97 protein-coding genes and 1 pseudogene (2 of these 98 running past the window's edge) are annotated in these 114375 nt (G+C 71.0%); 47 read left to right on the top strand and 51 right to left on the bottom strand.

The features are described from left to right. From ACGFNN_RS17855 to ACGFNN_RS17840, 4 genes and pseudogenes are all read left to right on the top strand, one after another. Positions 1-481: the 3' portion of a helix-turn-helix domain-containing protein gene (locus ACGFNN_RS17855; protein WP_393556862.1), read on the top strand. 383 nt of this gene lie to the left of the window's left edge; the window shows 481 of its 864 coding nt (coding positions 384-864); its start codon lies beyond the left edge, outside the window; the stop codon is at positions 479-481. Positions 482-1285: 804 nt separating this feature from the next. Next, positions 1286-2605, top strand: a complete 1320-nt coding sequence (locus ACGFNN_RS17850; RefSeq protein ID WP_393556860.1) for a hypothetical protein — start codon at positions 1286-1288, stop codon at positions 2603-2605. A 156-nt stretch (positions 2606-2761) separates the two neighbouring features. Next, positions 2762-4735 carry a HEAT repeat domain-containing protein gene (locus ACGFNN_RS17845; protein WP_393556858.1) on the top strand — a complete coding sequence of 658 codons (1974 nt, stop codon included), beginning with the start codon at positions 2762-2764 and terminating at the stop codon, positions 4733-4735. Between the two features lie 284 nt (positions 4736-5019). Next, positions 5020-5556, top strand: a pseudogene (locus tag ACGFNN_RS17840) (3'-5' exonuclease); the annotation flags it as partial. An 82-nt stretch (positions 5557-5638) separates the two neighbouring features. On the opposite strand, the gene ACGFNN_RS17835 reads toward ACGFNN_RS17840, so the two are convergent. Further along, positions 5639-6211 (bottom strand): adenylosuccinate lyase, encoded by a 573-nt coding sequence (locus tag ACGFNN_RS17835; RefSeq protein WP_393556856.1) that lies wholly within the window; start codon positions 6209-6211, stop codon positions 5639-5641. 343 nt (positions 6212-6554) lie between these two features. Here ACGFNN_RS17835 and ACGFNN_RS17830 point away from each other — a divergent pair, with 343 nt between their 5' ends. Next, the gene (locus ACGFNN_RS17830) at positions 6555-8336 is read left to right on the top strand and encodes a 3-hydroxyacyl-CoA dehydrogenase family protein (RefSeq protein ID WP_393556854.1); all 1782 of its coding nucleotides are present in this window, start codon (positions 6555-6557) and stop codon (positions 8334-8336) included. 91 nt (positions 8337-8427) lie between these two features. Further along, positions 8428-9243 carry a TetR family transcriptional regulator gene (locus ACGFNN_RS17825; protein WP_393556853.1) on the top strand — a complete coding sequence of 272 codons (816 nt, stop codon included), beginning with the start codon at positions 8428-8430 and terminating at the stop codon, positions 9241-9243. Between the two features lie 14 nt (positions 9244-9257). Here ACGFNN_RS17825 and ACGFNN_RS17820 read toward each other — a convergent pair whose 3' ends face one another. Next, on the bottom strand, positions 9258-10022 hold the full coding sequence (locus ACGFNN_RS17820; protein ID WP_393556851.1) for a restriction endonuclease: 765 nt from the start codon (positions 10020-10022) through the stop codon (positions 9258-9260). A 506-nt stretch (positions 10023-10528) separates the two neighbouring features. Between ACGFNN_RS17820 and ccrA the strand changes: the two genes are divergently transcribed. From ccrA to pssA, 7 genes are all read left to right on the top strand, one after another. After that, entirely contained in the window at positions 10529-11866 is a 1338-nt protein-coding gene (ccrA, locus tag ACGFNN_RS17815) for a crotonyl-CoA carboxylase/reductase (RefSeq protein ID WP_393556849.1), read from the top strand. A gap of 8 nt (positions 11867-11874) precedes the next feature. Further along, entirely contained in the window at positions 11875-13887 is a 2013-nt protein-coding gene (locus ACGFNN_RS17810; protein WP_393556847.1) for a protein meaA, read from the top strand. After that, positions 13884-14849, top strand: coding sequence for a CoA ester lyase (locus ACGFNN_RS17805; RefSeq protein ID WP_362544649.1), 966 nt, complete (start codon positions 13884-13886; stop codon positions 14847-14849). Before ACGFNN_RS17810 ends, ACGFNN_RS17805 begins: the two co-directional genes overlap by 4 nt. 1 nt (position 14850) lies before the next feature. After that, positions 14851-15384: a MaoC family dehydratase gene (locus ACGFNN_RS17800; RefSeq protein ID WP_393556845.1), complete on the top strand. Its 534-nt coding sequence runs from the start codon at positions 14851-14853 to the stop codon at positions 15382-15384. Next, positions 15381-16586: an acyl-CoA dehydrogenase family protein gene (locus ACGFNN_RS17795; RefSeq protein ID WP_393556843.1), complete on the top strand. Its 1206-nt coding sequence runs from the start codon at positions 15381-15383 to the stop codon at positions 16584-16586. Before ACGFNN_RS17800 ends, ACGFNN_RS17795 begins: the two co-directional genes overlap by 4 nt. Positions 16587-16769: 183 nt before the next feature. Next, positions 16770-17417, top strand: coding sequence for a phosphatidylserine decarboxylase (locus ACGFNN_RS17790; RefSeq protein WP_393556841.1), 648 nt, complete (start codon positions 16770-16772; stop codon positions 17415-17417). Beyond that, positions 17404-18258, top strand: coding sequence for a CDP-diacylglycerol--serine O-phosphatidyltransferase (pssA, locus tag ACGFNN_RS17785; protein WP_362544661.1), 855 nt, complete (start codon positions 17404-17406; stop codon positions 18256-18258). Before ACGFNN_RS17790 ends, pssA begins: the two co-directional genes overlap by 14 nt. A gap of 78 nt (positions 18259-18336) precedes the next feature. Here pssA and ACGFNN_RS17780 read toward each other — a convergent pair whose 3' ends face one another. From ACGFNN_RS17780 to ACGFNN_RS17745, 8 genes are all read right to left on the bottom strand, one after another. Continuing rightward, positions 18337-19629, bottom strand: a complete 1293-nt coding sequence (locus tag ACGFNN_RS17780) for an MFS transporter (RefSeq protein WP_393556839.1) — start codon at positions 19627-19629, stop codon at positions 18337-18339. A gap of 73 nt (positions 19630-19702) precedes the next feature. Then, complete coding sequence (locus ACGFNN_RS17775) at positions 19703-22021, bottom strand: glycoside hydrolase family 3 N-terminal domain-containing protein (RefSeq protein ID WP_393556837.1); 2319 nt, start codon at positions 22019-22021, stop codon at positions 19703-19705. Between the two features lie 371 nt (positions 22022-22392). Then, on the bottom strand, positions 22393-23073 hold the full coding sequence (locus ACGFNN_RS17770; protein ID WP_393556835.1) for a GntR family transcriptional regulator: 681 nt from the start codon (positions 23071-23073) through the stop codon (positions 22393-22395). An 89-nt stretch (positions 23074-23162) separates the two neighbouring features. Further along, on the bottom strand, positions 23163-24086 hold the full coding sequence (locus ACGFNN_RS17765) for an NAD(P)-dependent oxidoreductase (protein ID WP_393556833.1): 924 nt from the start codon (positions 24084-24086) through the stop codon (positions 23163-23165). A gap of 109 nt (positions 24087-24195) precedes the next feature. After that, entirely contained in the window at positions 24196-25620 is a 1425-nt protein-coding gene (locus ACGFNN_RS17760) for a gluconate:H+ symporter (protein WP_393556831.1), read from the bottom strand. 78 nt (positions 25621-25698) lie between these two features. Then, positions 25699-26208, bottom strand: coding sequence for a ribose-5-phosphate isomerase (locus tag ACGFNN_RS17755; RefSeq protein WP_393556829.1), 510 nt, complete (start codon positions 26206-26208; stop codon positions 25699-25701). Between the two features lie 37 nt (positions 26209-26245). Beyond that, positions 26246-27961, bottom strand: coding sequence for a dihydroxyacetone kinase family protein (locus ACGFNN_RS17750; protein ID WP_393556827.1), 1716 nt, complete (start codon positions 27959-27961; stop codon positions 26246-26248). Positions 27962-28078: 117 nt separating this feature from the next. Then, on the bottom strand, positions 28079-29014 hold the full coding sequence (locus ACGFNN_RS17745) for a sugar phosphate isomerase/epimerase family protein (RefSeq protein ID WP_393556825.1): 936 nt from the start codon (positions 29012-29014) through the stop codon (positions 28079-28081). 178 nt (positions 29015-29192) lie between these two features. Between ACGFNN_RS17745 and ACGFNN_RS17740 the strand changes: the two genes are divergently transcribed. Continuing rightward, the gene (locus ACGFNN_RS17740) at positions 29193-31331 is read left to right on the top strand and encodes a SpoIIE family protein phosphatase (RefSeq protein ID WP_393556823.1); all 2139 of its coding nucleotides are present in this window, start codon (positions 29193-29195) and stop codon (positions 31329-31331) included. A gap of 131 nt (positions 31332-31462) precedes the next feature. Here the strand turns inward: ACGFNN_RS17740 and ACGFNN_RS17735 are convergent, their stop codons facing one another. Together ACGFNN_RS17735 and ACGFNN_RS17730 are read right to left on the bottom strand one after the other, a co-directional pair. Next, positions 31463-32821, bottom strand: coding sequence for a glycoside hydrolase family 5 protein (locus tag ACGFNN_RS17735; RefSeq protein WP_393556821.1), 1359 nt, complete (start codon positions 32819-32821; stop codon positions 31463-31465). A 213-nt stretch (positions 32822-33034) separates the two neighbouring features. After that, complete coding sequence (locus ACGFNN_RS17730; protein WP_393556819.1) at positions 33035-33697, bottom strand: ScbR family autoregulator-binding transcription factor; 663 nt, start codon at positions 33695-33697, stop codon at positions 33035-33037. A gap of 162 nt (positions 33698-33859) precedes the next feature. Between ACGFNN_RS17730 and ACGFNN_RS17725 the strand changes: the two genes are divergently transcribed. After that, positions 33860-34975, top strand: a complete 1116-nt coding sequence (locus ACGFNN_RS17725) for a ScbA/BarX family gamma-butyrolactone biosynthesis protein (RefSeq protein ID WP_393556818.1) — start codon at positions 33860-33862, stop codon at positions 34973-34975. On the opposite strand, the gene ACGFNN_RS17720 is transcribed toward ACGFNN_RS17725, so the two are convergent. Next, positions 34960-35547: a TetR family transcriptional regulator gene (locus ACGFNN_RS17720; RefSeq protein WP_393556816.1), complete on the bottom strand. Its 588-nt coding sequence runs from the start codon at positions 35545-35547 to the stop codon at positions 34960-34962. The two genes, ACGFNN_RS17725 and ACGFNN_RS17720, sit on opposite strands and share 16 nt — an antisense overlap. 102 nt (positions 35548-35649) lie before the next feature. Between ACGFNN_RS17720 and ACGFNN_RS17715 the strand changes: the two genes are divergently transcribed. The 16 genes from ACGFNN_RS17715 to ACGFNN_RS17640 all read left to right on the top strand — a co-directional run bounded on the left by ACGFNN_RS17715 (position 35650) and on the right by ACGFNN_RS17640 (position 51172). Further along, on the top strand, positions 35650-36858 hold the full coding sequence (locus ACGFNN_RS17715) for an acyl-CoA dehydrogenase family protein (protein WP_393556814.1): 1209 nt from the start codon (positions 35650-35652) through the stop codon (positions 36856-36858). Between the two features lie 290 nt (positions 36859-37148). Beyond that, positions 37149-37643, top strand: a complete 495-nt coding sequence (locus ACGFNN_RS17710) for a MerR family transcriptional regulator (protein WP_393556812.1) — start codon at positions 37149-37151, stop codon at positions 37641-37643. Positions 37644-37961: 318 nt separating this feature from the next. Then, entirely contained in the window at positions 37962-39308 is a 1347-nt protein-coding gene (locus tag ACGFNN_RS17705) for a class I adenylate-forming enzyme family protein (RefSeq protein ID WP_393556810.1), read from the top strand. A 29-nt stretch (positions 39309-39337) separates the two neighbouring features. Continuing rightward, on the top strand, positions 39338-40096 hold the full coding sequence (locus ACGFNN_RS17700; protein ID WP_393556808.1) for an SDR family NAD(P)-dependent oxidoreductase: 759 nt from the start codon (positions 39338-39340) through the stop codon (positions 40094-40096). Continuing rightward, the gene (locus ACGFNN_RS17695; protein WP_393556806.1) at positions 40090-40359 is read left to right on the top strand and encodes a phosphopantetheine-binding protein; all 270 of its coding nucleotides are present in this window, start codon (positions 40090-40092) and stop codon (positions 40357-40359) included. Before ACGFNN_RS17700 ends, ACGFNN_RS17695 begins: the two co-directional genes overlap by 7 nt. A 1-nt stretch (position 40360) precedes the next feature. Beyond that, complete coding sequence (locus ACGFNN_RS17690; protein ID WP_393556804.1) at positions 40361-41398, top strand: AvrD family protein; 1038 nt, start codon at positions 40361-40363, stop codon at positions 41396-41398. Positions 41399-41426: 28 nt separating this feature from the next. Then, positions 41427-42131, top strand: coding sequence for an AAA family ATPase (locus ACGFNN_RS17685; RefSeq protein ID WP_393556802.1), 705 nt, complete (start codon positions 41427-41429; stop codon positions 42129-42131). Between the two features lie 178 nt (positions 42132-42309). After that, positions 42310-43722 (top strand): MFS transporter, encoded by a 1413-nt coding sequence (locus ACGFNN_RS17680; RefSeq protein WP_393556800.1) that lies wholly within the window; start codon positions 42310-42312, stop codon positions 43720-43722. A gap of 38 nt (positions 43723-43760) precedes the next feature. Beyond that, entirely contained in the window at positions 43761-44210 is a 450-nt protein-coding gene (locus ACGFNN_RS17675) for an ester cyclase (RefSeq protein ID WP_393556798.1), read from the top strand. A gap of 89 nt (positions 44211-44299) precedes the next feature. Next, on the top strand, positions 44300-45178 hold the full coding sequence (locus ACGFNN_RS17670) for an FAD binding domain-containing protein (RefSeq protein WP_393556797.1): 879 nt from the start codon (positions 44300-44302) through the stop codon (positions 45176-45178). A 52-nt stretch (positions 45179-45230) separates the two neighbouring features. Next, positions 45231-45728 (top strand): (2Fe-2S)-binding protein, encoded by a 498-nt coding sequence (locus ACGFNN_RS17665; RefSeq protein WP_393556795.1) that lies wholly within the window; start codon positions 45231-45233, stop codon positions 45726-45728. Next, a complete protein-coding gene (locus ACGFNN_RS17660; protein ID WP_393556793.1) occupies positions 45725-48025 on the top strand; it encodes a xanthine dehydrogenase family protein molybdopterin-binding subunit in 2301 nt (766 codons plus the stop codon). Before ACGFNN_RS17665 ends, ACGFNN_RS17660 begins: the two co-directional genes overlap by 4 nt. 67 nt (positions 48026-48092) lie before the next feature. After that, complete coding sequence (locus tag ACGFNN_RS17655) at positions 48093-48407, top strand: acyl carrier protein (RefSeq protein ID WP_393556791.1); 315 nt, start codon at positions 48093-48095, stop codon at positions 48405-48407. Beyond that, a complete protein-coding gene (locus ACGFNN_RS17650) occupies positions 48404-49204 on the top strand; it encodes a 4'-phosphopantetheinyl transferase family protein (RefSeq protein ID WP_393556790.1) in 801 nt (266 codons plus the stop codon). The genes ACGFNN_RS17655 and ACGFNN_RS17650 overlap by 4 nt, the downstream gene beginning before the upstream one ends. Then, positions 49197-50432, top strand: a complete 1236-nt coding sequence (locus ACGFNN_RS17645) for an XdhC family protein (protein WP_393556788.1) — start codon at positions 49197-49199, stop codon at positions 50430-50432. Before ACGFNN_RS17650 ends, ACGFNN_RS17645 begins: the two co-directional genes overlap by 8 nt. Further along, positions 50429-51172 carry a thioesterase II family protein gene (locus ACGFNN_RS17640; protein ID WP_393556786.1) on the top strand — a complete coding sequence of 248 codons (744 nt, stop codon included), beginning with the start codon at positions 50429-50431 and terminating at the stop codon, positions 51170-51172. Before ACGFNN_RS17645 ends, ACGFNN_RS17640 begins: the two co-directional genes overlap by 4 nt. Here ACGFNN_RS17640 and ACGFNN_RS17635 read toward each other — a convergent pair. Further along, a complete protein-coding gene (locus ACGFNN_RS17635; RefSeq protein ID WP_393556784.1) occupies positions 51053-51847 on the bottom strand; it encodes an HAD family hydrolase in 795 nt (264 codons plus the stop codon). The genes ACGFNN_RS17640 and ACGFNN_RS17635 overlap by 120 nt on opposite strands. A 232-nt stretch (positions 51848-52079) precedes the next feature. Here ACGFNN_RS17635 and ACGFNN_RS17630 point away from each other — a divergent pair, with 232 nt between their 5' ends. Further along, entirely contained in the window at positions 52080-54449 is a 2370-nt protein-coding gene (locus tag ACGFNN_RS17630; RefSeq protein WP_393556782.1) for a discoidin domain-containing protein, read from the top strand. 60 nt (positions 54450-54509) lie between these two features. Here the strand turns inward: ACGFNN_RS17630 and ACGFNN_RS17625 are convergent, their stop codons facing one another. From ACGFNN_RS17625 to ACGFNN_RS17605, 5 genes are read right to left on the bottom strand one after another with little or no spacing between them, the layout of a single operon-like run. Then, positions 54510-55763, bottom strand: coding sequence for an ABC transporter substrate-binding protein (locus ACGFNN_RS17625; protein WP_393556780.1), 1254 nt, complete (start codon positions 55761-55763; stop codon positions 54510-54512). Continuing rightward, on the bottom strand, positions 55760-56884 hold the full coding sequence (locus ACGFNN_RS17620; protein WP_393556778.1) for a branched-chain amino acid ABC transporter permease: 1125 nt from the start codon (positions 56882-56884) through the stop codon (positions 55760-55762). Before ACGFNN_RS17620 ends, ACGFNN_RS17625 begins: the two co-directional genes overlap by 4 nt. Further along, positions 56877-57767 carry a branched-chain amino acid ABC transporter permease gene (locus tag ACGFNN_RS17615; protein WP_362674480.1) on the bottom strand — a complete coding sequence of 297 codons (891 nt, stop codon included), beginning with the start codon at positions 57765-57767 and terminating at the stop codon, positions 56877-56879. Before ACGFNN_RS17615 ends, ACGFNN_RS17620 begins: the two co-directional genes overlap by 8 nt. After that, positions 57764-58543, bottom strand: coding sequence for an ABC transporter ATP-binding protein (locus tag ACGFNN_RS17610; RefSeq protein ID WP_393556776.1), 780 nt, complete (start codon positions 58541-58543; stop codon positions 57764-57766). Before ACGFNN_RS17610 ends, ACGFNN_RS17615 begins: the two co-directional genes overlap by 4 nt. Then, the gene (locus tag ACGFNN_RS17605; protein ID WP_393556775.1) at positions 58540-59337 is read right to left on the bottom strand and encodes an ABC transporter ATP-binding protein; all 798 of its coding nucleotides are present in this window, start codon (positions 59335-59337) and stop codon (positions 58540-58542) included. The genes ACGFNN_RS17610 and ACGFNN_RS17605 overlap by 4 nt, the downstream gene beginning before the upstream one ends. 184 nt (positions 59338-59521) lie before the next feature. Between ACGFNN_RS17605 and ACGFNN_RS17600 the strand changes: the two genes are divergently transcribed. Then, positions 59522-60277 (top strand): PucR family transcriptional regulator, encoded by a 756-nt coding sequence (locus ACGFNN_RS17600; protein WP_393556774.1) that lies wholly within the window; start codon positions 59522-59524, stop codon positions 60275-60277. Positions 60278-60440: 163 nt separating this feature from the next. On the opposite strand, the gene ACGFNN_RS17595 is transcribed toward ACGFNN_RS17600, so the two are convergent. Continuing rightward, positions 60441-61556, bottom strand: coding sequence for a glycerate kinase (locus ACGFNN_RS17595; protein WP_393556773.1), 1116 nt, complete (start codon positions 61554-61556; stop codon positions 60441-60443). 131 nt (positions 61557-61687) lie between these two features. Between ACGFNN_RS17595 and ACGFNN_RS17590 the strand changes: the two genes are divergently transcribed. Together ACGFNN_RS17590 and ACGFNN_RS17585 are read left to right on the top strand one after the other, a co-directional pair. Beyond that, positions 61688-62182 carry an NUDIX domain-containing protein gene (locus ACGFNN_RS17590; RefSeq protein ID WP_393556772.1) on the top strand — a complete coding sequence of 165 codons (495 nt, stop codon included), beginning with the start codon at positions 61688-61690 and terminating at the stop codon, positions 62180-62182. Positions 62183-62271: 89 nt separating this feature from the next. Next, a complete protein-coding gene (locus ACGFNN_RS17585; protein WP_393556770.1) occupies positions 62272-63006 on the top strand; it encodes an NAD-dependent deacetylase in 735 nt (244 codons plus the stop codon). 29 nt (positions 63007-63035) lie between these two features. Here the strand turns inward: ACGFNN_RS17585 and ACGFNN_RS17580 are convergent, their stop codons facing one another. Then, positions 63036-63509, bottom strand: a complete 474-nt coding sequence (locus tag ACGFNN_RS17580; protein WP_393556768.1) for an NUDIX hydrolase — start codon at positions 63507-63509, stop codon at positions 63036-63038. A gap of 513 nt (positions 63510-64022) precedes the next feature. Between ACGFNN_RS17580 and ACGFNN_RS17575 the strand changes: the two genes are divergently transcribed. Continuing rightward, the gene (locus ACGFNN_RS17575) at positions 64023-64607 is read left to right on the top strand and encodes a TMEM165/GDT1 family protein (RefSeq protein WP_362544703.1); all 585 of its coding nucleotides are present in this window, start codon (positions 64023-64025) and stop codon (positions 64605-64607) included. A 173-nt stretch (positions 64608-64780) separates the two neighbouring features. On the opposite strand, the gene ACGFNN_RS17570 is transcribed toward ACGFNN_RS17575, so the two are convergent. Together ACGFNN_RS17570 and ACGFNN_RS17565 are read right to left on the bottom strand one after the other, a co-directional pair. Then, entirely contained in the window at positions 64781-65299 is a 519-nt protein-coding gene (locus ACGFNN_RS17570; protein WP_393556766.1) for a methylated-DNA--[protein]-cysteine S-methyltransferase, read from the bottom strand. A 10-nt stretch (positions 65300-65309) separates the two neighbouring features. Further along, positions 65310-66782 (bottom strand): AlkA N-terminal domain-containing protein, encoded by a 1473-nt coding sequence (locus ACGFNN_RS17565; RefSeq protein ID WP_393556764.1) that lies wholly within the window; start codon positions 66780-66782, stop codon positions 65310-65312. Positions 66783-67239: 457 nt separating this feature from the next. Between ACGFNN_RS17565 and ACGFNN_RS17560 the strand changes: the two genes are divergently transcribed. Then, positions 67240-68475: a right-handed parallel beta-helix repeat-containing protein gene (locus tag ACGFNN_RS17560; protein WP_393556762.1), complete on the top strand. Its 1236-nt coding sequence runs from the start codon at positions 67240-67242 to the stop codon at positions 68473-68475. Between the two features lie 158 nt (positions 68476-68633). Here ACGFNN_RS17560 and ACGFNN_RS17555 read toward each other — a convergent pair whose 3' ends face one another. Further along, positions 68634-69197, bottom strand: coding sequence for a hypothetical protein (locus tag ACGFNN_RS17555; RefSeq protein ID WP_393556760.1), 564 nt, complete (start codon positions 69195-69197; stop codon positions 68634-68636). 315 nt (positions 69198-69512) lie between these two features. Between ACGFNN_RS17555 and ACGFNN_RS17550 the strand changes: the two genes are divergently transcribed. From ACGFNN_RS17550 to ACGFNN_RS17540, 3 genes are all read left to right on the top strand, one after another. Further along, on the top strand, positions 69513-70835 hold the full coding sequence (locus ACGFNN_RS17550; RefSeq protein ID WP_393556758.1) for an ammonium transporter: 1323 nt from the start codon (positions 69513-69515) through the stop codon (positions 70833-70835). Next, a complete protein-coding gene (locus ACGFNN_RS17545; protein ID WP_362674466.1) occupies positions 70832-71170 on the top strand; it encodes a P-II family nitrogen regulator in 339 nt (112 codons plus the stop codon). The genes ACGFNN_RS17550 and ACGFNN_RS17545 overlap by 4 nt, the downstream gene beginning before the upstream one ends. 197 nt (positions 71171-71367) lie before the next feature. Beyond that, positions 71368-71682 (top strand): glycosyltransferase, encoded by a 315-nt coding sequence (locus tag ACGFNN_RS17540; protein ID WP_393556756.1) that lies wholly within the window; start codon positions 71368-71370, stop codon positions 71680-71682. Between the two features lie 111 nt (positions 71683-71793). Here ACGFNN_RS17540 and ACGFNN_RS17535 read toward each other — a convergent pair whose 3' ends face one another. The 3 genes from ACGFNN_RS17535 to ACGFNN_RS17525 all read right to left on the bottom strand — a co-directional run bounded on the left by ACGFNN_RS17535 (position 71794) and on the right by ACGFNN_RS17525 (position 75978). Further along, the gene (locus ACGFNN_RS17535) at positions 71794-72666 is read right to left on the bottom strand and encodes an NEW3 domain-containing protein (protein WP_393556754.1); all 873 of its coding nucleotides are present in this window, start codon (positions 72664-72666) and stop codon (positions 71794-71796) included. Positions 72667-72879: 213 nt separating this feature from the next. Beyond that, positions 72880-74316 carry a Gfo/Idh/MocA family protein gene (locus tag ACGFNN_RS17530; protein WP_393556752.1) on the bottom strand — a complete coding sequence of 479 codons (1437 nt, stop codon included), beginning with the start codon at positions 74314-74316 and terminating at the stop codon, positions 72880-72882. Positions 74317-74562: 246 nt separating this feature from the next. Beyond that, on the bottom strand, positions 74563-75978 hold the full coding sequence (locus tag ACGFNN_RS17525; protein ID WP_393556750.1) for a phytoene desaturase family protein: 1416 nt from the start codon (positions 75976-75978) through the stop codon (positions 74563-74565). A 79-nt stretch (positions 75979-76057) separates the two neighbouring features. Here ACGFNN_RS17525 and ACGFNN_RS17520 point away from each other — a divergent pair, with 79 nt between their 5' ends. After that, complete coding sequence (locus ACGFNN_RS17520) at positions 76058-76876, top strand: nucleotidyltransferase domain-containing protein (RefSeq protein ID WP_393556748.1); 819 nt, start codon at positions 76058-76060, stop codon at positions 76874-76876. On the opposite strand, the gene ACGFNN_RS17515 is transcribed toward ACGFNN_RS17520, so the two are convergent. The 4 genes from ACGFNN_RS17515 to ACGFNN_RS17500 all read right to left on the bottom strand — a co-directional run bounded on the left by ACGFNN_RS17515 (position 76877) and on the right by ACGFNN_RS17500 (position 81095). Next, positions 76877-77737: an inositol monophosphatase family protein gene (locus tag ACGFNN_RS17515; RefSeq protein WP_393556746.1), complete on the bottom strand. Its 861-nt coding sequence runs from the start codon at positions 77735-77737 to the stop codon at positions 76877-76879. It abuts the gene before it with no gap. 157 nt (positions 77738-77894) lie between these two features. Next, positions 77895-78779 carry a carbohydrate ABC transporter permease gene (locus ACGFNN_RS17510; protein WP_393556744.1) on the bottom strand — a complete coding sequence of 295 codons (885 nt, stop codon included), beginning with the start codon at positions 78777-78779 and terminating at the stop codon, positions 77895-77897. Then, entirely contained in the window at positions 78772-79770 is a 999-nt protein-coding gene (locus ACGFNN_RS17505) for a sugar ABC transporter permease (protein WP_362670845.1), read from the bottom strand. Before ACGFNN_RS17505 ends, ACGFNN_RS17510 begins: the two co-directional genes overlap by 8 nt. A gap of 11 nt (positions 79771-79781) precedes the next feature. Then, positions 79782-81095: an ABC transporter substrate-binding protein gene (locus tag ACGFNN_RS17500; RefSeq protein WP_393556741.1), complete on the bottom strand. Its 1314-nt coding sequence runs from the start codon at positions 81093-81095 to the stop codon at positions 79782-79784. Positions 81096-81283: 188 nt separating this feature from the next. On the opposite strand from ACGFNN_RS17500, the gene ACGFNN_RS17495 reads away from it, so the two are divergent. Next, positions 81284-82573 (top strand): ROK family protein, encoded by a 1290-nt coding sequence (locus ACGFNN_RS17495; RefSeq protein ID WP_393556739.1) that lies wholly within the window; start codon positions 81284-81286, stop codon positions 82571-82573. 116 nt (positions 82574-82689) lie between these two features. Here the strand turns inward: ACGFNN_RS17495 and ACGFNN_RS17490 are convergent, their stop codons facing one another. The 6 genes from ACGFNN_RS17490 to ACGFNN_RS17465 form a co-directional block, all read right to left on the bottom strand. Further along, complete coding sequence (locus ACGFNN_RS17490; RefSeq protein ID WP_393556737.1) at positions 82690-84495, bottom strand: gamma-glutamyltransferase family protein; 1806 nt, start codon at positions 84493-84495, stop codon at positions 82690-82692. 93 nt (positions 84496-84588) lie between these two features. Then, positions 84589-85545 (bottom strand): ABC transporter ATP-binding protein, encoded by a 957-nt coding sequence (locus ACGFNN_RS17485; RefSeq protein ID WP_393557088.1) that lies wholly within the window; start codon positions 85543-85545, stop codon positions 84589-84591. A 71-nt stretch (positions 85546-85616) separates the two neighbouring features. Beyond that, the gene (locus tag ACGFNN_RS17480) at positions 85617-86735 is read right to left on the bottom strand and encodes an ABC transporter ATP-binding protein (protein WP_393556735.1); all 1119 of its coding nucleotides are present in this window, start codon (positions 86733-86735) and stop codon (positions 85617-85619) included. After that, positions 86732-87622, bottom strand: coding sequence for an ABC transporter permease (locus tag ACGFNN_RS17475; RefSeq protein ID WP_393556733.1), 891 nt, complete (start codon positions 87620-87622; stop codon positions 86732-86734). The genes ACGFNN_RS17480 and ACGFNN_RS17475 overlap by 4 nt, the downstream gene beginning before the upstream one ends. Next, positions 87619-88572: an ABC transporter permease gene (locus ACGFNN_RS17470; protein WP_393556731.1), complete on the bottom strand. Its 954-nt coding sequence runs from the start codon at positions 88570-88572 to the stop codon at positions 87619-87621. The genes ACGFNN_RS17475 and ACGFNN_RS17470 overlap by 4 nt, the downstream gene beginning before the upstream one ends. After that, a complete protein-coding gene (locus ACGFNN_RS17465) occupies positions 88569-90074 on the bottom strand; it encodes an ABC transporter substrate-binding protein (RefSeq protein ID WP_393556729.1) in 1506 nt (501 codons plus the stop codon). Before ACGFNN_RS17465 ends, ACGFNN_RS17470 begins: the two co-directional genes overlap by 4 nt. A 521-nt stretch (positions 90075-90595) precedes the next feature. Between ACGFNN_RS17465 and ACGFNN_RS17460 the strand changes: the two genes are divergently transcribed. Both ACGFNN_RS17460 and ACGFNN_RS17455 read left to right on the top strand, forming a co-directional pair. Then, complete coding sequence (locus ACGFNN_RS17460; RefSeq protein ID WP_393556727.1) at positions 90596-91660, top strand: biotin/lipoate A/B protein ligase family protein; 1065 nt, start codon at positions 90596-90598, stop codon at positions 91658-91660. A 270-nt stretch (positions 91661-91930) separates the two neighbouring features. Next, positions 91931-92707: a GPP34 family phosphoprotein gene (locus ACGFNN_RS17455; protein ID WP_393556725.1), complete on the top strand. Its 777-nt coding sequence runs from the start codon at positions 91931-91933 to the stop codon at positions 92705-92707. 206 nt (positions 92708-92913) lie between these two features. Here the strand turns inward: ACGFNN_RS17455 and ACGFNN_RS17450 are convergent, their stop codons facing one another. From ACGFNN_RS17450 to ACGFNN_RS17420, 7 genes are all read right to left on the bottom strand, one after another. Then, positions 92914-94296, bottom strand: a complete 1383-nt coding sequence (locus tag ACGFNN_RS17450; protein WP_393557086.1) for a diaminopimelate decarboxylase — start codon at positions 94294-94296, stop codon at positions 92914-92916. A 227-nt stretch (positions 94297-94523) separates the two neighbouring features. Beyond that, positions 94524-96158, bottom strand: a complete 1635-nt coding sequence (locus ACGFNN_RS17445; RefSeq protein WP_393556723.1) for a PucR family transcriptional regulator — start codon at positions 96156-96158, stop codon at positions 94524-94526. Between the two features lie 65 nt (positions 96159-96223). Continuing rightward, positions 96224-96727: a nucleoside deaminase gene (locus ACGFNN_RS17440; RefSeq protein ID WP_393556721.1), complete on the bottom strand. Its 504-nt coding sequence runs from the start codon at positions 96725-96727 to the stop codon at positions 96224-96226. A 247-nt stretch (positions 96728-96974) separates the two neighbouring features. After that, the gene (locus tag ACGFNN_RS17435) at positions 96975-98180 is read right to left on the bottom strand and encodes a YncE family protein (protein WP_393556720.1); all 1206 of its coding nucleotides are present in this window, start codon (positions 98178-98180) and stop codon (positions 96975-96977) included. Between the two features lie 248 nt (positions 98181-98428). Beyond that, positions 98429-100648, bottom strand: coding sequence for an NADP-dependent isocitrate dehydrogenase (locus ACGFNN_RS17430; RefSeq protein WP_393556718.1), 2220 nt, complete (start codon positions 100646-100648; stop codon positions 98429-98431). Positions 100649-100747: 99 nt separating this feature from the next. After that, positions 100748-102235, bottom strand: a complete 1488-nt coding sequence (locus tag ACGFNN_RS17425) for an amidase (protein ID WP_393556716.1) — start codon at positions 102233-102235, stop codon at positions 100748-100750. Between the two features lie 158 nt (positions 102236-102393). Then, a complete protein-coding gene (locus ACGFNN_RS17420; protein WP_393556714.1) occupies positions 102394-102738 on the bottom strand; it encodes a hypothetical protein in 345 nt (114 codons plus the stop codon). A 216-nt stretch (positions 102739-102954) separates the two neighbouring features. Between ACGFNN_RS17420 and ACGFNN_RS17415 the strand changes: the two genes are divergently transcribed. Beyond that, a complete protein-coding gene (locus tag ACGFNN_RS17415; RefSeq protein ID WP_393556713.1) occupies positions 102955-103710 on the top strand; it encodes a hypothetical protein in 756 nt (251 codons plus the stop codon). On the opposite strand, the gene ACGFNN_RS17410 is transcribed toward ACGFNN_RS17415, so the two are convergent. Together ACGFNN_RS17410 and ACGFNN_RS17405 are read right to left on the bottom strand one after the other, a co-directional pair. Beyond that, complete coding sequence (locus ACGFNN_RS17410; RefSeq protein ID WP_393556711.1) at positions 103685-105226, bottom strand: NCS1 family nucleobase:cation symporter-1; 1542 nt, start codon at positions 105224-105226, stop codon at positions 103685-103687. The two genes, ACGFNN_RS17415 and ACGFNN_RS17410, sit on opposite strands and share 26 nt — an antisense overlap. Positions 105227-105317: 91 nt before the next feature. Then, positions 105318-106319: a TIGR03842 family LLM class F420-dependent oxidoreductase gene (locus ACGFNN_RS17405; protein WP_393556709.1), complete on the bottom strand. Its 1002-nt coding sequence runs from the start codon at positions 106317-106319 to the stop codon at positions 105318-105320. 524 nt (positions 106320-106843) lie between these two features. Between ACGFNN_RS17405 and ACGFNN_RS17400 the strand changes: the two genes are divergently transcribed. Further along, positions 106844-107674, top strand: coding sequence for an alpha/beta fold hydrolase (locus tag ACGFNN_RS17400; RefSeq protein WP_393556707.1), 831 nt, complete (start codon positions 106844-106846; stop codon positions 107672-107674). A 47-nt stretch (positions 107675-107721) separates the two neighbouring features. Here ACGFNN_RS17400 and hydA read toward each other — a convergent pair whose 3' ends face one another. The 3 genes from hydA to ACGFNN_RS17385 all read right to left on the bottom strand — a co-directional run bounded on the left by hydA (position 107722) and on the right by ACGFNN_RS17385 (position 111323). Then, positions 107722-109110, bottom strand: a complete 1389-nt coding sequence (gene hydA, locus ACGFNN_RS17395; protein WP_393556705.1) for a dihydropyrimidinase — start codon at positions 109108-109110, stop codon at positions 107722-107724. 90 nt (positions 109111-109200) lie between these two features. After that, positions 109201-110484 carry an aspartate aminotransferase family protein gene (locus ACGFNN_RS17390; protein WP_393556703.1) on the bottom strand — a complete coding sequence of 428 codons (1284 nt, stop codon included), beginning with the start codon at positions 110482-110484 and terminating at the stop codon, positions 109201-109203. Next, a complete protein-coding gene (locus ACGFNN_RS17385) occupies positions 110481-111323 on the bottom strand; it encodes a nitrilase-related carbon-nitrogen hydrolase (protein WP_362544803.1) in 843 nt (280 codons plus the stop codon). Before ACGFNN_RS17385 ends, ACGFNN_RS17390 begins: the two co-directional genes overlap by 4 nt. A gap of 432 nt (positions 111324-111755) precedes the next feature. On the opposite strand from ACGFNN_RS17385, the gene ACGFNN_RS17380 reads away from it, so the two are divergent. Continuing rightward, positions 111756-112556 (top strand): hypothetical protein, encoded by an 801-nt coding sequence (locus ACGFNN_RS17380; protein WP_393556701.1) that lies wholly within the window; start codon positions 111756-111758, stop codon positions 112554-112556. A 47-nt stretch (positions 112557-112603) separates the two neighbouring features. Here the strand turns inward: ACGFNN_RS17380 and ACGFNN_RS17375 are convergent, their stop codons facing one another. Further along, complete coding sequence (locus ACGFNN_RS17375) at positions 112604-113965, bottom strand: hypothetical protein (protein WP_393556699.1); 1362 nt, start codon at positions 113963-113965, stop codon at positions 112604-112606. Between the two features lie 126 nt (positions 113966-114091). Beyond that, positions 114092-114375, bottom strand: the 3' portion of a protein-coding gene (locus ACGFNN_RS17370) for a PPOX class F420-dependent oxidoreductase (RefSeq protein ID WP_362544812.1). It continues 106 nt past the right edge of the window; 284 of the gene's 390 nt are visible here — the last part of the coding sequence; the start codon falls outside the window, past its right edge; it ends in the stop codon at positions 114092-114094.

Here is a 114375-nt window from a genome sequence, read left to right as displayed (position 1 = left end):
GCGGATGGAGATCCTGGCGTCGAACCGGATGGCACGCGCGCTGCTCGGGGACGAGACGGCGCTGCCGCCGGAGGAGCGCAACATGGCGCGGATCGTGTTCCTCGACCCGAACGCGCGGGATCTGTACGTGGACTGGGAGTGCAAGGCCGTCGAGGTGGTGAGCGCCCTGCGGCTCTGCGCGGGCTGCTGGCCGGACGATCAGCAGCTCTCCGCGCTGGTGGGAGAGCTCTCCGTGAAGAGCGAGGAGTTCCGGACCCTGTGGGCCGCACACACGGTGCAGGAAAAGGGATACGGCACGAAGCGGCTGCACCATCCGCTGGTGGGTGAGCTGACCCTGTCGTACGAGACACTGAAGTTGCCCGCCGATCAGGACATGTCCCTGATCACCTTCCATGCGGCGCCCGGCTCGGCGTCCGAGGAGTCGATGCGGCTGCTGGGCAGCTGGGGCCTGGACACCGGCCCCCGGGCCGTGAGCCGCTGAGCGGGCGGCGGCAGCCGTTCGGCACCGCGGCCAGGTGTGGCGTACAACCGTGCCGGTCCGCATGCGGAGCGGAGGAGCGCCTGCGGCAGGGGCGTGAGGTGGCCCTGGTTCCCGACGGCTCCGTGAGTCCGAGAAGTCCGGCCGCCTGACCGGCCCTGCCATTCCGGCCCACCCGTCTCCGCCGATCGATTACCGTAATCATCCGGACGCACGGACAATCCGCTGATCAGACCACCATGGCATCCCCCCCTATTCGGAGTCGCATGCCCCCGAGATAATGTCCAAGGCAGTCGCGCACCCTGATTTCACCCAACGCCCCAGGGCCGAAACCGTTCATACACGGACTTCGTGGACGAAATGGCAACCTGGAACGGTCCGCAGCGAACGTCGGCACCGACACCATCTACCGGGCGACGTCGGAAAAGGGACACGAGCTGACAACCTCAGGGCATGAGCAGCTGGAACATGTACGAGGGAACGTCGAAGAGGGAATCCCGAGCCCGTTCCCGTTCAGGCCGAACTGAGAAGGAGCTGCACGGAGCTCAATCGGGCCTGCGGTTGACCGTCCTCTCGCTTGCGCGCATCTGTCCCTGGTCGGTTCTGAGGTCGACCGCTCACTGCCCGGGGCGGTCTTACGTTCGCGGCTCCACAGGTTGACTGTGGTCAGGGGGAGTTGGCGTGACAACGGGGCGGGAACGCGATCAGTGATCATAAGAGCTACCACGCCCGCTGATCACATGAGGGTTCATGCCGTTTCTGTCGGGCGCCAGCCGTCGGCGTCTGTGGGCGAACGAGGGGGAGACAATGATTGACTACCGCAAGGCACCAGCCGTTCCGGTGTGGACGCTCGCGACGGGTGACGTCCGAGTGCCCGCAGTGGCCGGTGACGGGCCGATGACGGCTGAGCGCCTGGGCGAACTGCGTAGTGTGCTGGCCGCCCTGGCCGACGAGCCGATCGCCACGCTTGAGGTGCATCCGCTGCCCGCCGACCTCGACCGCAGCCGAGGCATCCCGCTCGATGCCGTGAGTCCCCTGGCACAGCACCTGTCGCAACTCGTCACGCAGACAGCCCGGAACTCCTCCGCTGCGGCCACAGTCACCGCCGCCGGCGAGAACCTGTACACCATGGTGGTTCCGGCGAAGGTCGCCGCCCAGCTCGGTCAGGGCACCCTTCGCCCGATGGTGTCGAAGGCGGTGGCCGGTGGCATCCGCGGCCCGCTCGTGGACCCCATGGGCCGCATCGCCTCCGGCGTGACGTTCGTGCCGGTCGGGAAGGCGGCAGCGGCGGGCGCGGCCGGTGGGGCCGGCGCGACGGCCGGTGTCGCGGCAGCCGGCAGCGCGGCGCTCACTGTGGCCGCGCCGCTCGTACTCATGGCCGTGGCGGTGGGGGTGAGCGCGCATGCAGAGCGCCAGCGCCAGCAGGCCATCGAGCACATCACCGAGCTGCTGGAGCAACTGCACGAAGAGAAGCTCGACGACGAGCACAGCGAACTCGACGGCTGCCGCGATGCCATCGACAAAGCCACCGCCATCCTGCTCGACCAGGGCAAGCTCGGCGTCTCGCTGGGACTGGACTCGGCGGTGCATGCCATCAACACGGCGCTGGGCAGGGCTGATCGCCGCCTTGCCCGGTGGCGGAGCGCGCTCGACAAGCTGCCCGACGGCGAGGCCGTCGAGATCGCCGCGCTGACCAAGTCGTTCCCCGGCGTCGACGACCAGGGAGGCACCTTCCGGGCCCATCTCGAACTCGCCGCTCTCGCCCTCGCACTGAAGCGACGAGTCATCGTCCTGCAAGCCGTCGAGCATGCCCAGAACGACCCCGGCAACCTGTTCAAGAGCTTCACCCGCGCCCTCAGGCGCGACCAGCAGCGCCTCGACGAGCTTGAGTCCGGCATCGCCGGTGTCCTGGTGCGTCTGTCGGCGCTGGAGCTGGCCCGCCCGAATGGTTTGCGGCCCGTCTTCACGCCTGGTGAAGTCGATCGACTGATGCGCGCGACACACAGGATTCACCAGCTCGGCGATGGCATCACGGTCAACAGCCGCGCGACAGACGTGGCGATCGAGATCGCCCGCGACAAGGACGGTTCCGTGGTCGTGTTCCCCGCGCTGCCCGTGGGGGCCTAGCGTGGCTTCGGCATCAGGGCCCCGGGGGGCCGGGGCGTCAAGGTCGTGCTGATCGCGTCTGTCAGGTACCCGGCACAGTGTTCGGGCTGCGGCTCGGAGCTGGAGTGCGTCGGCGTACGGGCGTTGGTCGCTGACGTCCGACGTATGGTCGCCCGCATGTGGGCGGAAGTGGATCTGATCGACTGGGCAGCGCTGAGGCACAACTACGGGTCCGCAGAGGACGTGCCCGGACTGTTGCGCCGGTGCGCGGGGCCGAATCCGGAAGATGCGGAGCGCGCTGCGGACGACCTCCTCAATCACCTCCTCCACCAGGGTGGCTGGATATGCTCCGCAGCCCCGGCCGCGCTGCCGTTTCTGCTGCGCCTGGCCGCGACGCCGGACGTGCCGAGCCGTCGCGCATTGCTTGAGCTTGTGTCAAGGCTGGCGTTCGAGGCCGCGCGGGTCGCCGAGAAGTGGGTGGATCCCGGCTGGCCATCGGCATGGGAGCGCGCCTTGCCGGAGGTTCTCGTCCTGCTCGACGCCCCCGATCCGGAGATACGGCGAGCCGCAGCCGATGTGATCGGCTCCGGCCGGAGTCCCGGTGAGCTCACTCTGCCTGCGTTGCTACGGTGCTGGCGGGCGGAGGACGATCCGGCGACGCGCCTTGACCTGGTCCTCGCACTCGGCCATGCGGTGCTCCAGGAGCCGACCGGCGAGCATGGCCCCGGGGTCCGTACCTTGCTCCGCGGGCTGCTCGATGCCCCGGAGGCGCAGATACGCCTGGCAGCGGTGCACGCCATCGCCCCGGCCGACCCGGCCCTTCCGGTGCAACAACTGGGCCTGTTGCTCGAAGCGGTACGGGATCCGAGCGTCGAATTGTGGCAGCACACCAGCGCGGTGGAGGCCGGTGTGCAGGGTGTCCACCACTGGACGGCTGCGCTGCTCACCGGTCCGTCTCCCTCGTTCGTACTCGGCCTGCTGGATGACCACCCCGATGTCGAGCAGCGGATCGGCGCCCTGGCGCGTGCGGGCGGGCTGCTGGCCCAGTGGCGCTCACCTGCCACCGCGGTCCTTCCACGCCTCGTGGCACGGCTGGACGACCCCGCAGCGGAGGTCCGTTTCCGGGCGGTCGAACTGCTGGCCTGTCTGGGTCCGGCGGCCGCGGCTCACTCGGATGAGGTCGCTGCGCTGGTCGGCGACACCGAAGCCCGGACCACACGGAGACGGGAGACCGTCACCGAGGCGGCCCTATGGGCCCTGGCCCGGATGAACGACCCCCGTTGCGTGCCGGGCCTGATCGATGCGGCGGCTCGTCCACGATCCGGTTTCGCTTCGAATTCTGCTCACTACCCCTCCGCCGACTGGCATCACGCAGTCCTCCCCGCGCTCCATGAGGTCATCAGTCACCTTCCCGACCATGCCGGCCTGCTGCTTCCCATGATCTGCGGCCGCCTCGATTCCGCTAGGGACGACCACGTACTCAGCGCGTACTGTCAGGTGCTCGCTGACTGGGGCCCCGCTTCCGCGGCAGCGGTTCCGCAGCTGCTCGGCCTGCTGGAGGACGACCGGACCTGGACCGCTGCAGCGGGAGCGCTCGCAGGAATCGGAAGAGCCGGAAACGGGGCGGCGGAACTGCTCCTGGCCCGGTCAGCCGTCGGCGCGGAGCATACGGAGCTCGCGGCCTGGGCTTACTGGAAGGTCGGCGGCGAACCCGGCCCCGCTTTGGAAGCACTTGGACGTACTGTCGTGGGGAAGGGCTTCACGCGCCCTGCTCTGCAGATGCTCGCCGACCTGGGCTCGCACGCCGGCCACCACGCGGACCGGCTCCGGACCATGACCTCAGACACCGAACCCTGGACCCGTGTCGAAGCAGCACACGCCCTGTGGGCGGTGACCGGCGACACCGAAAGCACCGTACCGGCGCTGATCACGGCCGTACGAGGGCTGGCCGAGGGTACATGGCTGCCGGTCATGCTCCCCGCAGTGCGCTACCTGGCCCGAATCGGCCGCGCCGCCCGGCCCGCCGCCGAGCTCCTGCGTGGTGTGCCGACCCTTGATCAGCGGCTGCGCAGCAGCGGCGGGTGGCGCGGATTCGTCCAGGACGAATCCGTGAGAACCGCCGTCCGCGAGCTGCTTGCCGCGTGCGACTGACGCCCAGGCCATCTCGATCAGGACGAGGTGGCCGTCACCATGGAGCGTGATCTTCTCGGACGGCTCTTACTATGAGGGTGGGTAGGGAACGTGCCGGGGGGCCTCAGTGTTCAATGCAAAGATCGTCAAGACTTTCCCGCCGAAGGGCGGATTGCAGCTCTGCCGGCTGGATTCAGCGACCTCCTTCCTCTGCTCGCGCTGTCACGAGCGCAAAGTCGCGAAGCTCGTCGCGCAACAGGGCGAGCATCGCGTGCGTGAAGTCGTGCTGCTTGAGCATGCGCCCGCAGGAAACGTACGACGACCTCGACGGCAACCAGGAGACCCTTGCCGGATACCGGTCGGTTCTCAGCGGTGGAGTGCCCGACCTGCACGGGTGCACGGACTGGGAGGGCGAGCGGGAGGCCATCGCCGTGCTGATCGACGGCTGGGATGACACCCCGCACGAGCAGATCGCGATCTGCGTGCCGACGAACCGGATGGCGAGCGAAACCGCGACCACTCTGGCGGAACACGGAATCCGGGCCGTGGAGATCGGCCCGGACGGTCCCCGCGGTGACGGCGGTGTACACATCGGCACGATGTTCCGTTTCAAGGGTCTCGAGTACCAGCGCATGATCGTCGCCGGGGTCAGTGACGGGCTGATCCCCAGGGACGACGTGAACCGGAGGCGTAACGCCGATCCGGTGCGCTACCGGCGCGAGGTCCAGCAGGCACGCTCGCTGCTGTTCGTCGCCACCACGCGGGCCCGCGACAGCCTGGACATCTTCTGGCAAGGCACGCCGAGCCCGTTCCTGGCGCCGCTGGTGGCCGCTCGGCGGTGATGGGTCCCGGACCGCCACGGCCCCCTTTCCGTACGACAGGTGGTGCCGTGAGCTGCTCGGCCGAGGAGACCGTGCACGCCCCTCACCCCGCCCCCAGCCGCCCCAGCGCCTCCTCCGCCGCCGCGCCGAGGCGCGGGTGCGGCAGGGCGGCCTCCAGGACGGGGCGGGCCCTGCTGTCGCCCAGGGCGCCGAGCCCTTCGACGCAGGCGAGCGCGACGCGCCAGTGCGGTTCGTCGGGGTTCAGGAGCCGGTGCAGGGTGCTGACCAGCGTGGGTACGGACTCCGGCGCGCGCAGGGCGGTGAGTAGGCGCACCGGGTGCAGGGCGTAGGCCGTGCGCATGGTGTTGGCGGCGAGGGCGGCGGCGGCTCGGGGGGTGCGAGGGTCGTTCAGCAGACGGAGTGCGTGGGCCGCCGAGACGCACCGCTCGGGCTCGCGGTGGTTGAGAAGGAGGACGAGCGCCTCGAAGGCGCGGCGATCCCCCAGGCACCCGAGCCGGAACGCCGCGATCTCCCGGGCCCAGAGCGGGCGTTCGCGTTCGACCAGCACCCCGGCCAGCTCTTCGTGGTCCTCGGTGGCGACCAGCCTCCCGAAGGCCTCCGACTCCCGCGCCTCGCGCCGCAGCCGGTCGGTCAGTGAGCGGAACTCCTCATCCATGACGATGAGTTTACCGGCGCACACGCTGCGTGTTCACGGAACTGTGTGCCGACGCACAGGCCGTCAGGGCTGGCGCGCTCGTTACTTGCCGGTTAATCTCAAGTGAGCGGGACACACACCCGCCGGCTCCAGTGGCCTGGTGACGCAGCCACCCGGAGTGCTTGTCGGTTCGGCATTTCGTGAGACGTGGCTCGGGGCAGAGCCCGTCACCCCTCCCCCGGTGCGCCGTGCGCGCCCGGGACCGTGCACCACGACACGCAATCACCCCGCACCGGGCGCCGGTTGATCTTTCCCTACGCGCGCCGTGCTCCGCCTCAGTCGTCACTCACCCTGGAGTCCCGTGATGGACATCCCGCTCAGCACCATTGCCGTCGTCGGCCTCGGCACGATGGGAACCGGCATCGCCGAGGTCCTGACCCGAGCCGGCCGCGAGGTAATCGGCATCGACATCAGTGAAGCCGCCGCACGTCAGGCCGTCGCCTCCCTGGAGGCCTCCACCGCGCGCGCCGTGCTCCGTGAGCGCATCACGGAGCAGGAGCGGCACGACATCCTGGCGCGGTTCCGCACCTTCTCCGATCTTCGGGCAGCCGCGGACGCGGAGCTGGTCATCGAGGTCGTGCCGGAGAACTACGAGATCAAGCAGCAGGTCTTCCGGGAGCTCGACGCGGTGGTCTCACCCACCACGATCCTCGCGACGGGCACCAACGCACTCTCGGTGACCAGACTGGCCGCCGAGTCGCAGCGTCCCGAGCGGGTCCTCGGCCTGCACTTCTTCAATCCGGCACCGGCGATGAAGCTGGTCGAGGTGGTCTCCTCCGTGCTGACCGCCCCGCCCGCCGTGGAGAGCGTGACCCGGCTCGCCCGCGAGCTGGGCAAGGAACCGGTCGCCGTCGGTGACCGGCCGGGTTTCGTCGCGGACGGTCTGCTGTTCGGCTATCTCAACCAGGCCGCGGCGATGTACGAGGCGAACTACGCCTCCCGTGAGGACATCGACGCCGCGATGAAACTGGGCTGCGGACTGCCCATGGGCCCGCTGGAGCTGCTCGACCTCATCGGGATCGACACGGCCCGCACCGTCCTGGAGGCCATGTACGCGGCGTCCCACGACCGGCTGCACGCACCCGCCCCGGTGCTCGGGCAGCTCAGCGAGGCCGGGCTCACCGGCCGCAAGGCCGGACGCGGCTTCTACACGTACGACGCGCCCGGCGGCCAGACCGTGGTGCCGGACGCCATGACGCCGACGGCGGGCGCGGACGCGGGCGCTGGACGTCCGGTCTCCTCCGTCGGTGTGGCCGGTTCGGGGACGATGGCCTCGGGCATCGCCGAGGTCTTCGCGAAGTCCGGATACGGCGTGGTGCTCGCGGCCCGGAGCCAGGAGAAGGCGGACAGGGCCAAGGCGCGCATCGCGAAATCCCTGGAGCGCTCCGTCACCAAGGGACGGATGACCGCGGAGGCCCGGGACGAGGCGCTCGCCCGGATCACCCCGGCGGGCACCCTGGACTCCTTCGCCGATGTGGATCTCGCGGTGGAGGCTGTCGCGGAGGACCTGGACGTCAAGCGGGAGCTGTTCGCGACCCTCGACAAGGTCTGCAGGCCGGGCGCCGTTCTGGCCACCACCACCTCGTCCCTGCCGGTCGTGGCGATCGCCCGGGTGACCGCCCGCCCCGAGGACGTCGTCGGGATGCACTTCTTCAACCCCGCTCCCGCGATGAAGCTGGTCGAGGTGGTCCGCACGGTGCTGACCGCCGACGACGTGCACGCCACCGTCCGCGAGGTGTGCCGGAAGGTCCGCAAGCACCCGGTGGACTGCGGTGACCGGGCGGGCTTCATCGTCAACGCCCTGCTGTTCCCCTACCTCAACAACGCGATCAAGATGGTCGAGGAGCACTACGCGACGCTCGACGACATCGACGCGGCGATGAAGCTGGGCGGCGGCTACCCGATGGGGCCGTTCGAGCTCCTGGACGTGGTCGGCCTGGACGTCTCGCTCGCCATCGAGAAGGTTCTGCACAGCGAGTTCCGCGACCCGGGCCTCGCCCCGGCACCGTTGCTCGAGCATCTGGTGGCCGCCGGCTGCCTCGGCCGCAAGACGGGGCGCGGCTTCCGCGAGTATGCCCGCCGCTGACACCGGTGCGGGGTGGGGCGGGTTGCTGCGGCCCTCGGGCGACCCGCCCCCACGGGCGCACTGCCCTGCACCGATGGGTTACGTTCACCTCATGTCCCGACCCGCCAAGTCCCCTCGTTCCTCCGCCGCGACGGACGCCCCGGAGAGTGCCGCGAGCACCCGGGCAGCCGCCCAACGGCTCAAGATGCGCCGCGAACTGGCCGCCGCGGCGATGGAACTCTTCGCCACGAAGGGGTACGAGGCGACGACGGTCGACGAGATCGCCGGGGCCGCCGGGGTGGCCCGGCGTACCTTCTTCCGCCACTTCCGCTCCAAGGAGGAGGCGATCTTCCCGGACCACGACGACACGCTCGTCAGGGCCGAGGCCGTCCTCAATGCCGCCCCCGCGCACGAGCACCCGCTCGACACGGTGTGCCGCGGCATCAAGGAGGTCATGAAGATGTACGCGGCGAAGCCGGCGGTCTCCGTGGCACGGTACAAGCTGACCCGTGAGGTGCCCACGCTCCGGGAGGCCGAGATCGCCTCGGTGGCCCGCTACGAGCGGCTGTTCACGCGCTATCTGCTGGGCCATTTCGACGAGCGCGACCACCATGTGGGGAACGACGACCCGCTGCTCGCCGAGGTCGCCGCGTCCGCCGTGGTGACGGCGCACAACCACGTGCTGCGGCGCTGGCTGCGCGCTGACGGCCAGGGGGAGGTGGAGAGCCAGCTCGACCACGCCTTCGCGATCGTGCGCGACACCTTCGGCACCGGCATCGGCGCAGGACGCACGGTGAGCGGCGATTCGGGCCGTACCCCGGCCGCGTCGGTGTCGAAGGAGGGCGAAGTCCTGGTGGCCGTGGCCCGTACGGACGCCCCGCTCGACGAGGTCATGCGCACGATCCAGCAGGCGCTGAAGGAGCACTGAGGCGCCCGAGGGGGTCACACCCCTCCGGCGGGCTCCACGGGAACGGTCGCGTGCCAGGGCGGCGGCGCGGCGCCCTCGCTCCAGGCGGTGAGTTCGTCGAGTCCGACGCACAGGATCCCGCACCGGTCGGCGTACTCCAGGGCGGGCGCGGTGAAGTCGTTGGTGGTGACGACCACGGCCAGGTCCGCCTCGTGCACCGCGTAGCAGGTACCTCCGAAACGCTGGAGGTCCTGCGAGCCGACCTTGTTGTCCGCCGTGTACCTCTTGCACTGCACGACCAGGCGCCGGCCGTCCGGCGTCGTGGCGACCACGTCCGCGCCCAGGTCGCCCGCGCCACCCACGACCTCGGCGTCGGGGCAGCCGTCCCGTCGGCAGAGCGCGGCAACGGCCTCCTCGAACTCGTACGGATCCATGGTGGCGCAGTCCTCCGGCAGTGGGCGCCACAAGGGTTCTGTGGGCTCCACGGTCCCGGCCGCCACCTGTTCCTCCAGGGCGGCGTCCACGACCTCGTACGCGGTCTCGACCACCGCCGCCGCGGCCCTCGCGGCCCGTCTGCGGCTCCGGCGTCTGCGCAGGAGCGCGGCGGCCCCCGCGATCAGCAGGACGGCCGAGATCACGGCCATGGCCGGGTGCCGTTCGGCGCTCCGCAGAGCGGTGCGCAGCGCCAGCCCGCCTCCGCAGAGCAGGATGCCCGCGAAGGCGAATCCGAAGGCCGTCCTCCGGATGTCGAACTCGCGTCCGCGCCCGTTCCGCAGCCCTCCACGCGCCCGTATACCCATCGCGCACCCACCCCTGTCCTCCACGCTCCGTCAAGATCACTTTCATGTGCCCCGTGGGTGACGGTTGACGCGACTGCCGGGGTGCCGGTCGGCCGGAGCCCCGCGCGCCACGACGCCGTACGTGTACCGCACCGCGCCGTGGCGCCTGCAAAAGACGGAGCAACGGGACATTCCGCCCATGATGTTGCTCATGCGTGCCTACGAGATGACAACTGAGAGAAATTGTTGGCACTGGGTGCCTTGCCACCTGTCACGCAGTGCCATACGTTGATGGTGTCCGGGCGGCCGGCGTGCAGAGATCTCTCGTACGCCGGCTGTCCCCGCGGACCACGTGTCCACGCGCCCGGGCGCCTGCGTCACAGGCAACCCTTCTGCTCCACCGAGCAGGCCCACAGCACCACCCGCCGAACCGACGGCACACCTCCACACCGCACCACTCCCCTGACCACAGGGGTCCTTCCGGCGTTCCCTCGACGCCGGAGACCCGATCTGCCGGAGGCATCACCGTGAAGGAAATCCTGGACGCGATCCAATCGCAGGACAGCACGGCCGCGGACTTCGCCGCACTGCCCGTCCCCGAGTCGTACCGCGCGGTGACCGTGCACAAGGACGAGGCCGAGATGTTCGCCGGCCTCGCCACCCGCGACAAGGACCCCCGCAAGTCGCTGCACGTGGACGAGGTCCCCGTGCCCGAACTCGGCCCCGGTGAGGCGCTCGTCGCCGTCATGGCGAGTTCGGTGAACTACAACTCCGTCTGGACCTCCATCTTCGAACCGGTGTCGACCTTCGGCTTCCTGGAGCGCTACGGCCGGCTCAGCGAGCTGACCAAGCGCCACGACCTGCCGTACCACGTCATCGGTTCCGACCTGGCGGGCGTCGTCCTGCGCACCGGCCCTGGCGTCAACGCCTGGAACCCGGGCGACGAGGTCGTCGCGCACTGCCTCTCGGTGGAGCTGGAGTCCTCGGACGGCCACAACGACACGATGCTCGACCCTGAGCAGCGCATCTGGGGCTTCGAGACCAACTTCGGCGGTCTCGCCGAGATCGCACTCGTCAAGTCCAACCAGCTGATGCCCAAGCCGAAGCACCTCAGCTGGGAGGAGGCCGCCTCCCCCGGCCTGGTCAACTCGACGGCGTACCGCCAGCTCGTCTCGCGCAACGGCGCCGGGATGAAGCAGGGCGACAACGTGCTGATCTGGGGCGCGAGCGGCGGACTCGGCTCCTACGCCACCCAGTTCGCCCTGGCCGGCGGCGCCAACCCGATCTGTGTCGTCTCCAGCCCGGAGAAGGCCGACATCTGCCGGGCGATGGGCGCGGAGGCGGTCATCGACCGCAACGCGGAGGGCTACAAGTTCTGGAAGGACGAGCGCACCCAGGACCCGAAGGAGTGGAAGCGCTTCGGCAAGCGCATCCGCGAGTTCACCGGCGGCGAGGACATCGACATCGTCTTCGAGCACCCGGGCCGCGAGACCTTCGGCGCCTCGGTCTACGTCACCCGCAAGGGCGGCACCATCACGACCTGCGCCTCCACCTCGGGCTACATGCACGAGTACGACAACCGCTACCTGTGGATGTCGCTCAAGCGCATCATCGGTTCCCACTTCGCCAACTACCGCGAGGCGTGGGAGGCCAACCGCCTGATCGCCAAGGGGAAGATCCACCCGACGCTCTCCAAGGTCTACTCCCTGGAGGACACCGGCCAGGCCGCGTACGACGTCCACCGCAACCTCCACCAGGGCAAGGTCGGCATCCTCGCCCTGGCACCCCGCGAAGGCCTGGGCGTGCGCGACACCGAGCTCCGCGAGCAGCACGTCGACGCCATCAACCGCTTCCGCAACGTCTGAGGTCCACCATGACCGAACGTCAGAAGGACCGCCCGTGGCTCATGCGGACGTACGCCGGCCACTCGACGGCCGAGGCGTCCAACGAGCTCTACCGGCGCAACCTCGCCAAGGGCCAGACGGGTCTGTCGGTCGCCTTCGATCTGCCCACGCAGACCGGCTACGACCCCGACCACGTGCTCGCCCGCGGCGAGGTGGGCCGCGTCGGCGTGCCCGTCTCGCACCTCGGTGACATGCGCCGGCTGTTCCAGGAGATCCCCCTGGAGCAGATGAACACCTCGATGACGATCAACGCCACCGCGATGTGGCTGCTGGCGCTCTACCAGGTGGTCGCCGAGGAACAGGGTGCGGATCCGGGACGGCTCCAGGGCACGACACAGAACGACATCGTCAAGGAGTACCTGTCCCGGGGGACGCACGTCTTCCCGCCCGGGCCCTCGCTGCGGCTGACCACCGACATGATCACCTACACGGTCAACCACATCCCGAAGTGGAACCCGATCAACATCTGCAGCTACCACCTGCAGGAGGCGGGAGCCACCCCGGTCCAGGAGATCGCGTACGCGATGTCGACGGCGATCGCGGTGCTCGACGCGGTGCGTGACTCGGGTCAGGTGCCGGAGGAACGGTTCGGCGATGTCGTGGCCCGCATCTCCTTCTTCGTGAACGCGGGTGTCCGCTTCATCGAGGAGATGTGCAAGATGCGCGCCTTCGGCCGCATCTGGGACCGGGTCACTCGCGAGCGGTACGGCATCGCGAATCCCAAGCAGCGGCGGTTCCGCTACGGCGTACAGGTCAACTCCCTGGGTCTGACCGAGGCGCAGCCCGAGAACAACGTCCAGAGGATCGTGCTGGAGATGCTGGCGGTCACCCTCTCCAAGGACGCCCGCGCACGCGCCGTGCAGCTGCCGGCCTGGAACGAGGCCCTGGGGCTGCCGCGCCCCTGGGACCAGCAGTGGTCGCTGCGCATCCAGCAGGTCCTGGCGCACGAGAGCGACCTGCTGGAGTACGAGGACATCTTCGCCGGCTCCCATGTCGTGGAGGCCAAGGTCGAGGAGCTGGTGACCGAGTCGCTGGCGGAGATCGACCGCATCCAGCAGATGGGCGGCGCGATGGCCGCCGTCGAGTCCGGCTATCTCAAGTCGGAGCTGGTCTCCTCGCACGCAGCTCGGCGCGCCCGCATCGAGTCCGGTGACGAGAAGATCGTCGGCGTCAACATCTACGAGACGACCGAGCCCAACCCGCTGACAGCGGATCTGGACGCCGCCATCATGACGGTTGATCCGGAGAACGAGGCACGGGTCGTCGAGGCCCTGCACGAGTGGCGCGACAACCGTGACGAGCCCCGCGCCACGGAGGCGCTGGCGGCCCTGAAGAAGACCGCGGCGGGCACCGGCAACATGATGGAGGCGACCGTCGAGTGCGCCCGGGCGGGCGTCACCACCGGGGAGTGGGCGTGGGCCCTTCGCGACGTCTTCGGGGAGTTCCGGGCCCCGACGGGCGTCTCGTCGGCGCCGGTGGCGGTGACCGCCGAGCCGGGCACCCCTCTCGCCGTCGTACGCGAGAAGGTGAACCGGACCGCGGCGGACCTGGGGGTCGGCCGGCTGCGGCTGCTGGTCGGCAAGCCCGGACTGGACGGGCACTCCAACGGGGCGGAGCAGATCGCCGTGCGCGCCCGGGACGCCGGCTTCGAGGTGGTCTACCAGGGCATCAGGCTGACGCCCGAGCAGATCACCGACGCGGCACTGGCCGAGGACGTGCACTGCGTGGGCCTGTCCATCCTCTCCGGCTCGCACGCCGAGCTGGTGCCCGACGTGCTGGAGAGGCTGCGCGAGGCCGGCGCCCCGGACATCCCTGTCATCGCCGGCGGCATCATCCCGCAGGCCGACGCGCGCGCCCTGATCGAGGCCGGTGTGGCCGCCGTCTTCACCCCGAAGGACTTCGGCATCACGGAGATCATCGGCCGTATCGTCGACGAGATCCGTAAAGCGAACAAGCTCGACCCTCTGGAGGTCCCCGCATGACCACGCCCGTGAACCGTCTGCGCCCGCGCCGCTCCTGTCTGGCAGTGCCGGGTTCCAACCCGCGGTTCCTGGAGAAGGCCCAGGGCCTCCCCGCCGACCAGGTGTTCCTGGACCTGGAGGACGCCTGCGCGCCGCTCGCCAAGGAGGGCGCGAGGCACCACATCGTCGACGCGCTCAACAACGGCGACTGGACCGGCAAGACCCGGGTCGTGCGGGTGAACGACTGGACGACGCACTGGACGTACCGCGACGTCATCACCGTCGTCGAGGGCGCCGGCCCCAACCTCGACTGCATCATGCTGCCGAAGGTCCAGGACGCGCAGCAGGTCGTCGCGCTGGACCTGCTGCTCACCCAGATCGAGAAGACGATGGGCTTCGAGGTCGGCCGGATCGGCATCGAGGCGCAGATCGAGAACGCCAAGGGCCTGGTCAACATCGACGACATCGCCTCGGCCTCTCCGCGTCTGGAGACCCTGATCTTCGGCCCGGCCGACTTCATGGCCTCGATCAACATGAAGACCCTGGTCGTCGGCCAGCAGCCGCCCGGCTACCCGGCCGACGCCTACCACTACATCCTGATGCGCATCCTGATGGCGGCCCGCACGCACGACCTGCAGGCGATCGACGGCCCGTTCCTGCAGATCCGCGACGTGGACGCCTACCGCGAGGTCGCCGGGCGCGCGGCGGCGCTGGGCTTCGACGGCAAGTGGGTGCTGCACCCCGGTCAGGTCGATGCGGCGAACGAGGTGTTCTCGCCCTCCCAGGAGGACTACGACCACGCCGAGCTGATCCTCGACGCGTACGACTGGTGCACCTCCGAGGAGGGCGGCAAGAAGGGTTCGGCGATGCTCGGGGACGAGATGATCGACGAGGCGAGCCGCAAGATGGCCCTGGTCATCGCGGGCAAGGGCCGCGCCGCCGGTATGCAGCGCACGTCCAAGTTCGAAGCGCCGGAGGCCTGACATGCAGTTCGGACGGACGTACGAGGAGTTCGAGGTCGGCGCGGTCTACAAGCACTGGCCCGGGAAGACGGTCACGGAGTACGACGACCACCTCTTCTGCCTGCTGACCATGAACCATCACCCGCTGCACATGGACAGCAACTACGCCGAGCGGACGACGGACTTCAAGAAGAACGTCGTCGTCGGCAACTACATCTACTCCCTGCTGCTCGGCATGTCGGTGCCGGACGTCTCCGGGAAGGCCATCGCCAACCTGGAGGTGGAGTCGCTGAAGCACGTGGCCCCGACCTTCCACGGCGACACCATCTACGGCGAGACGACCGTGCTCGACAAGACGCCGTCGAGGTCCAAGAACGACCGGGGCATCGTGTACGTCGAGACGAAGGGCTACAAGCAGGACGGCACGCTCGTCTGCGTGTTCCGCCGCAAGGTGATGGTGCCCACAGAGACGTACATCAAGGAGCGCGGCGGAGAGCAGCCCGGCCGCCCGGAGTTCGATCAGCCGTCGAGCAAGAACGTGGAGAAGCAGCCATGAGCCGACTCGCACAGACCGCCGGTCTGACGGATGTCCAGCAGGAGATCCTCTCCACCGTCCGGGATTTCGTGGACAAGGAGATCATCCCTGTCGCGACGCAGCTGGAGCACCGCGACGAGTACCCGACGGAGATCGTCGAAGGCCTCAAGGAGCTCGGCCTGTTCGGGCTGATGATCCCGGAGGAGTACGGCGGCCTGGGCGAGTCGCTCCTGACCTACGCGCTCTGCGTCGAGGAGATCGCCCGTGGCTGGATGAGTGTGTCGGGCATCATCAACACGCACTTCATCGTGGCGTACATGCTCAAGCAGCACGGCACCCAGGAGCAGAAGGACACCTTCCTTCCGCGCATGGCCCTGGGTGAGGTGCGCGGCGCCTTCTCGATGTCCGAGCCGGCCCTGGGGTCCGACGTCTCCGCGATCTCGTCCAAGGGTGTCAAGGAGGGCGACGAGTACGTCCTCGACGGTCAGAAGATGTGGCTGACGAACGGTGGCACGTCCACCCTGGTCGCCGTCCTGTGCCGGAGTGACGAAGGCCACCCGGAGGGAACGGCGCCGCACAAGTCCATGACGACCTTCCTCGTCGAGAAGGAGGCGGGATTCGGCGAGGTCCGCCCCGGCCTCACGATCCCGGGGAAGATCGACAAGATGGGTTACAAGGGCGTCGACACGACCGAGCTCATCATGGACGGACTACGCATTCCGGCCAATCGTGTCCTGGGCGGCACGACCGGCCGGGGTTTTTACCAAATGATGGACGGCGTCGAGGTGGGGCGGGTGAATGTAGCCGCACGTGGCTGCGGTGTCGCACAACGTGCGTTCGAACTCGGCGTGTCGTACGCCCAGCAGCGTCAGACCTTCGGAAAAGCGATCGCCCAGCACCAGGCGATCCAGTTCAAACTGGCTGAAATGGCCACCAAGGTCGAAGCCGCCCATGCGATGATGGTGAACGCGGCACGCAAAAAGGACTCCGGGGAGCGGAACGACCTGGAGGCAGGGATGGCGAAGTACCTCGCCTCCGAGTACTGCAAGGAAGTCGTCGAGGACGCCTTCCGTATCCATGGCGGCTACGGCTTCTCCAAGGAGTACGAGATCGAGCGCCTCTACCGCGAGGCCCCGATGCTGCTGATCGGTGAAGGTACCGCCGAGATCCAGAAAATGATCATCGGTCGCCGGCTGCTCGAGGAGTACCGGCTCCAGGGCTGAAATGTCCCTTACGAGGTGATTTGGTGGCGAAGAAGATCACACCCGGTCACCCCCGTGCGGAGCCTTTCAGCTGTCCGACTCGGCTGCTGGCTTGCCCAGTTGCCGCTCGCACCCGATAGCATCGCGGGAAAAGCCGCCGTCCCCCCGTTGCCAGCGCGGCATCATCCGCTACGAAGGTCATCCATGCCCGACAGCCAAAACTCTGCACCCCGCGGCGGAGTCCGCCTTGCGCGCGGAGCTTCGCCGTGGCTCCTCCCGACCGTCGCCACCGCGGCGCTCAGCCTCGCCCGGGCCCGCAGGTCCGGACGCTGGGCCGCCGTGGCCGTGCCCACCACCGCGCTCGCGGCGGGCATGCTGTGGTTCTTCCGCGACCCCGAGCGCGAGATCACCCAGGGCCGCGTCATCTCGCCGGCCGACGGCGTGGTGCAGAGCATCATGCCGTGGAAGGACGGACGCACCCGCGTCGCGATCTTCATGAGCCCGCTGAACGTCCACGTCAACCGGGCCCCCCTGGCCGGCACCGTGACCTCGGTCGAGCACATCCCCGGTGGGTTCGTCCCGGCGTTCAACAAGGAGAGCGAGAACAACGAGCGCGTTGTCTGGCACTTCGACACCGAGCTCGGCGACATCGAGATGGTGCAGATCGCCGGCGCCGTCGCCCGTCGCATCGTGCCCTACATCCCGCAGGGCACCAAGGTCGAGCAGGGCGAACGCATCGGCCTGATCCGCTTCGGCTCGCGCGTGGACATCTACCTTCCGGAAGGTGTCGACGTCGCGGTCGAGGTCGGCCAGGCCACCACCGCGGGGGTGACTCGAATTGACCGTGATTGATCCCGAGACCCAGGCGAGCTGGGTTCCCGAGGCCGACGAGCAGGACGACGCGGAGGACATGCCGCTCTCCATGCGGCTGTCGATAGCGGACACGCTCACACTCGGCAACGCCACGTGCGGATTCATGGCGGTGTACTTCACCACCACGGGCATCCTCATCCCGCACCTCACGGGCAGCGACGAGTCCGGCATGGCCAGGCATTCCGCGGCGACCGCTGTGATCCTGATGCTCATGGCAGCCGTGTTCGACCTCTTCGACGGCCTCGTGGCGCGCAAGCTGCGCTCCTCGCCGATGGGGGCGGAGCTGGACAACCTCTCCGACCTGATCAGCTTCGGCCTGGCACCGGCGTACTTCGTGCTGGTGTACGGCATGGTCGCGGACGACGCGCACCAGCGGGTGTCGGCGCTCGCGGCGATCGTGGTGCTGCTGGCGGTGGTGCTCAGGCTTGCGCGCTTCTCGTGCGTGACCTTGAAGGACGGCATGTTCCAGGGCATGCCGAGCCCCTTCGGAGCGCTGACGGTCGTCTCGATCGTGCTCCTGGAGCTGCCCTTCGTGCCGACGCTGCTCGCGATCATCGGAGTGGCCTGGCTCATGGTCAGCCGGGTCGAGTACCCGAAGCCGCGCGGGGTCCTCGCGGTGGCGATGCTCAGCTGGATCGTCGCGGCGATGGGGCTTCTGGCGGCCTGGGCGTTCGACGCCCCCGGCGGTCAGCTGCTGCTGCAGACCGGGTGCGCCCTCCAGGTCGTCCTGGGCGCGGTGATCCCGCTCTTCGCCACGGCGCGCCGGGTGAACACGTTCCGCGACAACCGGCGTGAGGCACGGGCGGCGCAGCTCCCGTAACCACGTGTGACAGGCAGGACAAGAAGAAGGGCCCGGATGCTCCCCAGCATCCGGGCCCTTCTCGCGTGGGCGGGCGGTTCAGCGCACCTTGCGTACGGGCAGGATGGCCAGCGCCCCGCCGAGGCACACCAGGGACGCGGCTATCAGCAGGATCGAGTAGTTGTGACCGCCGCCCACCGAGATGAGCAGGGCCCCGAGGGCGGGGGCGAAGATCTGTGGGGCGGACATCGCGATGTTGAAGATGCCGAGGTCCTTGGAGGGGTTCTCCGGGTCCGGCAGCACATCGATGACCAGGGCGAGGTCCACACCGAGGTACGTGCCGAAGCCGAGTCCCAGGACTATCTCGGCGCAGTAGAAGAGGGCGATGGTGTCGGAGCCGCTGAGGACCAGCATGCCGGCGCCGAAGAGTACGGCGGCCACCGCGATGAAGGGCTTCCGGCGCCCGAGGCGGTCCGAGAGCCAGCCCGCGGCCTGGGCTGAGCCCATCACGCACAGTCCGTAGATCAGCACCCCGGTGGCGAGGGTCTCGGTCGCCTCCGCGGCGGTGAGCCGCATCTCGTGCTGGAGGTAGATCAGGCGGAACGTGGTGAACATCCAGTTGGCGAGGGTGAGCAGGAAGCGGGAGAGGAAGGCCCACGCGAAGTCGGGGTGCTCCTTGGGGCTGACCCAGTAGGTGTGCAGGACCGCCTTGAACCCCTCACGCGCGGGCTTCTCGGTCAGCGGCTGGTCCGGCAGTACCAGTACGTAGCCGAGGACCAGGACGATGCCCACGACGCTGGGGACCAGGAAGAGCAGCAGGATCTGGTCGGAGAAGTACCGGGCGATCCAGGTACCCGCGGTGGGTGCCAGGTTCTGCATGATGCCCAGCAGCCCGCTGATCCTGCCCCGCCTCGCTTCGGGGACGTTGTCGGCGACCGTCGCGACGAAGGCCGCCAGGGCGGCGTTGGCCGACGCGGAGGCGAGGACGAAGCCCAGGGTCATGACGGCGACGCCGTCCGCCGTGGCGATGATCATCAGCCCGGCGAGGAGCCCGACCATGCCGAGCACCAGCCACGGCCTGCGGCGGCCGAACCGGCTGGTGGTGCGGTCGCTGAGCCGGCCGAAGAACGGGTTCGCCAGCATCGCGGCGACCGAGCCGGTCGTGGTGATGATGCCGAGCGCGGTCACCTGGTCGCTCTCGGGCACCACCGACTGCACCTTGAGCTGGAGACTGACCAGGATGGGGGTCAGAAGGGCGAGGAAGAGGCCCAGCTGCCCCGCGGCCATGCCGACGACGAGCCGGGGACGCGGGTTCTTCACCGCCGGGCCGCCGGTGTCCGGCCCATCGGGTGGCGGAGTGCCGTTCGTGCGACCGAGGGTGTCCGTGGTCATGGGGAGCTGCTTCCTGTCGAGGGGACGGGCGAGGGAAACGCTTGGGGGAGGAAGTGAGCGGAGGTGCGAGCGGTCAGGAGTGGCGGAGGTGCCGGGTGGCCCCGACCCGGCGTTCGGGGCCGGTGAGCTCGACCCCGGCGCTCAGCCGGATGTCGCCGCTGGAGGAGCCGAGCATGAAGGTGAGGGCGCCCGGGTCGACCACGCGCTGTCCGTCGCCGGAGGCGTCCTTGGTGTACGAGGTCTGATCGGCGTGCACACGGAAGGCCACGCGGGCGGCCTCGCCGGGCTCCAGTTCGACGGAACCGAAGGCGACGAGCTGCTGGGTGGGGCGTGCGACCTGCGCCACCGGATCGTCGTAGTACAGCTGGACGGTCTCGCGCCCCGGCCGGTCCCCGGTGTTGCGCACGAGGCAGGACACATCGACGAAGCCGTCGGTGGGGACGCGCCCGGCGTCGGCGACGCGCAGGTCCTCGTAGCCGAACGTGGTGTAGGAGATGCCGTGTCCGAAGGGGTACAGCGGAGTGTTGTCGAGGACGCTGATGCCCTGGCTGTGGCGGCCGAGCGGCGGGTTGAGGTAGGTCCCCGGGCCGGCTCCGGGCGCGGCCGGGATCTGTACGGGCAGCTTGCCGCTCGGGTTGGTCCTGCCGGACAGGATCCCCGCGAGCGCCGGACCACCCTCCTCCCCGGGCATGAACGACTGGACGACCGCGGCGCAGCGGTCGGCGAACGCACCGAGGGCGTAGGGGCGGCCGGAGACGACGAGCAGGACGACCGGGACACCCGTGGCGAGCACCTCCTCGACGAGCCGCTCCTGCACACCGGGAAGCGCGAGGTCGGGTGCGTCGCAGCCCTCACCCGAGGTGCCGTTGCCGAACATCCCGGAGCGGTCGCCGACCACCACCAGGGCGAGGTCCGCGCCGCGGGCGGCCCGCACCGCGGCCGGCAGGCCGGACGCGTCCTCCCCGCTGACGGCGCAGCCCTGCTCATAGGTGAAGGTGACGTCCGGCAGTTCGGCGGTCAGGGCCTCACGGAGGCTGGGCAGGGCGAGTCCGGCGGGGTGGCCGGGGTGCTTCGGCAGGACGTGGTTGGGGAAGGAGTAGCAGCCCAGGAAGGTGCCGGAATCGTCGGCGCCGGGGCCGATCAGGGCGATCTCCGGTGTCCGGGCGGGGTCGAAGGGCAGCGCGCCGCCCTCGTTGGCCAGCAGGACGACGGAGCGCTCGGCGACGGTCCTGGCGAGTGCGCGGTTGTACGGGGAGTCGAGGTCGACGGGTGTGCCCGTGCCCGCGTCATCCTCCGGGCTGTATCCGGCGTCGAGCAGGCCGAGGGCGAGCTTCTGGCGCAGCACCCTCTCGACGGCGCGGTCCACCAGTTCGGGAGGGACCCGGCCGGCGCCGATCTCCTGGGCGATGGGGGCGCCGTAGCAACGGGTGTTGGGCAGTTCGACGTCCATGCCCGCGCGCAGTGCCACCCGGGCGGCGTCCCCCTCACCGGCGGCGACCCGGTGCATGGTGTGGAGGAAGGCGATCGAGCCGTAGTCGGAGACCACCGTCCCTTCGAAGCCCCACTGCTCGCGCAGCACCGTCGTCAGGAGGTGTTCGTCGGCGCATGCGGGAACACCGTCCTGGTCGGTGTAGGTGTTCATCACCGAGCCGACGGCCCCTTCCCGTACGGCCATCTCGAAGGGCGGCAGGATCACGTCGGCCATCTCACGGGGGCCGATGGAGACGGGTGCGTGGTTCCGAGCGCCGCGCGAAGCGGCGTGTCCCGCGAAGTGCTTCAGGGTCGCGACGACGCCTTCGGACTGGATGCCGCGCACATAGGCGGTGCCGATGAGGCCGGTCAGGTACGGGTCCTCCCCCAGGGTTTCCTCGACACGGCCCCAGCGGTAGTCGCGTACGACGTCGAGGACCGGGGCGAGTCCCTGGTGGACGCCGACGGAGGCCATGTCGCGGCCGATGGCCGCGCCCATCCGCTCGACCAGGGCGGTGTCGAAGGTCGCCGCCCAGGCGAGTGGCGTCGGGTAGACGGTGGCACCGAAGGCGGCGAACCCGGTGAGGCACTCGTCGTGCGCGATGGCGGGGATGCCCAGTCGGGTCCGCTCGGTCAGCAGCCTCTGTACGCGGACGAGTTCGGCCCTGCCCTCGTCGGGGGTGAGCGGCCGGGTGCCGTAGGGGCGCGTGAGGTGGCCGATGCCGTGGGCGAGCGCCTCGGACTCACCCGACCGGGCTGCGAGCGCCTCCTCGATGGGCGCGACCCTGGCGTCACCACTGCCCACGTTGGACTTGGACCAGTAGCTGCCGAGTTGGGCGAGCTTCTCGGCCGGGGTCATCTCGGCCATGAGGGCCGCTACGCGTGCGTCGGCTCCGAGTGAGGGGTCGTTCCAGTGCTTCATGGATCTCCTGCTCCCGGGGGGCGCGGCTGAGTCCCGCGAGAGGAATCAGGGGCGGCCCGACGGATAAGTTCACACCATTGACAAAAAGGCGTGAGCAGCATGCACGGCAGAAAAGATCCAGGTCAAGGGGTTGTGAGTGGAGATCTCAATCAATCGGAATCAATGATTCCGGGCATGCCGGTGAGCGGCTGCGGTGTCTGCTCGGGGCAGACCGCAGCCGCTCATGGGCGGGCCCGGCAGCGGTACGGCAGCCCGCGCCGCAGGTGTCGGAGGCGGTCCCGCGCACGCCGGGCGCCGTCCGGCGTGCGTGACTCCTGGGACGGCCCGACGACGCCCTCGGGGCGTCGGGGTGGGACGCGGCGGCGCGGGTGTCAGTGACCGAACGCCCGGTGCGCCACTCCTTCGAGGTGTGCGCGCATCGCGGCTTCGCAGCCTTCCGCGTCCTCCGCCTCGAACGCCCGGAGAACGGCGGCGTGTTCGGCGAGCGCCTCCTCCGTGTCGCTGACGCGGCCGCCGGTGAAACGACGGAAGCGCTGGATGTGCGCGCCGAGCGGGTCGATCGCCGCACTGAGGAAGCGGTTGCCCGCGGCCCGCGCGATCGTGGCGTGGAAGGCCGAGTCTGCCTGGAGGTAGGCGCGGAAGTCGTCCGCCACCTGCTGCACCGCCGCCGACTCCATGAGCCGGTGGCTCTCGGCGAGCTCACGAGCCGTGCCGACGGCGTCCCGCTCACAGGCCTGCCGGGCGCTGTACGGCTCGATGAGCAGCCTGGCTCCCATGAGTTCGCGGAAACCGCCGTCGTCGAGGAGCGGAGCGACCGTGTAGCCGCGGTGCGGGACCCTGACGACCAGACCGGTGTTCTCCAGTTTGGCGAGGGCCTCGCGCAGCGGCGTCGGCGAGACGCCCCAGTCCTTCGCGATGGTGTCGATGCGCAGGGGCGTCCCCGGCTCGAGTCCCTCGTCCAGGATCAGGGCGAGCAGCGCGTCGTACGCCTCGTCCATGAGGACGGTCCGGCCGAGCCCCGCAGGGCGTACCTGGTTGCCGGCTGGTCCCATCGTTCGACTCTCCCTGTGACACGCCGGACGCTACCGGCTGACCTGCTTCAGCCTAGTCGGAACGGCTCTCCCGCTCCGGACGGGGCCCTTCAGCGTGGCGACAGCAGGGTGACCAGCGCCGAGTCGTCCTCGGCGGCCAGGCCCTGGCTGACGGCGAGCTGGTAGAGCTGATCGGCGGCCGCGGCCACGGAGGTGGCGACCCCCGCCTTCTTGGCCAGCGACACCACGATGTTCATGTCCTTGCGGATGATGTCCAGCCGGGATCGCAGCTCCGGGCCCCCGGTGCCGTCTTCCTGCACCTCGTACTGCTGGGCCATCCGCGGACCTCGGTCGGCCAGCATGAACGAGGCGGCGGCGCCCTGCCCCAGGACGTCCACGGCCCGGTCCAGGTCGATACCGAGGGCGCGCGCAAGAGCGAGGGACTCGGCGGCGGCCGCGGTGTGGATGCCGCAGAGGAGCTGGTTGACGGTCTTCATGATCTGGCCGTCCCCGATGCGCGGTCCCACCACGTGCAGGGTTGAGCCGAGCCGTTCCAGGACCGGACGGGCGGCCTCCATGGCCGCGTCCTCCGCACCGACCATGATCAGCAGCTCCCCGGTGCCGGCCCGCACCGCTCCCCCGCTGACGGGGGCGTCGACCAGACGCACGCCCTGCTCGGCGAGGCGTGCGGCGACGGCCTGGACCGCGTCGACGCCCACGGTCGAGGTCACGACCACCACGGCACCCTCACGCAGCGACCGCGCCGCTCCGGCCTCGACGACGCCACCGCCGAACAGGCACGACTCCAGCTGCTCCTGGTCCCGTACGGCGATGACCACGACGTCGGCGCCCTGCGCGGCGTCGGCCGGTGTGGCCGCGGGGGCGGCACCGGCCCGAGCGGCCAGGTCCCTGCGCTCGCCGAAGACGTCGAAGGCCTGGACAGGGAAGGCGCCGGCGAGACGGGCCGCCATGGGCAGGCCCATGGCGCCGAGGCCGAGGACGGCGGTGGTGGGGGCGGAGGTCTGTGCGGACATCAGGTGCTTCTTCCGTGCGGGTCACGGCCCCGAGGGGGCCGCGTGCGGATCACGGCCCGCCAGGGCCGTAGGGACAAGGTTCTCCTACCGGGCCGGGGACGGCCCGGCGTCAGACGAGGACGGCGTACATGAGGAGGGACATGGCCAGGCCCATCACGGCGACGATCGTCGACAGGGCGGACCAGGTCTTGATGTTCTGGGAGACGCTCATCCCGAAGTACTCCTTCGCCAGCCAGAATCCGGCGTCGTTGACATGGGAGAAGAAGAGCGATCCCGCCCCCACCGCGAGGGCGATCAGGGAGGCCTCGACCGGCGGGGTGCCCGCCACCATCGGTGCCATGATGCCCGCTGCCGCGGTCGTGGCGACGGTGGCCGAGCCGGTGGCCAGCCGGATGAGGACGGCGAGCAGCCAGCCGAGGACGAGCAGCGGCATGTTCGCCTGGGCGGCGAACTTGCCGATGGCGTCGGCCACTCCGGTGTCCACGATGATCTGCTTGAAGCCTCCGCCCGCGCCGACGATGAGGAGGATGCCGGCGACCGCGGGGAGGCCCGCCGTCACCACCGAGCGGACCTCGGCGCGGGTGCGGCCGAGCCGGTAGCCGAAGACCGTCATCGCGAAGAGCACCGCGACGAACATCGCGATCAGCGGGGTGCCGAGGAAGTCCAGGAGGTGGTTCCACCAGGCGTCGCCGGGGAACGCGATGTCGGCGACCGACTTGGCGAGCATCAGCACGACCGGAAGAGCGACCGCCCCGACGGACGTGGCGAAGCCGGGGACGCGGCGTACCGGGCCGGTGTCCCGCGCCCGGTCGGCCTCCTCGACGAGGGAGGCGACGAGCTCGGCGGGTGCCTCGCTGCGTACGTGGCGCGCGATGAACCTGCCGTAGAGCGGACCGGCGATGATCACGGTGGGTATCGCCGCGAGCAGCCCCAGGCCGAGGGTGGTGCCGACGTCGGCGCTGAGCGCGCTGACGGCGACCAGCGGGCCGGGGTGGGGCGGGACGAAGGCGTGCATGGTGCCCAGACCCGCGAGCGCGGGCACCGCGAGGAGGACCAGCGGGGTACTGGTGCGCTTCGCCATCACGACGATGATGGGGACGAGCAGGACGAGCCCCACCTCGAAGAACATCGGCAGGCCGATGACCGCCGCGATCAGCGCCATCGACCAGGGGAGCAGCCGGGGCCCCGAACGCGAACCGATGGTGTCGACGATGCTGTCGACGCCTCCTGAATCGGCCAGCAGTTTCCCGAGGATCGCCCCGAGGGCGATGAGGCCGCCGGTGGACCCCAGGGTCGAGCCCATTCCGGCGCCGAACGATTCGACGACCGCGGCCAGTTCCGTCCCGGTGCCCGTACCGAGGACGAGGGAGCCCGCTATGAGGGCGATGAACGGGTGGAAGTCGAACATCGCGATCAGCGAGATGATCACGGCGATGGCGACGGCGACCATGACGATGAGCCGGGTGTCGTGCCCGGTCCAGGACGAGGTGGCGGCGGCCAGGGCACTTGTCCCTGGCAGGACGGATGGAGACATGCGGGGGCGCGTCCTTACGTCGTTGTAAGTGGTGGCAGGGGTGCCGACGCCACGGGCGTGCGGGTGCCGGGTGGGGCCTCAGCAGCCGGTGGCGGAATCGTCGGCCGGTGCCTCGGCACTGTCGTAGGCGTCGAGGACCGCGACCTTGGCGTGTGACGGGGAGGCGGGGTCGAACCGGTAGCCGAGCCACTCCCGGACGAGCCTGCGGGCGAGCTCCAGACCGATGACACGCTGGCCCATGGTCAGGACCTGCGCGTCGTTGCTCAGCACCGCGCGTTCGACGGAGAAGCTGTCGTGGGCCGTGACGGCCCGGATCCCACGGACCTTGTTGGCGCTGATGGCGACGCCGAGTCCGGTGCCGCACAGCAGAAGGGCACGGTCGGCCTCGTCGTCCGCGACCGCACGCGCGGCGGCCACACCGATGTGGGGGTAGGCGGTGTGCTCGTCCGCGGAGACCCCGATGTCGGTGACCGACGCGACCCGGGGGTCGGCCTCGAGGTCGGCCTTGAGCGCCTCCTTGTACGCGTATCCGGCGTCGTCGCAACCGATGACGATGCGGAGCGGGGCGGGCTGCTGGGGGTGTGTCATGTCGTCTGTCCTGACAGTGGGATGGAACGGGCCGTGGTCAGCTGTCGGCGCCCAGTACGGTCGCGGCGGTACGGGCGCACAGGGCGAGGGAGAGCGCTCCGGCGTCCGGGGTGCCGACACTCCGCTCGGCGAGCGGACGGGCGCGCCCCAGACGGGGCGTGAGCCGGGCGGTGTCCTCGGCCGCCTGGGTGGCGGCGGCCGCGGCGTCGGCGAAGGCGCTCCGGGGGTCGGTCCCGCGTGCGACACCCTTGGTGAAGACGTCGACCAGGGGCGCGAGGGCGTCGACGAGCGTCTTGTCCCCGGGCTTCGCGCCGCCCAGCGAGGTCACCGCGTCGAGGGCGGCCCGTGCCCCCTCCGCGGCGCGCACGCCGTCGGCGCGCCCCTCGTCGCCGAGCTTCTCGGCAAGGGCGCGCAGCGCCACGCCCCACAGGACGCCTGAGGTGCCGCCGGCCTCGTCGGCCCAGGCGTCGGCAGCGGCGCTGAGCAGCGAACGGGCGCCCGCCTGCCGCGACGCGGCGGCCTCCGCCGCCCGCACGGCCGCGTCGATGCCCTTGGTCATGCCACGCCCGTGGTCGCCGTCGCCGGCCACCGCGTCGACGCGGCCGAGTTCGGTGGCGGCGGAGTGGAGCGCCGTGCGGAGCGCGCGCAGGACCTTCAGCGTCTCCTCCGCCGCCTCACGCGACTCCGGGTCCCCCTCGGTGACCGGCCTCTCGGAGGGCACGGCGGTCGGTGCGGCATCTCGCTCCGAGGGAGCGGGGAGTGGCAGCCTGCTGAAGCCAGGGGCATCCGCGTCGGCACACCACCAGCGCTCCAGGTCCTCGTCGAGCCACATCAGGGTGAGGGAACAGGCGGCCATGTCCAGGCTGGTGACGAGTTCGCCGACCTCGGGCCGCACCACGGTGAGCCCGGCCTCGCCGAGCCCGTCGGCGACGTGCCCCCACAGGAGGAACAGTTCCTCGTACTTGGTGGCGCCCAGGCCGTTGAGGACGGCTGCCACCCGTGGCCCCGTCCCCTCCGGGCGTTCGGCGAGCAGCCGGTCCACCAGGGTGCGGGCCATGTCGGCGGCACCGGCCATGTCGGCGTCGCGTACGCCTGGTTCGCCATGGATACCGAGGCCGACGGCCATCTGGCCTTCGGGAACGGTGAAGAGGGGAGCCTCGGCTCCGGGCATGGTGCAGCCGTCGAAGGCGATGCCGAACGAGTACGTACGGTCGTTGGCGTGCCGGGCCGCCGCCTCCACGCCGTCCAGGTCGAGGCCCTCCTCGGCTGCGGCTCCGGCGACCTTGAACACGGTGAAGTCCCCTGCGATGCCGCGCCGTTCGTCTCGCCGGTCGGCAGGGGCGCTGGCCACGTCGTCGGTGACCCTGACCGTGCGGGTGTCGATGCCGGCGTCCCTCAGACGGGCCTGGGCCATACCGAAGTTCATGCGGTCGCCGGCGTAGTTGCCGAACGTGAGGAGGACACCGGCGCCCGTGTCCGCCGCCCGCGCGACGGACTCGGCCTGCCGCGCCGAGGGCGAGGTGAATATGTTGCCGACCACCGCGCCGGCCGCCAGCCCTTCGCCCACCAGCCCGCTGAACGCCGGGTAGTGCCCGGAGCCGCCCCCGACGACGACCGCGACCCTGCCCGCCTCCGGGCGCCGGGCGCGGACGACACCCCCGGGCACCACCGCGACATGGCGCGGGTAGGCCGCGGCGAAGCCCCGCAACTGGTCCTCACTGAAGCGTTCTGGGTCGTCGAAAAGCCGGGTCATGGCGGAGGGCTCCTTGCCGGAGTGGTTCGGGCGGTGTGCGGGGGCGCGGGGTTCCGCCGGGGCACGCCGCGAAGGGACGGCCCCGGCTCACGGCGCAGGGCGGCGCCGTGCCGGGTGTCAGGCTGCCGCGCGGCGGGGCAGGATGCGCCTGAGGTAGTCCCGGTTCGAGGCGGCCACACTGAGACCGTCGCCGCCGTAGTGCTCGACGCAGAACGCGCCGGTGTAGCCGTGCGCGAGGGCGATACGGATGGCCTGGCGGTAGCTGACGAACCCGGATTCCATGGGTGCCGGTGAGGTCAGGACCGTCCCCGTGGCGGGGTCCTCGACGCGGTAGTAGCTCTTCACGTGCCAGTAGTTGGCGTGCGGAAGCGTCTTGGTGACCATCGACTCCCATGCCTCGATCGGCCGCTGCATCCGGATGAGGTTGCCGAGGTCTGGGTTGAGACCGACGTTGTCACGGCCGATGTCGGTGAGCAGGGCGACGGCCGAGTCCGCGGTGCCGAGGTAGGTGTCCTCGTACATCTCGAGGGAGAGCTCGACGCCCACCGACGCGGCGTGGTCGGCGAGTTCGCGGAGCCGGCCGGCCGCCTTGTCCCACGTCTCACGGTCGCCGACCGGGTCCTGGGGGCCCGGCACCGTCCAGAACCAGAGCACCGCCTGCTGCTCGGGCGTGAGCGGCCGGTGCAGGCCCACCGAGACGAGGGGGACACCGAGGGCGGCGGCCGCGTCGATCGTGCGGTGCGAGTAGGCGAGATTGGCGTCGCCGTCCACCGGATCGATGACACTGCGGCGGATGGCGGAGATGGCCGGGGCCGTCAGGCCGAGCTCGACCAGCGTCCTGCGCAGTTCCTCGAGGCGTGCGGGTGCGAGATCCCCGGGCCGCAGCCAGCCGTCGGTGAGGTCCACCTCGGTGAACCCGGCGTCCACGACTTCCTGCAGGGTCTGAGCCCACTGGCGGGCGGTCTGCTCCTGGATGGAGACCCCGTCGGCCCCCACGTTCGGGAACTGCAGGAGGGCTGCGGCGATCGGCCAGGTTGCTGCGGTGTGAGTCATCTCGGGGCTCCCTTTCTCTATTTCCTATAGGATCTAGAATCCTGGAGGCTGTCAATGTGACCCACACCACGTCCGCACCGGGCTTCCCGGTCGCTTCTCAGCCCCTTGGGCGGACTCGGTGACCTGCCCCTTCCGTGCCCGGATGCGCCGCCGCACGGCACGGGGGACGCTGGAGAGCGTGCAGGACCAAGCGGCCGCGTTCGCTGCCACAGGACCGGGTACGGAGCTGCTGGACAGCGCCGTGGCCCACGTCGTGCGTGAGACCGGGGCGTCGACGGCGATGCTCTACCTGAAGCCGAAGGACGAGGACGACGCGCTGCACCTGGCCGTACTCGCGGGCGTCCCGGGACAGCTGGCCGCCCCGTGGACACGGGTACCGCTCTCCGCCCCCATACCGGTGGCCGACGCGGTACGCCTGAAGTGCCTGATCTGGATGGGCAGCCAGGAGGAGCTGGCCCGCCGCTATCCCCGCCCGGCTCTCATCCTCCCGTACCAGTTCGCGCTGGCGGCCGCGCCCATCCGGGCCGGCGGCACCGACCTGGGCGGGCTGGTGCTGCTGTGGCCGGGCTCCCACTCCACCGAGCTGTCCCCCGGGGAGCGCGCCTCGATGGTGGGTGCGTGCCACGGCATCGGCATGCTCCTTCAGCAGGCCGAGAGCAGCGGCTACGGCGTCCGGCCGGGCCATCAGCCGCGGGTGCTGCTTCCTCCGGAGCCGCCCGGCCCCGATCCCGCCGAAGCCGCGGCGGCGGCGCGCTTCGTCCAGCGGCTGCCGGGCGGGAGCTGCTCACTCGCCCTGGACGGTTCCATCACCTACCTCAACACCACCGCCGCGGAGCTGCTGGGGACCACGGCCGAAGAGGTACTTGGCACCCTGCCCTGGGTGTCACTGCCCTGGCTGAACGACCCGGCCGTGGAGGACCACTACCGGGCGGCCGTCATCGGCCGCCAGCAGACCTCGTTCACCGTGGCGCGGCCTCCGGGCCGATGGCTGGCCTTCCATCTGTTCCCCGACTCCACCGGCATCAGCGTCCGCATCCTGCCGACCGAGCGTCCACCCTCCGAGGACACCCCACCACCCCGGCTGCTGCCGATCTCGGACGTGCCCAGCCGGACCACGGCGCTCTACCACCTGATGCACCTCGCGGCGACACTCACCGAGGCCGTCGGCATCCAGGACGTCGTCGGCATGGCCGCGGACCAGCTGATGCCGGCCTTCCGTATCCACACCCTGATCGTCATGATGTCGGTGGAGGGCCGCCTCAGGATCGACGGCCGCCGGGGCAGCCACCCGGCGCTCATGGACCGGTTCGACGGTGCGCCCCTGACGTCCGCCACACCCGCCGCGCACGTGCTCATGACGGGAGTGCCCGATTTCTATCCCACCTTCACCGACCTGGAACGCGACTATCCGTCGGTGGGCCTGCGCGAGGCCGTCTCAGCCTGCGCGTTCCTGCCCCTGATCGTCTCCGGGCACGCGGTCGGATCGCTGGTCCTCGCCTACGACAAACCGCACGACTTCGCGGCCGAGGAACGTGCCCTGCTCACCTCGATCGCCGGCCTCCTGGCCCAGGCCCTGGACCGCGCACGGCTGTACGACGCCAAGGACCGGCTGGCCCGCAGCCTGCAGGCCCACCTGCTGCCGCAGACCCTGCCCTCGATCGCCGGCCTGGACGTGGCGGCCCGATACCTCCCGTCGACACGCGGGATGGGCATCGGCGGTGACTTCTACGACCTGATCCGCATCGACGACAACACAGCGGTCGCGGCCATCGGCGACGTACAGGGACACAACGAGAACGCCGCGGCGCTCATGGGGCAGGTCCGCACCGCGGTGCACGCCTCCGCGGGCGCGCCTCCCGACGAGGTGCTGGCCCGCACGAACCGCCTGCTCACCGACCTCGATCCGGGACTGTTCACCAGCTGCCTCTACATCCACCTCGACCTCGCCAGGCATTCCGCGCTCATGGCCACCGCGGGCCATCCGCCACCTCTGCTGCGCCAGCCCGACGGGCAGACCGAGGTCGTGGATCTGCCCCCGGGCCTGCTGCTCGGCATCGACCCCGCGTCCCGCTATCCGACGAAGAGCGTCCCGCTGCCTCCCGGCTCGGCGCTCGCCCTGTTCACGGACGGCCTGGTCGAGGCGCCGGGGGTGGCCTTCGACGACGCGACCGCGGAGCTGGCCGCGCATTTCGCCCTCGCCCTGGAGCAGGACATGGAGTCGGTGGCCGACACCCTCGTGCGGTACGCGAAACAGGCCACCCCCGGCACCGACGACATCGCCCTGCTGCTCGTCAGCGCCCTGCTGACGGGCCGCTGACACCACGCCGTACGGGCGCGCGCGGGGAAGACGGCGCGCGCCCGTACGCGGGCGGGACGAGGAGCCCTGAGGTGCCGAGACGGTGGGGTTTCATCGGCACCCCAGGGCGGTCGCGGGGGCTACCGCCGGGCTCAGTTCCCGTAAAGATCGCCCAGGCTGATGCCGGTGGTGCCGGCGGCGCCTCCGAGCCTCACCTCGTGGTCGAGGCCGACGAACTTCCCGCCCGACTGCCAGAGCGCCGGCTTGAGCACCGCGTACTTCGCCTCGTCCCACGTCGCCCAGTCGTAGCCCAGCAGCCCGCCGGTGTCACCGGAGTTGGGGTTGAGGCACCAGAAGGTGTGGTGGATGCCGTTCTCCACCATCAGATCGCGCAGCGCCTTCATCCACTTCTCGTTCGGCCCCCCGTCCAGGTGACCTCCCCATTCACCGACGAACAGCGGGGCGGTGCCGTCCTTGTGGAGGTAGAGCCAGTTGGGGTCCCAGACGTCGCGTTCCAGCGTGGTGCGGTCCCACTGCCCCTCGAACCAGGGCTGCTGGTACACCAGCGGCCCGTAGTCGTGCGGGGAGTACACCAGTTGGTCCTGCTGGGCGCCGAGGTCGACCGGGTGGTCCTTCGCCCCCCGCAGGTTCCCGCCCCACCACATGCCGTGGTAGTCGGACGCGGAGGTGGAGGACCAGTTCGCGCCGTCCTTCGGATAGATCTCGATGCCCTCGCACATGACGAGGACGTCCGGGTTGATCGCGAGGATGCGCCTGCCGGCCGTCTGGCAGGTGTACTTGAAGTTGTCCTGGTCGGTGGTGCCGTCCCACTTGGCGCGGGGGCTGTCGGACTGCTTGCCGTGGGGCTCGTTCTTGACGTCCATCGCCACGAGGGTGTCGTTCGCCTTGTAGCGGGCGGTCACCCACTCCCAGGCGGAGTAGAACTGCTCGGTGGTGATCGCCCCCTTCCACCACACCGGGTACACATGGCCGGAGTTGTCGGCCTCCGCGCTGTGGACGTCGAGCATCACCTTGATGCCGTACTTCTCGGCCACTCCGAGGAAGGCGTCGAAGACCCCCAGTGTCGTCTTCCCCTGGAGCTCGGGGTTCGCCCAGGTGTTGACCGCGCTGGACGGGGCCGCCTGACCGTTCTTCCACTCCAGCAGGAGCTGGGTGGAGATCGGGACGCGGATGATGTTGATGCCGCGCTCCGCCATCTGCCGGGTGATCGTGTCCAGGTTGGCGGACCAGAGACCGTGGAAGACCCGCTCGGTCGCGTTGAAGCCGAACCAGTTGACACCGGTGAGCCAGACCCGGTTGCCCTGCTTGTCGACGATCCGGTTGCCCTCGGTGTGCAGCCAGTCCGTACCTGTACCGGCGGTAGCCGCCACGGACGTCGCACCCTGGTCCGTCGGCTGCGCGGAGACCGGTTCGGAGAGGGATGTCAGCAGGGCTGTCGCGATGGTGGCGGCCAGGAGCGGACCCAGCCACTTTCTCGTCGGTGACTTCATCCGTCGTCGCCCTTCACGGGGGTTGAGTGGACAGAGACGCTTGGGAGCGCTCCCATGCATTGCCCACATGAAGCCAGCACCACGGTCGGCATGTCAATGAACATGTCAAACTTCACTTCTTGAAGGCGCCACGGCCGACAGCCCCACTCATGACCGTGGAGGCGGGACAGCCCACCCGCCTCCACCCGCCCCCGGACGCCTCCCCCGCAGCACTCAGGGAAGCGCCTCGACCCGGGGAATGAGCGTGGAGAGCAACTCCTGGACGCGGACCCCCAGGTCCGCACGACCCCGCTGGATCCAGGAGATGTGCTGAGCACCGAAGAAAGCCGCCGCGAGCACCCGGCTGAGCACTTCGGGATTGGCTCCGGGGGCGAGAAGACCCGCGGCCCGCGCCCGGCGGAAGCTCACACACAGAGCTTCCGTGTACCCCGTGAACGGTGCGGGCAGGTCGGCGCCGATGAGCGCGTACTCGATCTGCAGCCGCGCCCCGGCCTGGACCACCACGTCCTCACGGAACGCCTGGGCGGTACGCGTGAGCAGCTCGGAGACCTCGTCCAGAGGCGAAAGCCCGTCCTGCCGCACCGATTCGACGACCGCGCCGAGCCTCTCGTAGAACCTTGCCGCCACCTCCTGCGCAAGCGCCTCCTTGTTGGCGAAGTGGAAGTAGACGGCGCCCTTCGTCATCCCGGCCAGTTCGGCGACGTCCATGATCGTCACACTCGGGTAGCCACGGGCGGCGAAGGCCTCCGCGGCAGCATCGAGCACCTGCAGGCGGGTGCGGACCGCGCGTTGCTGCTTGGGCCCTGACGCCTGCCCGGCCCGGTCACCCTCGCGCGCGGCAGGGGAAGACGCCGCGGTCTTCTTCTCGGTGGCCATCAGCGACCTTCCTGGTGGGTCGGGACCAGTTCGGAGATCGCTACCTCTCGGCATGCGGACCACCGGATCCTGTGAATGCTTGAAATATACCTTCGCAACGGTATCATCTTACTCGCTCGCCGAGGCACTCCGCCTCAGCTGGCCCACCTGGGGGGACTAGAGATGCTTCGGAGCACTGATCAGCGCACGGACGGCCACGAGTTCCAGAAGACAGGCACCAGACCCGGACCGGGCGGCGGTGAACCGGCGAACGGCTTCGCCCCGCGCGCACTCGACCACCTCCAGCCCGTCCCACGGCACATGGTGCACCGTGCCGCTGTCGCAGAGGTGTTCGTCACCGACTCGGTCCGCACCGGGGAGGACCGGTTCCTGGTGGCGGCACAGTGGCCCCGGGATCACGCCCTGTACTCGCCGAGTTCCTCCGGCATCAGCGATCCGCTGCTGCTGGCAGAGACGGTCCGTCAGACACTCGTGTACCTGGCCCACCGTTTCTACGGGGTGCCACTCACCCACCGGTTCGTCGGCAGCGGCACGGCATTCCGCATCACCCGGCCGAAGTTGCTGCGTATCGGGGACGCGCCGCTCCCGGTGGTGCTCGACGCCCGGTGGGAGCGGGTGGGCGACCGTCCGCCACGCCGCTTCGGGATGCGCCTGTCGGTGGTGCTGACCATAGGCGGCCAGGTGTGCGGCGAGGGCGAGATCAGCGCGGTCGCCGTCGACGGCCGTACGTACGCGGGCTTGCGCGGGCGCGGCACGGCGTCGGCGGGCACCGGCTCCACCACGATGGGGATGACGCGGATCCCGCCGTCGTCCGTCGGACGGCTGCGCACCAAGGACAGCGTTCTGGGGCTGGCCGCCGACGGAACCTGGCAACTGCTGGTCGACCTCCGACACGCCATCTACTTCGACCACCCCAGCGATCACGTCCCGCTCATGGTCATGCTGGAGGGATTCCGGCAGCTCGGCCACCTCCTGCTCAACGGGAACGCCGGGCACGCCGGGCACGCGGCGGCACACGCGCCGGCCACGGACGGCGAGAGCGTGCTGACCGGGATGTCGGTCGACTGCCGGGCCTTCGGCGAACTCGACGCGCCGATCGCCCTGGTGGTGTCCGGGCGGCAGCCGTGCGAAGGCCCGGGCACGTCCGGCACGCTGACCCTCGAGGCGGTCCAGAACGGCACCGTTCTGGCCACCTGCCTCTCCACCTGGACCTACCCGCCCACCGCCCAGGGGGAGCTCGCCGCCGGGGTGGCGGTCTCCGGTCACGGCCCGGCCTGACCCGCGCCTCCCGATGCGGCCGAAACGGCGTCCCAGAGGGCGGCCACACGTTCGGCCAGGCCTTTCCGGTCCGTGGCGGAGGCAGTGACGTAAGCGCCCACCAGGATGACGAGGGCCAGGTCCGCCGCTCCGTCGGCGGTCCCGGGGTGCGTCTCGCCGGCTGCCGCGGCAGCCGGCGAGACGGGCCTCACGGAACCCGGTGGCCACCGCAGACGGCCGGGCACCCCCGGCTGCGTCTGCGCGGCGTCGAGCATGAGGCGCAGCCCCGCGTTGACCCGCGGTTCGGCCTCCACCTCGCGCGCGAACTCCACCGTCAGCGAGCGCAGCTCGGCCGGACCCCACCCTGTGCCGCGCTCACCCAGCTCTTCCAGGAACGCCGACAGATGACCGCTCAGCGCTTCAGCCAGGTCTTCCTTCCGCGCGAAGTGCCCGTAGAGGGCACCCTTCGTCAGGGACGTCCGGTCGACCACACGTTGCAGGTTGGCGTCCGAGTAGCCGTACCGGGCGAACTCCTCCGCGGCAGCGTCCAGGAACTGCTCGTAGGTACGCCGAGAACGCTCCTGCTTCGCCATTCCATTACCTCCGCAGACCTGGAGAACGACCATCTTACATAAAATACCTTCTCTCACGAATGTTCATTGCACATCGGCAGCAGAATCCGGGGGACACGCAGCATGACGGAACAGGCGATCACACCCCCGTACACCCCGGACCCCCTGCTCACCCCGTCGGCCGTTCCGGGGACCTGGCTGCCGGCACCCCGCCCCGAGGTCGTGCGTGCGGCCGCTGTCGCAGGCGCGGACGCCCGTCGGGCCGACAGGGAGGGACGGCTGTCCCCCGCGACCGTCGAGGCGGTGACGGACGCCGGCCTGCCGGCCCACTTCGTGGGGCGCGGCGGGGAGGGAGCCGGGAGCTTCTCCGCACTGTTCGCGGACATCACCGCCTTGGCACAGGAGTGTCCCTCGGCCGCCTGGTGCGGCGCGCTCTGGGCCGCGCACGGGCGCTTCGCGTCCTGCCTTCCGGAGTTCGGCCGGCGCGAGCTGTGGGCCGACGGCCCCGATGCGCGGATCGCGTCGGCGGTCGCGCCGCCGGCCGGCTCCGCGGTGGTGACGGCAGAGGGCCTGCGACTCAACGGCGTGTGGGAGTGCGTCAGCGGCGCCCGGTACTCGGACTGGATCCTGCTGGCGACGCCGGTGACGCGGGCCCACCCGGAGCACGGCCGGCCGGAGCCCTGGGTCCTCGCCGTACCGACGGGCGAGCTGACGGTCCACGACACCTGGGACGCGACGGGACTACGGGGAACGGCGAGCGACGCCGTGGAGGTGTGCGATCTCCTCGTGCCCGCCCATCGCTCCTTCCCCCTCGCCGGCATGCTGGACGGTACCGGCAACCACGGGGCGGGCCGTCAGCACCGCGCCCCGGCGCAGCTGGCGGGCGGCCTGATCTTCTGCGCGACGGCGCTGGGCGCCACGCACGCCCTCCGGAGGGCGTGGTCCGCGTGGGCCACGGAAGGCGTCGCGGGCACCGGCGGGCGGGGGCCTTGTGACAGTCCGGCCGCGCGCGACGCGCTGGCGGTGTCCTCGGCCCGCATCGACGCCGCGCACCTCCTGCTCGCCCGCGCCGCGTTCCGCGCGGACACCGAACCGGCGACGGAGACCCTCACGGCCGTCAACCAACGCGACGCGGCGTTCGCCGCAAGCCTCCTCCTGGAGGCCGCGAACCACCTCTTCGGTGCGGGCGGCGTGCACGTGCGCGACGCCGGCGGCGACATCCAGCGCCTGTGGCGTGACGTGCAGACCGCGGCCCGCCACGGCGTGCTCCGCATGGAACCGGCCGCAGCCTCCTACGCGCGCGCGGAGCAGTCCTGGCCGCATCTCGCCTGAGTGGCGGACGACCAGGAAGCGCACGCCGCCCGCCCCCGCTCGCACGCATGCGAGCGGGGGCGGGCGCTTTGTAAATAAACGTTCAAGAACGAATGTAGCCCTGAACCCGGATCTGCACATCAAACGGCCAGACCACGCAACATCTGCGCCATCCCAAGAGAGTGCAATGCCGTGACGACACTCCAACAAACAAACCTTCGCGAACGAATTTTTATGTAGGCTCGTGTCCAGCGACCGGCTGAGTCTGCCGGTCAGGTTCTTACGCGTTGTCCACAACAGGGGGTCAGACGATGCCTGAGCGGAAACGTCAGCCGGACGAACACCGCTACACGATCACCGAGGTCGCGCGGCTCACCGGACTGCGGGCGCACACGCTGCGCTGGTACGAGGAGATGGGGCTGGTCACGGATGTGTGCCGGGGCCCGGGCGGGCGCCGGTCGTACGAGGCCTCTCATCTGCGCTGGCTCGACTTCCTCGCCAAGGTGCGGGAGACGGGGATGACCGTGGCCGACCTGACGCGCTATGTGGAACTGGTGCGCGCGGGCGAGGAGAGTGTCGCCGAGCGTCTCGCCCTGCTGGAGGCCCACAGGTGCCGGCTGGACGACCAGGCGGCCCGCCTGGAGCGATGCCTGCGCCACGTCGACGACAGGCTCGCTTCCTACAGGCGGGAGGAGCCGCGGCTCGCCCTCTCCCTCAAGCGGACGAGCGGCCGGAGCAGTCATCGGGTCCCGCCGGCCCCCTCGACGGGGCGTCCTGCCGCGGCGCCCGTCCCGGCCTGTGCCTGAGGAGATGCCGCCGACCGGCCGACGGCAGCGCGAGTGACGCTCGCCACTCACAACTGTACTTGCTTCAGCCTCACTTGAACTTCGTAGCGTCTTCATCACAAGCACGAAGCCGGGTCCGGGCACTACGCCGGAGCGCTCCGCGGCTCCGCCCCGGCCGGACAACCGCTTCCGCGGGGGACGACGAAGTCCCCCGGACCGTGCTGTCCGGTGGCTCCGGCACACCTTTCCCACGATCCCGCCGCACTCGTCATGGTCGCCGCGTCACCGGGCGATCCGAACATCCGGCGCACAGCTGCGGCACAAAAGAGGGTGAACGAAATGATCACATCCTTCCTGGCGCGTCTGCACCGATTCGGTGACGCGGACGCGATCGTCTACGACTCGGTGCGGTACTCGTACACCGGTCTGGTCTCCGGAATCGCGCGATGGCGGGCGTTCCTGGACGACCACGGGGTCGGCGCGGGCCAGGTCGTGGCCCTGGAGGGGGCCGGGTCCTTCGAGACCTGCGCCGCCCTGCTCGCCCTCGTCGAGCGCGGCGTCGTCCTCGTGCCGCTGACTCCGCTCCCCGAGGCCAAGCGGGCCGAGTTCCACGAGATCGCCCAGGTGGAGGCAGTCGTCACCATCGGAGCCGACGGCAACGGCACGTCCTTCGCACGGACCGGACGGGCCGCGGACCACGAACTGTACGGACGGCTGCGTTCGGCCGGGAGGGCAGGGCTGGTGCTGTTCAGCTCGGGCACGACCGGCCGCAGCAAGGCGACGGTGCTGGATTTCACGAAGGTACTCGCCCGGTACGGCGAACCCACCAGGCCGCAGTCCACGCTGGCCTTCCTCAATCTGGACCACATCGGCGGCATCAACACGCTGCTGCACACGCTCAGCCAGGGCGGCACCGTGGTCACCCTGCCGGAACGCACACCGGACAGCGTCTGCGCGGCGATCGCGCGCTTCGGGATCCGGGTACTGCCGACCACCCCCACCTTCCTCAACATGCTGCTGATCTCAGGTGCCTGTCAGAGGCACGACCTCAGCTCCCTCACCCTCGTCACCTACGGCACCGAGCCGATGCCGCTCGGCACCCTCCAGCGGCTGAAGGCGGCACTGCCCGCCGTCCGCCTCAAGCAGACGTACGGTCTGTCCGAACTCGGCATCCTGCCGACCAGGTCGAAGGCGGACGACACCCTGTGGGTGCGCCTGGGAGGGCCGGGGTTCGAGTACCAGGTACGTGAGGGCGTGCTCTGGATCCGCTCGGACATGGCGATGCTCGGCTATCTCAACGCCCCGGCTCCCTTCGATGACGAAGGATTCTTCAACACCCAGGACGCGGTGGAGGTGGACGGCCCGTACGTCCGCATCCTGGGGCGGCGTTCGGAGATCATCAACGTGGCCGGCGAGAAGGTCTACCCCGGCGAGGTCGAGAACGTCCTCCTGGAGTTGGACGAGGTGGTGGACGTCACCGTCTCGGGGCGTCCGAGCCACGTCACCGGCATGGTGGTCAAGGCCGTCGTCCGCCTCACCGCCGACGCCGACCACGAGGGGTTCGGCCGCCGGGCCCGGGCCCACTGCCGGGGTCGGCTGGAAGCGTACAAGGTCCCCGCGGTCGTCGAGATCTCCGATGCGGAGCACCACAACGACCGCTTCAAGAAGACCCGGAGCCTGGTGTGACGGCGTCGGCCGGGACGGGACCCGGCACCATGACGGGGTCCGCCACGCCCGACGGAGGACCCGAGGACAGCCGTGTCGCGGTGGTCAGCGGCGGGAGCCGTGGACTGGGGCGCGTCGTGGTGGAGCGCCTGCTCGCCGACGGCTGGCGGGTGGCGACCTTCAGCCGCACCGCCAACGACTTCACGGCCGACACTGAGCGGCTCCACCCGACCCGCTTCCACTGGGAAGCCGCCGATCTCACCGAACCGGCGTCCATGCGGGCCTTCGTACGGGGCGTGAACCGGCGCTTCGCTCGGGCCGACCTACTGGTCAACAACGCGGGCGTCCTCCACCAGGAGCTCTTCCTGACGACCGCGCCCAAGCGGATCGACGCCCTCCTCACCACCAATCTGCTCGCCCCGATGATGCTCACCCAGGCCTGTGCGCGCCTGATGACCCGTCAGGGCGGCAACATCGTCAACGTCTCGTCGATCAACGCCATCCGGGGCTACCGCGGAGTCTCCGTCTACGCGGCGGCGAAGGCGGGACTGGACGGGTTCAGCCGCAGTCTGGCCCGCGAACTCGGAGCGTTCGGCATCCGCGTCAACTCGATCGTCCCGGGCTTCTTCGACAGCGAGATGACCGCTGAGGTCACCGCCGGCAACCGGGAGAAGATCCAGCACCGCACTCCGCTCGGGAGGCTCGGAACCGTGGAGGAGATCGCCGACGCCATCCTCTTCCTCACCTCTTCCCGCGCCCATTTCGTCACTGGTCAGTCCCTTGTCATAGATGGAGGAATCACATGTTGAGCAAGGCCGAGATAACCGAACTCGTCGTCGTCCGGGTGCGCGATCTGGTGCTCGATCCGGAGCTGGCAGAGGCCGTCGCCCCGCCGGTCGCCCTCATGGAACTGGGCCTGAACTCACTCATGCTCGCCCAGCTGCTCATCGAGCTCGAGGCGGAGCTCGACGTCGACCCCTTCGAGGAGCAGTTCTCCATCACCGACATGCGTACGGTGCAGGACCTCGTGGATGCCTACGACCAGGCTCTCGCAGCCGGTGCGGCAGTCTGACATGGCTGCGACCGAACTTCTGCTGCGCTCCATCGACGACTACCTGGGCCCGGCCGAGGGCCGCTTCTTCTCACGGGGCTACCAGCGCGCGGTCTACGACGTCCATACGGTGGCCGTCACAGGTGCCCGGGCGTGCGACGCCGGCGTCACCGCGACCGCCGACATCACGTATCCCGCCGACTGGTCGAAGAAGAAGGCCGGCGTCGACCTGCGGCCGCACCTGAGTACCGTGGACGCGCTGGTGCTGGGTGTCCAGCTGGCCGAGGCCCACACGACACACGCCTGGGGCCTGGGCGCCGCGGAGCGCAGGACCGTACGGCTGGCCAAGGTGGTGCTGCGGGCGGGGACGGCTCCCCAGGAGGTACTCAAGGACATCCCGCTCTCCGCCTCCCTGACACGTACGGGCCCCGAGCCGGAGCAGCCAGGCCTGCACCGGTCCGTCTACGACTGCTCGGTGGGCGGGCTCAGGGTGCGGTGCGAGCTGGTGCACCCGGTCTTGGCGGAAGCGACGACCGGCGTCGTACACGACTCCCTGGCCGATCTGCTGGGCCCCGGGGAACCCCGCTTCTACGGCGAGGGTTTCAAGCTCCGCAGGCACACGGTGAGCGACGTACGCGTCTCCGTCCCCGAACTGACGGCGCACGGCTCGGTCGCCTTCACCCCGGTCGCCGGAAGTCCGACGCCCACCGAGGGCATCGAGGGAGCGCGGCAGCCCTCCGTCTCCCTGATCGACTGCTTCGTCGTCACCCTCCAGCTCGCCCAGGTCCTCATGTACGAGCTCGACTCGGTCTCCCGCGAGGACAGCAACACGCTCTGGATGATGCAGACCTCGCTGGAGGCGGCCGGAGCCCCCGAGCCGCTGACGGCGGCGGATGGCCCGCCCCTCACCGCCACGGCCGCGGTGACGGCCAAGCGCACGCTCCCTCTGCGCGGCGCGCTCTGGCGAAGCGTCGAGCTGAGCGGCGAGCTGGAGGGCATCCGGATGCGCGCCACCTTCGCCCACGAACTGCCCGCCGACGCCAAGGCCACCACGGCCTGAACGGCCCCCACCGACAGGAAGTACACCCATGCGACTGTCCATTTCCGGTACGTACTCTGCCGGCAAGACCTTCACCACCATGGCCCTCGCCTACTACACCGGGCTCCCCCGTTCGCCGGCACGGACGATCCGGGAGATCATGCCGGACGCCGTTCCTGGCAAGGCGCTCACCGAGGTCACCCCCGCCGAGTACATCCAGCTCGCGGTCCGCCGCCATGTCGGCCGTGCCGTCAGCGAGGCTCTGCTGGGCGATGACTTCGTGGCCGACGGTTCGTCGCTGCAGGAGTGGACCTACGCCGCGGCCCGTGTCGAGTTCGGTATGGACCCCGGGGCGGACACAGGTGCGCAGTCCCCTCCCTCGGCGGAGATGCTCTTCTTCGGCGAGGTGGCCGACCAGCTGGGCCACGCCTTTCGCCAGCACGTCAAGGAGGGCTTCGACGGCTTCGTCCACCTGCGCAACGAGTTCGCCCTCGGCGCCGACGGCCACCGGCCGATGAACGAGGGCTTCCGGGCGCGGTGCGACGAACTGCTGCTGCGTGCCCTGGACGACCTGGCCATCCCGTACCTGCCCGTGGGCGGTTCCGTTCCCGAGCGCCTCACGACGATCGTCGAACACTTCGGTCTGCCCGTCGTACGCGGACTCGACGAGGCGATCGCCCTGGCCGAGGCCGACTACGCGAAGGTCGACTGGCGCCTGGAGAAGGCCCGCCGCCCCGCCGTGTCCGCCGCCTGACCACACGTCACCCATCAGCCGGCCGGTGCGGCCCCCGCCGCACCGGCCCGTCCGGGGCACCGCCCAGGATCCCGAGAAAGCGAACACCACCATGTCCCATCCCACCGACACGGCCCCCCGGTCGCGTCCGGAGCCACTCGCGGCCCAGCCTCCGGCGCCCTACACAAGGCGCTGGCTGATGCTGCCCGTCCTCCTCGCCGCCATGTTCATGGCCCAATTCGACCTCTACGTCGTCAACGTCGCCGCACCTTCGCTGGAACACGACCTCGGCGCCGGTCAGGCGGCACTCGAACTCATCGTGGCCGGTTACGGCTTCACCTATGCCAGCGGGCTGATCACAGGTGGACGTCTCGGGGACCTGCTCGGCTCCCGGGCGATGTTCCTCTACGGCACGCTGGCCTTCACTCTCGCCTCACTGCTGTGCGGGCTCGCGCAGAATTCGGGCGAACTCGTCGGCGCCCGTCTGCTGCAGGGCCTCACCGGCGCGGCGATGGTGCCGCAGGTGCTGGCGACGATCACCGGCGTCTTCCCCCCGGCGGAGCGGGCCAGGGCACTGGCCTGGTTCGGCGTCACCATCGGTGTCGGAGCCGTGGCGGGACAGGTACTGGGCGGTGTGCTGCTCCAGGTGGACGTGCTCGGCCTCGGCTGGCGCGTGATCTTCCTGGTCAACGTGCCGATCGGACTGGCCGCCGTCGGGTTCGCCCTCCGGCTGCTGCCTCGCCGGGTACCGGGCGCCGGCGTCAAGCTCGACCCGCTGGGCGCCCTCGGGATCTCGGTCTCGCTGGCCCTCTTCCTGCTCCCCCTCGTCATCGGGCGCAGTGAGGGCTGGCCGGTCTGGGCCTGGATCTGCCTCGCGGTGTCGGTTCCCCTGATGGCGCTGACCCTGAAATGGGAGAACGCCCTGCTGCGCCGCGGTGGCCAGCCGATGCTGGACACCCTCCTGCTGCGCAACAAGGTGTTCGTGCAGGGGCTCGTCGTGTGTTTCGGAGCCTTCTGCGCCTTCTTCAGCTTCATGTTCGCCCTCACTCTGGTCTTCCAGACCGGTCTCGGACTCAGCCCGCTGAAGGCCGGCATCATGTTCACGCCACTGGGGCTGGCGTTCGCCATCGCCTCGATCCTCTCCCCCCGCATCGCCGCCCGGCAGGGCGCCAGGCTGATCACCATCGGCACGGCGGTGGCAGCGGTCGGCATGCTGGCGCTCGTCGTCGACGTCCAGTTCTCCGGCGACGACGCGACCGCGCTGCGCCTGGTGGCCCCGATGATCCTCATCGGTCTCGGCAACGGACTGGCGGTACCCGCGGTGACCGGGGCCGTGCTGGCGGGTGCCCGTCCGGCACAGGCGGGAGCCGCCGCCGGAGTGCTGACCACGTCTCAACAGTTCGCCAGCGCCGCGGGGGTAGCCGTGCTGGGCACCGTGTTCTTCGCCGCTGTAGGCACCCGGCACGGTGTCTCCGCCTACGGCGACGCCCTCACCTGGGTCGCCGCCATCGACCTGGCGCTGGTCCTGCTCGCCTGTCTGATGAGCACCCGGCTGCCGCGTCCTCCCAAGCCCGTGCCACCCCTGGCCACCGCACCGGCAGCCACCCGCTGAGCCGTCCTGACCCGCCCTCGTCCCGAAGGAGCCCCACCATGACCGAAACAGCCCCGTCCGTCCTCGCGGACCGGAAGCGACGCGTCGCGCTGCTGTTCGAGGAGATCATCACCAACAACCGTCTGGAACTGGCCGACGAGATCTTCGCCGAGGACTTCTACTGGCCACAGTTCGACCTGCGTGGGCCGGAGGGTGTCCGTACGTGGGTACGCGCCTTCCGTACCGCCTTCCCGGACATCAGCGACCTCGTCCAGGAACAGACCGCTGAAGGCGACCTGGTCGTCACCCGCGTGGAGTGCGTCGGAACACAGCTGGGCCCGTTCCGGGGCCTGCCGCCGAGCGGCAAGCGCGCCACCTTCACGGCGATCGGCATCGACCGGTTCGACGGCGAGAAGGTGGTCGAGCGCTCGGCCCACTTCGACATCGTCGACCTCATGAGGCAGTTGGGGCACGAGTCCTTGCGGGTGCCGCCCGTCGCACAGCCCTGATCCGGCCGGCGGCCCCCGTACTCCGGCGGGCCGCCGCGCTCCGTCCTTCCCCTCCGTACCCGTCGCACCCCGCCCAGCCAGGAGAGTCCATGAAGCCGGTCCGGTTCGCCTACCACCAACCCACGTCCGTCGGCGAGGCGATCGCGCTGCTCGGCTCCTACGGCGGCGGGGCGCGGGCGCTCGCGGGCGGGCAGAGCCTCATCCCCCAGCTGAACCGCCGCACCGTGCGGCCGGAGGCCGTCGTGGACATCGGCCGGCTGCCCGGGCTGCGGCACTTCGGCATGGAAGGCGAGGGCATGCGGATCGGCGCCCTCACCACTCACCATGACCTGGAGACGGCCGACCGGCTGCCGCCCGGATTCGCTGTGGTGCCTGAAACCGCGCGGCTCGTCGGGCATCCGCCGGTGCGGTCCCGGGGCACCCTGGTCGGCAGTCTGGCGCATGCGGACCCGCGGGCGGAGTGGTGTCTGCTCGCCGTCCTCCTGGACGCGGTGGTCTCCGTGCGCGGGGCCGACGGAACGCGATCGCTCCCGGTGCGGGAGCTGTTCGCGGGCGGGGGATGCACCGTCCTCGCCCATGACGAACTGTTGACCGATGTGTTCCTGCCCCGGGCGGAGCCGAGTGCCGCACTCGTGGAGACGGCCTTCCAGGAGGGCGCACTGCCCCTGGTTGCCGCCGGTGCCGCGGTCCGCCTCGGTCCCGACGGGCTCGCCGTGTCGGTCAGGGCCGCCTTGGCCGGCACCGCCGACCGCCCGGTGCGGCTGCCGGCGCTGGAACGTGCCCTGTGCGGCACGCGCCCGGACGGGACCTGGCAGGACATGGTCGGGGATGCGGTCGCGGAGCTGTCCGATCCTCCCTCCGACGAACTCGCGTCGTCCTCCTACCGGCGCCGCACGGCCGGGGCGGCCCTCCTGAGCGCCTTCGAGCGGTCGGTCTCCCGCGCCGTGGCCGCCGCAGCGGTCTCCTGAAGGCCCGTCACTCCCTACCCTCCACCAGAGTTCCAGAGAAAGCAGGCAGGCGATGGACGCCCCCACAGGCACACCGGAACGCACCGTGCGTCTCACGGTCAACGGAGAGCAGCGGACCATCTCGGTCGAACCCTGGCGCGGGCTCGCCGACGCCCTGCGCCGGAAGCTGGGACTGACCGGGACCACCGTCGGCTGCGACCAGGGGGAGTGCGGAAGTTGCACCGTCCTGGTGGACGACGCCCCTGTGCGGTCCTGCCTCATGCTCGCCGCCCAGGCGGACGGCGCCGTCGTCGAGACCGTCGAGTCGATGGCCCCTGACGGAAAACTGGGCGAGCTGCAGACCTCCTTCAGCGAGCACGGGGCCCTCCAGTGCGGCTTCTGCACCCCCGGTTTCCTGATGCTCGCCACCGGGCTGCTGCGCGCGGAGCCCGCCGCAGACCGTGCCCGGATAAGGGAGTGCGTCAGCGCCAATCTGTGCCGATGCACCGGATACGGCGGCATCATCGATGCCGTGGCCGCCCTGGCCGACTCCCCCGAGGATGCCTCATGAGCGCCATAGGTCTGTCCGTGACCCGGCTGGAGGACCAGCGTCTGCTGACCGGCCGGGGGCGATTCCACGACGACGTCACGCGTCCCGGTCAGCTGTGGATGCGTGTGGTCCGCTCGCCCTCCGCTCACGCCCGGCTCGTCGGCGTGGACACCCGGGAGGCCGTCGGACTGCCCGGTGTCACCGGGGTGTACACCGTCGCGGACCTGCCGGGTGACCCGCGCATCCCGGTGCGCCAGCCGCACCCCGGGCTCGACTTCACGCCTTACCTGCAGTCCCCGCTGGCCACCGGCTTCGTGCGTTACGTGGGCGAACCGGTCGCGGTCGTCCTCGCCGACGACCCCTATGTGGCGGAGGACGCCGCGGACCTTGTGCGCCTGGAACTGGAGGAACTGCCTGTCGCGCTGGACGCCAGGGGCGCCGCCGGGAAGCGGCCGGAGAGTCTGGGCGGTGTGGACGCAGAGGTGGGCGTGGTGCGTTTCGCGTACGGGGACGTGGAGGAGGTCTTCCGCACCGCCCCGCACGTGGTGACCGCCGAGCTCGGCACCGGCCGTCACAGCGGCACCCCGTTGGAGCCTCGCGGGCTGGTCGCTGAGTGGGACGAGCGCGCGGGACGCATGACGATCTGGGGCGCGACGAAGGTCCCCTACTTCAACCGCAGGGTGCTCACCACACTGCTCGGCCTGCCCGAACACAGCATCCACATGCTGGAGTCCGACGCCGGCGGCAGCTTCGGGATTCGCGGGGAGTTCTACCCGGAAGACCTCCTTGTCCCCTTCCTCTGCAAGCTGACCGGCCGCCCGGTCAAGTGGTCCGAGGACCGCGAGGAACACTTCCTCGCGGCGAACCACGCCCGCGAGCAGGACCACCGCGTCGAGCTGGCCTTCGACGACGCGGGGACGCTGCTGGGGCTGCGCGACGAGGCGTGGCTGGACAGCGGTGCCTACATCCGCACGCACGGCGCGGTCGTCGCCGCCCTCACCTCGGCGATGATCTGCGGCCCCTACCGGCTCGCCGCGTGCAGCAGTGACGTCCACATCGTCATGACGAACAAGACGCCGATCGGCACGTACCGTGCCCCCGGCCGCTTCCAGAACAACTTCGTCCGCGAGCATGCCATGGACCTGGCCGCCACCCGCCTGGGCATCGACCCGGTCGAGCTGCGGCGCCGCAATCTGCTCGACGCCACGGAGCTTCCGCACCGCCGGCCGATGCAGGTCTTCGGAGCCCCGATGCTGCTGGACGGCAAGGACCATCTGGATCACTTCGACAAGTCCCTGGCGGCCGTCGGATACGAAGCCTGGCGCGCCGAGGCCCGTGAGGCGCGGGCGGCGGGCCGGCTGGTGGGCACGGGATGCGCCGTCCTGCTGGAGAAGGCAGGGCTCGGCCATGACAGCGCGGTGGTGGACATCGGTGTGGGCGGCGCGGTGCGCGTGTCGATGGGCGGGGCCGGATCGGGCCAGGGCATCGAGACGGTGATGGCCCAGATCACGGCGGAGGAGCTGGATGTCCCCGCCGGGACCGTCAAGGTCGTCCTCTCCGACACGGACATCCTGCCGGACGGTGCGGGCAGCTTCGCCAGCCGATCCACCGTGGTCGGCGGAACCGCGGTGAAGCTGGCAGCCGAGGCGGTGGTCGCCAAGGCGAAGCGGGTGGCGGCCGTGCTCCTGGAGACCGACCCGTGCCGACTGGTCATGTCCGGGGGCGAGGTGGTCGTGGCAGGGGCCCCCGGGCGGCGGGTGCCGCTGGCCGCGGTCGCGGCCGCCTGCTTCACCCCGCGGTTCATCCGCACCGGGGAGGAGCCCGGCCTCATCGGCCGTGGCACGTATGTCGCCGACGGGATGACCTATCCGTACGGCGCCCACTACACCCAGGCCGAGATCGATCCCGGTACGGGCAGGGTCACCCTGCTGCGCTACGCCGTCAGTTACGAGATCGGCCGTGCCGTCCACCCGCGTTCCGTCCGTGGCCAGCTCGTCGGTGGCGTCGCGCAGGGGATCGGCGGCGCGCTCTTCGAGGAATTCCGCTACGACGAACGCGGCAGGCCGCTTTCCCTCTCCTTCCGGGACTACCTGTGGCCCCGCGCAGCGGATGTCCCCGACATCCAGGTCGAGTTGTACGAGGACTCACCGGCGCCGGGCAATCCGCTGGGCGTGCGCGGTGCCGGCGAGGGCGGCACCGCCGGCGTGGGCGCCGCCGTCGCCAACGCCGTGCGTGATGCCCTCCAGCTCACGGGCGACGTGGGGAGGCTGCCGCTGCACCCTCCCAGGGTGCTGGATCTCCTGCTCGCGCGCGGCTGACCTCGCTCCGGCCCGTCCTGCCCCGTTCCCGCCCCTCACCCTCCACCCGGCACAGAAGGAGAACTTCATGCCCCGGCTCGACTCCTCCCGCCCCCGATCCCCCGCCCCTCCCTTCTCTCCAGCACCTCATGTTCGCCAGGACCTCGCCGGTCATGTACGCCGTGCCCTGGGACGTACGCTCGGTGTACCGCCCGAAGGACTGGCAGACGGCCGGGCGGGCCTGCGACAACTGGGCGTCGGGTCGATGGCCGCCCTGGAGCTCCAACGTCGTCTGGAAGCGGAGCTCGGCATCCCGGTCAGCCTCCACGTCGTGCTCGCCGCCGCCGTTGTCGACGACTTGGTCGACCACGTGACTGCCCGGTACGAACGGGCAGCGGCGTGAGCGCGCCCGACCGGGCCGCGGGCGGGACGGAGCTCTGGCTGGTCCGCCAGCCCTCCACCGGTACGGCCGCCGACGACTTCGACCGCACCGTGCTCGACGACGCCGAGCGCGACCGGGCGGGGACCTGCCGTCGCTCCGAGGGCGGACGGCTCTACGCGCTGGCGCACATCGCCCTGCGCCGGTTGCTCGGCCACCGTCTCGGCCTGCCTGCCGCGGAGATCCTCTTCGTACGGGAGCCGTGCCCGGGCTGCGGTGAACCGCACGGCAGGCCGGCCGTGCATCCGGACCAGGCCGGACGCGCCGGCGGGGTGCCGACCCACTTCTCCCTGTCCCACGGCAGCGGTCTGGTGCTGCTGGGGCTCTCGTCCGCGCCCGTCGGCGTGGACGTCGAGCAACTTCCCGGCGCGGAGACCGTGCAGATCTGCGCTCCGGCACTCCACCCCGACGAGTACACGGAGCTGACGGCCCTCGACGACACGGAACGAAGACACGCCTTCGGACGCCTCTGGACCCGCAAGGAGGCCTATCTGAAGGGCATCGGCACAGGGCTGAGCCGCGGGCTGAGCGCCGACTACCTGGGCACCGACGCCGCACGGCATCCCGAGGGCTGGGCTGTGCGGGACCTGCACTGCGACCCCGGCCACGTTGCCGCCGTGGCCTGGCGGGGCACCGCCGGGGGCCCGGTAACGGCGAGGTCGCTCGCCCTGCGATGGTTGAGCGAGCAGGAACTCGGCGCGCCGCACGGAGCACTGCTGCCGCCGCCGGCCTCCAGCAGGAGGGAGGCCACTCATGCGTGACATAGCCGAGCGGTTGCGGACCTGGCACGCGGCCGGCGACCGGTACGCCGTCGCCACCGTCACACGGGTGTCGGGCAGCGCCCCTCGCGACCCTGGCGCCGCGCTGGCGGTCCACCAGGACGGCAGCGCCGTCGGCAGCGTCTCGGGAGGCTGCGTGGAGGCGTCGGTGTACGAACTGTGCCTGCGGGCCCTCGTGGAACGGCGACCTCTGCGTGAACGGTTCGAGTACAGCGACAGTGACGCGTTCGCCGTGGGGCTGACGTGTGGTGGGGATCTGGAGATCCTGGTCCAACCGGTCGGACACGCCGGACCGGCTGAAGACACCGGGGACATCGCCCCGCTCCTCGGCACCGTGCTGGCCCGGATCGCGGCCGGGCTACCGGTCGCGCTGGCAAGGGTGGCGGACGGTCCTGACCGGCTGCTCGGACACGCGCTCGTCGTCACCCCGGAGGGTTGTCACGGCACATTCCCTTCGCGGAGCGCGGCCCTCGGACACGCCGTCGAGACCGAGGCGCGCACCCTGCTCGAGGCGGGCCGCACCGGCGTGCGCACTCTCGCTCCGGACGGCCGGCCGTGCCCCGGGGACGTGCCGGGGACGGTCACGGTACTGGTGGAGACATGGGCGCCGCCGCCACGCATGCTGGTCTTCGGCGCCGTCGACTTCGCTGCGGCGGTGGTGAGCGCCGGCCGCTTTCTCGGCTATCACGTGACGGTCTGTGACGCCCGCCCGGTGTTCGCCACCACCGCCCGTTTCCCTGACGCTCACGAGGTCGTGGTGGACTGGCCCCACCGCTATCTGGACGCGCAGGCGTCCGCGCTGGACGGCCGCACCGCTCTGTGCGTACTCACCCACGACGCGAAGTTCGACATCCCTCTGCTGCTCAGGGCCCTGCGGCTACCGCTCGGATTCGTGGGGGCCATGGGGTCGCGCCGTACCCACGCGGACCGGCTGTCCCGGCTGCGCGATGCCGGGCTCGGTCAAGCCGAACTGGCGCGTCTGCGCTCGCCGATCGGCCTCGACCTCGGCGCCCGCACTCCGGAGGAGACCGCGGTCTCCGTCGCTGCCGAGATCATCGCGCTCCGGGGCGGTGGCAGTGGCCTGCCGCTCTCCGACGTGTCAGGGGCCATCCACCATGCCCCGGGCAGAACCGGTGCCTCCCAGGCGAGGGGCCACGCTCTCTCGGCCGCCGCCCTACCCGCCCATCACCTGGTACAGGCGGGACCGTGACACCCCGTACACCGGGCCTGCGGGACCGGATCCGCGTCTACTGTCTGCCGCACGCCGGAGGCAGCGCCGAGGCCTACCGTGAGTGGCGGCCGTCGGCGACGGGCGCGGGCCCGCGATTCGTCCCCCTGGAACTGCCGGGCCGTGGAGCCCGTCGTGACGAGCCCCTGGCGGAGACGATGACGGAGCTGGCCGACGCGGTCCTGGACCATCTCGGCCGGCGGCCATCCGGCGAACCCTTCGCTCTTTTCGGCCACAGCATGGGAGCCGGTCTGGCGTACGAGACCGCCAGGCGGCTGCGTGCGGCAGGACGTGCGCAGCCCCGGCTCCTGGTGGTGTCGGGCAGCGGGCCGGTGGGAACGGGCCGCCCCTCGGCTGCGTCCTCCTCGGACGAGGAGCTGACGGACCTTCTCGAACTGCTCGGCGGCACGCAGCCCGAACTGCTGCGCAACCGGGCGCTGAGGCCTCTGTGGCTGCCCGTGCTGCGCGCCGACCTGAGGCTGGCATCCGCCTTCACCGACCGGGCTCGCCCGACCGTGCTCGAATGTCCGATCCTGGCCCTGGGAGGCAGCGAGGACCCTCTGGCCGGCCCGGCCGAAGTCGGCGGCTGGAGGGGGCTGACATCAGCGGGCTTCCATCAACGTCTCTACCCCGGGGGCCACTTCTTCCTGCACAGGCACCGGCGCGCGATCGCCGACCACATCGCGGACCTCCTGGCCGCCCGTCCGGTGCACGGGATCTGACGGGTCCGGTGTGGACCCCGCCCCGGGCGATCGCGGATAGGCAGCGAGTGCCGGATCGTCACCGACCGCGTACGGCCGGCCCACGCATTCGAACATCGGGATGTCGGAAACGTGGTCCCCATAGGCATAACAGTCGCGGGCGTCGACTCCCGGGTGGAGCCGTAGGGTCTGTCGCACCGCGGACCGCTTTCCTTCACCGATGACCGGTTCCCGGATCTCACCCGTGTACGTCCCGTTGTCGACCAGGAGTTCGGTGCACAGGACGTGCGCCGCGCCGACCTCGGCGGCGATCGGTGTGACGCACGGTGGGAACGATCCGGAGACGAGGACGACGCCGGCCCCGGCCGCACGGTGTCGCGCGAGTTCGGCCCGGGTGCCTGGCAGGAAGAAGTCCGCCCGGGCGGACCGCAGCGCATACCACCGGGCTCCCAGCCTTTCGGTCTCCTCCACGCTCCGGCCGGCCCACAGCCGGTAGTACGCGCGATTCACCTCCGCCCTCGGCATCCCGGCCGCGCTCAGGGCGCGTATCCCGTCGGCCACCCGCTCGTACCACGGCACCGAGACGAAGCGGAGGAAGTCGAACATCGTCGCCAGCCCCACCAGGGTCTCGTCCACGTCGGAGAAGACGAGGTATCGCCCGCCGCACTCCCCCGACCCGCAGGTGCCCACACCCATGATCTCCCCCGTATGCCGATCGCAAAAGAAACCTACCAGAAGGAATTATTAACGATCGGCGATCACACCACCAGGTGGCCGCACGAGGAGGGGAAGCCGATTCTCGCGATATTGAGTCATGAATTTGAGCTCAGTAGACAAATTTTTGCGCAGCAGCGTGGACTTCCCTACATCCGTGCTCCTAGCCTGTGGGCGTCCGCAGAGCCCATCGAGCCGCAAGGACGACCCACACGTGACCCCACCACCGCCTGGACCACGCCTTCTCAGACGCTCTCTCTCCGCCTCCCTCGCCCTCGCGCTGACCGCCGCCGGGACCGCCGCGGCCTTCGTACTGGCCGGCGCTCCCCCCGCGCAGGCCGCGGCGGTCCCCGCACCGTCACCGGTCGGGATATCCGGCCGGGGCGCCACCGTCCCGTTCAAGGAACAGGAGGCCGAGTACGCCGCGACCAACGGTTCCCTGATCGGGCCGAACCGCCTCTACGGCACCCTTCCGTCCGAGGCTTCGGGCCGTCAGGCCGTGACCCTGGACGCCGTCGGCGAGTACGTCGAGTTCACGCTCACGGCTCCGGCCAACGCCATGACCTTCCGCTATTCACTGCCGGACAACGCGGCCGGGACGGGCCGGGACGCCTCTCTCGACGTGCGGGTCAACGGCTCCTCGCTCAAGAGCGTGCCGGTGACCTCGAAGTACGGCTGGTACTACGGGGGTTACCCCTTCAACAACAACCCCGGCGACACCAACCCCCACCACTTCTACGACGAGACCCGGACCATGTTCGGGTCCACCCTGGCCGCCGGGACGAAGGTCCGGCTCCAGGTGACCTCCACCGCCGCCTCCCCCTCGTTCACCATCGACCTCGCGGACTTCGAGCAGGTCGGCGCCCCGGTCGGAAAGCCCTCCGGGGCGCTGGACGTGGTGAGCGACTTCGGTGCCGACCCGACCGGCGCCGCGGACTCGACGGCCAAGATCCAGGCCGCGGTCGACGCGGGCCGCACCCAGGGCAAGGAGGTGTACATCCCGCAGGGCACCTTCAAGGTCCAGGACCACATCGTCGTCGACAAGGTCACCCTGCGTGGCGCCGGCCCCTGGTACAGCGTCCTGACCGGACGTCACCCCACGGACCGCAGCAAGGCCGTCGGCGTCTACGGGAAGTACGCGGCGCAAGGTGGCAGCAGCAACGTCACGCTGAAGGACTTCGCCATCATCGGGGACATCCGCGAGCGGGTGGACAACGACCAGGTCAACGCCATCGGCGGGGCCATGTCCAACTCGGTCGTCGACAACGTCTGGATGCTGCACACCAAGTGCGGCGCCTGGATGGACGGCCCGATGGACAACTTCACCATCAGGAACAGCCGCATCCTGGACCAGACCGCCGACGGCGTGAACTTCCACTACGGCGTGACCAACTCGACGGTCACCAACACCTTCGTCCGCAACACCGGCGACGACGGTCTGGCCATGTGGGCGGAGAACGTCCCGAACGTGAAGAACAAGTTCACCTTCAACACGGTGATCCTGCCGATCCTCGCCAACAACATCGTCACGTACGGCGGCAAGGACATCACGATCTCCGACAACGTCATGTCGGACACCATCACCAACGGCGGCGGCCTGCACATCGCCAACCGCTATCCCGGGGTCAACTCCGGCCAGGGAACGGCCGTCTCGGGTACCCACACCGCCGCGCGCAACACCCTGATCAGGACCGGGAACAACGACTTCAACTGGCGCTTCGGCGTCGGCGCGATCTGGTTCAGCGGGCTCAACGAGCCCATCAACAACGCCACCATCAACATCACCGACAGCGAGATCCTGGACAGCTCCTACGCCGCCATCCACCTGATCGAGGGCGCGAGCAACGGGCTCCACTTCGACAACATCAAGATCGACGGCGCGGGCACCTACGCCCTCCAGATCCAGGCACCGGGGACGGCGTCCTTCAACAAGGTCGTCGCCACGCACATCGCCCAGTCCAACCCCATCCACAACTGCGTCGGCAGCGGCTTCCAGATCACCCAGGGCGCCGGGAACTCCGGCTGGTACGCGAACCCGCCCGCCTGCACGGGGGTCTGGCCCGATCCGGTGTGGACGAACGGCGGGGTGCCCGGGGGCGGTGGCGGTCCCACGGACCCGCCGGACCCGACCGACCCGCCGGACCCGACCGACCCGCCCGAGGAGACCGGCAACCTCGCCCAGGGCCGCCCGATCACCGAGACGAGTCACGCCGACGTGTACGGAGCGGGCAACGCGGTGGACGGCAACGCCAACAGCTACTGGGAGAGCCGTAACAACGCCTTCCCGCAGTCCGTCACCGTGGACCTCGGGGCCGCGAAGGCAGTCAAGCGGCTGGTCCTGAAGCTGCCCCCGGCCGCGGCATGGGCCACCCGGAGCCAGACCATCGGCGTCACGGGGAGCACCGACAACAACACCTTCTCCACCCTGAAGGCTCCGGCGGGTTACACCTTCAACCCGTCGAGCGGGAACACCGCCACGGTGACGCTCACCGGCACGCCGGTCCGGTATCTGCGGCTCACGTTCACCGCCAACTCCGGGTGGCCTGCCGGGCAGTTGTCCGAACTGGAGGCCTACACCAGCTGACCGCACCCACGACGACGGGCCCGGCCTCCACGGCCGGGCCCGTCTCTGTGCCGGGTGCGATCAGGGCTTGAGCGAGAAGGACTCGGCGGCCGGGGCCACCTCGGCCGGGCGGACCACCTTGAGTCCACCGGGGCTCTTGGCGTCCGGCTTCATCACGACGGTCTGCCGGGTGGAAGGCGCCGCCGGGTCGGTGAAGTCGTGCGAGATGCCGAAGTCGGCCCCGAAGTCCTTCACCGTCAGCAGGGCCTTGTCCACGCCCTCGCGGGTGAGGTCCTTCGACTCGCAGGCCTTCTTCAGCGCCTCGCCGAAGACCGCCGTCGCGTTGTATCCGGCGATGACCCCGTTGTCGAGGGCGTCCTTCGGGTACTCGGCCTTGTAGGCCTTGGCGAGCTTCGAGGGTCCTTCCGCCGCGTCGCCGATGGGGAGGGTGGAGGCTCCGATGTAGTAGTCCTTCTGAAGGGCCGCGCCCGCCTGCGTGGCGAGCAACTGCGGGGCGTACGCCGAGTTGTTGCCGACGACCGGGACGTCGAAGCCGGTGGCCGCGGCCACCCCGACCAGGGAGGCCGCCTGGCGCGGTCCGGCGCTGATGACGACGGCCTTCACCCCGGCCTGCTTGAGGGCGGACACCTGGGCGGTCATGTCGTTGTCGGTCGGCTTGATCTTCTGCTCGACGACGGTGAGCCCGGCCTCCTGAGCCGCGTGCTTCGAGCCGGCCAGGGCGTTCTCGCCGTAGTCGCCCTCGAAGTAGACGTGACCGATCTTGTCGCCCTTGGCGATGCGCTTCTCGTCGAGCAGGAAGTCGATCAGGTTGATCGTCTCGACGTCGTAGGTGGCTCCGATGACGCGGACGTACTTGGAGCCGAGCAGATTCGCGGACCAGGCCTGGGGCAGGACGATTCCCTTGTCCTGCCCGTCGACGCGGGACTCGACGGCGGCGACGAAGGGGGAGCCGATGAACTGGGTGAAGCCGAGGACCTCCGGCTCCAGCTCGGTGTAGGCGCCGATGGCCTTCTGCGGGTCGTACGCGTGGTCGCGGACGGTGAGTTCGATCTGCCGGTCGCAGATGCCGCCGGCCTTGTTCGTCTCCTTCACCCAGAGCTGCTGGGCCTGGGTGACGCTCTTGCCCAGCGAGGCGTAGACACCGGTCATGTCGGTGAGGGCGCCGAGGGTGATCTTCGACTCGGTGACCCCCTGCCCGCTCTTCACGCCGTTCTCGTCGGCAGCGCCGTCGTCCGACGACTTGGCCTTCTCGCTGCATCCCGCGAGGGTGAGGGTGAGAGCCGCCACGACGGCTCCGACAACACGTAGCTTCATTTCTTCTTCTCCCCTGGATTCTTCAGACGCGCAATGCCGCCGGGCAGGAACAGGACGACCGCGACGACCGCGGCGCCGTACAGATAGCGGGACGCCTCCCCGGGTGCGATGCCGCCCGTACCGGGGGCGGACACCAGGGGGAGGGAGTCGCTGTAGTGGGTGAGCACCTGAGGGAGCAGCGACACGAACGCGGCGCCGATGACGGCTCCCGCGACGCTGCCCAGCCCGCCGATGACGATCATGGCGAGGTATTCGAGGGACAGGATCATGCCGAAGTACTCGGGCACGGTCCGCTGGAAGACCAGCGCGAGCAGGACGCCCGCGAGGCCCGCGTACATGGAGGACAGGACGAAGACGCCCGCCCGGTACCTGGCCACCGGCACGCCCATCACGCCGGCCGCGATCCGGTGGTCCCGGATGGCGTTGAGGGCACGGCCCGGCCTGCCCCGCAGCACCCCCCGGGCGAAGAGGGCGCTGAGCAGCAGGGCCGCCAGCGCGAGGTACCAGAGCTTCTCGGAGGACTGGAAGGGCACCGCGGCGACGACCACCTCGGCGTCGTCGAAGGTGAAGCCGAACAGCGAGAGCGGAGGAACCGGGCGTCCGTTGAAACCGCCGGTGAGAGATTCCGCGTTGAACAGCACGTGCTGACCGATGAAGATCAGTGCGAGGGTGGCGATTCCGAGGTAGGCGCCGCTCAGCCGGCCCGCGATGGGGCTGAAGAGCCCTCCCGCGGCGCCCGCGAGGAGCACTGCCAGGAGCGCGGCGAGCCAGCTGGGCAGTCCGAGCCCGCTGAGGGCGTGGCCGTTCTCGGTACTGCTCTCCCCCGCGAGGACGCAGTAGCCGTACGCGCCCACGGCGAGGAAGAAGGCATGGCCCATGGAGAGCTGGCCGGTCGAGCCGGTGAGCAGGTTGAGCCCGATCGCCCCGATCGCGGCGGCCATCGCGAAGAGTCCGGCCTGGAGCCAGAAGCGGTCCAGGTAGAACGGCAGGAGGAGCAGCAGTACGGAGCCGGCGAGCCAGAGGTAGGGGGCGGGGCGACGCAGCCGTCCGGCGAACGGTGTCCCGGTGGCGGGCACGGCCCCCGCGGCGGGCGCGGTGGCGTCCTTGGTGGCTTCAGACACGGGACAGCTCCTTCGTACCGAAGAGTCCCGCCGGCCGGACGAGCAGGACGACCACCATCACCAGGTACGGGGCGAGGTCGCCGATGCCGCGTCCGAGGAAGGAGAGATCGCTCTGGTAGCCCGTGGCGAGTGACTCGGTGACGCCGACGACGAGCCCTCCGACGAGGGCCCCGGTGGTCGAGTCGAGACCGCCGAGGATCGCGGCGGGGAAGGCCTTGAGCGCGGCGAGTGAGGTGGCCCGTTCGAGGCCCGGGGTCGGGAAGACGGTCAGGAACAGTGCGGCGACGGCGGCGAGTGCCCCGGCGACGGCCCACGCGGAGAGGGAGACCCTGCCCAGGCGGATGCCCATGAGCGCGGCGGTCTGCGGGTTCTCGGCCGCCGCCCGCATGGAGACGCCCCACGAGGTGAATCGGAAGGCCAGCAGGAACGCCGTGATGAGCAGCGCCGCGACGAGGAAGGCCGCGATGCGCGTCTCGGCGAGGGTGATGCCCCCGACGGTGACGACGTCGTCGCCCCACGGGTCGCCGAGCGACATGACGTCGGTGCCCATGCGCCGGACGAGTTCGGTGGTGAGGAGGATGTCGACGCCGATGGTGACGATGGCCAGGACGCTCTGGTCGCTGCCCCGGTAGCGGCGCATCACGAAGAACTCGACCGCCGAGCCGACGACCGCCGCCCCCGCGATGCCGACGCCCAGGGCGGGCCAGAAGCCGATGTCGTCGTGGAGTACCGCGGTGACGTATCCGCCGGCCAGCAGGAGTGAGGCGTGCGCGAAGTTGACGACCTCGGTCGCCTTGAAGATGACGACGAAGCCCAGGGCGATCAGTGCGTAGACCGAGCCTATGGACAGGCCGCCGAGGAGGAGTTCGATGAAGGTGGTCATTCCTGTGCTCCCAGGTAGGCCTGCACGACGGCCGGGTCGTTCTGCACCTCGGCGGGCGTGCCACCGGCGATCCTGCGTCCGAAGTCGAGTACGGTCACCGCGTCCGCGAGCCGCATCACCACCCCCATGTCGTGTTCGACCATGACGATCGAGATGCCGAGGCTGTCGCGCACCCCGGCGACGACGGCGGCGGTGCGGCGGCGCTCGTCGGCGGTCATCCCGGCGATGGGTTCGTCCAGGAGCAGGACCTCGGGCTCCATGCACAGGGCGCGGCCGAGTTCGACCAGCTTCTGCTTTCCGTACGGGAGCGCGGCGGCGGGGAAGTCGAGTTCCTTGTCCAGGCCGATGAACTCGGCTATCTCACGCACTCGTTCGAGGTGCCGGCTAGCCTCACGCGTTGCTGAGGGGAGTCTCAGACCGGAGGCCACGAATCCGGCCCGGGTGAGCCGGTGACGGCCGAGCATCAGGCTTTCGGCGACGGTCGCGTGCGGGGGGAGGGCCAGGTTCTGGAAGGTACGGGCCACCCCCAGGTCGGCGATCCTGTGCGGGGCGAGACCGGTGAGCTCGGTGGAGCCGAGGCGCACACTGCCCGACGTGGCGCGGTAGACCCCGGAGAGCACGTTGAAGGTGGTCGACTTGCCCGCGCCGTTGGGGCCGATGACGGCGTGGACGCTGCCCGGTTCGACGGTGAAGGAGACGGCGTCGAGGGCGGTGAGTCCGGCGAACCGTACGGTCACCTCATTCACGGTGAGGGGTGCCGGGGTGACGGTCGTCATGCGGACCACCTGCTCAGGGTGCGGACGGCGCCTTCCGCCTCGGCGGCGTCGGCCGCTGCGGTCTCGTCGACCACGCCGAGGTAGCGGCGGCGTACCTCGTCGGAGGCGGCGAGTTCGTCGGCCGGGCCGTCGAGGGCGACCTCACCGACGTCGAGTACGTACGCCGTGGAGGCCAGGCGCAGCGCGATGGCCGCGTTCTGCTCGACGAGCATGACGGACGTGCCGCCCGCGTTGATCTCCTGGATGGTCTCGGCGATCTTCGCCGCCATCAGCGGGGCGAGTCCGAGGGACGGCTCGTCCAGCAGCAGCAGACGCGGCCCGGCCATCAGCGCGCGGCCCATGGCCAGCATCTGCTGTTCGCCACCGGAGAGCAGTCCCGCGCGCTGGTGTGCCCGCTGGGCGAGCACCGGGAACAGTTCGTGCACGCGCCTGAGGGCGTCGGCGGCCGCCTTGCGCCCACCGCGGGCCCCGAGCGCGCCCGCCCGCAGATTGTCCGCCACCGTCATCCGGGCGAACACCTGCCGCCCTTCCGGCACCTGGATCACTCCGGCGGCCACCACCTGGGCGGGGCGCAGCCCGTCCAGGGGACGGCCGTCGAAGCGAATGGTGCCCGTGCCCGTCCCTCGGTGGAAGCCGAGGGTCCGCGATACGGCCCGCAGCAGCGTGGTCTTACCGGCGCCGTTGCCACCGAGAACGGCGGTGATCGCGCCGGCCGGCACGTCGACGGAGACGTCGCGCAGTGCCCGTACCGGGCCGTAGCCCACGGACAGTTCGCGAATCTCGAGCGTTGCCATGCGTCCTCCTCCTTCCGACTGGTCGTTGTGGTGCCACAGACCAGCAGCGGGGCGCGGGACGCGTCCACGGCACGGGGCTCACTCGCTGCGGGTGACCAGTCTTCGAGGGGCCCCGTTGTGCGCGCGCACAGAGGGGGAGCCGGCGCCGTCGTACCCGGGGCGGCCGGTGGCATTGTCACCGGCCATGAGCGGCTCGGCTCCGGGACGGAGCGAACACACGCGGCGGCGCGGTGACGAGCGGGGCCCGGCCCTGCTCGACGCCCTGCTGGAAGACCGGCCGGAGCCGGATCTCGTGGCGCGCGCGTCCGGTTGTCTGGACGTGCCGGAGCAGGGGCGTTACGCGGTCGCGGTCCTGCGCGGGGGCGGGGGTGACCGGGTCGGCTCCGTCATGGAGGCGGAGGGCCTGCGGTGCTTCCGGCGGGCGGGGGCGGACCGGGAGATCGTGGTCGCCACCCTGGACGACCGGGACCCGGCGGTGTTCTCGGCGCTGCTCGCGCGGTGCTGCCCGGGACCGGGAGGGGTGGGACCGGTCGCCGAGGGGCTGGCGCGTCTGGGGGCCTCACGGCGGCTGGCCGAGGTCGCCCTGCTGACCTGCCTGCCGGGCGCGACGGAGATCGTGCGGCTGGAGGACCGGCTACCCGCGGCTCTCGTGGTGAGCCAGCCGGAGCTGTCGGCCCGGCTGGTCGCGGACGTCTTCGGTCCGCTGCTGGCCCTGGACCCGGCCGACCGCGGTCTGCTGGTGGGCACGCTCGAGACGTGGCTGGAGTGCGGAGGGTCGGCGGGACGGGCGGCCACCAGCCTGTACTGCCACCGCAACACGGTGCTCAACCGACTGCGCCGGCTGGAGCGGCTGACGTCCCGGTCGCTCACGCGGCCGCGCGAACTGGTCGAGATGATGCTGGCCCTGGACGCGCTCAGGCTGACGGCACAGCGGATGTGAGCGGGCCGGAGGACGGCCGCCTGCCGGCCGACCGGCGCCGTGAGGGGCCGGAGACGTACGGGCGCCCGGGGCTACAAGCGCCGCGAGGGGCCGGAAACCTCCGGGCGCCCGGGGCTACAAGCGCCGCGAGGGGCCGGAACAGCGCCCCTCACGGCACGCTGCGTCAGGACAGGAAATCGCGGGCGATCGCCTCGGCCGTGCGTTCCAGCAGGGGCCCGGCCTGCGCCATGCAGACGGCGGGGTCGGACTCCAGGTCGGTCAGGGCGTAGGCCCGGCGGATACCCGCCTTGCTCAGGGCCTCGGCCGGCAGGGCGAGCCGCCCGCACACGGCGACGACCTCCACGCCCGCGGCGCGTGCCGCCGCGGCGACCCCCGCGGGGGCCTTGCCGTGCAGGGTCTGCTCGTCGAGCGAGCCCTCCCCGGTGATGACGAGGGTGGCCCGGGCGAGCGCCGGGGCGAAGCCCAGTACGTCGAGCATGACTTCGATGCCGGGGCGGAACCGCGCGCCCAGGGCGACCAGGGCGCCGTAGCCGATGCCGCCCGCGGCACCCGCTCCGGGCAGTCCGGCGGTCTCGGGGCCGAGCACGGACGCGTAGTGGACGAGCGCCGCGTCCAGGACGGCGATGTCGTCCTCGGTGGCGCCCTTCTGCCGCCCGTACACCTCGGGCGCGCCCTTCGGGCCGGTCAGCGGGTTGTCCACGTCGCTGGCCAGGATCAGGTCGATGTCCTTGAGCCGGGGGTCGAGGCCCGAGAGATCGGCCTCGGCGAGCCCGGCGAGTGCCGCGCCGCCGGGACCGACGGGCTTGCCATCACCGTCGAGGAAAGTGGCACCCAGAGCGGCGAGCATGCCCGCGCCGCCGTCCGTCGTGGCGCTGCCGCCCACACCGAACACGATCGTCCTGGCACCGGCGTCGAGCGCCGCGGCCAGGAGCTCCCCGGAGCCGTAGGTGGTCGCCGTCAGCGGGGCGAACTCCCCCTCGGGCAGATGCTGGAGGCCCGAGGCCTCGGCCATCTCCACCACGGCCGTGGTGTCACGCACCGCGTACGCCGCCGTGACCGGTGTCCCGAGAGGCCCCGTAACCCGCGCCTCGCGGCGCTCGAACCCTGCGGCCACCGCCGCCGCGACCGTACCGTCGCCGCCGTCCGCGACGGGCAGGGTCTCGACCCGCAGCCCGGGGACGACCTGCCGGAGCCCGGCAGTCACCCGCTCAGCGACCTGTACGGCCGTCAGTGAGCCCTTGAACTTGTCCGCCGCCACGAGCACGTGGGGGGTCTCCATCACTGCTCCGTCCGTCACCTTGTATCCCTTTGCTTTCGAACAGGCAGTCGCGCCGCCCCGACCCTATCCGGAGCACCCCTGATCTGCCCATGGCTGTCCGAAACCAGCTGCGCCGCGCCTACGCTGCCTCCGTGACCACCTCTGACTACGCCACGTACATCGCAGGGCTCCCCCGTGTGCTCGTGGGGGCGGCGACCCTCTTCAGGGACGACCGGGGACGGGTTCTGCTCGTCGAACCGAACTACCGGGAGGGCTGGGCGCTGCCCGGCGGAACGGTCGAGTCGGACGACGGGGAGAGCCCTCGGCAGGGCGCCCGCAGGGAGACCCTGGAAGAGATCGGGCTCGACCTCCCGCCGGGCCGGCTGCTCGTGGTCGACTGGGTCCGGGGCACCGGACGTCCGCCGATCGTCGCGTATCTGTACGACGGCGGGGTGCTGGCCCCGGAGACGTTCGACGCGATCCGGCTCCAGGAGGAGGAACTCCTCTCCTGGCGGCTGGTGGAGCGCCAGGATCTGCCCGCTCATCTGCTGGGCAGCCTCGGGTTCCGTGTCGCGGCGGCGCTCGAGGCGCTGGACTCCGGGACCGGCCCTGCCGAGCTGGAGGACGGGCGGCTGGTCACCGGGTGAGGTTCCCGGGCGCGACGCCGGAGTCCTCGCCGCCCGCGCCTACGAAAATGCCCTCGCGGCGGCCCGGGGGCCGTCCGTAGGCTCGGGCCATGACTCTCGTCGCGATCCTCAGCGGCGCCGGGATCTCCACGGACTCCGGCATCCCCGACTACCGTGGCCCACAGGGCCTCTGGCGCAAGGATCCGGAGGCGGAGAAGCTCGTCACCTACGACTTCTACATGGCCGATCCGGAGATCCGGCGGCGTTCCTGGCAGATGCGCCGTACCAGCGCGGCCTGGAACGCCGAGCCGAACGAGGCGCACCGTGCCGTCGCCGCTCTCGAGCGATCCGGTACTCCGGTCCGGGTGATCACGCAGAACGTCGACGGGCTGCACCAGTCGGCCGGTCTGCCGGCCCGGAAGGTCCTGGAACTCCACGGCACCGCCCGGAAGGTGGTCTGCACCAGGTGCCACGCACGGTCGTCGATGGCCGACGCCCTGGCGCGGGTCGAGGCCGGTGATCCGGACCCGCCGTGCACCGTCTGCGGCGGGATCCTGAAGTCGGCGACCGTGATGTTCGGCGAGCGGCTCGACCCGGAGGTGCTCGCCCAGGCGATGGCGATCGCCAAGGCGAGCCAGGTCTTCATCGCGGTGGGCACGACGCTCCAGGTGCAGCCCGCGGCCTCGCTGGCGGGGATCGCGGTGGAGCACGGGGCCCGTCTGATCGTGGTGAACGCCGAGCCGACGCCGTACGACGAGTCGGCGCAGGAGGTCGTCCGCGAGCCCATCGGGACGGCGCTTCCCGCGCTGCTGGAGCGGCTGGCGGCGGAGCCGGGCGACGGGTAGGGACGCCGCGGGCCTGCCGCGGAGGCGCCTCAGTGCTGGATCAGGCCGCCGGTCGGGACGGGATCGACGTGACCGGTCGGCGGCCGTGTCCGCGCCAGGGCGAGGCCGATGTCCACGAGGGACGAACGGCGGAGGGCCGCGACGTCGTCCATCGGCGTCCAGACCGCGGCGTCGGTCTCGCCGTTCGGTTCCGGCCGGAGCTTCCCGCCGGTGATCCGGGCCGTGTAGAAGATGCCGACGTTCTGGTGCTCGGGGCCGCCGGGGACGGTGCGCTCGGCCGAGGGGACGATCCGGGAGTCCACCCCGAGGAGTTCCTCGACCACCGCGTCGTAGCCGGTCTCCTCGGTGATCTCCCTGGTCACCGCATCGAAGGGGTCCTCGGCGTGCTCCACCTTCCCGCCGGGCAGCGACCACAGCGGCTCCCCCGCGGCGGGTACGGCCCGGACCAGCAGGACCCGCCCGTCCCGGACGCACACGGCGTAGGCCGCCAGCCGGAAACTCATCCCGTACCTCCCCTGTCGCCCGCCGGATCGCGTGGCGCTCAGCCCTCCAGGCCTGCCCTGACACGGCGGGAAGGGCTGAAAGCGTACAGGTCCAGGATCTCCGGCGGGTCCGAGACACCGAGCCGCCCTCCGCCGCCCAGGCGCTGACCGTGGGGTGGGAGGGTTCCGTCCCGAACGCCTCAGTGGATCGGCGGCTCATGAAGGTGCGCTCGCCCCGGGCGGCGTGGCTGATCTTCCGGACATCACCGGGACGGGCCGTCGAAGATCCCGTGAGGTAGTGTTGAGGGCTGCGAAGGGGAGTAGCCCCGCAAACCGGTCGTCGACATACTGGAGCTTTCGGGCTCCCGGTGGCCGGGCCCGAGGACCATCACGGGCGGGCGAGACCTTCGGTCAGGTATGACACGCCCGCACCCGCGGGCGCTGCGGTCATGCCGGGCCGAGTGGTCCTCCGAATCAGCCTGTACGGCTCTTCGCGGAACGCCTGGGCCCGGCCCTTACAGAAAGCCACCCGGAATGCATCTCGACCCCCTGGCGATTCTCACCGCCTTCGGGCTGATCTTCCTCGCGGAGCTCCCCGACAAGACGATGTTCGCCTCGCTGGCCATGGGCACGCGTATGCGGCCCCTCTACGTCTGGTTCGGCACGTCCTCCGCGTTCATCGTGCACGTCGCCATCGCGGTCGGGGCGGGCGGGCTGATCGGCCTGCTGCCCGACTGGATCGTCAAGCTGGTCTCGGCCGCCCTCTTCGCCTTCGGCGCGTTCATGCTGCTGCGCAGCGGCGGCGGGGACGACGACGAGGACCAGGAGGTCAAGACGGTCACCGGCTTCTGGCCGGTCTACTCGACCGCCTTCATGGCGGTCTTCATCAGCGAGTGGGGCGACCTCACCCAGATCACCACCGCGAACCTCGCTGCGAGCAACGGCGCCTGGTCGACGGCGATCGGTTCCGCCGCCGCCCTGATGTCGGTGTCCGCGCTGGCGCTCCTGGCCGGACGTTTCATCGCCAAGCGTGTGCCGCTCAAGACGGTGCAGCGCATCGGCGGTCTCTGCATGCTGGCCCTGGCGATCTGGTCCGTCATCGAGATCTTCACGGGCTGAGCCGGGCGCCGGGGAAGGCCGGGCGGCCCGGGGCGGCCGCCCGGGCCGCCCGGCAGGTCTGCCCGGGGCGGAACCGCCGGAGGCTGGACGGCCCACCCCGCCCGGGGGTGTTCGCCGGTTCGGCTCTCCGATCCGGCGAGGCCGCTGAGCGAGGGCCGCTCGGCCAGACCCGCTCAGAACAGAGCCGGCGTCTCGTGTTCCGCCCCCCGCTCGAAGTCCAGCAGCCGCTGCTTGCGGTCGAGCCCGCCGCCGTACCCCGTCAGGCTCCCCGAGGCTCCGACGACCCGGTGGCAGGGGACGATGATCCCCACCGGGTTCCGGCCGTTGGCGAGGCCCACCGCTCGGGAGGCTCCCGGCTTCCCCATACGGTCCGCCAGTTCGCCGTACGAGCGGGTCTCCCCGTACGGAATCCGTACGAGCTCCGCCCAGACGGCGCGCTGGAAGTCGGTGCCCTCCAACCGCAGCGGCAGGTCGAACTCCGTCAGTTCCCCCGCGAAGTACGCGTCGAGCTGGCGGGCGGTCTCGACGAAGGGCCGCGGGTCAGGGACGCCGAACGTCTCCTCGGGCGGGCGGTGCCGCTGTCCGGTCATGTAGAGGCCGGACAGCACACCGTCGGTCGCGACGAGGGTGAGTTCCCCGTACGGGCTGTCGACGGCGGTGTGCTGCCTGGCCGTCGTGAAGGTACTGGTCATGGGGCGTTCCTCAGGCGGGCAGGTGGTTGATGGGGTGGTCGTCGACGGTCCAGAGATACTGCACGGCGTACGCCCTCCACGGGCGCCAGCGGGTGGCGCGTGCGGTGAACGCCGCAGGGGTCGCCGGGAGGCCGAGCCGTTCGGCGGCTCTGCGGATGCCCAGGTCGGTGGGGAGGAAGGCATCCGGGTCGCCGAGGGCGCGCATGGCGATGACCTCGACCGTCCAGGGCCCGAAGCCGGGCAGCGCGGTGAGCCGAGCGCGGGCCTCGTCCCAGTCGGCGCCCTCCTCCAGACGCAGTGAGCCGTCCGCGAGGGCGGTCACGAGGGTGGTGAGCGTGACGCGTCGGCTGCGCGGCAGGGCGAGGGCCTCCGGGTCGAGGTCCGCCAGTGCGCCGGGCTGCGGAAAGAGATGGGTCAGTCCGCCCTCGGGGTCCTCCACCGGAACCCCGTGGGCCCGCACCAGCCGCGCCGCGTGGGTCCGGGCGGCCGCCGTGGAGACCTGCTGTCCCAGTACGGCGCGCACGGCGAACTCGGCCGCGTCGACGGTGCGCGGCACACGCCGGCCGGGTGCGGCGTCGACCAGCGGTGCGAGCTGGGGGTCGGAGCGGAGGACCTCGTCCACGGCGACGGGGTCGGCGTCCAGGTCGAGGAGTCTGCGGCAGCGGCTGATCGCCTGGGTGAGGTCGCGGGGGTCGGTGAGGGAGAGCCGGCAGTCGATGTGGCCGGCCCGTGGGGACAGCGCCACGATGCCGTGGCCGTGCGGGAGGGTGAGGGTCCGGCGGTAGGCGCCTTCACGCCATTCCTCGACGCCGGGAACCGCGGTCGCGGCGAGGTGTCCGAAGAGGTTGCCGGGGGTGAGCGGCGCCCGGTACGGCAGCCGCAGCGAGATGACCCCGGGAGTGGCGGGGGCCCGGCCTCCCCGCGCGGCACGTGTGCGCAGCTCGCCGGGGGCGAGGGCGAAGACTTCCCGCACGGTGTCGTTGAAGGTACGGACGGATGAGAATCCGGCCGCGAAGGCGACCTCCGCCATGGGCAGTCCGGTCGTCTCGATGAGCACACGGGCGGTCTGGGCCCGCTGGGACCTGGCCAGTGCCAGTGGTCCGGCGCCGAGCTCGGCGAGCAGCTGGCGCTCGACCTGCCGGGCGGAGTAGCCGAGTCGGGCGGCCAGTCCCGTCACACCTTCCCGGTCGACCACACCGTCCTGGATGAGGCGCATGGCCCGGGCGACGGAGTCGGCCCGCGCGTTCCACTCCGGGGAACCGGGGCTGGTGTCGGGGCGGCACCGCTTGCACGCCCTGAAGCCGGCCTGCTGGCAGGCGGCGGCACTGGGGTAGAAGGTCATGTTGGCGGCCTTCGGCGCCACCACGGGGCAGCTGGGCCTGCAGTAGATCCCGGTGGTCAGGACCGCCGTGAAGAACCAGCCGTCGAAGCGGGCGTCCTTCGACCGGACGGCCCGGACGCAGCGGGCGGTGTCGGTGTGCATGCTCCAAGCATCCGCCACGGGGAGTCCCCGGAGCTGGCGGAAATCCGACATCCACCTTTCGGGCAGCGGTTCCGGAACGGATGCTCCCGAGCCCCCCTGCCGTGTTCGGCCGACCCCGGAAAGATAAGTGCCCCCACCCTTACATCGTTCAGATTGATGAACTGCAATCACGTACACATGTATTGACGCGACCACGACACAGGTTTACGGTCCAAGAAAGCGCTTGCCCCCCACGTGATCCGCTACCACCCGCACCTCTTGTTCACACACCAGAACAAAAGTCGGGTCATGGAACGCGGTGACTCGCCCCCCACGACGGGACACCCCCGTCCCGCTCGGCCCGCCGGTCAGGTCTCCTTCCCCCCACCCGACCGCCCCGGCGACGCCGAGAGATTCCCCCGGATCCGCCGCTCCGGCCCCCCACTGGTCACACGAACCACCACCCTGGAGACGAACGATGCAGAAGAAGAAGCCCGTCATCGCCTGTGTCGGCCTGCTGGCCGGTTCACTCGTCGCGCTGTCCGGCACCACCATGGCGCAGGCCACCAACGCGCCCGGGGCGTCGGCCACGGGCACCCGGGCGGTCAGCGCCACCGCCGCGATCGCCGCGGACGCCCTCTACGTGGCTCCGGACGGCAGCGCCGACGCGGCAGGGACGGAGTCCGACCCCACGACCCTCGCCTCGGCGATCGGCAAGGTCACCTCCGGCGGGACGATCTACCTGCGAGGTGGCACGTACACCTACTCCGAGACCGTCACCATCCCTCCGGGCAACGACGGTTCGGCGAGCGCCCGTACGACGCTGGCCGCATACCCGGGTGAGACCCCGGTCCTCGACTTCTCGGCCATGAGCGAGGACCCGGCCAACCGGGGACTCGCCGTGAACGGCGCGTACTGGCACGTCGACGGCATCGTCGTGGAGCACGCCGGGGACAACGGGATCTTCGTCGGCGGCAGCAACAACGTTATCGAACATGTCGTGACGCGCTTCAACCACGACTCCGGCCTCCAGATCTCACGGATCGCCTCCGACACCCCCGACGACGAGTGGCCGGCGAACAACCTGATCCTCAGCTCCGAGTCGCACGACAACGCCGACTCGGACGGCGAGGACGCCGACGGCTTCGCCTCGAAGCTCACCTCGGGCCCGGGGAACGTCTTCCGGTACACGGTGTCCCACAACAACATCGACGACGGCTGGGACCTCTACACCAAGTCGGAGACCGGCCCCATCGGCCCGGTGACCATCGAGGACTCCCTCTCGTACAGCAACGGCACCCTCTCCGACGGGACCGTGAACGCGGACGGCGACCGCAACGGCTTCAAGCTCGGCGGCGACGACATCGAGGTGGACCACATCGTCCGGCGCAACATCGCGTACGACAACGGCCATCACGGGTTCACCTACAACAGCAACCCCGGCTCGATGACGGTCTCGGACAACGTGGGCATCGACAACGCCGAGCGCAACTTCTCGTTCGACAAGGGCACCTCGGTGTTCCGGAACAACGTCTCCTGCCGCAAGGACGACGGTTCGAACGACAAGACCGTAGGTGACGCCGACGGTTCGAACCAGTTCTGGACCGGTTCGAACGGCTCGGACTGCTCCGCCTACTCCGGCGCGATGGACTGGTCCTTCGCCGAGGACGGCCACCTCGTGGTGACCTTCGGCGGCAAGGAAGTGACCCCGTAGTAGTGCCGCTCCCCCACCGCCCGGCGGCATGCGCCACCACGCGCCGCTGACGGGACATCGCATGACGTGGTACGCAGTCGGCTGAGCCGGCGGGCCCCCTACGGCCCGCCGGCTCAGCCGTCGGAGCGCCGGCCGGGGCGGCGTGCGGGGCCCTCGTTTCACGGCATCCGGTAGTGCCTGCGCAGGTCCCGGGTCACCGTGCTCCAGAAGTGCGGACCGTCCACATCGTCGGGCAGGGCCTCGACGAAGGAATCGACCTCCCCGAGAGCGACCCTCAGAGCCGTCTCACGCGGGCCGGAGTCCAGACCGTCCAGGACCTCCAGCTCCGCGACGATGGCGGCGAGGAGGGAGACCGCGGCCCCCGCGTGCCCTTCGGAGACGAAGTCACAGGAGGACGCCATGCCCGAAGCGCTGTCCCAGCCGCCTGGGTTGTACACGGCGATCTCACCGGTGGGCATCTCCATCATCTGCTGGTCGAGCCCGTAGGAAGCGATGCAGACGCACTCGTCCGGGATCTCTTCGTCCTCGTCGTAGCAGCCGGTGAAGATCTCGGCCGGCTCGGCCACCCAGCCGACGCCCTTGCTGCTGAACCGGGCCTGCGGGATGTCGATGGAGGGAAACAGCTCCCCGCCCTCACCGGTGCAGGCCTCCACCCAGCTCTCGGACGGCGTGCGCAGCCGGGAGACGACGGCAGAGGGATCGCTCAGGATCGAGAGGGGCACAAGGACTCCACTTCAGCTTCGAGGGAGGGTGACTCCGTACGGCCGGAGATCGTACCCGTGGGTCAACTGCGCGCTCCCGCAGGCCTGTAGCCCTTACCACCCGGGCCGACGTCCCCCTGCGGCCGCAGGCGCCGGTACGGGCCGGGCCACCCCGCTCCCCGCGTCCACCGGACGCCCCGGTTTCCACCTCGTGTGAGGTTTCGGTCACCTTCACGCAATGAAACACGCCGGAAACATCGCGGCGTCCTCCGCGAAACGCACGCCCGCAACCCTCGTCGGGCCGGACCCCACGCCGCCCCGAGGAGGAACTCTCCCTTGACCCCCGCGACCCTGGCCTCGACCGGCCTCGACACGGGCGACACCGCCTGGCTCCTGGCCGCGACCGCCCTCGTGCTGCTGATGACTCCGGGACTGGCGCTGTTCTACGGCGGAATGGTCCGCACCAAGAGCGTGCTCAACATGCTGATGATGAGCTTCGTCTCGATCGCCCTGGTCACCGTGGTCTGGCTGGTCGCGGGCTACTCGCTCGCCTTCGGCGAGGACACCTTCGCCGGACTGGTCGGGGGCCTGGAGCACGTGGGCATGGTGGGGATCGGCCCCGCCGATCTCACCGGAAGCGTCCCGACCCTGCTGTTCAGCACCTTCCAGCTGACCTTCGCGATCCTCACGGCCGCACTGGTCAGCGGGGCGATCGCGGACCGTATGAAGTTCGCGGCCTGGCTCGCCTTCGTACCGGTGTGGACCCTGCTCGTATACGTTCCGGTCGCCCACTGGGTGTGGGGGCCCGGCGGATGGATCGTGGACTCGCTCGGCGCGCTGGACTTCGCCGGCGGTCTGGTCGTGGAGATCACCTGCGGCGCGTCCGGGCTGGCACTGGCTCTGGTCGTCGGGCCGCGCATCGGCTTCAAGAAGGACGCCATGCGTCCGCACAACCTGCCGATGGTGGTGCTCGGCGCGGGCCTGCTCTGGTTCGGCTGGCTGGGATTCAACGGTGGTTCGGCGCTCGGGGCCAACGGTCTGGCCGCCGCCTCGGTGCTCAACACCCTGGTCGCCGGGTGCACCGGCCTGCTCGGCTGGCTCTTCGTCGAACAGAAGCGGGACGGCCACCCGACCACCTTCGGCGCGGCCTCCGGAGCGGTCGCGGGGCTGGTGGCGATCACCCCGGCCTGCGGGACCGTCGGCGTTGCGGGTGCCGCGGCCGTCGGACTCGTCGCCGGAGTGGTCTGCTCGTACGCGGTGGCCTGGAAGTTCCGGTTCGACTACGACGACTCGCTCGACGTCGTCGGCGTGCACTTCGTCGGAGGGGTCGTCGGCACCCTGCTGGTCGGGCTGTTCGCGACGACGGCCATGACCGGCGACGCGGAGGGGCTCCTGTACGGCGGCGGGGCCGGCCAGCTCGCACGGCAGGCCGTGGCGGTGGTCACGGTGGCCGCGTACACCTTCCTCATGACCTACGCGATCGGGAAGGGGCTCGACCGGCTCATGGGCCTGCGGGCGTCCGAGGACGAGGAACTCACGGGCCTGGACCAGACGGTCCACGCCGAGAGCGCCTACGATCACGGCGGCCTGGGTCATGCCGCCTCGCAGACGCCCGGCCGCCCCGAACGCCGCACCCAGGACAGGAGTTCCACCCGATGAAGCTGATCACCGCAGTCGTGAAGCCGCACCGTCTCGACGAGGTGAAGACGGCCCTCCAGGAACTCGGGGTGAACGGACTGACGGTCACCGAGGCCAGCGGTTACGGACGTCAGCACGGGCACACCGAGGTCTACCGGGGTGCCGAGTACCGGGTGGACCTGGTGCCGAAGGTCCGGATAGAGGTCCTCGTCGAGGACGCGGACGCGGAGCCGGTGCTCGACGCGGTGGTCCGGGCCGCCCGAACCGGCAAGATCGGCGACGGCAAGGTGTGGGCGCTGCCGGTGGAGACCGTCGTCCGGGTACGCACGGGCGAGCGAGGACCCGAGGCACTCTGACGGTGCGTCATTTCCCCGCGCGCGTGCACCGGTCGTGAGGGGCGTTCGGGCCGGGTCGAGGGAACCGGCGGGCGCTCTCCGGTGTCCTCCGGGGCGGTTTCGGAACATCTTCACCGGCCGCAGTGGGGTGAGACCGCCGTGAGGCCTGCCATTCTGTGCTCCGACAGATCATCGATCACCGAAAGGCTCCACCACTCATGCGTATGACACGTCCCGCCACCGCCGTCCTGGTCGCCGCACTCGGCTTCGCCGGTGCGCTGGTCACCGCCCCCGGCGCCGGGGCCGCTGCCCAGGCCGGCTGCCAGTACAAGGTCGTGTGGCCGACCGCCGGGGTGTACGAGAACCCGAACCCGGCCAGCGTGGTCGTGAAGACCAAGCAGGCCGGTGACATAGTCGGCGCCTCGACCTGCGAGGGCGCGGGTTACAACGAGTACGGCTACGTACTGGTCACCACGGACGCCGCGGCGGACGGCCGGGGCTGGATGCGGGAGGACGCGGTGGTCCCGGTCTGACGGGTTCTCGGCCGCGCGGGACCGGCGAAGGGCCGGCGGGAGCCTCACACGCTCCCGCCGGCCCTTCGGCACCGGGGGCGCCCCCGGACCGGCGCCGATGTCCGCCAGGGATCAGGACGCTGTGGCCATGGCGAAGATGTGGATGTTGGAGTTGGCCGGCAGGACGACGAAGTCGGGTGTCCTGGACGGGTCGAGCGGAACGGAGTGGGCGAAGATCCGGTACTGCACCGTGGCGTTGCCGTAGCCGTCCGGGCGGTTGCGGCCGTCCGTCGACTTCACCAGGGTCGCCCCGTGGGCGTCGGCGGGGTCGAAGGACCAGTTGGGGAAGCCGAACGCTGCGGTGCGGGACGTACCGTCGGTGTAGTGGACGGTGGCGTTCCCGGTGGCGTTGCTGGTGACGCCCGAGCCGAGGAGGACGAGGCTGTCGCCCTTCCCGGGCACCTTCACCGCCTGCCCCGCCGCGGCCACATTGTCCTCGGTGCCGGCGGGGACGTCGGGCCAGGTGAGCTCGGCGCCCAGGGCCTCGACCTTCGCGCCGGGTGTCAGGCCGACCGTCGCGAGCTTCTGCGCGGAGAAGCTGTTGCCCTCACCGTCGAAGTCGCCGGGCCCGGTCGCGGACTCGTCGGTGACCGCGACGTTGTTGTACGCCGCCGCCAGGTTCTCCTCGGGGGACCCGGTGGTCTCGGTACGGGTGCCGGTGGCCGTGCCCAGACCGTCCCCGCCCCGGTACGTCGCGGTCGCGGTGAACGTCCGCATGAAGAAGCCCTGTCGCTTCTCCGGTACCTGGATGCGGAACGCCGCCCCGGCCTCGTCCCCCGTCGCGAGGGAACCGCCCAGCTCCTGCACGGCCGGCTGCACGGCCCAGCCCTTCGGCCCCGCGAAGGCGATCTTGAGCGAACGAAGGTGCTGTGGGGCGGTGTTGGTGACGGTGACCTCCACCGTCGAGACGGCCGGTCCGTCGAGGTCGACGGAGGAGACCCGCACCTCGGTGGCTGCCTCCGCCCGCCGGTGCCTCGGAGGCGGCCGACGCCTGGGAGGGCAGGACCGCCGCCGCCCCGGTCATCGCGACCACCGCCATGAACGTTCTGAAACGTCCGGTCCGCCGAACTGATCTCATCGCGTACTCCCTTTCGTGTGCCGCCGTGTCCGTACGTCCGCACCCACGTCCGACCCGTGTGCGCGTGTGCGTGGCCCTGGTCAGGAGACCGGAGGCATGTCCGTACTGCGGGAGTCCAGTCCGGAACGCAGGTTCACCCATCCGCCCCGCGTGAAGTCGGGGACAGCCACCGGACGCCCCTTGTTTGCCAGGGACATGACACTCAGGGGTACGGGGGCGCACCAGGACGCCGAGTCGTACACATCGATGTCGGGGACCAGCCCGGCCCGCATGAGCTGGACGGTGCGCCACTGCAGCACGTAGTCCATGCCGCCGTGGCCGCCGTTCTCGGCCTCGTCGCCGAGCTTCTTCCACAGCCAGTGGTCGAACTCCTTGCGGTAGGAGTCGAAGTCCCGCCAGGAGTGGCCGCTGTGGTCGGGCTCGACGTAGACACGCCCGCCGGTCGCCGAGGTCCCGGCGTAGTCCTCGAAGATGCCACGGCTGCCGGCCAGTGAGTTGATGCGGCTGTAGGGTCGCGGTGAACTCACGTCGTGCTCGGCCCTGATCGTCCTGCCCTGGGCGGTCTCGATCGAGCAGGTGACCAGGTCACCATTGATGTAGGTCTCACGCCAGGAGGGGTGCGACCTCGGCACGAAACGCTCGCGGTAGTCCGCGAGCCCCTTGGGCGCGGTCGCGGTGGCCTTGAGCGTGGTCATCCGGTCACCGCGGTTGATGTCCATGGCGGCGGCGATCGGCGCCAGCCCGTGCATGGCGTAGAACGACGCGGTGCTGCGGGTGTGCCAGCGCCTGCGCCAGGCGTCGGTGTAGTACGTGTCGGAGAAGAGCAGCTCGCGCAGATCGTGCAGGTAGCCGCCGTGGCCGTTGGTGACGTCACCGAACAGGCCCTCGTGCGCCATCTTCAGCATGGCCAGCTCGTTCCGGCCGTAACTGCAGTTCTCCGACAGCATCAGGTTCCTGCGGGTGCGTTCCGAGGTGTCCACGAGGTCCCACAACTCGTCCAGCTCGGTCGCGACGGGCAGTTCGACGACGGCGTGCTTCCCGGCGAGGAGCGCCGCCTTGCCCTGCTCGTAGTGGAACTCCCAGGGTGTCGCTATGTAGACGAGGTCGATGTCGTCGCGCTTGAGCATCGCGGCGTAGGAGTCCTCGGATCCGCCGTACTCCGCGGGGCGGGGCTTCCCTTCGGCCTCCAGGGCGTCGGCGGTGCGCCCGGCACGGTCGGCGCGGATGTCGCAGACGGCCGTCACGGTGCAGCCGGGGATGACGGACCATCCGGTGGCCATGCCCGATCCGCGGTTGCCCAGCCCGATGACACCGACGCGCACCGTTTCGTACGGCTCGAACGGCACGTTGATCATCGACTTCTGACCCGGCCGGCGCCGGGGCGTGGCGGTGTCGTCGGCGTGCGCGGCGTGTGTGGCCGCGGCCGCTCCGGTGGCGGGGCCGAGACCGGCGGCCGCCCCGGCGGCCAGTGTCCCTCCGAGGAGCAGGCGGCGTGAGACTGCGGGGACTTCGGGCATGGCGAGACACTCCTCGATGCGTGACCGGCAGCGTTGGCGGTCACGACTCTGGCCGTGAGACCAGTTACGTGTCAATGGATACTCGAAAGAAGCGTGTTACGAACAAAAGCAAGCATCAGATTGCATGAGTACGCGCAATCGCAGGGGTGTTGCCCATACCTCGGGTCCCCGGAGGGCGCAGCCCCCCGGGGTTGACGCTCACGAACCCTGGCGTGCACGCCAGGAGTTCACGATGCCCACCGGCGGTCACGCCGACCGCAGGCGCCGCCACACCGCCTTCGCCGCGTGGTGGCCGGACATACCGTGGACGCCGGGTCCGGGCGGGGTCGCCGAGGAGCAGAGGAAGACGGCCGGATGGGCGGTGGCGTACGGCACGCGGGCGAGCTTGGGCCGGAGCACGGTCTGCAGTCCGGCGAACGCGCCGGTGGAGATGTCGCCGCCGACGTAGTTGGCGTTGCGGACCGCGAGTTGTGGTGGTCCCGCCACCGCGCGAGCCAGGACGAGGTCCCTGAACCCTGGTGCGAAGCGCTCAAGTTGACGCTCGATCACCTCGGTTGCGTCCCCCTCCCAGCCCGCAGGGACATGCCCGTAGGCCCAGAACACGTGACGGCCGTCGGGCGCGCGGGTCGGATCGACGAGGCTGGGCTGTGCGGTGATGAGGAACGGGACCTGCGGGTCCCTGCCCGATACCGCGGCGCGCAGCGAGGCGTCGATCTCACCGGCCGTGGGACCCACGTGGACCGTTCCCGCCCTCCGCGCCTCCTCCGCGGTCCAGGGGACGGGGCCCGACAGCGCGTAGTCGATCTTGAAGCAGGACGCGCCGTAGCGGTAGCCGTCGTAAGCGCCACCGAGTCCGGCGATTCGGGCCACCGCGGTCGGCGAGGTGTCGAACACGTACGCGCGGGCGGGCGGGAGCTCGTCGAGGCGCTTGACCTCGATTCCGGTGCGGATCAGACCGCCCTGTTCGCGCACGTACGAGGCGAGGGCGTCCGAGATGGCCTGTGAGCCGCCGTACGGAACCGGCCATCCTTCCTCGTGTGCCGCGAGGGCGAAGATCAGGGCGATGCCGGCGGTCGCGAAACCGGTGCCCGGCGCGATGGCGTGGCCGGCGAGTCCGGCGATCAGAGCGCGGGCCTTCTCGCCCCGGAAGCGCCTGGCGAGCAGGGCCGCCGGCTGGATCGCGTCGAGGCCGAAGCGCGCCCAGCGGTACGGGTCCCGGGGCAGGCCGTCCCAGGGGGTGCGCAGGAAGTCCGCGGCGAGCGAGTCCCAGTGGCCGGTGTAGGGGGCGAGCATCCTGCGGTAGGCGCCCGCGTCCGCCGGGCCGAGCGACATGGCGCTCTCCCCGACGGACCGGGTCAGCACGGCGGCGGTGCCGTCCGGGAAGGGGTGGGCGAGCGACAGCGGCGCCTGCAGCCAGCGGAGGCCGTGCCGGGCGAGCGGCATGTCCTTGAAGGCCGGGGAGCCGATGCCCAGGGGGTGGACCGCGGAGCACGGGTCGTGGCGGAAGCCGGGGAGGGTCAGCTCCTCGGTGCGGGCCCCGCCCCCGACGGTGTCGCGTGCCTCGAACACCTCCACGGCGAGACCTCGGCGGGCCAGTTCGGCGGCGGCCGTCAGCCCGTTGGGGCCCGCCCCCACGACAACGGCATCCAGCATCGGTGGCACCTTCGGACTCCTCTGTCGGCCGGGGACACCAGGATATTCGGGCGCGTGGGCGGCCGCGGGCCGGGTAGTGTCCCGCTCGATGACCGACGCGCACACGACACCGACCGGCATCGCCGCGATGGCCGCAGGGATCGCCGGGATCCCCGGCGTCGAGGCGGTCGTCCTGGGCGGGAGCCGGGCCCGCGGCACCCACAGGCCCGATTCCGACTGGGACCTGGGCCTCTACTACCGGGGAGCCCTGGATCTGCCGGCCCTCACCGCTCTCGCGTCCGAGGCGCAGGGGTCACCGGTAGAGGTCGCGGGACCCGGCGGCTGGGGCCCCTGGGTGAACGGCGGAGCCTGGCTGGAAGTGGACGGTGTCGCGGTCGACTGGATCCTGCGCGACCTCGACCGGGTGGAGTCGGTGTGGTCGGACTGCCGCGCGGGCCGCTTCGAGGTGGGGATCCAGCCGGGTCACCCGCTGGGTTTCTGGTCGCCCTGCTACGCGGGCGAGGTAGCCCTCTGCCGGGTGCTCGCGGATCCGCGCTCCACCCTGACCTCACTCCGGGAGGCGGCGAGCACCTATCCCGAGCCGCTGCGCCGCGCGCTGACGGCTGCGGTGTGGGAGGCGGACTTCTCGGTGGCCTCCGCCCGGAAGTCGGCCCCGTCCGGCGACACGATGCACGTCGCCCTGTGCCTGTCGAGGGCCTTCGGAGTCCTGGCCCAGGTTCTGCATGCCCACCACCGCAGGTGGTGCCTCAACGAGAAGGGCGCCCTCGCCGCCGCTGCCGCCCTGCCGGACGCGCCGCCCGGTTTCGCGGACCGGGTGTCCGCGGCGTTGCGGGGCCTGGACCCGGCCGCGGTGGAGACGGCGGCCGGTGTGGTCCGCGACGTACGGGCGGTCCTGGAGACCGGCTGATCAGCCGGCTTCGGCGCCGGTGCCCTGCGGGCCGGCGCGCAGCGCTTCGAGGATCCGCCGGGCCGTCGCCTCGTCCCTGGCGGCGGTGAAGGGGAGGTCGTTCCCGCCGGTGATGCGGTAGGGGGCGCCGGAGAGGGTGGCCTCGGTGCCTCCCGCCTCGGTCACGAGGAGCAGGCCCGCCGCGTGGTCCCAGGCGAACTCCCAGTTGAAGGCCACGGCGTCCTGCGCACCGCAGGCGACGGCGAGGTACTCCAGACCCGCCGAACCGCACGAGCGGGCGTCGATGCCTTCGGTGCGCAGGCCGAGCAGTGCCCGCTTCTGGGCGTCGGAGGTGTAGTCGGGGTGGGACATGGCCACCTTGAGCACGGCGCCGGGTGCCGGTGAACCACTGTGCAGGGCGGTGCCGTTGAGCGTGGCGCCCTTGCCCCTGACCGCGACCGCCATCTCGTCGAGGACGGGGGCGTACGTCCACGAGGCGTACACCCGGCCGTGCCGGGCGAGGGCCACGAGCGTGCAGAAGCCCGGTTCACCGTGCACGAACTGACGGGTGCCGTCGACCGGGTCCACGATCCATACGGGGGCGTCGCCACCGAGCGCGTCGTACACCGTCGGGTCGGCGTGGACGGCCTCCTCGCCGACGACCACCGAGCCGGGCAGCAGGCGGGTCAGGGAGGCGGTCAGATGCGCCTCGGCCAGCCGGTCCGCCGCCGTGACCAGGTCGTGCGGACCGCTCTTCTCGACGATCTCGTGCGCGGCGAGCTGCCGGTAGCGCGGCAGGATCTCGGCCGCGACGGCTTCCCGGACCACCGCCTCCACCTCGGCGGTCGCCCCGGCCGCCCCGTACAGAAAGTCATCGATCATGACTCCAGCTAAGCACGGTCCGCGCCGGGCAACCCGGGCAGGTCGCCACCGGCCGCTCCCCGGTGGCGGTCGGTGGCGGTGGCGCGCGCCGGTCAGGTCCTGGCGGGCCGGCCCGTGGTCCGCGATGCCGCGGCCTCGGCGCCGGCTCCACCGTGGGTCACTTGACCGCCCCGGCCGTCAGTCCGGCCACCAGGTAGCGCTGGAGCAGCAGGAACCCGGCCACCACGGGGATGCTCACGACCAGCGAGGCGGCCATGATCTGGTTCCAGTAGACGTCGTTCTGGGTGGAGTAGCCCTGGAGGCCGACGGCGAGGGTCCGGGTCGTCTCGTTGGTCATGACCGAGGCGAACAGCACCTCGCCCCAGGCGGTCATGAACGCGTAGACGGCCACCGCGACGATGCCGGGCACCGCGGCGGGCACCACCACCCGGAACAGGGCCTTGACCGGCCCGCATCCGTCCACCATGGCCGCCTCGTCCAGTTCCCTCGGGACGGACTCGAAGTAGCCGATGAGCATCCAGATCGAGAACGGCAGCGAGAAGGTGAGGTAGGTGAGGATCAGACCGCCGCGCGAACCGAAGAGGGCGATACCGGTGGCCTCTCCGATGTTCACGTAGATCAGGAAGAGCGGCAGCAGGAACAGGATGCCGGGGAACATCTGGGTGGACAGCACCGTCACGGTGAAGACGCGCTTGCCTCGGAAGGTGTAGCGGCTCACGGCGTACGCCGCGAAGACCGCGATGACGACCGAGAGGACGGTCGCCGCACCGGCCACGATCAGCGAGTTCACGAAGTACCGGCCCAGCGGCACGGTCTCCCAGATGTCGAAGTAGGGGCGGATCGTCAGGCCGCTGGGGATCCACTGGAACTTGCCCGAGACGTCCTCGAGTGGCTTCAGCGAGCTGGAGATCATGACGTACACCGGCAGCAGGACGAACACCGCCAGCGCGGTCAGGAAGGCCCGCCGCGCCCAGATGAAGGAACGCGGGGACGCCATCGGAGAGCGTGGGGCCCGGCCGCGGGGTGCGGTGGTGCTAGACATCTGAGGCCTTCCTCCCCCGAGAGGTGAGCAGCAGGTAGACCGCCGTCACCAGGAGCAGGAACAGCAGCAGGAGGACCGACATGGCCGCTCCGGTGCCGAAGTTCCAGGTGGCGAAGGAGGATTGGTAGATGTGCACGGACACGAGGTCCGCGGACTCCGGAGCCGACTTGCCGAACAGCACGAACGGGGTGTTGAAGTCGTTGAACGTCCACAGGAAGAGGACGAGGACCAGCACCTGGTTGACCGGCCTGAGGGACGGCAGGGTGATGCGGCGGATCTGCTGCCACATGCCTGCGCCGTCCAGGGCGGCCGCCTCGTAGAGCTCCTTGGGGATGTTCTGCAGTCCGGCGGTCACGATCAGGAAGGCGAAGGGCCAGCCCTTCCACACGGAGACGATCAGCAGGGTGTAGAAGGCGTTGTCGCCGATCAGCCAGAAGGGCAGGCCGTCGGTGAGGCCGAGCTGGTCGTGCAGTACGTGGTTGACCAGGCCGTTGTCCCTCTGGAACATGAACGCCCAGGTGATGACCGCCGCGTACACGGGCAGCGCGTACGGCACGAGGAACAGGGCCCGCAGCACGCCGCGGCCGGCGAAGGTCTCCTGCATGAAGATGCTCGCCGCGACTCCGAGCAGCCAGCACAGGCCCACCGCCAGCACGGTGAAGAGGCAGGTGACCCAGAAGGAGCGCAGCAACGCCTGCCCCACGGGTGCGTCGAAGTCGACGGCTATGGAGAAGTTCTCCAGGCCGCGCCAGGGAGCCGCGGTCCAGTCGCGGAGGTAGAACTGGGTGAGCTCCTTGAAGGCCATGACGAAGCCGAAGCCGATCGGCACGAGATGGACGAGGAGTTCCAGCAGGACCGCGGGGAGCAGCAGCAGGTAGGGGAGACCGATGCGGCGGATGCGCCCGGGGCGGCGCCGCTTGGACGGCGCCTCCCCGGGGGTGTCCTGATGCACCGTCGGCCGCCCTGCTTCGGGGTTCGCGATGGTGGTCATGGACACATCGCTCACTGACTGGCCATCTGCTGCTCGGCCTTGGTGAGTTCGGCCTTCACGTCGGCGGTGGAGATCGCCGCGCCTCCTGCCGCCTTGGCGAAGAGCGCCTTGACCGCGTTGCCCACGTTGGTCTCGAACTGCGACTCGTCGGGCACCTGGGGCAGGGCGGCAGCGCTGGTGGCCAGGGTCTCGCGCAGCACCTTCAGCTCCGGCCGGTCGAACGCGGGGTCGTCCTGCGCCGCCTTGACCGGCGGGACGGATCCGTATGTCTGGCAGAGGATCTTCTGCTCCGCGTCGCTCGTCATGAACTTCACGAACTTGGTGGCACCGTCGATGTTCTTGCTGTTCTTGAAGACGGCGATGTTGATCCCGGCCACCATCGAGTTGACCTGCTCACCCTGACCCGGGGTCCCGGACTGGACGGGTACCGGGGCGACGCCCCACTCCTCGTCGTCCATCCCCTGGGACTTGAAGGTGGTGGCGGCGGCCTGCCAGAGCACCATCGCGGTCTTGTCCTTGGAGAAGTCGCTGAGCGACTGGTTCTGCGCGTACTCCGCGTTGCCGGGAGCGACGATCTTCTCCTTGGCCATCATGTCGACGTACTGCTTGACCGCGGCCACGGTGCCGTCGCTCGTGAACGTCGGCTTCCCGGAGGCGTCGAAGAAGTCCGCGCCGTGCTGCTTGGCCAGTACGAAGACCTGGTGGATGTTGTTGGAGAGGTTCGAACCTTCGGCGCCCAGCCCCCACTTGCCGTTCTGCGAGAGCTTCTTGCCGGCTTCGGTCAGCTCGGCCCAGGTGGCCGGCGGCTTGTCGATGCCGGCGTCCTTGAACATGACCTTGTTGTAGTAGAGCGCGTAGGCCATGGAGTACAGCGGGAGCGCCGCCGGGTCCTTGCCCTCGGCGCCGGTCGAGCCGAGGGCCGACTCGACGAAGCGGTCCCGGCCACCGACCTTCTCGAAGTTCTTGTCGTCCCACGGCAGCAGTGCGCCGGTGGCCTGGAGCGAGGACGACCAGGTGTTGCCGATGTTCAGGACGTCGGGGCCCTGGCCGGAGGTGGTGGCGGTCAGGATACGGGTGAGCAGGTCCGACCAGGGGACCACTTCCAGCTTGACCTTGATGCCGGTCTGCTTCTCGAACTTCTTGAGCTCGGGAGTGAGGATCTTCTTGTCGGCCTCGATGCTGGGGCCCTGGTTGGACGCCCAGTAGGTGAGGGTCTTGGGCGACTCGGACCCGCCGTCCGTGGACGTACCGCCACCACAGGCGGTCGCGGCTGCGAGCAGGGTGATGACGGCCGCGCCGCCGGCGACTGTCCGGATTCTTCGCATGGCTCCAGGTGTCCCTTTCCTGAGGAGCGTTCAAGCCGGAATTGCTGAGCCCACTGCCGGACGTGCGGCGTGCGGATCCTGCGGCCCCACGGCTTAATTTATGATGTGAGTTAAGCCTCACGGAAAGGTCGCGTCAAGCCTCCGAGCCGGGGTAGCGTGCCGCACAGGCGAGTCAGGGAGGAGCCCAGATGCCCCAGCGGAGCAGGCGTACGGTGCATGACCTGCGCAGGGACAGCCGATCAGCCGTATTGCAACGGTTGTATTTCGAAGGCCGGATGAGCCGCCAGGAGCTGGGCCCCGTCACCGGACTCAGTTCGGGTTCGATCAGCAACGTCGTCGCCGAGCTGGTCGCCGAGGGGCTCGTCGAGGAGGCCGGCAGCGTGGAGTCGCACGGCGGCCGTCCGCGCACCCTGCTGCAGGTCCGTCCCGGGCGTGGCCACCTGATCGGGATCGACGTCGGGGAGACCCGGGTGCGCATAGAGGCCTTCGACTTCACCCTCCGCGAACTCGCGCGCGCGGAGAGGCCGTTGGTCGCCAACCAGTACGACGCGGATGTGATCGTCGATCACATCCGCAGCGGCGTCGAGGAGGTGCTGGCGGGCACCGGGCTTCCTCCCGACCACCTGCTCGGCGTCGGGATAGGCGTGCCCGGAGTCATCGAGCGCGACCCCCGTCGGGGGGCCGTCGTGCACGGCCAGACCATCGGCTGGGACGCGGTGCCGCTGGAAGCCCTGCTGCGCGGCTCGGGCGGAGTGCCCGACTCCACGCCCTGGTTCATCGACAACGGGGCGAAGACCCTCGGCCAGGCGGAGATGTGGTTCGGTGCGGGGCGTGGGGCGCGCAGCGCCGTGGCCATCCTCTTCGGTTCGGGCGTCGGCGCCTGCCTCTTCGCGGAGGACTCCCCCCAGGGCCAGGCGCTCGAATGGGGCCATCTGACGGTTCAGGTCGGTGGCCGGAGGTGCCGGTGCGGGTCACCCGGATGCCTGGAGGCGTATGCCGGGGCGGAGGCCGTGCTCCAGCGGTGGCAGGAGGCGGGCGGGTGCCCGCCCGAGGGCGTCGACGAGGAGACCCGGCTCACCGCGCTGCTGACGTCCGCCGACCCCCCGGACGGGAGGGAACCCGACCCGACCGCCCTCAGGGTCGTCAAGGAGACCGCCGAGTACCTCGGCGCGGGCCTGGCCGGTCTCATCAACCTGCTGCAGCCGGAGCGCATCCTCGTCGGGGGCTGGGCCGGGCTGCAGTTCGGGCCCCGCTTCCTCGACGACGTCCGGCGGCACGCCGTCGCCTACTCCTTGTCCCACCCGGCGGCCGGGGTCACCGTGGAACTCGGCAGGCTGGGCCCCGAGGCCGTCACCGTGGGCGCGGCGACCCTCCCCCTGGCCGACTTCCTTGGCCGGGGCGGCAGGGTCACCGCCCCGGTCCAGGAGGCCACTCCCCCGGCCTGGCGGACCGCACTCGAGGACCGCGTGCTCGGCTGACCCGCCCCGAGGGTGTCCCGCCAGGCCGGCGGGCACCCCCGGTCCACCTCACCGCGGGCGCGGAACGGGCCGGGCCCGGCCCGTCGCTGTCGGCGCGCCGGGCCCGGCCCTCGTGGTCAGCGGCCGACGGCGTATCCCTGCATCCCGCGCGGATTGGCCGCGGCGGAGAGCACACCCGTCTCCGGGTCCCTGGCCACCGCACACATCCGGCCCTCGGACCAGGGCTCACCGACCGTCACGTCGTGCCCACGACGGCGCAGTTCCTCGATCACCTCGGGGTCCATGCGCTCCTCGACCGTGACACTGCCCGGCCGCATCCCACGCGGGAAGAACGAGCCCGGGAAGGAGTCGTTGTGCCAGTTCGGGGCGTCGATCGCGCCCTGGAGGTCGAGACCGCCGCGGACCTTGCCGCGGAGCGCCACGGCCAGGAAGAAGTGCAGCTGCCACTGGTCCTGCTGGTCGCCACCGGGGGTACCGAAGGCCATGACCGGCACCCCGTCGCGCAGGGCGAGGGAGGGGGTGAGCGTGGTGCGGGGGCGGCGGCCCGGGGTCAGGGTGTTGGGGAGGCCCTCGTCGAGCCAGGCCATCTGGAGCCGGGTGCCCAGCGGGAAGCCCAGCTCGGGGACGACCGGGTTGGACTGGAGCCAGCCGCCGCTGGGCGTGGCGGCGACCATGTTGCCCCAGCGGTCGACGATGTCCAGGTGGCAGGTGTCGCCGCGGGTGCCGCCGTCCTTGGCCACGGTCGGCTCGCCCGCACCCGCAGACGGGATGCCCATGGCGTCGAAGCCGGACTCGCCGGAGGCGACGGCGTGCGCGTGCGCGCTGAGGACCGGCGTGCGGCCGTCGGGGCTGCCGGGGCGCAGCTCCAGTGAGGCGGTGTCCTCGATCAGGGCGCGCCGCTCGTCGTTGTACGCGGCGGAGAGCAGGGTGTCGACGGGCACCTCGTCGGCGTCGCCGTACCAGGCCTCGCGGTCAGCCATCGCGAGCTTGCAGCCCTCGATGAGCAGGTGGACGTACTCGGCCGAGCCGTACTCCGGGAGCTCCGCGGGCAGGACGGCGAGCTGCTGGAGGAAGGCGGGGCCCTGGCTCCAGCCTCCTGCCTTGGCGAGGGTCCAGCCGTTCCACTCGTAGGTGGCGGGCGCCTCGTACGACGCGGAGAAGTCCGCCAGGTCAGCGGCGGTCAGGGTTCCGGTGTGGTGGCTGCCGCTGGTGTCCTTCGTCGGCACGGCGGCCTGGCGCACCAGCGCCTCGGCGATGAATCCGGTACGCCAGACGTCGCGGGCGGCGTCGATCTGCGCGACTCGGTCCTCGCCGCCCTTCTCCTCCGCCTCGGCGATGACGCGGCGCCAGGTCGCCGCGAGCGCGGGGTTGCGGAACAGGGTGCCGGGCTCGGGCGACCTGCCGCCGGGGAGGTAGACCTCGGCGGAGGACGGCCACTCGGTCTCGAAGAGTTCCCGGACGGTCTCCACGGTCTGGCCGACGCGCTCGACCGGGGCGTGGCCGTCCTCGGCGTACCCGATGGCGTAGCGCAGGACCTGGGCGAGGGACTTGGTCCCGTGGTCGCGCAGCAGCAGCATCCAGGCGTCGAAGGCGCCGGGGACGGCCGCGGCGAGCGGGCCGGTGCCGGGGACCAGGTCAAGGCCGAGGGAGCGGTAGTGCGCGGCGGTCGCACCCGCCGGGGCCGGGCCCTGGCCGCACAGCACCCGCACGTCGCCGCCGTTCGGCGCGAGGATCATGGGTACCTCGCCGGCCGGACCGTTGAGGTGCGGTTCGACGACGTGCAGGACGAACCCGGCGGCGACGGCCGCGTCGTAGGCGTTGCCGCCGTCCTCCAGGACGGCCATCGCGGACTGCGAGGCGAGCCAGTGGGTGGAGGACACCATTCCGAAGGTGCCCTGGAGGGTGGGGCGGGTGGTGAACACGAGGTTCGGCTCCTTGCTGCGGAGTGCTGGTTCAGTGGTCGGGTGCCGCGTTCGCGGATGGTACGTACGGGCGGCCGGGCCCGTGGAGGCGGGTCAGGCCGCCGCGTCCGGGGCGCTGCCGTCGTCGGACACGAGGTGGCAGGAGACCTCCCGCCCTCCGGGGATCTCCCGCAGTGCGGGCACCTCGGTGCGGCACCGGTCGACGGCGAGCGGGCAGCGGGTGTGGAAGCGGCAGCCGGGCGGGGGGTCGAGCGGGCTGGGGAGCTCGCCCTGGAGCACGATGCGCTCGCGGGAGCGCTGGGCGACCGGGTCGGGGACCGGTGCCGCCGAGAGTAGCGCCTGGGTGTAGGGGTGCTTGGGCGAGGCGAACAGCTCGGCGGTCGGCGCCTGTTCGACGATCTGCCCGAGGTACATCACGGCGATCCGGTCGGCGAGGAACTCGACGGCGGCCAGGTCGTGGGTGATGAACAGGCAGCCGAAGCCCCGGTCCCGCTGGAGGTCGGCCAGCAGGTTCAGGACGGACGCCTGCACCGAGACGTCAAGTGCCGAGGTGGGTTCGTCGGCCACGACGAGGTCGGGGTCGCAGGACAGGGCGCGGGCGATCGAGATGCGCTGGCGCTGCCCGCCGGACAGCTCGTGCGGGTGCCGGTCCGCGTGCTCGGGACGCAGCCCGACCAGGCCGAGCAGCTGCTCGACGCGTTCCCGTACGGCCGCTCCGCGAGCTCGCCCGTGCAGCCGGATGGGTTCGGCGATGATCTGGCCGACGGTCATCCGGGGGTCGAGCGAGGACGAGGGGTCCTGGAAGACGAGGTGGAAGTCCTTGCGCAGCGGGCGCAGCGCGCGGCGCGACAGGTGGCTGACGTCGGTGCCGTTGATGTGGACGGTGCCGCCGGTGGGTTCGTCGAGCCGCACCGCGCACCTGCCGACGGTGGACTTGCCGCTCCCCGACTCTCCGACGAGGCCGACGACCTCACCGCGGCCGATGGTGATCGAGACACCGTCGACGGCCCGGACCGTGCCTCCGCCGGAGGCGCCGAAGTGCCTCTCCATGGCGTTGATCTCCAGCACCGGGGGGTGCGCGCTGTCGCCTTCGCGGGGTGCGGGGACGGCTTGTGCGGTGGTCACTTTCCGGCCTCCTGGTCGGGGCGCTCCGCCTGGTCGTCGGCGCGCGCGGGGGTTTCTGGGGTGGCTGCGGCCGGTTCCCGTACGTCGATGTCCTCGGCGAAGGGGTGCCAGCAGGCGGCGCGGTGCGGCGCGTCCGTGCCGGCCTCGGGATCGATGGCGCGCAGCCCGGGGCGGCTGCTGGTGCAGGTGTCGTCGGCGCGGGAGCAGCGGGGGGCGAAGGTGCAGGCGTCGGGCTGGCTGTCCAGGCTGGGGACCAGGCCGGGGATCTCCGGGAGACGGCGCTTGCCCTCGCCTCCGGGCCGCAGCACCGCGCCGAGCAGCCCTCGGGTGTAGGGGTGGCGGCCCGAGGCGAACAGTTCGTGCACCGGAGCCTGTTCGACGGCGCGGCCCGCGTACATCACGAGTACCCGGTCGGCGGCGTCGGCGACGACTCCGAGGTCATGGGTGACCAGGACGATCGCCGTACCGAGACGGTCGCGCAGGGACTGGAGCACCTCGAGGATGCCCGCCTGCACGGTGACGTCCAGCGCCGTCGTCGGTTCGTCGGCGATGAGGACGGCCGGGTCGCAGGCCACCGCGATGGCGATCATGACGCGCTGGCGCATACCGCCGGACAGCTGGTGCGGGTACTCGTCCACCCGGCGTGCCGGGGCGGGGATGCCGACGAGGTCGAGGAGTTCCACGGCACGTGCCCTGGCCTCCTTGCGGTTCAGCCCCTGGTGCCTGCGGACCACCTCGCCGATCTGCCGGCCGATGGTGAGGACCGGGTTCAGCGAGGTCATCGGCTCCTGGAAGATCATCGCGATGTCCTTGCCGCGGACCTTCTGGAGCTCCTTCTCGGAGGCCCCGACGAGTTCCTTCCCGCCGAGCCTGATGGAGCCGCCGATCCGGGCGGTCGGCGGGAGCAGGCCCATCGTCGCCATCGAGGTGACGGACTTCCCGCAGCCCGACTCCCCCACCACGGCCAGTACTTCGCCCGGCGCCAGGTCGTAGGAGACCCCGTCCACGGCGTGCACGGTGCGGGTGTCGGAGCGGAAGGAGACCGAGAGGTCGCGCACGCTCAGGGCGGGCGCGGTCTCCGTCTTGACCACCGGTTCGGTCATGGTCTCGGTCATCGGGTCCCTCCTCGGGGGTCCAGGACGTCGCGCAGCCCGTCGCCGAGCAGGTTGAAGGCCAGCGTCGCCGCGACGATCGCGAGCCCGGGGAACACGGCCAGCCAGGGCGCGGGCGCCAGGAACGACTGGGCTCCGGAGAGCATCACGCCGAGCGAGGGGTCGGGCGGCTGGACACCGAGGCCGAGGAAGCTCAGCAGCGCCTCGCCGATGATCGCGGCCGGGATGCCGACGGTCGCCTGGACGATCAGCGCGGAGGTGGCGTTGGGCAGGATGTGCCGGAAGAGGACCGTGCCGTCCCCGCCGCCGTTGGCGACGGCCGCCGCGACGTAGTCGACGTGCTTGAGCCGCAGGGTCTCGGCCCGGGTGATCCGGATGACTGCGGGGATCTGCGAGATGCCGATGGCGATCGTCGCGTTGGTCAGCGACGGGCCGAGGATCGCGGCCAGTCCGACGGCGAGCACCAGGAAGGGGAACGCCAGCATGGTGTCGGTGAGACGGGACACCGCGGTGTCCGCGAACCTGCCGTAGTACCCGGCGAGCAGCCCCAGCGGTACGCCGACGAGGAAGGCCAGCACCACGGCCAGGAGGCCGACCTGCATGGACGCCCGGGCGCCGTAGAAGATGCGCGAGAGCTGGTCACGGCCGAGGTCGTCCGTACCCAGCCAGTGCGCCGCGCTCGGCTCGGCGAGCACGTTCTGGAAGTCCGGCTGCGCGGGGTCGTACGGGGAGATGAGCGGGGCAAGGAGGGCGGCCAGGACGAAGACGGCGACGATGATCCCGCCGGTCAGCGCGAGCCGGTTCCGGGTCAGCGCACGGATCTTTCCGCCGCCGGGCTTCCGGCGGCCCGCTTCGGCCGCTTTGGGGAGCGCTGTGGTCGCGGTGGTCACCGGGCACCTCCGAGCCGGATGCGCGGGTCGATGACCGAATAGACCACGTCGACCAGCAGGTTGATGAGGATGTACGCGGCGGAGGTGCAGAGCACCACGGCCTGGAGTGTCGCGTAGTCGCGGGTGAAGACGGCGTCGATGGTGAGCTTCCCGAAGCCGGGCAGGACGAAGATCTGCTCGGTGACGACCGCCCCGGAGATGAGGTGTCCGAGCTGGAGCCCGAGCACGGTCACCACGGTGACCAGCGAGTTGCGCAGGGCGTGTCCGCCGACGACGGATCCCCGGGACAGCCCCTTGGCGCGGGCGGTCCGTACGTAGTCCGCCGAGAGGGAGTCGAGCATCGCGGCCCTGGTCTGCCGCATCACGACGGCGGCGAGGCCGGAGCCGAGCACGATCGCGGGCAGCACCATGCGGCGCAGGTTGTCGACGGGATCGGTACCGAAGGGCACGTATCCGGATGCGGCGAACACCGGGATGGCGATGGCGAACCCGAGGACGAGCACGATGCCGAGCCAGAAGGTCGGGATGGAGAGTCCGACGAGGGCGATGGCGTTGGCCAGCCACTCCTCGGGCTTTCCGCGTCGCACGGCGGCGATCACTCCGGCGCCGATGCCGACGACGATCGCCAGGAGCAGGGAGAGCGCCGCCAGTTCCAGCGTGACGGGCAGCGCCTGCGCGATGGCGTCGGCGACGGGCAGGCCGGTGCGGGACGAGGTGCCCAGGTCGCCGGTGAGGGCGTGGCCGATGAACCGTCCGTACTGGACGACCACGTTGTCGTTCAGGCCGTAGCTCTCCCGGATCGCGGCGAGCGCCTCCGGGCTGCGTTCCTCGCCGGCCAGCGCGAGCGCCGGGTCACCGGGCAGCGCGCGGATGCCGGCGAAGACGACGACGCTGACGAGGAAGAGCGTGATGAGGGACTGACGCAGGCGCGTCAGCAGGTACTTCGTCATCGGGTGTACCCCGCATTCTTGACCCGGACGAGGCCGTCGCCGTAGACGTGGATACCGGTCACGTCCTTGCCGGCGACGACGTAGTTCTTCTGCCGGTAGAGGTAGATCAGGGCGTGGGCGTCCTGGACGCGCCTGGTGAGCTCGTCGTAGATCCCGGTGCGCTGCTCGGGGTCCGCGACGCTGCGGCCCTGCGCGATCAGCTTGTCGATCTCCGGGTCGCCGAGGCCGTAGGCGTTCATGGCGCCGGCGGTCTTGAGGAAGTTGGAGACGTTGCCGTCCGGGTCGAGCCGGCCGGACCAGCCGCTGGTGAAGACGTCGTAGTCACCGGCGTCGGTCTCCGCGAGCATGGTGGCGTACTCGGTGGGGCGCAGCGACAGTTCGAAGCCGGCCTCCTTGACCATGGCCTGGAGCACCTGGCCGACGCGGTTCTGCTCGGGGGTGGTCGAGGTCTTCAGCTCGATCTTGACCGGGGTCTTCACCCCGGCCTCCTTCAGGAGCTTCCGTGCCCGTTCGACGTCGCGCTCGGGGCAGTCCTCGGGGGCGGACCCGGGGGCGATGGCCGACTGCGGGGATATGGGGCCGCAGGCGGGCTCGTACATGCCCTGGAAGACGACCTTGTTGATCAGGTCGCGGTCGATGGCCAGCTCGAAGGCCTCACGGACCCGGACGTCCCGGGCCATCGGGGAGTCGATCTTCCCGGGCGGCTGGCCGAGGCCCTTCACGTTGCCGACGTTGATCCCGATGCCCTGGTATCCGAGCGAGGGGGAGTTGAAGAGCTGGAGCTTCGGCTCGGTCAGGGCGCTCTGCACGTCGACCGGGGCCATCTGGTCGCCGACCTGGAGGTCACCGGAGCGCAGGTTGGCCAGCCGGACGTTGCCGTCGGGAATCGGCTTGTAGACCACGCCGTCCAGGTGAACCTTGTCGGCGTCGTAGTAGTTCGGGTCCTTCTTCAGCACGATCCGGTCCCCGCCGACGCGCTCGACGAAGCGGAAGGGGCCGACGCAGGAGGGGTGGTTGGTGAAGTTCTTCCCGTACTTCTTCAGCGCGGTCGGCGACATCACCATCCCGGCCCGGTCGGCGAGCACGCCGGTGAGCGGTACGTAGGCGTGGTCGAGCGTCAGGCGGACCGTGAGCGGTCCGGTGGCCTCGGCCTTGCTGACGGGGGCCAGTTCGGTGCCTCGCGCCGAACCCGGCAGGTCGCGGTGGCGCAGCAGCGAGGTGACGACGGCCTTCGCGTCCAGCCGTGTGCCGTCGCTGAACTTCAGCCCCGGGCGCACCTGGATGGTGACCGTGCGGCCGTCGGACGAGGTGGTGGGGAGCGACGCGGCGAGCTGGGGCACCAGGGCGCCGCCCTCGTCGATGTCGTAGAGCTTCTCGCACATCCCCGCGAAGACCGTACGGCCGACGAGGGTCTGAGCGAGGCTGGGATCCAGTTTGTCCGGGTCCGAGGCCAGGGCCACGGTGAGCGTCCCACCGTCGCGCACGGACCGGTCGTCGGTCATGCGCACACCACCGACTTCGGTCGCGGAGGACTGCAACGACGCGCAGCCCGAGGTGAGGGACACCAACAGAACCGCCACCAGGGCAACCGCTTTTCGGCGCACGGGGGCCTACCTCCCGCCAGGGGTGATCAAGGAATATCGCAGACCGTATTTCGCATACAGTCCGCAAGGCAAGGCTTCCGCCCACATCGCGGACAGGATTTACCTGATGGCCCGACAGCGGGAGTCCGCCCACCGGTGCACCATGAACGCAACAGCCCCCGCCCTGCCCGATATCCGGACACTCTCGGGTCTCAGGGCCGGCCCGGACGGCGGTGCCGGAGTTGCATACCGAAATGGACTCGGTCACTCCGCGCATGCGTCCGCTCACGGGAAGCTCCGGCGACAGGCGGCCGGGCGGGTCGCTTCAGGGAACCGCCGCCGTCCCTCACCCGGCGAACAACCGCGACTAAGTACGCTTCCCACCTGATACGGGAGCGAAATCGGATGCTCCGCCCCGCACGCCGAAAGGAAGCACACCCGTGCATGGCGAGTACAAGGTGCCCGGCGGCAAGCTCGTCGTCGTGGATCTGGAGGTCGAGGGCGGCCTCCTCCATGACGTGACGGTCGCAGGGGACTTCTTCCTGGAGCCCGACGAGGCGATCCTCGCGATCAACGGGGCCCTGGAGGGCGCCGCCGCCTCGACGGACACAGCGGGCCTGGCGGCCCGGATCACCGCGGCGCTGCCGGAGTCGACCGTCATGCTGGGGCTCACCCCGGAGGGCGTGGGCATCGCCGTGCGCCGGGCGCTGGCCCGTGCGACCGGCTGGCGCGACTACGACTGGCAGCTGGTGCACGCGGAGCCGCAGGCTCCCGCGCTGCACATGGCGCTGGACGAGGTCCTCACCGCGGAGGTGGCGGCCGGGCGGCGGCCACCCACCCTGCGGGTCTGGGAGTGGGCCTCGCCGGCCGTGGTGATCGGCAGCTTCCAGTCCCTGAGGAACGAGGTGGACCCCGAAGGCGTGTCCAGGCACGGCATGACGGTGGTGCGGCGCGTCTCCGGCGGCGGGGCCATGTTCGTCGAGCCGATGAGCACGATCACCTACTCCCTCTCCGTCCCGGAGTCGCTGGTGTCGGGTCTCTCCTTCGCCGACAGTTACGCGTTCCTCGACGAATGGGTCCTGGGCGCGCTCGGCGACATGGGCATCAAGGCCTGGTACCAGCCCCTCAACGACATCGCCACCGACGCCGGCAAGATCGCCGGGGCCGCGCAGAAGCGGATGATCGGCCCCGACGGCGGACCTGGGGCCGTCCTCCACCACGTGACCATGTCGTACGACATCGATGCCGACAAGATGCTCGAGGTCCTGCGTATCGGCAAGGAGAAGATGTCCGACAAGGGCACCAGGAGCGCGAAGAAGCGCGTGGACCCGCTCCGGCGTCAGACCGGCCTGGCCCGGGAGCAGGTGATCGAGAACATGATCGCCTCCTTCCGTGCCCGCTACGGGCTGACCACCGGGGAGGTCACGACGGAGGAAATGGCACGGGCACAGGATCTGGTGCGGACGAAGTTCGCCACCGAGGAGTGGACCGCGCGGGTGCCGTAGGGCGTTCCGCGACGGAGGGCCGGGCACGCGGTCGGCTCCGAGGGCGCGTCGGAACGGGGCGCCGGTCCCGGCGCCGGTCCCGTGCGGCGGACGCCCACCGCCGACCGGCGACAGATGTCGAGTCCCCGGCAGCGACCGGGGTCCACGCCCGGTCCGCACTGCGCGTCGGCAACTCCGTGGCCACGGAGCCTGGATGAGGCCGCCCCCAGGCCGGAACGGGCGGTCGCGGAAGCCTCCCCTCCGCGGTACGGCCATGCCTAAGGTGGCGGTGTGACGATAGGGGACGACCTGCTCCTGCTCGCCGTCGGTACCGGCCGACGGCATCCGAGGATCCGGTCCGAGCACCGGCTCCTGATCGCCCTGCGTACCTCGGAGCTGGCCGAACTGTGCCTGGCCGGCCGCATCGCGTTCGGCCCTCGCCGGATCGAGGTCCTCGACCCCGCGCCCGTCGAGGACCGGCGTCTCACCGGCGTGCTCCTCGGCCTCGGCCGGACCGTCCCGCCGCCGTCCTTCCACGACTGGCTTCGCCGGAGTCCGTCGTCCCTCACCACCGAGTACTTCTCACGGCTGGAGGACCAGAAGGCGCTCAGGTGCCGCCGTCGGCGTGGCGCGGACGGACGTACCCGCCACGAGGTCCTCTCGGTCGACGTCGCCCGCCGCCGCGCCGTCCTGGGCAGGCTCGACGTGCTGGCCCGCTCAGCCCCTCAGGCGCCGCCCGACCCACGCGACCTCGTGCTGGCGATCCTGGTCGGGGTGGCGGACATCGCCCCTGCCGCGTACCCCGGCGTACGGGGCGCCGCGACACGTCGCCGCCTGGCCGCCCTCACGTCGGGGGAAACCGCGCTCCTCGCCGCCACGCAGGCCGGCGACCGTCTCGGCGGGGGCCGCGCCGGGGCTCCGCCGACACCGGGTTTCCTGCCCGCCGGCCAGCTCGCGAACGAGCTGGTCAGTCTCTACTCCGACGTCACCACCGGCGGCCACGGACTTGCCCACTCCCTGGATTCGGGCGGATGGTCGGACAGCGGCGGAGGCGGCCACTCGGACTGAATCACGGGTGCCGTCCCCGGACCTCCGACGAGGGCCGGGAGTTCCGGGGGTACCAGGTGACACGCCCGCCGGGGTGGACACCTTCCCTCCCTGCGTGACCGGACGCCGCCACCGCAGGTCCCGCCGGAACGGGGCCCGACTCGTTGTCGAGCCGTCACCGGCTTCGAAACGCGGGAGCCCAGGCGTCCGGACTCGGATCCCCGCGGTCAGCTCCCTTCCGGACCACCCAGTCCGGCCAAGGCATCGGCGTGGGCCAGCCCGCTCTCGGCCGCGATCTCGTCGAGCGTCTGCGCCGTGCGGACCGTGGCCAGCCGCACACCGCAGGAGGCATCGGTCGTGAAACCGTGGACGGCCGGTCGTGGGAGGCTGTTGTAGGCCCAGTGCGTCGAGAAGTAGTAGGCGCCGGTGTCGTACAGGACGACGAAGTCGCCCTCCTCCAGCGCGGGGAGCTCCCGCCCGTGGGCGACGACGTCACCGGCGAAACAGCACGGGCCCGCGACGTCCTGACGGACCGGCACGCCGGTCCTCGGGTTGCCGTGGGAGTCGAACGCACCGATCCTCAGGGGCCAGGCTTCGGGCATGAGGACGGTGCGCGTGGCGATCTGGGCGCCCGCGTGGGTGACCGCGATGCGCCGGCCGCCGGCCTCCTTGGCGTACTCCACCCGGGCGCCGATGAATCCGTTCTTCGCGAGCAGGGAGCGGCCGAACTCCGTGACCAGGGCGTACCGGCCGTCGAAGAGACCCGGAACGGCCGAGGCGAGCGCGCGGGTGTGGTCGGCGAAGGCGGGGCGGGTCTCCTCGTCCTCGAAGTTGACCGGCAGTCCGCCCCCGATGTCGAGGCTGGTGACCCGGCGGGTCCCGAGCGTCCGGTTGATCTCCTCGGCGAGCTCGTACGTCCGGGCGACTCCCTCGGCGATGAGCTCCAGGGGACAGCCCTGGGAGCCTACGTGCGCGTGGAGCCTGGTCAGCCAGGGGCGTTCGGCGAAGGCACGCACGACCTGTTCGCGCGCGCCCGGGTCACTCAGTGCCACACCGAACTTCGATGTCGCCGTCGCGGTGCTCATGGCTCCGATCGATCCACCGCCGACCTGCGGGTTGACGCGGAGTCCGATGACGGAGCCGCTGTCGGCCGGGCGGAGGGCGTCGATGCGGCGCAGTTCGTCGAGGTTGTCGGCGTTGACCGCGACGCCCAGGGCAAGGGCCTCGCTGATCTCCTGGGGGGTCTTGGCCGGAGAGTCGAGGACGATCCGGGCGGGTGGGACCCCGGCGTCGAGCGCCAGCCGCAGTTCACCGGGGCTGGCCACCTCGCAGCCCATGCCGAGACCCGCGAGCAGCCGGAGCACGGGCACCAGGGAGGCCGCCTTGACGGCGAAGGTGTGCAGGACGTCGGGGGCGTGGGCGAAGGCCGCGTCGAGACTGCGGACCGACGCACGGATCCCGTCGGTGTCGAGGAAGCCGGCCACCGGCTGTTCCTCGCCGAGGAGTCCGGCGGAGACCGCCCGGCGGATCACGGCGCGGACGCGCTGCCGCGGGTCGAGCGGGGTGGCCGGTGGGCGGGCGTCGGAGTCGGGCGTCGCCGAGGTGCGCAGGGGGGCGGTCGCATGCGCGGAGTGATTGCTGAGAGAGGGCACGGCAGTCTTCCGGACGGGTTCCCCACCTCACTCGGGCGGGCGATGTGGGGAACAGGACAGGGCAGCGGGACCAGGTAGGGGGATGGGACCAGCCTCGCCCCCGTGCCCCTACCCCGTCTTCGTCGCAGGGGACGAACCGCTGCCGTCCCTTTGGTCCGCGGGGACGAACACCGTCCCGAATGCCCTCAGACCACTCCGGCCAGGCGCACCGCCACGGCCAGGACCAGCCGGGTGTCCGGATCGTCGAGGTCGAGTCCGAAGCGTTCGCGTGCGCGGCGGATCCGGTAGCGGAGGGTGTTGGGGTGCAGGAGCAGGCGGCGCGCCGCCGCCGGGATGTCCCCTCCCGTACCGAGGTACGCCGCGAGGGACCGCACCAGGTCACCGCCTGCGGCGAGGTCCGCGCGGATCAGTTCGTGCACGGGTCCGTCGCCCGACTCCCACACGGGCCGTGCGGCGTCGAGCATGCGGAGGGCGTCGATGGTGGGTCTCACCTCGTCCGGTCCCGCGTACCGGACCGGCTGCTCGTCGCACCCCCTCGCCTCCCGGTCGCGGAGGGCCCGCACGACTTCGAGGGCCGAAGCGTACGAGAGCGAGGCGTCGAGGCCCGAGGCCACGGTCCGCCCCGCACCGATCCGGACGGTCACGGCGTCCGGAACTCCGGCCGCGGGCCCGTCGAGTTCCCGGGCCAGTGCGAGCACCTCGCGCGGGTCCCCCTCGTCGCGCACGGGCAGCAGGACCGCGATCCGGTGCTGTTCGCGCAGGATCCGGGCCGTGGGCCTGGTCGCGGCGGCCTGTGCCGCGAGGGCGTCCAGCGTCCGGTCCGCTCCCGGCCCGCCGGTGGAGTCCCGTACGGCGACGACGACCGCGCAGGGAGTTCCGGGCGCGATACCGAGCGACCACAGGTGCGTCCGCCGGTCCCCGGTCCCGTGGAGGAGTCCGCGCAGGGCCTGGGCCTCACGCCGTGCGGTGCCGCTCTCGTCGAGCCGGTGGCGCAGCAGGTGGGGTACGGCGAGTACGGCGGCCCGGCGCAGCGCCCGCGTCGCGTCGGGCGAGAGGCCCTGCCCGTCGGCGGCCGCCCACAGGGAGCCGAGCATCTCCCCGTGGTTCCGGACGGCGACGACGAGGCGTTCGGGGCTGCCTCCGTCGGCGGGACGGTGGATGACGTCCTGGGAGGTCCACAGCGCCCGCAGCAGTCCGCTGCGCCGCAGTTCGGCGACGCGCTGTTCCGGGACCCTGCCGCCGAGGATCGTCGACCGGCGGACACCGTCCGCCCCCGGGCCGGTGGCGGAGTGGGCGAGCACGCGGAACTGCGTGTCCTCCACCGTGATCGAGCCCCGGCAGCTGCGGGCGGTCGCCGCGGCGAGAGCGGCCAGTCCGCCGCCGGGGTCGGGGGCGCCGATGTCGTCGCGGCCGGCGGCGGCGTACGAGGTCGCGGAACGCAGCAGCGCGACGGTGTCGCCCCAGTCCGCCCATTCCGCGCGGGCCACCAGCGCGATCCCGCATTCCCCGGCCGCCGCCATCGCGTCGTCGGGCAGGGGTGTCGCCGGGGACTCCCGCAGCACCACGGCCGCCGCGCCGCGCCGGGCCGCCTCGCGTACGACGGCAGAGGCGTCCCGGAGGTCCGGGGCGAGGCCCGTGGCCAGCACGATCCTGCCCTCGTGCGGGCGTGCGGGTCCCTCGTCCCCGACGATCAGGCCGTGGACCGCGAGGTCCTGCCCCGCGGGGGCGAGCAGCAGGCGCAGCATGCCCTCGTCGTCGTAGGCGAGGATCTGTCTGAGCGTGACGTGTCCGGGGCCGTCGCCGCTGGTGCCTGGCGTCATGCGCCGAGGATACGAGCAGGCCGGGACCGGCGTTCGCGCGGACCGTACGAGGAAGGTACGGGCTCTCAGGGGCGGTCGGTTCCCCGGGCGCGGAGCTCGTGGTGCATCGCCCGCAGCCGGTCGGTGAAGGCGGGCACGGGCCCCTGGACCTCCACGCCCGGTGCGACAGCCCGGATGTCCAGCGGGCGCACCGGCCCGGGCTCGGCACCCAGCTCGCCCGTCCACCGCACGAGTTCGGCCGAGGAGTGCGCGTAGACGATCCTGCCGAGCCCTGCCCAGCCGTGGGCCGCCGAGCACATCGGGCAGTGCTCGCCCGAGGTGAAGACCACGCAGGCCGCGCGTTCCTCGCCGCTCAGGTGTGCCGCCGCCCAGCGGGCCAGCTCGAACTCCGGGTGCCGGGTCGGGTCGCCGGTGGTGTGCACGAGGTTGCGGGCCTCGTGCAGCACCTGCCCGCCGGAGTCGACCAGTACGGAGCCGAAGGGCTCGTCCCCGGCTGCCAGGGCCTCCGCCGCCAGGTCCACTGCTCGTGCGACATGCCGGAGTTCGGCGTCGGTCAGCTGCGCGTTCATCGGCGTCCCTTCCTCACGGCCGGTTCCTCCCCGCCGGGGCGGGGACTTCGGTGCGTCGATCCGGAGCCTGCCAGTCCGCCCGGCTCCTGTCCACGAGACGTCCCGGGGCGTCCGGGCCCGGCGTCGTACTCCCCTTCGGCTCGGCGCGCGGCGGGGTACGCGGGCGGCCGCGCACCGGACGCGTCCCGGCGACGCGGTGCGGCGCCGAAGTCCGGCGACGCGCGCCCGGTGAACGGCGGCACCGCCGCTACAGGATCGCGATGCCCAGCGGGCGCCGACCGACGCCGACACGCTTCACCTCCCCCGTGGTGAGGTCGACGACGCTGATCCCGTTCCAGTAGCCGTTCCGGGTGAAGCCGCCCGAGACGTAGGCGGTGCGGCCGTCGGGGGCGACGGCGACCTCCTCGTGCGGTCCGTCCAGGGGGATGACGCGTTCCTCACCGTCCGGCGCGCGGACGGTGAGCGACGGTCCGTGGTCCTCGGCCGGGTCGATCGGCCCCGTGCCGACGACGAACAGGGTTCCGTCACGCGTGACGGCCGCTCCGTGCTGGTGCGTGTCGGCGGTCATCCGTTCGATGCGCACCCGGCCGGTCCGGGGGTCGGCCACCGCGAGGCGTTCACCTTCGAAGGGCAGGAGGAGGGCGCCGTCCGAGGGGCGTACCGCCGTGTGGTGGGGCTTGAGCCAGGAGCCGAGCCCGCCCTCCGTCCCGTAGGGAGCGACTTCGATGCGCCGGGACTTCCAGGTTCCGGTGTCCACGACCGTGACGTCGAAGGAGTCGTGGCCGGTCGCGTAGACCTTGCGGCCGTCGGGCGAGACGTCGACGTCGAAGGGCCTGCGCCCGACCGGCACCGATGTGACCACCCTGCGCAGCCGCGTGTCGACGACTTCCAGAACGCCCTTGTCACCGGGTACGTTGACGCCGACGTAGACCCGGCGTCCGTCCGGCGAGAGCGCGATCCCCATTCCGCCGCCCCGGTACTCCCCCGTCGTCACGGGCCCGGTGCCGCTCTGGTACGGGATGAGGGCGGTCCGCTCACGGGTCGAGGTGTCCACCGCGGCCACGCCCTCCGCTGTCGCCACCCATGCGGTGCCGTCGTCTCCGAGCGCGATGCCCCAGGGGGCGGTGCCGACCTCCACCGAGCTCCTGTCCGGTCCGCCGTCGGGCTCCGAGGGGTCGGCGAAGGTGACGGTGTCCGACCCGAAGTCCGTCATCACGAGCGTGCCTTCGGGGGCGGGCGCCGGTTTCCGGGCGGCCTGCGACCGGCTCGGCGACGGATCGGAGTCCGCCTGCGGGTGCCCGTTTCCGCCGGCCGCGCATCCGGTGAGCGCCGCGGCGAGGACCGCGGCCGCCACGGCGGCCCGGGTGCGCACGCGCGCGGAGGTGCGGGCCCGCCGGCCCCCGGCACGGAATCCGACCTGGACCCGCTCTCCGTGTGGCCTGGACGTCGTCACGGGCTGGCTCCTTCTCGGTCGGCCTGGGGCAGCGGACCGGGGCGCGGCGGCCGCTCGCTCCAAGCCTCCTCGAACTCCCGCCGGGACCCATCGGCCGCCCGTAGGGCTCCGGTTCGCCTGAGCGGCCGGTTCCGGGGTCGGCCGATCGGCTGATGACGCCGGTGCGGGTCCTAGGCTCGCGGGCCCGGACGCACGACCGCCCCGGCGGGCCGGAGCCCGCCGGGGCGGTCGTGGTGCGACGCCGGGGATCAGCCCAGCGACGCGATGGCCTTGTTGAAGGTGGCCGAGGGACGCATGACGGCCTCCGCCTTCGCCGGGTCGGGCTGGTAGTAGCCGCCGATGTCGACCGGCTTGCCCTGGACGGCGATGAGCTCGGCGACGATGGTCTGCTCCTGCTCGGACAGCGTCTTGGCGAGCGGCCCGAACGCCTCGGCGAGCGCGGCGTCGTCGGACTGCGCGGCAAGCTCCTGGGCCCAGTAGAGCGCCAGGTAGAAGTGGCTGCCGCGGTTGTCGATGCCACCGAGCTTGCGGCTCGGGGACTTGTCCTCGTTGAGGAAGGTGCCGGTGGCACGGTCCAGGGTCTCGCCGAGCACCTTGGCGCGCGCGTTGTCCGTGGTCGTGGCCAGGTGCTCGAAGCTGACCGCGAGGGCGAGGAACTCACCCAGGCTGTCCCAGCGCAGGTAGTCCTCCTTGACCAGCTGCTGGACGTGCTTCGGCGCGGAGCCGCCGGCGCCGGTCTCGAACAGTCCGCCGCCGTTCATCAGCGGGACGACCGAGAGCATCTTCGCGCTGGTGCCGAGCTCGAGGATGGGGAAGAGGTCGGTGAGGTAGTCACGCAGCACGTTGCCGGTCACCGAGATGGTGTCCTCGCCGCGGCGGATGCGCTCCAGCGAGAACGCGGTGGCCTCCTCCGGGGTCCGGATCGAGATGTCCAGGCCCTCGGTGTCGTGGTCGGCCAGGTAGGTCTTGACCTTGGCGATCAGGTTGGCGTCGTGCGCGCGGCCCTCGTCGAGCCAGAACACGGCCGGGCTGCCGGTCGCGCGGGCGCGGGTGACGGCCAGCTTGACCCAGTCCTGGATCGGCAGGTCCTTGGTCTGGCACATCCGGAAGATGTCACCGGCGCCGACGGCCTGCTCGAGGACGACGGAACCGTTGCCGTCGAGGACCCGGACCGTGCCGGTGGCGGGGATCTCGAAGGTCTTGTCGTGGCTGCCGTACTCCTCGGCCTTCTGCGCCATCAGACCGACGTTGGGCACCGAGCCCATGGTCGACGGGTCGAAGGCGCCGTTGGCGCGGCAGTCGTCGAGGACGACCTGGTAGACACCGGCGTAGCTGCTGTCCGGGAGGACGGCGATGGTGTCGGCCTCGTTGCCGTCCGGGCCCCACATGTGACCGGAGGTACGGATCATGGCCGGCATCGAGGCGTCGACGATGACGTCGCTGGGGACGTGCAGGTTGGTGATGCCACGGTCGGAGTCGACCATCGCGAGGGCCGGGCCCTCGGCGAGCTCGGCCTCGAAGGACGCCTTGATCTCGGCACCGGAGTCCACGGAGTCGAGGCCCTTGAGGATGCCGCCGAGACCGTCGTTCGGGGTCAGGCCGGCGGCGGCGAGCGCCTCGCCGTACTTGGCGAAGGTGTTCGGGAAGAAGGCGCGTACGGCGTGGCCGAAGATGATCGGGTCGGAGACCTTCATCATCGTGGCCTTGAGGTGCAGGGAGAACAGCACGTCCTCGGCCTTGGCCCGGGCGACCTGCGCGGTGAAGAACTCGCGCAGCGCGGCGACGCGCATGACGGCCGCGTCCACGACCTCACCGGCGAGGACCGGGACGGACTCGCGCAGCACGGTGGTCGTGCCGTCGTCGCCCGCGAGCTCGATGCGCAGCGTGCCGGCCTCCGTGATGACGGCGGACTTCTCCGTCGAACGGAAGTCGTCCACACCCATGGTGGCGACGTTCGTCTTGGAATCTGCGGTCCAGGCGCCCATGCGGTGCGGGTGGGCCTTGGCGTAGTTCTTGACCGACGCGGGGGCGCGGCGGTCGGAGTTGCCCTCACGCAGGACGGGGTTGACCGCGCTGCCCTTGACCTTGTCGTACCGCGCGCGGACGTCCTTGTCCTCGTCGGTCTTCGGGTCGTCCGGGTAGTCCGGGAGGTCGTAGCCCTGCTCCTGGAGCTCTGCGATCGCGGCCTTGAGCTGCGGGATCGAGGCCGAGATGTTGGGCAGCTTGATGATGTTCGCGCCGGGAGTCGTGGCCAGCTCGCCGAGCTCGGCGAGCGCGTCATCGATACGCTGATCGGCCTTGAGACGCTCCGGGAACCCCGCGATGATGCGCCCCGCCAGGGAGATGTCACGGCGCTCCACCGTGACACCCGCCGTCGAGGCGTACGCCTCGATGACCGGCAGGAACGAGTACGTCGCCAGGGCGGGGGCCTCGTCGGTGTGCGTATAGATGATGGTCGAGTCAGTCACCGGGTGCTCCGCTCCACGTCTGCAACATTGCTTGACATCAAGATATCTCGTGACCGGTCCCCTCTCCACAGTGGCCCGCGCCATTCCCGATGGAACCGGTCAGTCCGCTGCCGCGGGGAAGGGCGGGCGGTGCTCGTACCAGCGAAGGTCGGCCTCCAGCTGGGCGGCGAGGGAGATGAGCCGGGCTTCGCTGCGGGACGGGCCGAGGAGTTGCGCACCGAGCGGCAGGCCGTCGTGGGTGAAGCCGGCGGGAACGTTCACCCCGGGCCATCCGAGGACGTTCCACGGCCAGGCGTAAGGGCAGGCGGCGGTCATCGCGAGGTCGGTGCGCCAGGCGCTGAGGTGGTCGAAGGCCCCGACACGCGGGGGCGGGGCCGCCGTGGTCGGGGTGAGCAGCACGTCGTACCCGGGCCCGCCGGGGGCGGTGCGGAAGAAGGTTCCGATCCTGGCGTGCTGGCGGACCTCACGCGCACGGGCTGCCCGGACGACCCGGCCGCCGAGGCGGGTGCCGGTGCGCAGGGCACTGCGGGTGCGTGGATCCAGCAGCCCGGGCTCGGGGTGCAGCGCGGCCAGTTCGGCGATGCCGGCGGTGGCCCGGGGGACGAAGGAGAGGCCGATCAGACCGTAGCGGGGCCGGGCCTCCTCGACGTCGTGGCCGAGCCGGGCGAGCGCTTCGGCGAGGGTGGTGACGGCGCGCACGACCTCCGGGTGGGGTGCGTTGCGGGTGAGGGTGAGCGGAGGCCGCACGGAGAGGGCGATGCGCAGTCTGCCCGGGTCGCGACGGGCCGCGGCGGAGGCGTCGACGGCGGGCGGGCGGTGCGGGTCGCCGGGGTGGGGTCCGGCCGCGGAGTCCAGGAGCAGGGCCGCGTCGGCGACCGTGCGGGCGAGCGGGCCGTTGACGGTGAGCCCCTGGAAGGCGTCGGTGCGGGGGTGGACGGAGATCCGGCCCCGCTGCGGTTTGATGCCGACGAGATGGGTCCAGGCGGCCGGGATGCGGATGGAGCCCGCGCCGTCCGAGCCCAGCGCGGCGGGGACGAGTCCGGCCGCGACGGCCGCCGCGGAGCCGCCGGACGAGCCGCCCGGCGTGTGCGCGGTGCTCCAGGGGTTGCGGGTCGCTCCGAACGCCGGCCCTTCGGTGAAGGCCCACTGTCCGAGCTCGCACGAGTTGGTCTTGCCGACGACGACGGCCCCGGCGGCCCGCAGCCTGCGGACCGCCTCGCTGTCCGCCGCGGCGGGCGGGAGCACTCCGTCGCAGCCGAAGTAGGTGGGCATCCCGGCGACGTCGGTGTCGTCCTTGACGGCAACTGGGACCCCGAGCAGCGGAAGGCGCTCCCCCGCCTCGAGCCTGCGGTCGGCCTCGGCGGCCTCCGCCAGCGCGGCCTCGGAGCGCAGTTGCCGGAAGGCGTTGAGGACGTGCCTGCTCGCCTCGATCCGCGCGAGAGCCGCCGCGACCAGCCCGGTCGAGGTGGCCCGCCCCTCGGCCAGCTGCCGTGCGCAGTCCACCAGCCCCGGCTGCGGGGACGGCCCCGGCGGGCCGGGCGGCGGCCCGGGCGGCCCGGTCCGCTCCGTGGGGTCTGCTGAGGACATCGCCACCGCCTCCTCGCGTCAGCGGGGGCGCCAGCCCCCGGCGGTCCGCCCGGGGCCCGCCCGGCCGGGTCTACTGGAGAGTAACGAGGCGGGGGGACACGCTCAAGGACCCCGCACCGCGGAGGCCGCGCGGCGCGGGGCCACGCGCCGCGCGGATCCTACGGACGGACGTGGATCTCGCCGATCCCGGAGCCGAGACCGGCGCAGTGGGCGGTCGACTGCCCGGACTCCCCCGGTCGCAGCGTGACGTGGTTCCCGTCCACGTCGGGCGACCAGCCGCACACCAGGTGGACCCAGAAGGTCTGGGTCGCCGTGCCGTTGTTCCTGCAGAGCGCGTACCCGGTGTAGTCGTCGACGGCGTGCTTGCCGGTGTCGCAGGACAGTCCCGGCGGGGTCGCGGCGGGGGCCGCGGAGGCCGGCGAGGCCAGGGCTGCGGAAAGCCCCAGGACGGCGATGGCGCGGGCCGACGCGCGGACGGCACCCTGCCGGTGTGGCTTCTTCATGCTCTCCCCTTCGATCCGGTCTGTTCCGGTGATCCCGGTCGGTGCCGGTGATCTTCGGGGCGCTCATCCCCCACGTTCCGTGACGCAAAACACCGCCCCACCTCACCCTCCGTACACCCCGCCCGCCGGGCAGGCAACCGCGCGCGGGCGTACGCTCGCTGGGAAGGGTGAGACAACGTAAGGGCCTTGACCAGGGACGTTCTCCGAGGAGGCACCGTGACAGGTCAGCGCATCGCCGCCCGTGCAGCCGCCTGCGCGGCGGTCGTCGCACTCACCGTCACCACGGGTGCGACGGCCCACGCCGACGACGACTTCGAATCCCTCCCCGCCCAGCAGATCGCCGACCGCGCCCGCGAGGCACTGCTCGCCGCCGACTCGCTCCGCCTCCACGCGCAGGGCGACCTGGGCGAGGGAAGGGAACCGATGACCATCGACCTCAGCCTCGACCGGTCGGGCAACTGCGCGGGCGACATCGATCTGGGCAGCGGCAAGGGCGACATCAAGATCGTCAAACGGGGCGACGACGTCTGGGTCAAGCCGGACTCCGACTTCTGGGAGAACCAGGTTCCGATCGGCGGCGAGGCCTTCGAGGCCGTGGTCGCGGGCCGGTACCTCAAGGGTGACGCCTCGGACTCACGGCTGCGCCCCGCCGTACAGGCGTGCGACCTGGACACCTTCCGCGAGCTCGTCGCAGACAACCCCGGCACGGGGTTCACCAAGGGCGAGGTGACGACCGTGGACGGGGTACGGACGGTTCCCGTCACCAGGACCGACGGCGACCGGCTGACCACGACCACGTACGTGGACTCCGGGGGCGACCACCATCCCGTGCGGATCACCCTGCGGGGTGACGGAGCGGACGCGGCCGTGGACCTCAGCGACTATGGCACGCCGGTTCCCACGGCCACGCCTTCCGCGGACGAGACGGTGGACATCAGCTCCCTGCTCAGCCGGACGTCCGCCCCTTCCTGACCCCCAGGCTCAGGAGCGTGTACAGCACGAGCGAGGAGGCCAGGCCGACGGCCCAGCCGTAGTCGGCGAGCGGCCTCAGGAACGGGATCAGCCCGTCGTCAGGGAACGGACCCGCGCCCGGGGCGGAGTGGGAACCTCCGACGGCGAGCACGCCTCCGACGGCGAAGGCCAGCACGGCACGCCAGTTCCAGCCCGCCGTGTACCAGTAGCGGCCGCCCGGCAGATAGAGGTCGGGCAGGTCCAGGACGGTCCGGCGGATGATCCAGTAGTCGGCGATCAGGATTCCGGCCACCGTGCCGAGCAGACCGCCCACCAGCCCGAGCCAGGTGAAGATGTACAGCTCGGGCGTCTCGGTGAGCTTCCACGGCATGATCAGGACGCCCACCACCCCGGTGATCAGCGCGCCGGTGCGGAAGCTGATGAGCTTCGGGGCGAGATTGGCGAGGTCGTACGCCGGTGAGACGACGTTGGCCGCGATGTTCACGGAGATCGTCGCGACCAGCACGGTGATCAGGCCGAAGAGCAGCCCGAAGACGTTGTCGGTCCTCGCGACGAGCTGGACCGGGTCCCAGACGGCCTCCCCGTACACAGCCTGCGAACCGGAGGTGACGAAGACCGAGAGCAGCGCGAAGAAGGTCATCGTGGTCGGGAGCCCGAGTGACTGCCCCCGGATCTGGGCCCGTTGACCGGCACCGAAGCGGGTGAAGTCCGGGATGTTCAGGGAGAGCGTCGACCAGAAGGCGATCATCCCCATCAGGGAGGGGAAGAAGACCGGCCAGAAGTCCGATCCCCAGCCGAGCGCCGACGGCTGGTCGAGGAGCGGACCGAAGCCGCCGGCCTTGACCGCCACCCAGACCAGCAGCACGACGGCGCCGACGAGGACGAAGGGAGCCGCCCAGTTCTCGAAGCGGCGCAGGGTGTCCATACCCCGGTGGATGATGGCGAGTTCGAGGGCCCAGAAGAGGACGAAGCAGAGCCAGAGCGTCCAGGGCTGGCCGCCGATCTCACCGGCCCGCGCCCAGCCGCCGAACATCTTGCCCAGCAGCGTGAAGATCCCCACCCCGCCGATCCAGGTCTGGATCCCGAACCAGGCGCACGCGACCGCCGCCCGGATCAGAGCCGGCAGGTTGGCACCGCGCAGCCCGAAGGAGGCACGCGCCAGCACGGGGAAGGGAATGCCGTACTTGGGACCGGCGTGCCCGGTCAGCAGCATCGGTGCCAGCACGATGACGTTGGCCAGCGCGATCGTGAGGACGGCCTGCTTCCAGTCCATGCCGAGTGCCACGAGCCCGGAGGCGAGCAGCCAGGACGGGATGTTGTGCGCCATCCCGATCCACAGCGCGGCGAAGTTGTACGTGGTCCAGGTGCGCCGCTCCAGTGGGACCGGCAGCAGATCGTCGTTGACGAAGCGGGAGTCCCCGGGGAGAGCCCCGGGGGCGAGTTCCGTCCTGCCGGAGGGATCGGATATCGGCTCGCCGGAAGCGGACGGTGGAAGGGGTGGGACGGTGGCGGTCATGGTGATGTGACCCTTCGCTCGGGAGACTCGGGGAGAGGTGCCGTGCGGGGCGCGGGTGGGCGGGGCCGGAGGCCGTCGCTGTGCGGAGGGGTCAGGCGGAGAGTGCGGGGATGATCGTGGAGCCGTAGGCGTCGATGGTGGCCTCGCGGGCGTCGTGCATGTCGTAGACGGCGAACTGGTCGACGCCCAGGTCCCGCAGGACCATGAGCTTCTCGATGTGCGCCTCGGCCGGGCCCAGCAGGCAGAACCGGTCCACGATCTCGTCCGGGACGAAGGCCGTGTCCGGGTTCCCGGCCCGGCCGTGGTGGCTGTAGTCGTAGCCGGAACGCCCCTCGATGTACTGGGTGAGGGCTTCCGGCACGAGTCCGGAGTGCTCCCCGTACCGGGAGACGAGATCGGCGACGTGGTTGCCGACCATGCCGCCGAACCAGCGGCACTGCTCACGCGCGTGCGCCAGGTCGTCGCCGACGTAGGCCGGTGCGGCGACGCAGATGGTGAGGGAGTCCGGGTCACGGCCGGCCGTGGCCGCGGCCTCGCGCACGGCCTTGACCATCCATTCGGTGAGGTAGGGGTCGGCCAGCTGGAGGATGAAGCCGTCGGCCTTCTCCCCGGCCAGCGCGAGGGCCTTGGGCCCGTACGCGGCCATCCAGACGGGAAGCTTGCCGTCCTTCACCCAGGGGAGCTGGACCGGCTGTCCGTCGACGGTGGCTTCGCGGCCCTCGGCGAGGTCCCGGATGACGTCGATGGCCTCGCCCAGCCGGGCCAGTGTGTTCGGCTTGCGGCCCGCCACCCTCATCGCGGAGTCCCCGCGCCCGATGCCGCAGACGGTGCGGTTGCCGTACATCTCGTTGAGGGTGGCGAAGGTGGAGGCGGTGACTTCCCAGGTGCGGGTCCCCGGGTTCGTCACCATCGGCCCGACGACGAGCCGCTCGGTGTGTTCCAGGATCCGGCTGTAGATGACGAACGGCTCCTGCCAGAGCACCGTCGAGTCGAAGGTCCAGCCGTAGCGGAAGCCGTTGCGTTCCGCGCGGCGCATGAGTCCGACGACCGCCGACGCGGGCGGGTCGGTCTGGAGGACGAGACCGAATTCCATGACAGATGCTCCTTGTCGAAGAACTGACACGTGGCGCGCGGTTGCGGGCACCGTGACCGGATCGGCGGGGTGAGCCGCCTGCCCGCGCGCATCGCGGCGGACAGGCGGACGGGGAGAACGCGGCGGACCGCGTCGGCGGGGTGAGCTGTGAGCAGCCTTCCACGCCGGGCCACGTCGGACGCGGCACCGCGGCTCCCGGTATCGCGCGTCGCAGAGGGTGGGCGGTACCGCTCCTCTCCCGACCCAGCGGAGGGAGGTTCCCGGCGCGGGGCCCCGGGCCGGGAGGCCCGGGGAGGGAGCCCGGCGGCGCCCTGGGACGGGTCACCGGCCACACCCGGACGCCTGTCCGAAATGAAACGTAAATCCATCGAAGGTATGGTTCGGAGGGTTGCGCCTCGGCCTTGCCGACGACGGGTGCCACGCCTGTTCGCCGGGCCGCCGGACACGCGCACGCCACGTTCCCCGCCCGCCCTCACCTTCCTCGTGGCGCGGGCGATTCCATCGTCTCCAGCCGAAGGATCGACATGGGCACGGTCACCACCGCAGACGGCACGAGCATCTTCTACAAGGACTGGGGGCCGCGCGACGCCCAGCCGGTCGTGTTCCACCACGGCTGGCCGCTCAGCGCGGACGACTGGGACAGCCAGATGCTGTTCTTCCTGTCCCACGGCTACCGGGTCGTCGCCCACGACAGGCGCGGCCACGGACGATCCGGCCAGCCTTCCGGCGGGCACGAGATGGACACCTACGCCGCCGATGTGGCGGCGGTGGCCGAGGCCCTCGACCTGCGGGGGGCCGTGCACATCGGTCACTCCACGGGCGGCGGCGAGGTGGCACGGTACGTCGCCCGTGCGGAGCCGGGGCGGGTCGCCAAGGCCGTGCTCGTCAGCGCGGTGCCACCGGTCATGGTGAAGTCCGAGTCGAACCCCGGCGGGCTCCCGATCGCGGTCTTCGACGGTTTCCGCTCCGCGCTCGCGGCCAATCGCGCTCAGTTCTACATCGAGGTGGCGTCGGGTCCGTTCTACGGGTTCAACCGCCCCGGGGCCGAGGTGTCGCAGGGGTTGATCGACAACTGGTGGCGGCAGGGCATGCGGGGCGCGGCCAACGCGCACTACGAGTGCATCAAGGCCTTCTCGGAGACCGACTTCACCGAGGACCTCAAAAGGATCGAGGTCCCCGTCCTGGTCGCGCACGGCACCGACGACCAGGTGGTCCCCTACGAGGACGCCGGGCCGCTGTCCGCGAAGCTCCTGCCCGACGGCCGGCTCAAGAGCTACGAGGGCTACCCCCACGGCATGCTCTCGACGCATCCGGAGGTCATCAACCCCGACCTCCTGGCGTTCGTCAGGGAGTAGAGGCCCGCCCCGGCAGGGGCGGGCGGCGCGTCCAGCGACGGGCGGCCTCAAAGGTACTGGCACGTCCCCCGGGGCAGATACGTACCGTGCCCGGCGTGCCCCACGTACTCACCTCCCGCGATCACCGGTACGCCGCGGGAGAGCACCGTCTCCACCCGGCCCGTCACGCGCTTCCCCTCGTAGGCGGAGTAGTCGACGTTCATGTGGTGGGTCGCGGCGGAGATGGTCTGCTCGGCGGCCGGGTCGTAGATGACGATGTCGGCGTCGGCACCTGGCGCGACGGTGCCCTTCTTCGGGTAGAGCCCGAACATCCGGGCCGGAGAGGCACAGGCGATCTCGACCCAGCGCCTGCGCGAGATCCGGCCCTCGACGACCGCCTGGTGCAGCAGGTCCATGCGGTTCTCCACGCCGGGCATGCCGTTCGGGATCTTGGAGAAGTCGCCGCGGCCCATCTCCTTCTGTCCGGAGAAGCAGAACGGGCAGTGGTCGGTCGACACGACCTGAAGCTCGTTGTTCCGGAGCCCGCGCCAGAGCACCTCCTGGTGCTCCCGGGGGCGCAGAGGTGTCGAGCACACGTACTTGGCGCCCTCGAAGTCCGGTTCGGCGAGGTTGTCCGTGGAGAGGAAGAGGTACTGCGGACAGGTCTCGCCGAACACCGGGAGCCCTTTGTGACGCGCGGCGGCGATCTCCGCCACGGCCTCGTCCGCTGAGACGTGCACGACGTACAGCGGTGATCCGGCGACCCGGGCCAGCTGGACGGCGCGGTGGGTGGCCTCGGCCTCCAGGGCCACCTTGCGGACGTCGCCGTGGTAACGCGGGTCGGTGCGGCCCTCGGCGAGTGCCTGCTCGACCAGGACGTCGATGGCGATGCCGTTCTCCGCGTGCATCATGATCAGCCCTCCGTTGCCGGAGGCCTGCTGCATGGCGCGGAGGATCTGGCCGTCGTCGCTGTAGAACACGCCCGGATAGGCCATGAAGAGCTTGAAGGAGGTGACGCCCTCCGCGACCAGGCGGTCCATCTCCTTCAGCGTCGACGGGTTCACGTCCGAGAGGATCATGTGGAAGGCGTAGTCGACGGCGCACTTGCCGTCGGCCTTCGCGTGCCAGGTGTCGAGCCCTTCCTGCAGCGAGCCGCCGATGCTCTGGATGGCGAAGTCGACGATGGTGGTGGTGCCTCCCCAGGCGGCGGCCCGGGTCCCGGTCTCGAAGGTGTCGGCGGCATAGGTGCCGCCGAACGGCATCTCCATGTGCGTGTGCGCGTCGACACCGCCCGGCAGGACGTACTTCCCCGTGGCGTCGATGACCCGGTCGGCGGTCCAGCCGTGGCTTCCCGGAGTGGCGAGGGCGACGACCTGTCCGCCTTCCACGAGCACGTCCACGTGGAGTTCGTCGGACGCCGTGACGACCAGTCCGCCGGTGATCAGAGTGCGTGTCACTACTCGTCTCCATTCGCGTCGGCGACCGGACCCGGTCGCCGAGGTGGCCGGCCGCCCGCTCGTGGTGGACGAGCGGGCGGCCGGGTGGTCCTAACCGGCCGCCCGCAGCGCCTCGCCCAGAATGGCCGCGCCTTCCTCGGCCTCGGAGACGGTGAGCGACAGCGGAGGTGCGATCCTCAGGACACTCGTGTCGTGGCCTCCGCCCTTGCCGATCAGCAGTCCGCCCTCCCGGGCGGCTTCGAGTACGGCGGCGGCGGCGTCCGGCGCGGCCTCGTCGCTGCCGGGTCTCACCAGCTCGATGCCGATCATGAGCCCACGTCCACGTACCTCCCGTACGGCGGGTGAGGCCGCCCCGACAGCCCGGAGCCGCTCGAGGAGCAGCCCGCCGACACGTCGGGCGTTGCCCTGGAGATCGTGCTCCAGCAGGTAGGAGAGGTTGGCGAGCCCGGCGGCCATGGTGACCGGGGAACCGCCGAAGGTGGAGATGGAGTTGGCGTCAAGGGAGTTCATGACCTCGGCGCGGGCGACGACGCCTCCGATGGACATGCCGTTGCCGATCCCCTTGGCGAAGGTGAGGATGTCGGGCGGCCCGCTCGAGGCGTGGGCCTGCCAGCCCCAGAAGTGGTCGCCCGTCCGCCCCCAGCCGGTCTGCACCTCGTCGGAGATCCAGAGGATGCCGTGCCGGTCGAGGACCTCGCGGAAGGCCGCGTACAGACCGTCGGGCGGGGCGGTGAACCCACCTACCCCCTGGACGGGTTCGGCGATCAGGGCGGCGGCGCCCCTGGTGTGGCCGAGCAGGTCCTCGAGGTCGGCGACGCAGGCCTTGATGAACCGCTCGTCGCTCAGTTCGGCGTACGGGCCCCGGCCCCGGACGCCGCCGTGGACGTACATCGTCTGCAGCGGCGACAGACTGGTCGTCGACCAGGACCTGTTGCCGGTGACGGACACCGCGGAGAAGGACCTGCCGTGGTAGCTGTTGCGCATCGCCAGGATCTGATTGGACCCACGGTGGGCTGTGGCCAGCAGAAGCGCGGTGTCGTTGGCCTCGGTGCCCGATGTGGTGAAGAAGACCCGCGGGTCGGGGATGCCGGAGAGTGCGGCAATCCGTTCGGCGAGTTCCACCATGGGGCGGTTGAGGTAGAGGGTGGAGGAGTGGATGATCCGCCCCGCCTGCTCGGAGACGGCCTTGGTGACCTCGGGCAGGGCGTGCGCGGTCATCGTGGTGAGGATGCCGCCGAAGAAGTCGAGGTAGCGGTTGCCGTCGGCGTCCCAGACGTGACGCCCCTCGCCGTGGGTCAGCTCCAGCGGCTGCCGGTAGTAGAGCGCCAGCCAGTCGGGGCTGACGGCCAGGTGACGTTCGTGCAGTCCGGTCACGGCTCGACCAGCCCCTCGTACGCGTCGGGCCGGCGGTCCCGGTAGAAGGCCCACTGCTTGCGGACCTCCTCGATCAGTCCGAAGTCGAGGTCCCTGACGAGGAGTTCCTCCTCCTTGTCACTGGCGACGTCCCCGACGAACTGGCCCCGCGGGTCGACGAAGTAGCTCGTCCCGTAGAAGTCGTTGTCCCCGTACTCCTCCTGGCCCACGCGGTTGATCGCCGCGATGAAGTACTCGTTGGCGACGGCGGAGGCGGGCTGCTCCAGCTGCCACAGGTAACCAGAGAGGCCACGAGAGGTGGCCGACGGGTTGTACACCAACTGAGCACCGTTGAGTCCGAGTTGACGCCACCCCTCGGGGAAGTGCCGGTCGTAGCAGATGTATACGCCGACCTTTCCGACCGCCGTGTCGAAGACCGGCCACCCGGCGTTCCCGGGCTTGAAGTAGTACTTCTCCCAGAATCCCTTGACCTGTGGGATGTGGTGTTTCCGGTACTTGCCCAGGTAGGAACCGTCGGCGTCGATCACGGCCGCGGTGTTGTAGTAGAAGCCGGACTGCTCCAGCTCGAAGACCGGGACGACGACGACCATGCCGGTCTCACGGGCGAGGTCCTGCATACGGCGGACGGTCGGCCCGTCCGGGACGGGTTCGGCCCAGCGGTAGTGCTCCGGTTCCTGCACCTGGCAGAAGTACGGCGCGTTGAACACTTCCTGGAAGCCGATGATCTTCGCACCCTGCCGGGCTGCCTCGCGCGCGTGTTCCTCATGCTTGGCGATCATGGATTCGGTGTCGCCGGTCCAGGTCGCCTGGACGAGTGCGGCGCGTACGACGTGGGACATGAGCTGCTCCTTCGACGCGGCGTCAGAGAGCCTCTGCGTTCTCTACGCCCGTAGACACGGTGCATAGGAGGAGAACGTAAGCCCCGTCACACACCGGGGCAAGACCATCGCCGTGAACCGGCTGAGTCGATCATGTTTCACACCCGAGCGGTCCACAGCCTCGCCGGAGCCGTACGGAGGCCCTGGCGCCGAGACCTCGGCGGACGGCGCGAAAACCGGCCACCACAGGCACCACGCGTTACCTCCAGTCACCTCCGTCGGTTATCGGTTCAGCAGCCAATCGGACCAATCCACAAGGCCGTTGGCTCCGAAGCGAAACGGGGAGCGGAAGGGCCGGCAATGACGCCGGACCTCTCGGGCGCACGCACGCGAACCCCGGCGAAGGACGATCCCGGCCCGGACCGACCGGCGGGCAGACACGTGGAGACGCACATGGGTATACGCGGCGCAGTGGTGGACGAGAAACCGGAGACCGGGGCGCGCCCGGGCGGGACCGGAGGCACGGGCGAGGCGCACGGACGCCAGGTGACGGTGGACGGGAACTCCCGGGCGGTGGCCGACGTCAGCCCTGCTCACGAGACCGCCGCCGGACGGGCCGGCCGGAACCCGGCTCCTTCGAACGGCCCGGTCTTCGTCGACGCGACGGGGCGGCGCGGCCGGACCTGGCGTCGCACGGGAACCATCACCGCGATCTGCTGCGCCTGCTATGCCACGACCCTGGTGGCCACGCTGGTCGGCGGCGATTCCACCGCCCCCTTCCTGCGACTGCCCCGGGCCATGGGCCTGGACCGCGGCACCACCCCGGGTGCGGAGGGCGACGGCCGCACGCCGTCTCCGGCCACGGAACAGGGCGGCGGTGCGACCGGGAAGAAGCCTCGTCCGGCGACCGCCGCGACCGTCACTCCCGAGCCCCGCAGGGCGTCCGCGGACCCTGCCGCCGTGCCGCTGATCGACACGGTGCCGTCCGGGGCGGCGACCGAGGCTCCGGTGGACGCCCCCTCCCCGGGGTCCGCCGGTGGCGCCACCCCGAAACCCTCCGCGCCCGCCACGGGCGCCGGGAGCGGCACGGTGGACCCCGGAGCCGGCGCCCGCCCGGACTCCCCCGCTCCGGCCCCCTCCGACGGCACCGGCACCGGCACCGAGGGACCGGACGACGATGGGACGTCCGGCGCACGGGGCCCGCTCGGCACCCTGGTCGGTGGACTGCTCGACGGGCTGCTGGGCGGCGGATGACCGGCCCACGGCGCCGGAGCCATGCCCGGTCAGACGGGAAGGCGCGGCTACGGTGCCGCGATGCCCGCCACCCTGAGCGCGTGGACCACGTCCCACTCGTGCGCGGCGGAGACTTCGCGTGCGGCGGCGAGCAGTTGGGGCACGATGTGGCGGGGCCCGCCTTCGGCGATGCGGGCGGAGTCCTCCGGTGTGTGTACGCGGACGAAGGCGCCCAGGAGGGCCCGCGCCTCAGGTTCGAGTCCGGCCCGGTCGAGGGCGACGACGGCATCGGCGATCTCGCCGGCCGGCCGGGACGCCCCCTGCCGGAGCAGTCGGCCGCAGTCACCGGTGCGGCCGGCTTCGGCCAGCGCGCCTGCGGCGGCGGCGAGTTGGGTCGGCGGCAGGGTGGACACCTCCCACAGGAGGGTCGCCCAGTCGGCGTCCAGGCCCGCCCGGTGCAGGGCGACGGCAAGCACCGGCAGATGTCCGGCGGGCCGGCCCGCGGCCTCGCAGAGGACGACGTGCGCCTCTCCGGTGCGGCCTTCCGCGCGCAGTCGCACGAGCAGCGCGACGGCGTCGTCGGCGGCGCGCAGCACCGCGGGGTCGGGCTCGGTGCGAGGGGGCCGCTCCGGCGCCCGCTCGGTGCCCGCGCCCTGGAACCTGGCGCCGCGCGGCGCGGCGACGGCCGGAGAAGGGGCCGGCAGGACAGGCATGTCCACCGGCATCGGCATGACTTCGTCCTCCTCGGTCTCCAGCCCGGCGAACCGGGCCCCCCGCGGCTTCGTGCGCTTCTTCACGGGGGCCTGCGGCTGCCGACCGGGGCGCTCACGGGAGGATCCGGACTGCTCCGGCCTGCGCGGGCCCGGGAGGACCGCCGATGTTCCGCCCCGGCCCGGCTCTCCGGCGCCGCCCTGCTCCCGGAACCAGGTGTCCGGCACCGTACTGTCCACGGCCGAGAGCCGGTTGCGGAGTTCGTCGCAGCGGGCCGTGGCCCGGTTGTGGTCGTCCCGCGCCCAGGCCAGGGCGTCCGACTCCCCCGCGCGCGGGCCCGGCTCGCCCGTGCCCGCCGCCCTCATCCTCCGGGCCGCGTAGGACTGCTCCTGGAGCATCACACCGAGCCGGTCGACGAGAGCCTGTCTGCCTCCGGGGCGCCTGTCGTGCGCGGCGGCCGACGCGGCGCACAACGCGGCTGCCTGCAGGGACTCCCGGGCGGCGAACTCGTCCCCACGCACCGCGGCGAGATCCTGCAGCATCGACTCGACCACGTCCCAGGGCGGCACCTCGGTACCTTCGAAGCAGGCACGCATGCCCTCGGGGTCCCGCGCGCAGAAGACGCCGTACCAGCCTCGTCCGGGATCGAGCAGGGCAGCCAGATCCCGTAGGTACTCGGCGAACGCCCTTACTTCCCATGCCTGTTGCTGCACCGTCACCGTCGCCCTCATCGGTCGCCAGGGACTGGAGCATTCCAGTCCGCGGGCATTCGACCGCAGGGGTGTTACGGAAGGGCTACGCGCGCTTTTCGGGCCTGCTGCGGCGTGAGCGCGACCGCGGGACGCTCACGCCCCCCGGAGCGTGACCGCAATCCCCGTGTGGGGGCGCTTCCCGAGCCGCGCGACCATGGCGGGCCAGTCCACCAGCCAGAACTTCCACGTGTACTTACGAGCGAGCAACTTGCGCACACCGCCCGTCTCCTCGCCGTCGAGCAGCCGGGCCGTACCTTCGGCGCTCGGCGCGCCCTCGGCGATCCGGCCCCGGACGTCGCAGACCGTCACGCGGACCCGGCTGTCGTTGCGCAGCCGCTTGACCTTCCAGGAGTCGGTCCGGGTCCAGACGTACAGCA

This window comes from Streptomyces sp. NPDC048590 (genome assembly GCF_043199535.1).
Classification (GTDB): Bacteria; Actinomycetota; Actinomycetes; order Streptomycetales; family Streptomycetaceae; genus Streptomyces.
The sequence above is the reverse complement of the archived record's forward strand: the minus strand, read 5'-3'. Positions and strand labels throughout refer to the sequence as shown.

Coding starts and splice junctions, on each gene's coding strand:
- ACGFNN_RS17545 (WP_362674466.1), top strand. CDS start 70,832: ATGAAGCTGATCACCGCAGTCGTGAAGCCGCACCGTCTCGACGAGGTG.
- ACGFNN_RS17530 (WP_393556752.1), bottom strand. CDS start 74,316: ATGCCCGAAGTCCCCGCAGTCTCACGCCGCCTGCTCCTCGGAGGGACA.
- ACGFNN_RS17795 (WP_393556843.1), top strand. CDS start 15,381: ATGAGCCGACTCGCACAGACCGCCGGTCTGACGGATGTCCAGCAGGAG.
- ACGFNN_RS17380 (WP_393556701.1), top strand. CDS start 111,756: ATGGGTATACGCGGCGCAGTGGTGGACGAGAAACCGGAGACCGGGGCG.
- ACGFNN_RS17835 (WP_393556856.1), bottom strand. CDS start 6,211: ATGGATGAGGAGTTCCGCTCACTGACCGACCGGCTGCGGCGCGAGGCG.
- ACGFNN_RS17700 (WP_393556808.1), top strand. CDS start 39,338: ATGACGGGGTCCGCCACGCCCGACGGAGGACCCGAGGACAGCCGTGTC.
- ACGFNN_RS17760 (WP_393556831.1), bottom strand. CDS start 25,620: ATGTCTCCATCCGTCCTGCCAGGGACAAGTGCCCTGGCCGCCGCCACC.
- ACGFNN_RS17470 (WP_393556731.1), bottom strand. CDS start 88,572: ATGACGAAGTACCTGCTGACGCGCCTGCGTCAGTCCCTCATCACGCTC.
- ACGFNN_RS17635 (WP_393556784.1), bottom strand. CDS start 51,847: ATGGGTGTGGGCACCTGCGGGTCGGGGGAGTGCGGCGGGCGATACCTC.
- ACGFNN_RS17830 (WP_393556854.1), top strand. CDS start 6,555: ATGGACATCCCGCTCAGCACCATTGCCGTCGTCGGCCTCGGCACGATG.
- ACGFNN_RS17800 (WP_393556845.1), top strand. CDS start 14,851: ATGCAGTTCGGACGGACGTACGAGGAGTTCGAGGTCGGCGCGGTCTAC.
- ACGFNN_RS17385 (WP_362544803.1), bottom strand. CDS start 111,323: ATGTCCCACGTCGTACGCGCCGCACTCGTCCAGGCGACCTGGACCGGC.
- ACGFNN_RS17735 (WP_393556821.1), bottom strand. CDS start 32,821: ATGAAGTCACCGACGAGAAAGTGGCTGGGTCCGCTCCTGGCCGCCACC.
- ACGFNN_RS17670 (WP_393556797.1), top strand. CDS start 44,300: ATGAAGCCGGTCCGGTTCGCCTACCACCAACCCACGTCCGTCGGCGAG.
- ACGFNN_RS17600 (WP_393556774.1), top strand. CDS start 59,522: ATGAGCGGCTCGGCTCCGGGACGGAGCGAACACACGCGGCGGCGCGGT.
- ACGFNN_RS17690 (WP_393556804.1), top strand. CDS start 40,361: ATGGCTGCGACCGAACTTCTGCTGCGCTCCATCGACGACTACCTGGGC.
- ACGFNN_RS17705 (WP_393556810.1), top strand. CDS start 37,962: ATGATCACATCCTTCCTGGCGCGTCTGCACCGATTCGGTGACGCGGAC.
- ACGFNN_RS17520 (WP_393556748.1), top strand. CDS start 76,058: ATGACCGACGCGCACACGACACCGACCGGCATCGCCGCGATGGCCGCA.
- ACGFNN_RS17685 (WP_393556802.1), top strand. CDS start 41,427: ATGCGACTGTCCATTTCCGGTACGTACTCTGCCGGCAAGACCTTCACC.
- ACGFNN_RS17465 (WP_393556729.1), bottom strand. CDS start 90,074: ATGACCGACGACCGGTCCGTGCGCGACGGTGGGACGCTCACCGTGGCC.
- ACGFNN_RS17425 (WP_393556716.1), bottom strand. CDS start 102,235: ATGTCCTCAGCAGACCCCACGGAGCGGACCGGGCCGCCCGGGCCGCCG.
- ACGFNN_RS17565 (WP_393556764.1), bottom strand. CDS start 66,782: ATGCACACCGACACCGCCCGCTGCGTCCGGGCCGTCCGGTCGAAGGAC.
- ACGFNN_RS17660 (WP_393556793.1), top strand. CDS start 45,725: ATGAGCGCCATAGGTCTGTCCGTGACCCGGCTGGAGGACCAGCGTCTG.
- ACGFNN_RS17505 (WP_362670845.1), bottom strand. CDS start 79,770: ATGACCACCATCGCGAACCCCGAAGCAGGGCGGCCGACGGTGCATCAG.
- ACGFNN_RS17750 (WP_393556827.1), bottom strand. CDS start 27,961: ATGACCCGGCTTTTCGACGACCCAGAACGCTTCAGTGAGGACCAGTTG.
- ACGFNN_RS17480 (WP_393556735.1), bottom strand. CDS start 86,735: ATGACCGAGACCATGACCGAACCGGTGGTCAAGACGGAGACCGCGCCC.
- ACGFNN_RS17560 (WP_393556762.1), top strand. CDS start 67,240: ATGCAGAAGAAGAAGCCCGTCATCGCCTGTGTCGGCCTGCTGGCCGGT.
- ACGFNN_RS17625 (WP_393556780.1), bottom strand. CDS start 55,763: ATGAAGCTACGTGTTGTCGGAGCCGTCGTGGCGGCTCTCACCCTCACC.
- ACGFNN_RS17845 (WP_393556858.1), top strand. CDS start 2,762: ATGTGGGCGGAAGTGGATCTGATCGACTGGGCAGCGCTGAGGCACAAC.
- ACGFNN_RS17820 (WP_393556851.1), bottom strand. CDS start 10,022: ATGGGTATACGGGCGCGTGGAGGGCTGCGGAACGGGCGCGGACGCGAG.
- ACGFNN_RS17445 (WP_393556723.1), bottom strand. CDS start 96,158: ATGACGCCAGGCACCAGCGGCGACGGCCCCGGACACGTCACGCTCAGA.
- ACGFNN_RS17580 (WP_393556768.1), bottom strand. CDS start 63,509: ATGAGTTTCCGGCTGGCGGCCTACGCCGTGTGCGTCCGGGACGGGCGG.
- ACGFNN_RS17585 (WP_393556770.1), top strand. CDS start 62,272: ATGACTCTCGTCGCGATCCTCAGCGGCGCCGGGATCTCCACGGACTCC.
- ACGFNN_RS17615 (WP_362674480.1), bottom strand. CDS start 57,767: ATGACCACCTTCATCGAACTCCTCCTCGGCGGCCTGTCCATAGGCTCG.
- ACGFNN_RS17405 (WP_393556709.1), bottom strand. CDS start 106,319: ATGGAATTCGGTCTCGTCCTCCAGACCGACCCGCCCGCGTCGGCGGTC.
- ACGFNN_RS17420 (WP_393556714.1), bottom strand. CDS start 102,738: ATGAAGAAGCCACACCGGCAGGGTGCCGTCCGCGCGTCGGCCCGCGCC.
- ACGFNN_RS17755 (WP_393556829.1), bottom strand. CDS start 26,208: ATGACACACCCCCAGCAGCCCGCCCCGCTCCGCATCGTCATCGGTTGC.
- ACGFNN_RS17780 (WP_393556839.1), bottom strand. CDS start 19,629: ATGACCACGGACACCCTCGGTCGCACGAACGGCACTCCGCCACCCGAT.
- ACGFNN_RS17810 (WP_393556847.1), top strand. CDS start 11,875: ATGACCGAACGTCAGAAGGACCGCCCGTGGCTCATGCGGACGTACGCC.
- ACGFNN_RS17440 (WP_393556721.1), bottom strand. CDS start 96,727: ATGAACGCGCAGCTGACCGACGCCGAACTCCGGCATGTCGCACGAGCA.
- ACGFNN_RS17510 (WP_393556744.1), bottom strand. CDS start 78,779: ATGTCTAGCACCACCGCACCCCGCGGCCGGGCCCCACGCTCTCCGATG.
- ACGFNN_RS17850 (WP_393556860.1), top strand. CDS start 1,286: ATGATTGACTACCGCAAGGCACCAGCCGTTCCGGTGTGGACGCTCGCG.
- ACGFNN_RS17605 (WP_393556775.1), bottom strand. CDS start 59,337: ATGGCAACGCTCGAGATTCGCGAACTGTCCGTGGGCTACGGCCCGGTA.
- ACGFNN_RS17595 (WP_393556773.1), bottom strand. CDS start 61,556: ATGGAGACCCCCCACGTGCTCGTGGCGGCGGACAAGTTCAAGGGCTCA.
- ACGFNN_RS17655 (WP_393556791.1), top strand. CDS start 48,093: ATGCCCCGGCTCGACTCCTCCCGCCCCCGATCCCCCGCCCCTCCCTTC.
- ACGFNN_RS17770 (WP_393556835.1), bottom strand. CDS start 23,073: ATGGGACCAGCCGGCAACCAGGTACGCCCTGCGGGGCTCGGCCGGACC.
- ACGFNN_RS17675 (WP_393556798.1), top strand. CDS start 43,761: ATGACCGAAACAGCCCCGTCCGTCCTCGCGGACCGGAAGCGACGCGTC.
- ACGFNN_RS17410 (WP_393556711.1), bottom strand. CDS start 105,226: ATGACCGCCACCGTCCCACCCCTTCCACCGTCCGCTTCCGGCGAGCCG.
- ACGFNN_RS17745 (WP_393556825.1), bottom strand. CDS start 29,014: ATGACTCACACCGCAGCAACCTGGCCGATCGCCGCAGCCCTCCTGCAG.
- ACGFNN_RS17775 (WP_393556837.1), bottom strand. CDS start 22,021: ATGAAGCACTGGAACGACCCCTCACTCGGAGCCGACGCACGCGTAGCG.
- ACGFNN_RS17790 (WP_393556841.1), top strand. CDS start 16,770: ATGCCCGACAGCCAAAACTCTGCACCCCGCGGCGGAGTCCGCCTTGCG.
- ACGFNN_RS17500 (WP_393556741.1), bottom strand. CDS start 81,095: ATGCGAAGAATCCGGACAGTCGCCGGCGGCGCGGCCGTCATCACCCTG.
- ACGFNN_RS17730 (WP_393556819.1), bottom strand. CDS start 33,697: ATGGCCACCGAGAAGAAGACCGCGGCGTCTTCCCCTGCCGCGCGCGAG.
- ACGFNN_RS17645 (WP_393556788.1), top strand. CDS start 49,197: ATGCGTGACATAGCCGAGCGGTTGCGGACCTGGCACGCGGCCGGCGAC.
- ACGFNN_RS17695 (WP_393556806.1), top strand. CDS start 40,090: ATGTTGAGCAAGGCCGAGATAACCGAACTCGTCGTCGTCCGGGTGCGC.
- ACGFNN_RS17575 (WP_362544703.1), top strand. CDS start 64,023: ATGCATCTCGACCCCCTGGCGATTCTCACCGCCTTCGGGCTGATCTTC.
- ACGFNN_RS17540 (WP_393556756.1), top strand. CDS start 71,368: ATGCGTATGACACGTCCCGCCACCGCCGTCCTGGTCGCCGCACTCGGC.
- ACGFNN_RS17805 (WP_362544649.1), top strand. CDS start 13,884: ATGACCACGCCCGTGAACCGTCTGCGCCCGCGCCGCTCCTGTCTGGCA.
- ACGFNN_RS17610 (WP_393556776.1), bottom strand. CDS start 58,543: ATGACGACCGTCACCCCGGCACCCCTCACCGTGAATGAGGTGACCGTA.
- ACGFNN_RS17715 (WP_393556814.1), top strand. CDS start 35,650: ATGACGGAACAGGCGATCACACCCCCGTACACCCCGGACCCCCTGCTC.
- ACGFNN_RS17400 (WP_393556707.1), top strand. CDS start 106,844: ATGGGCACGGTCACCACCGCAGACGGCACGAGCATCTTCTACAAGGAC.
- ACGFNN_RS17495 (WP_393556739.1), top strand. CDS start 81,284: ATGCCCCAGCGGAGCAGGCGTACGGTGCATGACCTGCGCAGGGACAGC.
- ACGFNN_RS17485 (WP_393557088.1), bottom strand. CDS start 85,545: ATGGAGAGGCACTTCGGCGCCTCCGGCGGAGGCACGGTCCGGGCCGTC.
- ACGFNN_RS17825 (WP_393556853.1), top strand. CDS start 8,428: ATGTCCCGACCCGCCAAGTCCCCTCGTTCCTCCGCCGCGACGGACGCC.
- ACGFNN_RS17515 (WP_393556746.1), bottom strand. CDS start 77,737: ATGATCGATGACTTTCTGTACGGGGCGGCCGGGGCGACCGCCGAGGTG.
- ACGFNN_RS17710 (WP_393556812.1), top strand. CDS start 37,149: ATGCCTGAGCGGAAACGTCAGCCGGACGAACACCGCTACACGATCACC.
- ACGFNN_RS17570 (WP_393556766.1), bottom strand. CDS start 65,299: ATGACCAGTACCTTCACGACGGCCAGGCAGCACACCGCCGTCGACAGC.
- ACGFNN_RS17720 (WP_393556816.1), bottom strand. CDS start 35,547: ATGGCGAAGCAGGAGCGTTCTCGGCGTACCTACGAGCAGTTCCTGGAC.
- ACGFNN_RS17725 (WP_393556818.1), top strand. CDS start 33,860: ATGCTTCGGAGCACTGATCAGCGCACGGACGGCCACGAGTTCCAGAAG.
- ACGFNN_RS17680 (WP_393556800.1), top strand. CDS start 42,310: ATGCTGCCCGTCCTCCTCGCCGCCATGTTCATGGCCCAATTCGACCTC.
- ACGFNN_RS17665 (WP_393556795.1), top strand. CDS start 45,231: ATGGACGCCCCCACAGGCACACCGGAACGCACCGTGCGTCTCACGGTC.
- ACGFNN_RS17765 (WP_393556833.1), bottom strand. CDS start 24,086: ATGTCCGCACAGACCTCCGCCCCCACCACCGCCGTCCTCGGCCTCGGC.